The sequence below is a fragment of the Polaribacter sp. Hel1_33_96 genome (assembly GCF_002846595.1).
In the GTDB taxonomy this organism is placed as follows: Bacteria; Bacteroidota; Bacteroidia; order Flavobacteriales; family Flavobacteriaceae; genus Polaribacter.
On sequence record NZ_PJMV01000001.1, the window covers coordinates 2,140,001 to 2,255,343 of the forward strand.

95 protein-coding genes, 2 tRNA genes and 1 rRNA gene (2 of these 98 running past the window's edge) are annotated in these 115,343 nt (G+C 30.7%); 49 read left to right on the forward strand and 49 right to left on the reverse strand.

Features of this window, described 5'->3' with window-relative positions:
* Positions 1–904, reverse strand: a 16S ribosomal RNA gene (locus tag ATE90_RS09320) (it extends 616 nt beyond the left edge of the window).
* A gap of 1,035 nt (positions 905–1,939) precedes the next feature.
* Here ATE90_RS09320 and thrS point away from each other — a divergent pair.
* The 10 genes from thrS to ATE90_RS09370 all read left to right on the forward strand — a co-directional run bounded on the left by thrS (position 1,940) and on the right by ATE90_RS09370 (position 15,171).
* A complete protein-coding gene (gene thrS / locus ATE90_RS09325) occupies positions 1,940–3,880 on the forward strand; it encodes a threonine--tRNA ligase (protein WP_036787094.1) in 1,941 nt (646 codons plus the stop codon).
* A gap of 115 nt (positions 3,881–3,995) precedes the next feature.
* A complete protein-coding gene (gene infC, locus ATE90_RS09330) occupies positions 3,996–4,514 on the forward strand; it encodes a translation initiation factor IF-3 (RefSeq protein WP_081958182.1) in 519 nt (172 codons plus the stop codon).
* A 33-nt stretch (positions 4,515–4,547) separates the two neighbouring features.
* The gene (rpmI, locus tag ATE90_RS09335) at positions 4,548–4,745 is read left to right on the forward strand and encodes a 50S ribosomal protein L35 (protein ID WP_036787103.1); all 198 of its coding nucleotides are present in this window, start codon (positions 4,548–4,550) and stop codon (positions 4,743–4,745) included.
* A gap of 93 nt (positions 4,746–4,838) precedes the next feature.
* Positions 4,839–5,183, forward strand: coding sequence for a 50S ribosomal protein L20 (gene rplT / locus ATE90_RS09340; RefSeq protein WP_036787106.1), 345 nt, complete (start codon positions 4,839–4,841; stop codon positions 5,181–5,183).
* An 84-nt stretch (positions 5,184–5,267) separates the two neighbouring features.
* Positions 5,268–5,867: a hypothetical protein gene (locus tag ATE90_RS09345; RefSeq protein ID WP_036787109.1), complete on the forward strand. Its 600-nt coding sequence runs from the start codon at positions 5,268–5,270 to the stop codon at positions 5,865–5,867.
* Positions 5,868–6,078: 211 nt separating this feature from the next.
* Positions 6,079–7,284: a glycogen synthase gene (gene glgA / locus ATE90_RS09350; RefSeq protein WP_036787127.1), complete on the forward strand. Its 1,206-nt coding sequence runs from the start codon at positions 6,079–6,081 to the stop codon at positions 7,282–7,284.
* 4 nt (positions 7,285–7,288) lie between these two features.
* Positions 7,289–8,554, forward strand: coding sequence for a glucose-1-phosphate adenylyltransferase (locus ATE90_RS09355; protein WP_036787150.1), 1,266 nt, complete (start codon positions 7,289–7,291; stop codon positions 8,552–8,554).
* A 42-nt stretch (positions 8,555–8,596) separates the two neighbouring features.
* Positions 8,597–10,534: an alpha-1,4-glucan--maltose-1-phosphate maltosyltransferase gene (locus tag ATE90_RS09360; protein ID WP_036787153.1), complete on the forward strand. Its 1,938-nt coding sequence runs from the start codon at positions 8,597–8,599 to the stop codon at positions 10,532–10,534.
* 53 nt (positions 10,535–10,587) lie between these two features.
* Positions 10,588–12,495 carry a 1,4-alpha-glucan branching protein GlgB gene (gene glgB / locus ATE90_RS09365; protein ID WP_036787156.1) on the forward strand — a complete coding sequence of 636 codons (1,908 nt, stop codon included), beginning with the start codon at positions 10,588–10,590 and terminating at the stop codon, positions 12,493–12,495.
* A gap of 270 nt (positions 12,496–12,765) precedes the next feature.
* Positions 12,766–15,171, forward strand: coding sequence for a glycoside hydrolase family 31 protein (locus tag ATE90_RS09370; protein WP_036787159.1), 2,406 nt, complete (start codon positions 12,766–12,768; stop codon positions 15,169–15,171).
* A gap of 303 nt (positions 15,172–15,474) precedes the next feature.
* Here the strand turns inward: ATE90_RS09370 and prfA are convergent, their stop codons facing one another.
* The 9 genes from prfA to ATE90_RS09415 all read right to left on the reverse strand — a co-directional run bounded on the left by prfA (position 15,475) and on the right by ATE90_RS09415 (position 26,271).
* Positions 15,475–16,551, reverse strand: a complete 1,077-nt coding sequence (gene prfA / locus ATE90_RS09375; RefSeq protein WP_036787164.1) for a peptide chain release factor 1 — start codon at positions 16,549–16,551, stop codon at positions 15,475–15,477.
* Positions 16,552–16,804: 253 nt separating this feature from the next.
* A complete protein-coding gene (locus ATE90_RS09380) occupies positions 16,805–17,983 on the reverse strand; it encodes an AIR synthase related protein (RefSeq protein ID WP_036787167.1) in 1,179 nt (392 codons plus the stop codon).
* Between the two features lie 104 nt (positions 17,984–18,087).
* Positions 18,088–19,599, reverse strand: coding sequence for a carboxypeptidase regulatory-like domain-containing protein (locus ATE90_RS09385; RefSeq protein ID WP_036787170.1), 1,512 nt, complete (start codon positions 19,597–19,599; stop codon positions 18,088–18,090).
* 11 nt (positions 19,600–19,610) lie between these two features.
* Positions 19,611–20,951 carry a CsgG/HfaB family protein gene (locus ATE90_RS09390; protein WP_036787173.1) on the reverse strand — a complete coding sequence of 447 codons (1,341 nt, stop codon included), beginning with the start codon at positions 20,949–20,951 and terminating at the stop codon, positions 19,611–19,613.
* A 7-nt stretch (positions 20,952–20,958) separates the two neighbouring features.
* Positions 20,959–21,363, reverse strand: a complete 405-nt coding sequence (locus ATE90_RS09395) for a curli assembly protein CsgF (protein WP_101451330.1) — start codon at positions 21,361–21,363, stop codon at positions 20,959–20,961.
* Positions 21,364–21,386: 23 nt separating this feature from the next.
* Positions 21,387–22,112, reverse strand: coding sequence for a CsgE family curli-type amyloid fiber assembly protein (locus tag ATE90_RS09400; RefSeq protein WP_036787179.1), 726 nt, complete (start codon positions 22,110–22,112; stop codon positions 21,387–21,389).
* A gap of 14 nt (positions 22,113–22,126) precedes the next feature.
* A complete protein-coding gene (locus ATE90_RS09405) occupies positions 22,127–22,561 on the reverse strand; it encodes a hypothetical protein (protein WP_036787182.1) in 435 nt (144 codons plus the stop codon).
* 63 nt (positions 22,562–22,624) lie between these two features.
* A complete protein-coding gene (locus tag ATE90_RS09410; RefSeq protein WP_036787185.1) occupies positions 22,625–23,671 on the reverse strand; it encodes a hypothetical protein in 1,047 nt (348 codons plus the stop codon).
* Positions 23,672–24,087: 416 nt separating this feature from the next.
* Positions 24,088–26,271, reverse strand: a complete 2,184-nt coding sequence (locus ATE90_RS09415) for a glutamine synthetase III family protein (protein WP_036787187.1) — start codon at positions 26,269–26,271, stop codon at positions 24,088–24,090.
* Positions 26,272–26,439: 168 nt separating this feature from the next.
* Here ATE90_RS09415 and ATE90_RS09420 point away from each other — a divergent pair, with 168 nt between their 5' ends.
* Positions 26,440–27,456, forward strand: a complete 1,017-nt coding sequence (locus ATE90_RS09420) for a glutamine synthetase beta-grasp domain-containing protein (RefSeq protein ID WP_036787190.1) — start codon at positions 26,440–26,442, stop codon at positions 27,454–27,456.
* A 74-nt stretch (positions 27,457–27,530) separates the two neighbouring features.
* Here ATE90_RS09420 and ATE90_RS09425 read toward each other — a convergent pair whose 3' ends face one another.
* Together ATE90_RS09425 and ATE90_RS09430 are read right to left on the reverse strand one after the other, a co-directional pair.
* Positions 27,531–28,070, reverse strand: coding sequence for a DUF4136 domain-containing protein (locus ATE90_RS09425; RefSeq protein ID WP_036787193.1), 540 nt, complete (start codon positions 28,068–28,070; stop codon positions 27,531–27,533).
* Positions 28,071–28,082: 12 nt separating this feature from the next.
* The gene (locus ATE90_RS09430) at positions 28,083–30,071 is read right to left on the reverse strand and encodes a urocanate hydratase (RefSeq protein WP_101451331.1); all 1,989 of its coding nucleotides are present in this window, start codon (positions 30,069–30,071) and stop codon (positions 28,083–28,085) included.
* Between the two features lie 132 nt (positions 30,072–30,203).
* Between ATE90_RS09430 and ATE90_RS09435 the strand changes: the two genes are divergently transcribed.
* A complete protein-coding gene (locus ATE90_RS09435; RefSeq protein WP_036787199.1) occupies positions 30,204–33,647 on the forward strand; it encodes a methylmalonyl-CoA mutase family protein in 3,444 nt (1,147 codons plus the stop codon).
* Positions 33,648–34,358: 711 nt separating this feature from the next.
* Entirely contained in the window at positions 34,359–35,420 is a 1,062-nt protein-coding gene (locus ATE90_RS09450) for a YbjQ family protein (protein ID WP_052107569.1), read from the forward strand.
* A gap of 261 nt (positions 35,421–35,681) precedes the next feature.
* Here ATE90_RS09450 and ATE90_RS09455 read toward each other — a convergent pair whose 3' ends face one another.
* Positions 35,682–36,026 carry a hypothetical protein gene (locus ATE90_RS09455; protein WP_036787206.1) on the reverse strand — a complete coding sequence of 115 codons (345 nt, stop codon included), beginning with the start codon at positions 36,024–36,026 and terminating at the stop codon, positions 35,682–35,684.
* Positions 36,027–36,094: 68 nt separating this feature from the next.
* Positions 36,095–36,775 carry a hypothetical protein gene (locus tag ATE90_RS09460; protein WP_036787209.1) on the reverse strand — a complete coding sequence of 227 codons (681 nt, stop codon included), beginning with the start codon at positions 36,773–36,775 and terminating at the stop codon, positions 36,095–36,097.
* A 146-nt stretch (positions 36,776–36,921) separates the two neighbouring features.
* Here ATE90_RS09460 and ATE90_RS09465 point away from each other — a divergent pair, with 146 nt between their 5' ends.
* From ATE90_RS09465 to ATE90_RS09495, 7 genes are all read left to right on the forward strand, one after another.
* The gene (locus ATE90_RS09465) at positions 36,922–38,142 is read left to right on the forward strand and encodes a sulfite oxidase (RefSeq protein ID WP_036787213.1); all 1,221 of its coding nucleotides are present in this window, start codon (positions 36,922–36,924) and stop codon (positions 38,140–38,142) included.
* The gene (locus ATE90_RS09470) at positions 38,142–38,615 is read left to right on the forward strand and encodes a hypothetical protein (protein ID WP_036787217.1); all 474 of its coding nucleotides are present in this window, start codon (positions 38,142–38,144) and stop codon (positions 38,613–38,615) included. The genes ATE90_RS09465 and ATE90_RS09470 overlap by 1 nt, the downstream gene beginning before the upstream one ends.
* Before the next feature lie 22 nt (positions 38,616–38,637).
* Positions 38,638–39,513 (forward strand): sterol desaturase family protein, encoded by an 876-nt coding sequence (locus ATE90_RS09475; RefSeq protein ID WP_036787220.1) that lies wholly within the window; start codon positions 38,638–38,640, stop codon positions 39,511–39,513.
* 226 nt (positions 39,514–39,739) lie between these two features.
* The gene (locus ATE90_RS09480) at positions 39,740–40,630 is read left to right on the forward strand and encodes a dienelactone hydrolase family protein (protein ID WP_036787223.1); all 891 of its coding nucleotides are present in this window, start codon (positions 39,740–39,742) and stop codon (positions 40,628–40,630) included.
* Positions 40,631–40,861: 231 nt separating this feature from the next.
* Positions 40,862–41,683, forward strand: coding sequence for a class I SAM-dependent methyltransferase (locus ATE90_RS09485; protein WP_036787224.1), 822 nt, complete (start codon positions 40,862–40,864; stop codon positions 41,681–41,683).
* Positions 41,684–41,758: 75 nt separating this feature from the next.
* Positions 41,759–43,216: an FAD-dependent oxidoreductase gene (locus ATE90_RS09490; RefSeq protein WP_036787226.1), complete on the forward strand. Its 1,458-nt coding sequence runs from the start codon at positions 41,759–41,761 to the stop codon at positions 43,214–43,216.
* Positions 43,217–43,558: 342 nt separating this feature from the next.
* Positions 43,559–44,746 (forward strand): aminoacetone oxidase family FAD-binding enzyme, encoded by a 1,188-nt coding sequence (locus ATE90_RS09495; RefSeq protein ID WP_036787228.1) that lies wholly within the window; start codon positions 43,559–43,561, stop codon positions 44,744–44,746.
* 206 nt (positions 44,747–44,952) lie between these two features.
* On the opposite strand, the gene ATE90_RS09500 is transcribed toward ATE90_RS09495, so the two are convergent.
* From ATE90_RS09500 to ATE90_RS09515, 4 genes are all read right to left on the reverse strand, one after another.
* Positions 44,953–46,509 carry an amidohydrolase family protein gene (locus ATE90_RS09500; protein WP_036787230.1) on the reverse strand — a complete coding sequence of 519 codons (1,557 nt, stop codon included), beginning with the start codon at positions 46,507–46,509 and terminating at the stop codon, positions 44,953–44,955.
* Between the two features lie 24 nt (positions 46,510–46,533).
* Complete coding sequence (locus tag ATE90_RS09505; RefSeq protein ID WP_036787232.1) at positions 46,534–49,062, reverse strand: M14 family zinc carboxypeptidase; 2,529 nt, start codon at positions 49,060–49,062, stop codon at positions 46,534–46,536.
* 533 nt (positions 49,063–49,595) lie between these two features.
* Positions 49,596–51,560, reverse strand: coding sequence for a YgiQ family radical SAM protein (locus ATE90_RS09510; protein WP_036787234.1), 1,965 nt, complete (start codon positions 51,558–51,560; stop codon positions 49,596–49,598).
* A 188-nt stretch (positions 51,561–51,748) separates the two neighbouring features.
* Positions 51,749–52,495: a DJ-1/PfpI family protein gene (locus tag ATE90_RS09515; RefSeq protein ID WP_036787236.1), complete on the reverse strand. Its 747-nt coding sequence runs from the start codon at positions 52,493–52,495 to the stop codon at positions 51,749–51,751.
* 113 nt (positions 52,496–52,608) lie between these two features.
* On the opposite strand from ATE90_RS09515, the gene ATE90_RS09520 reads away from it, so the two are divergent.
* The 6 genes from ATE90_RS09520 to ATE90_RS09540 all read left to right on the forward strand — a co-directional run bounded on the left by ATE90_RS09520 (position 52,609) and on the right by ATE90_RS09540 (position 60,774).
* On the forward strand, positions 52,609–54,525 hold the full coding sequence (locus ATE90_RS09520; protein ID WP_101451332.1) for a CocE/NonD family hydrolase: 1,917 nt from the start codon (positions 52,609–52,611) through the stop codon (positions 54,523–54,525).
* Between the two features lie 43 nt (positions 54,526–54,568).
* Complete coding sequence (locus ATE90_RS09525; RefSeq protein ID WP_036787240.1) at positions 54,569–56,389, forward strand: Xaa-Pro dipeptidyl-peptidase; 1,821 nt, start codon at positions 54,569–54,571, stop codon at positions 56,387–56,389.
* Positions 56,390–56,607: 218 nt separating this feature from the next.
* A complete protein-coding gene (locus ATE90_RS09530; protein WP_081958183.1) occupies positions 56,608–58,050 on the forward strand; it encodes a flavin-containing monooxygenase in 1,443 nt (480 codons plus the stop codon).
* 28 nt (positions 58,051–58,078) lie between these two features.
* Positions 58,079–58,243 carry a DUF5522 domain-containing protein gene (locus ATE90_RS13575; protein ID WP_162178851.1) on the forward strand — a complete coding sequence of 55 codons (165 nt, stop codon included), beginning with the start codon at positions 58,079–58,081 and terminating at the stop codon, positions 58,241–58,243.
* 57 nt (positions 58,244–58,300) lie between these two features.
* Entirely contained in the window at positions 58,301–59,014 is a 714-nt protein-coding gene (locus ATE90_RS09535; RefSeq protein WP_036787242.1) for a DUF4197 domain-containing protein, read from the forward strand.
* Positions 59,015–59,154: 140 nt separating this feature from the next.
* A complete protein-coding gene (locus tag ATE90_RS09540) occupies positions 59,155–60,774 on the forward strand; it encodes a family 16 glycosylhydrolase (RefSeq protein ID WP_036787244.1) in 1,620 nt (539 codons plus the stop codon).
* Positions 60,775–61,182: 408 nt separating this feature from the next.
* On the opposite strand, the gene pyrF is transcribed toward ATE90_RS09540, so the two are convergent.
* Positions 61,183–62,004 carry an orotidine-5'-phosphate decarboxylase gene (gene pyrF / locus ATE90_RS09550; protein WP_036787246.1) on the reverse strand — a complete coding sequence of 274 codons (822 nt, stop codon included), beginning with the start codon at positions 62,002–62,004 and terminating at the stop codon, positions 61,183–61,185.
* Between the two features lie 83 nt (positions 62,005–62,087).
* Between pyrF and ATE90_RS09555 the strand changes: the two genes are divergently transcribed.
* The 5 genes from ATE90_RS09555 (at position 62,088) to ATE90_RS09575 (ending at position 64,929) form a co-directional block, all read left to right on the forward strand.
* On the forward strand, positions 62,088–62,582 hold the full coding sequence (locus ATE90_RS09555; protein WP_101451333.1) for a TlpA family protein disulfide reductase: 495 nt from the start codon (positions 62,088–62,090) through the stop codon (positions 62,580–62,582).
* 114 nt (positions 62,583–62,696) lie between these two features.
* A complete protein-coding gene (tpiA, locus tag ATE90_RS09560) occupies positions 62,697–63,455 on the forward strand; it encodes a triose-phosphate isomerase (RefSeq protein WP_036787250.1) in 759 nt (252 codons plus the stop codon).
* Between the two features lie 76 nt (positions 63,456–63,531).
* Entirely contained in the window at positions 63,532–64,368 is an 837-nt protein-coding gene (gene prmA / locus ATE90_RS09565) for a 50S ribosomal protein L11 methyltransferase (RefSeq protein ID WP_036787252.1), read from the forward strand.
* A gap of 9 nt (positions 64,369–64,377) precedes the next feature.
* Positions 64,378–64,653, forward strand: a complete 276-nt coding sequence (locus ATE90_RS09570) for an ATP-dependent Clp protease adaptor ClpS (protein ID WP_036787253.1) — start codon at positions 64,378–64,380, stop codon at positions 64,651–64,653.
* Positions 64,654–64,656: 3 nt separating this feature from the next.
* The gene (locus tag ATE90_RS09575) at positions 64,657–64,929 is read left to right on the forward strand and encodes a hypothetical protein (RefSeq protein WP_036787256.1); all 273 of its coding nucleotides are present in this window, start codon (positions 64,657–64,659) and stop codon (positions 64,927–64,929) included.
* A gap of 331 nt (positions 64,930–65,260) precedes the next feature.
* Here the strand turns inward: ATE90_RS09575 and ATE90_RS09580 are convergent.
* The 3 genes from ATE90_RS09580 to ATE90_RS09590 form a co-directional block, all read right to left on the reverse strand.
* Positions 65,261–65,334 (reverse strand) — tRNA-Arg (locus ATE90_RS09580).
* 58 nt (positions 65,335–65,392) lie between these two features.
* Positions 65,393–65,623: a putative signal transducing protein gene (locus ATE90_RS09585; RefSeq protein WP_036787258.1), complete on the reverse strand. Its 231-nt coding sequence runs from the start codon at positions 65,621–65,623 to the stop codon at positions 65,393–65,395.
* Between the two features lie 11 nt (positions 65,624–65,634).
* Entirely contained in the window at positions 65,635–65,787 is a 153-nt protein-coding gene (locus ATE90_RS09590; protein ID WP_036787260.1) for a hypothetical protein, read from the reverse strand.
* A 496-nt stretch (positions 65,788–66,283) separates the two neighbouring features.
* Here ATE90_RS09590 and ATE90_RS09595 point away from each other — a divergent pair, with 496 nt between their 5' ends.
* Entirely contained in the window at positions 66,284–67,216 is a 933-nt protein-coding gene (locus ATE90_RS09595; protein ID WP_081958184.1) for a calcium/sodium antiporter, read from the forward strand.
* Positions 67,217–67,232: 16 nt separating this feature from the next.
* Here ATE90_RS09595 and ATE90_RS09600 read toward each other — a convergent pair whose 3' ends face one another.
* Entirely contained in the window at positions 67,233–68,456 is a 1,224-nt protein-coding gene (locus ATE90_RS09600; RefSeq protein ID WP_036787264.1) for an MDR family MFS transporter, read from the reverse strand.
* 258 nt (positions 68,457–68,714) lie between these two features.
* Here ATE90_RS09600 and ATE90_RS09605 point away from each other — a divergent pair, with 258 nt between their 5' ends.
* Together ATE90_RS09605 and ATE90_RS09610 are read left to right on the forward strand one after the other, a co-directional pair.
* On the forward strand, positions 68,715–69,764 hold the full coding sequence (locus ATE90_RS09605) for an SMP-30/gluconolactonase/LRE family protein (RefSeq protein WP_180335198.1): 1,050 nt from the start codon (positions 68,715–68,717) through the stop codon (positions 69,762–69,764).
* 18 nt (positions 69,765–69,782) lie between these two features.
* Positions 69,783–70,403 (forward strand): DUF1684 domain-containing protein, encoded by a 621-nt coding sequence (locus tag ATE90_RS09610; RefSeq protein WP_036787269.1) that lies wholly within the window; start codon positions 69,783–69,785, stop codon positions 70,401–70,403.
* A gap of 206 nt (positions 70,404–70,609) precedes the next feature.
* Here the strand turns inward: ATE90_RS09610 and ATE90_RS09615 are convergent, their stop codons facing one another.
* Complete coding sequence (locus ATE90_RS09615) at positions 70,610–71,311, reverse strand: crotonase/enoyl-CoA hydratase family protein (RefSeq protein WP_036787270.1); 702 nt, start codon at positions 71,309–71,311, stop codon at positions 70,610–70,612.
* Between the two features lie 204 nt (positions 71,312–71,515).
* Here ATE90_RS09615 and ATE90_RS09620 point away from each other — a divergent pair, with 204 nt between their 5' ends.
* Positions 71,516–72,817 carry a voltage-gated chloride channel family protein gene (locus tag ATE90_RS09620; RefSeq protein WP_101451335.1) on the forward strand — a complete coding sequence of 434 codons (1,302 nt, stop codon included), beginning with the start codon at positions 71,516–71,518 and terminating at the stop codon, positions 72,815–72,817.
* A 20-nt stretch (positions 72,818–72,837) separates the two neighbouring features.
* Here the strand turns inward: ATE90_RS09620 and ATE90_RS09625 are convergent, their stop codons facing one another.
* Both ATE90_RS09625 and ATE90_RS09630 read right to left on the reverse strand, forming a co-directional pair.
* A complete protein-coding gene (locus ATE90_RS09625; protein ID WP_101451336.1) occupies positions 72,838–73,863 on the reverse strand; it encodes a MauE/DoxX family redox-associated membrane protein in 1,026 nt (341 codons plus the stop codon).
* Positions 73,864–73,964: 101 nt separating this feature from the next.
* Entirely contained in the window at positions 73,965–74,498 is a 534-nt protein-coding gene (locus tag ATE90_RS09630) for a DUF1599 domain-containing protein (RefSeq protein ID WP_101451532.1), read from the reverse strand.
* Positions 74,499–74,580: 82 nt separating this feature from the next.
* Between ATE90_RS09630 and ATE90_RS09635 the strand changes: the two genes are divergently transcribed.
* The 3 genes from ATE90_RS09635 to cdaA all read left to right on the forward strand — a co-directional run bounded on the left by ATE90_RS09635 (position 74,581) and on the right by cdaA (position 77,116).
* Positions 74,581–75,162 carry a TIGR00730 family Rossman fold protein gene (locus tag ATE90_RS09635; RefSeq protein WP_036787275.1) on the forward strand — a complete coding sequence of 194 codons (582 nt, stop codon included), beginning with the start codon at positions 74,581–74,583 and terminating at the stop codon, positions 75,160–75,162.
* A gap of 1 nt (position 75,163) precedes the next feature.
* The gene (gene folP, locus ATE90_RS09640) at positions 75,164–75,988 is read left to right on the forward strand and encodes a dihydropteroate synthase (RefSeq protein WP_036787277.1); all 825 of its coding nucleotides are present in this window, start codon (positions 75,164–75,166) and stop codon (positions 75,986–75,988) included.
* A gap of 351 nt (positions 75,989–76,339) precedes the next feature.
* A complete protein-coding gene (gene cdaA, locus ATE90_RS09645) occupies positions 76,340–77,116 on the forward strand; it encodes a diadenylate cyclase CdaA (RefSeq protein ID WP_036787279.1) in 777 nt (258 codons plus the stop codon).
* Between the two features lie 35 nt (positions 77,117–77,151).
* Here the strand turns inward: cdaA and ATE90_RS09650 are convergent, their stop codons facing one another.
* Entirely contained in the window at positions 77,152–78,918 is a 1,767-nt protein-coding gene (locus tag ATE90_RS09650; RefSeq protein WP_101451337.1) for an ABC transporter ATP-binding protein, read from the reverse strand.
* A 3-nt stretch (positions 78,919–78,921) separates the two neighbouring features.
* Positions 78,922–79,647, reverse strand: a complete 726-nt coding sequence (gene truA / locus ATE90_RS09655; protein WP_036787282.1) for a tRNA pseudouridine(38-40) synthase TruA — start codon at positions 79,645–79,647, stop codon at positions 78,922–78,924.
* Between the two features lie 99 nt (positions 79,648–79,746).
* Between truA and ATE90_RS09660 the strand changes: the two genes are divergently transcribed.
* Positions 79,747–80,244, forward strand: coding sequence for a metallophosphoesterase family protein (locus tag ATE90_RS09660; RefSeq protein WP_036787284.1), 498 nt, complete (start codon positions 79,747–79,749; stop codon positions 80,242–80,244).
* On the opposite strand, the gene ATE90_RS09665 is transcribed toward ATE90_RS09660, so the two are convergent.
* The 4 genes from ATE90_RS09665 to ATE90_RS09680 all read right to left on the reverse strand — a co-directional run bounded on the left by ATE90_RS09665 (position 80,231) and on the right by ATE90_RS09680 (position 84,194).
* Positions 80,231–81,946 carry a tetratricopeptide repeat-containing sensor histidine kinase gene (locus tag ATE90_RS09665; protein WP_254712314.1) on the reverse strand — a complete coding sequence of 572 codons (1,716 nt, stop codon included), beginning with the start codon at positions 81,944–81,946 and terminating at the stop codon, positions 80,231–80,233. The genes ATE90_RS09660 and ATE90_RS09665 overlap by 14 nt on opposite strands.
* Before the next feature lie 119 nt (positions 81,947–82,065).
* Positions 82,066–82,767: a hypothetical protein gene (locus ATE90_RS09670; RefSeq protein WP_101451339.1), complete on the reverse strand. Its 702-nt coding sequence runs from the start codon at positions 82,765–82,767 to the stop codon at positions 82,066–82,068.
* A gap of 59 nt (positions 82,768–82,826) precedes the next feature.
* Positions 82,827–83,492, reverse strand: coding sequence for a response regulator transcription factor (locus ATE90_RS09675; RefSeq protein ID WP_036787287.1), 666 nt, complete (start codon positions 83,490–83,492; stop codon positions 82,827–82,829).
* Positions 83,493–83,762: 270 nt separating this feature from the next.
* The gene (locus ATE90_RS09680; RefSeq protein ID WP_036787289.1) at positions 83,763–84,194 is read right to left on the reverse strand and encodes a DUF4293 domain-containing protein; all 432 of its coding nucleotides are present in this window, start codon (positions 84,192–84,194) and stop codon (positions 83,763–83,765) included.
* Between the two features lie 195 nt (positions 84,195–84,389).
* Between ATE90_RS09680 and rho the strand changes: the two genes are divergently transcribed.
* Positions 84,390–86,075, forward strand: coding sequence for a transcription termination factor Rho (gene rho / locus ATE90_RS09685; protein ID WP_036787291.1), 1,686 nt, complete (start codon positions 84,390–84,392; stop codon positions 86,073–86,075).
* 303 nt (positions 86,076–86,378) lie between these two features.
* Here the strand turns inward: rho and ATE90_RS09690 are convergent, their stop codons facing one another.
* From ATE90_RS09690 to ATE90_RS09720, 6 genes are all read right to left on the reverse strand, one after another.
* Positions 86,379–88,469 (reverse strand): peptidylprolyl isomerase, encoded by a 2,091-nt coding sequence (locus ATE90_RS09690; RefSeq protein ID WP_036787293.1) that lies wholly within the window; start codon positions 88,467–88,469, stop codon positions 86,379–86,381.
* 123 nt (positions 88,470–88,592) lie between these two features.
* Entirely contained in the window at positions 88,593–89,858 is a 1,266-nt protein-coding gene (locus tag ATE90_RS09695) for a hemolysin family protein (RefSeq protein WP_101451340.1), read from the reverse strand.
* Positions 89,859–90,077: 219 nt separating this feature from the next.
* Positions 90,078–90,644 carry an LPS export ABC transporter periplasmic protein LptC gene (lptC, locus tag ATE90_RS09705; protein WP_036787298.1) on the reverse strand — a complete coding sequence of 189 codons (567 nt, stop codon included), beginning with the start codon at positions 90,642–90,644 and terminating at the stop codon, positions 90,078–90,080.
* Positions 90,645–90,650: 6 nt separating this feature from the next.
* Positions 90,651–91,985: a tetratricopeptide repeat protein gene (locus ATE90_RS09710; RefSeq protein WP_091953028.1), complete on the reverse strand. Its 1,335-nt coding sequence runs from the start codon at positions 91,983–91,985 to the stop codon at positions 90,651–90,653.
* 15 nt (positions 91,986–92,000) lie between these two features.
* On the reverse strand, positions 92,001–93,293 hold the full coding sequence (locus tag ATE90_RS09715; RefSeq protein WP_036787303.1) for a membrane protein: 1,293 nt from the start codon (positions 93,291–93,293) through the stop codon (positions 92,001–92,003).
* On the reverse strand, positions 93,290–94,018 hold the full coding sequence (locus ATE90_RS09720; protein WP_101451341.1) for a type III pantothenate kinase: 729 nt from the start codon (positions 94,016–94,018) through the stop codon (positions 93,290–93,292). The genes ATE90_RS09715 and ATE90_RS09720 overlap by 4 nt, the downstream gene beginning before the upstream one ends.
* 98 nt (positions 94,019–94,116) lie before the next feature.
* On the opposite strand from ATE90_RS09720, the gene ATE90_RS09725 reads away from it, so the two are divergent.
* Positions 94,117–94,189: transfer RNA gene (locus ATE90_RS09725), tRNA-Phe, on the forward strand.
* A 172-nt stretch (positions 94,190–94,361) separates the two neighbouring features.
* Complete coding sequence (locus ATE90_RS09730; protein WP_052107573.1) at positions 94,362–95,054, forward strand: aspartate/glutamate racemase family protein; 693 nt, start codon at positions 94,362–94,364, stop codon at positions 95,052–95,054.
* A 226-nt stretch (positions 95,055–95,280) separates the two neighbouring features.
* Here the strand turns inward: ATE90_RS09730 and ATE90_RS09735 are convergent, their stop codons facing one another.
* On the reverse strand, positions 95,281–96,213 hold the full coding sequence (locus ATE90_RS09735; protein WP_101451342.1) for an NAD-dependent epimerase/dehydratase family protein: 933 nt from the start codon (positions 96,211–96,213) through the stop codon (positions 95,281–95,283).
* A gap of 169 nt (positions 96,214–96,382) precedes the next feature.
* Here ATE90_RS09735 and ATE90_RS09740 point away from each other — a divergent pair, with 169 nt between their 5' ends.
* On the forward strand, positions 96,383–96,844 hold the full coding sequence (locus ATE90_RS09740; protein WP_036787313.1) for an Lrp/AsnC family transcriptional regulator: 462 nt from the start codon (positions 96,383–96,385) through the stop codon (positions 96,842–96,844).
* A gap of 12 nt (positions 96,845–96,856) precedes the next feature.
* On the opposite strand, the gene ATE90_RS09745 is transcribed toward ATE90_RS09740, so the two are convergent.
* The 6 genes from ATE90_RS09745 to ATE90_RS09770 all read right to left on the reverse strand — a co-directional run bounded on the left by ATE90_RS09745 (position 96,857) and on the right by ATE90_RS09770 (position 101,821).
* Positions 96,857–97,303, reverse strand: a complete 447-nt coding sequence (locus tag ATE90_RS09745; protein WP_052107574.1) for a DUF1569 domain-containing protein — start codon at positions 97,301–97,303, stop codon at positions 96,857–96,859.
* Positions 97,304–97,383: 80 nt separating this feature from the next.
* On the reverse strand, positions 97,384–98,271 hold the full coding sequence (locus tag ATE90_RS09750; RefSeq protein WP_036787319.1) for a pseudouridine synthase: 888 nt from the start codon (positions 98,269–98,271) through the stop codon (positions 97,384–97,386).
* A 36-nt stretch (positions 98,272–98,307) separates the two neighbouring features.
* The gene (locus ATE90_RS09755) at positions 98,308–99,225 is read right to left on the reverse strand and encodes a geranylgeranylglycerol-phosphate geranylgeranyltransferase (RefSeq protein WP_036787321.1); all 918 of its coding nucleotides are present in this window, start codon (positions 99,223–99,225) and stop codon (positions 98,308–98,310) included.
* 10 nt (positions 99,226–99,235) lie between these two features.
* Positions 99,236–100,162, reverse strand: coding sequence for a mevalonate kinase family protein (locus ATE90_RS09760; RefSeq protein ID WP_036787324.1), 927 nt, complete (start codon positions 100,160–100,162; stop codon positions 99,236–99,238).
* A gap of 45 nt (positions 100,163–100,207) precedes the next feature.
* On the reverse strand, positions 100,208–100,714 hold the full coding sequence (locus ATE90_RS09765; protein WP_052107575.1) for a toxin-antitoxin system YwqK family antitoxin: 507 nt from the start codon (positions 100,712–100,714) through the stop codon (positions 100,208–100,210).
* A 27-nt stretch (positions 100,715–100,741) separates the two neighbouring features.
* Entirely contained in the window at positions 100,742–101,821 is a 1,080-nt protein-coding gene (locus ATE90_RS09770) for a diphosphomevalonate/mevalonate 3,5-bisphosphate decarboxylase family protein (protein ID WP_101451344.1), read from the reverse strand.
* Between the two features lie 649 nt (positions 101,822–102,470).
* Between ATE90_RS09770 and ATE90_RS09780 the strand changes: the two genes are divergently transcribed.
* Both ATE90_RS09780 and ATE90_RS09785 read left to right on the forward strand, forming a co-directional pair.
* Complete coding sequence (locus tag ATE90_RS09780) at positions 102,471–103,082, forward strand: thiamine diphosphokinase (protein WP_036787332.1); 612 nt, start codon at positions 102,471–102,473, stop codon at positions 103,080–103,082.
* 5 nt (positions 103,083–103,087) lie between these two features.
* Positions 103,088–103,321, forward strand: a complete 234-nt coding sequence (locus tag ATE90_RS09785; protein ID WP_036787335.1) for a hypothetical protein — start codon at positions 103,088–103,090, stop codon at positions 103,319–103,321.
* 762 nt (positions 103,322–104,083) lie between these two features.
* Here ATE90_RS09785 and ATE90_RS09790 read toward each other — a convergent pair.
* The 4 genes from ATE90_RS09790 to ATE90_RS09805 all read right to left on the reverse strand — a co-directional run bounded on the left by ATE90_RS09790 (position 104,084) and on the right by ATE90_RS09805 (position 108,578).
* Positions 104,084–105,553 carry a transglycosylase SLT domain-containing protein gene (locus ATE90_RS09790; protein ID WP_052107576.1) on the reverse strand — a complete coding sequence of 490 codons (1,470 nt, stop codon included), beginning with the start codon at positions 105,551–105,553 and terminating at the stop codon, positions 104,084–104,086.
* Between the two features lie 511 nt (positions 105,554–106,064).
* Complete coding sequence (locus tag ATE90_RS09795) at positions 106,065–106,766, reverse strand: glycosyltransferase (protein WP_081958185.1); 702 nt, start codon at positions 106,764–106,766, stop codon at positions 106,065–106,067.
* Between the two features lie 9 nt (positions 106,767–106,775).
* Positions 106,776–107,873: a glycosyltransferase gene (locus ATE90_RS09800; protein WP_036787340.1), complete on the reverse strand. Its 1,098-nt coding sequence runs from the start codon at positions 107,871–107,873 to the stop codon at positions 106,776–106,778.
* A 30-nt stretch (positions 107,874–107,903) separates the two neighbouring features.
* Entirely contained in the window at positions 107,904–108,578 is a 675-nt protein-coding gene (locus ATE90_RS09805) for a cell division ATP-binding protein FtsE (protein WP_036787342.1), read from the reverse strand.
* A 161-nt stretch (positions 108,579–108,739) separates the two neighbouring features.
* Here ATE90_RS09805 and ATE90_RS09810 point away from each other — a divergent pair, with 161 nt between their 5' ends.
* From ATE90_RS09810 to ATE90_RS09825, 4 genes are all read left to right on the forward strand, one after another.
* Positions 108,740–111,769 carry a tetratricopeptide repeat protein gene (locus tag ATE90_RS09810; RefSeq protein ID WP_081958186.1) on the forward strand — a complete coding sequence of 1,010 codons (3,030 nt, stop codon included), beginning with the start codon at positions 108,740–108,742 and terminating at the stop codon, positions 111,767–111,769.
* A gap of 5 nt (positions 111,770–111,774) precedes the next feature.
* On the forward strand, positions 111,775–113,556 hold the full coding sequence (locus ATE90_RS09815) for a TonB-dependent receptor (protein WP_101451345.1): 1,782 nt from the start codon (positions 111,775–111,777) through the stop codon (positions 113,554–113,556).
* Between the two features lie 36 nt (positions 113,557–113,592).
* On the forward strand, positions 113,593–114,321 hold the full coding sequence (locus tag ATE90_RS09820) for a CDC27 family protein (RefSeq protein WP_081958187.1): 729 nt from the start codon (positions 113,593–113,595) through the stop codon (positions 114,319–114,321).
* Between the two features lie 226 nt (positions 114,322–114,547).
* Positions 114,548–115,343, forward strand: partial view of a M20/M25/M40 family metallo-hydrolase gene (locus tag ATE90_RS09825; RefSeq protein WP_036787348.1) — the 5' portion only. The gene runs 638 nt beyond the window's last position; the window shows 796 of its 1,434 coding nt (coding positions 1–796); its start codon is at positions 114,548–114,550; the stop codon falls past the right edge of the window.

The following is a 115,343-nucleotide window of genomic DNA, read 5'->3' on the forward strand; positions in this document are numbered from 1 at the left end:
TTTGAGTTTCAGTCTTGCGACCGTACTCCCCAGGTGGGATACTTATCACTTTCGCTTAGTCACTGAGCTAATGCCCAACAACTAGTATCCATCGTTTACGGCGTGGACTACCAGGGTATCTAATCCTGTTCGCTCCCCACGCTTTCGTCCCTCAGCGTCAGTACATACGTAGTAGACTGCCTTCGCAATCGGTATTCTGTGTAATATCTATGCATTTCACCGCTACACTACACATTCTATCTACTTCCATATGACTCAAGTCAACCAGTATCAAAGGCAGTTCCATAGTTGAGCTATGGTATTTCACCTCTGACTTAATTGACCGCCTGCGGACCCTTTAAACCCAATGATTCCGGATAACGCTCGGACCCTCCGTATTACCGCGGCTGCTGGCACGGAGTTAGCCGGTCCTTATTCTTACAGTACCGTCAAGCTGCTACACGTAGCAGTGTTTCTTCCTGTATAAAAGCAGTTTACAACCCATAGGGCAGTCTTCCTGCACGCGGCATGGCTGGGTCAGAGTTGCCTCCATTGCCCAATATTCCTCACTGCTGCCTCCCGTAGGAGTCTGGTCCGTGTCTCAGTACCAGTGTGGGGGATCCCCCTCTCAGGGCCCCTACCTATCGAAGTCTTGGTAAGCCGTTACCTTACCAACTAACTAATAGGACGCATAGCCATCTTTTACCGATAAATCTTTAATTAAAACTCGATGCCAAGTCTCAATACTATAAGGTATTAATCTTCATTTCTAAAGGCTATCCCTCTGTAAAAGGTAGGTTCTATACGCGTTACGCACCCGTGCGCCGGTCGTCATCTGTAGCAAGCTACAATGTTACCCCTCGACTTGCATGTGTTAAGCCTGCCGCTAGCGTTCATCCTGAGCCAGGATCAAACTCTTCATTGTATATTTTAAATAATATGAATGAATAAGTTTCAAAAGAATTTGTCTAAATTTAATTAAACATGGTTATTCTACTCTTTGTTTACGCTGTCAATTTCAATATTTTCAATGAACTTCTAGAATAATAATCTCATGCATTTAAAACAATCATTATAAATCCTATCTTGTAGAAATACTAGAATCGAACTAGTAGACTTTTTATCAAAATCCTTACCAAAATCTCTGTAATCCTTTTTGCCGTATTTGTTAGCGGGTGCAAATATATAAACTATTTCTATTCCAACAAGAAAAAAAAATACTTTTTTTTAAACCCCTTTAAAACTAAAAAAAACTGAACGTAACTGCCGAAAATTTCGGACTGCAAACATACAACGTTTTTTAATCATAAACCAAATAAAAATAAACCTTATTTTTAATAAAATCTAAACAACCTTATCAAACTTAAAACCCAATCTAATCCCACAATACAACAACTCAATGAACATCACCAACAAAACAAAATCCCCGTTAGCGGGTGCAAATATACACCCTCTTTCTAATCTCACAACTATTTATCAATACTTTATCCAAAATTATCATAACAAAAAACGTAAATGTATTGCAATGAAGTATTTAGAATCTAATCCTTTTTAAAACTTTTCAATCTTTTTAACAAATAATCATAAATAACCAAGTGTTTAAAAGAAGTACATAGCAGTTCTATCATTCTCCATCATTAATTTTTTTTAGAAAAAAACTTGAAATTATGACCCAAAAAGAAATCTAATATTAAAGAGTGGAAATTCTTTAAAACTCTTTTATTATTTGTTAAAATGCAGTGTTAGGGATTGAAATGGCATCCTTTTTTGAAGAATTGAAAAAAAGATAGAATGTAAAGCCCGACCTTTTTTCTAGGTAAATCTTATTTTTAATGCTAATAGACTGCTAAAAAAAGGGAACACAAAAAGAAAAAAGAGAATAGGTTTTAATAAGTAGGAATATCTATTGTGTAAAAAAATGTTTTCTAATATATTTGTGCCCTCAAATAGGCCATACTAAATGATTAAAATTACTTTACCTGACGGAACTATTAAGGAGTTTGCTAAAAACAGTACTCCGATGGATGTTGCAAAAAGCATTAGTGAAGGGTTTGCTAGAAACGTAATCTCAGCAAACTTTAATGACACAACACTTGAGACCACTACTCCATTAACCACTGATGGTTCATTAATTTTATATACGTTTAAAGATGATAACGGTAAGAAAGCATTCTGGCATTCTTCTGCGCATGTTTTAGCCGAAGCTATTTTAAGTTTTTACCCGAAAGCTAAATTAACCATTGGACCTGCCATTGACAACGGTTTTTACTATGATGTAGATTTAGGAGAGAATGTAATTTCTGATAAAGATTTCAAAAAATTAGAAAGTAAATTTTTAGAGATTGCTCGCGGAAAACATGAGTTTTCTTTACGACCAGTTTCTAAAGCAGATGCTTTAACGTTATATAAGCAAGAGAACAACCAGTATAAAGTTGAATTAATTGAAAATTTAACGGATGGAGATATTACTTTTTGTGACCATAGTAACTTTACTGATTTATGTAGAGGAGGGCACATACCAAACACTGGAATTATAAAAGCTATTAAAATAATGAGTGTTGCCGGTGCTTATTGGCGAGGTGATGAAAATAATAATCAATTAACTCGTGTTTATGGAATTAGTTTTCCAAAGCAAAAGATGCTAACTGAATATTTAGAGTTATTAGAAGAAGCAAAAAAACGTGATCACCGAAAACTTGGAAGAGAGTTAGAATTATTTACATTTTCTCAAAAAGTAGGTGCTGGTTTGCCTTTATGGTTGCCAAAAGGAGCTGCTTTAAGAGGACGTTTAGAAGATTTCTTAAAGAGAGCTCAGAAAAAAGCAGGTTATGAGATGGTGATGACACCACATATTGGTCAGAAAGAATTGTATGTTACTTCTGGACATTACGAAAAATACGGTGCCGATAGTTTTCAATCAATAAAGACTCCTAAGATGGATGAAGAGTTTTTATTAAAACCTATGAACTGTCCACATCACTGTGAAGTTTATAACTTTAAACCGTATTCTTATAAAGATTTACCCAAACGTTTTGCAGAATTTGGTACTGTATACCGATATGAGCAAAGCGGAGAGTTACATGGATTAACTCGCGTTAGGGGATTTACACAAGATGATGCTCATATTTTCTGTACACCAGAACAATTAGATCAAGAATTTAAAGACGTAATCGATTTAGTATTGTATGTTTTTGGTTCGTTAGGTTTTGAGGATTTTACTGCTCAAGTTTCTGTAAGAGATAAAAGTAACCCCGACAAATACATAGGTGATGTTGAAACTTGGGAAATAGCTGAAAATGCCATTATAAGTGCAGCGACAGATAAAGGCTTAGCCTTTGTAATTGAAGAAGGTGAAGCTGCCTTTTATGGTCCTAAATTAGACTTTATGGTAAAAGACGCTTTAGGCAGAAGTTGGCAACTTGGAACGATTCAAGTTGATTATAATCTACCAAAACGTTTTGATTTAACCTATAAAGGGGCAGATAATCAATTACACAGACCCGTAATGATTCACAGAGCACCATTTGGCTCCATGGAGCGTTTTATCGCAGTACTACTAGAACATACGGGGGGTAACTTCCCTCTTTGGTTAACTCCAGATCAAGTTATCTTGCTGCCAATCAGTGATAAATATCAAAAATATTCAGAAAAAGTTTTAGAATCGTTAGAAAATTCCGAAATTCGCGCCCTCGTAGATAACCGAAATGAAAAAACTGGTCGCAAGATTAGAGATGCAGAAGTTAACAAGACACCATTTATGGTGATTGTTGGTGAGAAAGAAGAGCAAGACGGAACGGTTTCTGTTAGACGACATGGACAAGGAGATATAGGATCATTTACAATTGAAGAATTTATTTCGTTAATTAAAACTGAAGAAAGTAAAACATTGAAGAAATTTTAATTAATTTTGAATTTCATCAAAAAGATTAAAAGGTTGTAAAACAACCATAAGTTAAACTTAAAATTTATAAGTCATAGCAATACGTAGAAGCAGGTCGAGAAGGCCGTTAAGAGTAATCAAAGAAGATCAACATAGAATTAATGAAAAAATAAAATATGTTGACGAAGTTCGTCTTGTGGGCGAAAATGTTGAAGTTGGTGTGTATCCTTTGGACAAAGCCAAAGAATTAGCCAATGAACAGGAATTGGATTTGGTAGAGATTTCTCCAAAGGCGAAACCACCTGTTTGTAAAATTATTGATTATAAGAAGTTTTTGTATGAACAAAAGAAACGTGAAAAATCTTTAAAATCTAAAGCTACCAAAGTTACGATTAAAGAAATACGTTTTGGACCTCAGACTGATGAACATGATTATGAATTCAAAAAGAAACATGCCCTAAAGTTTTTACAAGAGGGTGCAAAATTAAAAGCATTTGTATTCTTTAAAGGACGTTCTATTATTTTTAAAGAACAAGGTCAAATTTTATTACTAAAATTAGCACAAGAATTAGAAGAGTATGGTAAAGTAGAGCAATTACCAAAATTAGAAGGTAAACGAATGATTATGTTTATTGCTCCAAAAAAAGTAAAATAAAAATCTTATAAGCAAGATAAAAACGAAGGAGAGATGCCTAAAATGAAAACCAAATCTAGCGCCAAAAAACGATTTAAAGTTACTGGTACTGGTAAAATCAAAAGAAAGCACGCGTTCAAAAGTCACATTCTAACGAAGAAGTCTAAAAAACGTAAATTAAAGTTAACTCATGATACTTTAGTACACAAGTCTGATGAGTCTAACATTAAGCAACAGTTAAACTTAAAGTAAGTTTAACAAGGGAATTTAATTATTAACCATGGAGCTAGGCCAAAATAAAAAGTATTCCGAAACGAATCGCCTACTACAAAAAACATTGAAATTATGCCAAGATCAGTAAATTCAGTAGCCTCAAGAAAAAGAAGAAAAAAAATCTTGAAGGCAGCAAAAGGTTACTTCGGACGTAGAAAAAACGTTTATACAGTAGCAAAAAATGCGGTTGAAAAAGGTATGCTTTATGCATATAGAGACCGTAAAAACAATAAGAGAAACTTCCGTTCTTTATGGATTGTGCGTATTAACGCTGCAGCTCGTTTACACGGAATGTCTTACTCTCAGTTTATGGGAAAAGTGAAAGCTAATAATATCGAATTAAACCGAAAGGTTTTAGCTGATTTAGCTGTAAACAACCCAAACGCTTTTAAGGCAGTTGTAGAGAAAATTAAATAAATAATAATACTTGCTTATATTTAAAAACCCAAACTTTTTGTTTGGGTTTTTTTCATAAATTTACATTATCAAAAAAGTATACAGATGAAATTTAAAATGTTATTTATTCTTTTTATTATAAACGCTTTTTCTTCTTTCTCACAAGAAGTTAGAGCAGAAGATTACTCAATAAAAGGTCAGTTTGATAAAGTCTACAGAACATCAACTACGTTTAGACCTCCTGGTACCGGTAAAAAATATAAAGTAATAGACATCGTTAAATTTCAGAAAATAAAAGAAAATGTTTTAGACTCTTTAAAAAATTCAAAAAAAATAATTTCTGAAAAAGAAAATTTATTAAATACGGAAAGAGAAAACATTCAAAAACTTAATACCTCTTTTAATAAAACTAAATTAGATTTAACTGTTGCTCTGCAAAAAGAAAACTCAATTTCCTTATTTGGGGCACAATTAAATAAAATAACTTACAACATAATTTTATGGTTTATCATTACGGCCTTAACCCTTTGTTTAATTTTCTTTGTTTTTAAATTTTCTAAAAGCAATGTACTAACAAAAACAGCTCAAGAAAACTTGAACTATGTTGAGGAAGAATTTGATAATCATAAGAAAAAATCAATTGAAAGAGAACAAAAACTGCGAAGGCAATTACAAGATGAAATCAATAAGCACAGGAATGCTTAATACCTAACTTTTTATAATTACAATATTTCTAACAGAAGACAAAGAATACTGATTTATTGCTATTATTTGTCTTTTCTATTATGTTAATATTATCATACTGATAAAAATAATAATCCGAGAGAAACCTTCCTCGTTATTTTGTTGGTTTGGTTACAATTTACTACTTTAATGAACTATTAATCCAAAAAAAATTAACATCACAAAATTACTTATGAAAACCCTTTTTTATACTAGAGAATTCCCTCCTTATGTTTACGGTGGAGCTGGGGTTCACGTAGAATACCTTGCAACTGAATTATCTAAATTAATGAATGTAGATGTTCGGTGTTTTGGAGATCAAAATTCTAAAAAAGGAAGTTTAACGGTGAAAGGTTTTCCTTTTGATAACCCTATTTTTGATAATTCAAATGATCAATTAAAAGCTGTATTTAAAACTCTTAGTACTGGGCTTCATATGAACGCAGATGCAATTGATGCAGATATTGTGCATTGTCATACTTGGTATGCTCATTTCGCAGGTATTATTGCTAAACTTTGTTATGGTATTCCTTTAGTCATTACAACCCACTCGTTAGAGCCGCTAAGACCATGGAAAAGGGAACAACTAGGGCGTGGATATGATGCTTCCTCTTGGATAGAAAAGACAGCAATTGAAATGGCAGATGCATTAATTGCGGTTTCTGAGGAAACGAAAGAAGATGTATTAAAACATTTTAATGTTGACGAAAGCAAAGTAAAAGTGATTTATAATGGAATCAATCTTCAAGAATACGTTACTACTTCAGAAACTTCTACCTTAGATGAATATGGAATAGATAAAGACACCCCTTATGTACTATTTGTAGGAAGAATTACAAGACAAAAAGGAATTATTCATTTAGTAAATGCCATAAAATATATAAATCCAGACACTCAGATAGTTCTCTGCGCGGGTGCACCAGACACTCCAGAAATTGGAAAAGAAATGGAGGATGCCGTTAATGAGGTTAAAAAAAGCCGTAAGAATGTAATCTGGATTGATAAAATGTTATCAAAAAAAGAAATCATTCAATTATATTCTCATGCTGACGTATTTTGTTGCCCATCAATTTATGAACCTTTTGGCATTATAAATATTGAAGCTATGGCTTGTAAAACAGCAGTTGTTGCAAGTGCCGTTGGAGGAATAAAAGAGGTTGTTGTTCATGGAGAAACAGGTTTTTTAATTCCTGTAGAGCAGCAAAAATCCGCTCCTTTTGAGCCGATAAATCCAGATAAATTTGCTAAAGATTTGGCAAATGGTGTGAATAGCGTAATTAGTAATCCTGCATTAAGAAACTCTATGGCTAAAAAAGGTCGCAAAAGAGTTGAAGATTATTTTGATTGGATAGCAATAGCAAAACAAGTAGAAGAATTATATAAATCAATAAAAAAATAAGGCAATGATAAATGATAAAGTATTAGGAATTATTCTAGGTGGAGGCCAAGGATCAAGATTATATCCATTAACTAAAGACAGATCTAAACCTGCTGTGCCTATTGCAGGAAAATATAGATTAGTTGATATTCCTATTTCTAATTGTATCAATTCTGATATCAAAAGAATGTATGTATTAACTCAATTTAATTCTGCTTCTTTAAATGCCCATATTAAAAATACCTATCACTTTAGTTTTTTTAGCTCTGCTTTTGTAGATGTTTTAGCGGCAGAACAAACTATTCATAGTGATAAATGGTTTCAAGGAACTGCAGATGCAGTAAGACAAAGCATGCATCACTTTTTAGCAAATGATTTTGAGTATGCTTTAATTCTTTCTGGTGATCAATTATATCAAATGGATTTTAATGATATGATTCAGAAACACGAAGAAAGTGGTGCAGAAATATCAATAGCTACCTATCCTGTTAACGCAAAAGATGCTACTCAATTTGGGCTATTAAAAACAAATGAAGAAAATGTAATTACTTCGTTTATCGAAAAACCGGGTACTGAATTGTTACCAAACTGGACATCGGACGTTGGTGATGAGATGAAATCTCAGGGTAGAGATTACCTTGCCTCTATGGGTATATATATATTTAACAGAGATTTGTTAATTAAATTAATGGACAACCCTGATACAAATGATTTTGGAAAAGAAATTATTCCACAAGCTATTGCAAAACACAAAACACTAAGCTATCAGTATGAAGGTTATTGGACAGATATTGGAAATATAGATTCTTTCTTTGAAGCCAATTTAGGATTAACAGATGATGTTCCTCAATTTAATTTATATGATAATAAAGGAATTTATACAAGAGCCAGGGTACTCCCTACTTCTAAAATATCCGGAACTATTTTAAATAAAGCAGTTATAGGTGATGGATGTTTAATTCACGCAGAAAAAATAGAAAGGTCTGTTATTGGAATTAGATCAAGAATTGGTAAAAATTCTTTAATTTCTAATACCTACATGATGGGTAATGATTCTTATGAATCTTTAGAGCAAATTTCAAAAAATAATATTGAAATTGTAATGGGAATTGGTAATAGATGCTATATTCATAACTGTATTGTAGATAAAAATTGTAGAATTGGAGATGACGTAAGAATTAATGGTGGAACGCATATAGAAAATATAGAAACAGATTCTTATATGGTGAAAGACGGAATTGTAGTAATTAAAAAAGATGCTACTATCCCGGTTGGAACTATTATCGGATAAAACATTTTTTTACTTTTTTATTATAAAAACTTAAACAAATTAATGCAAAATCAAAGTAGAATTGTCATAGAAAATATTACTCCACAAATAAATAATGGAAAAGTCTTTATAAAACGCGTTGTTGACGAAATTGTAAATGTAACTGCAGATGTTTTAGTTGACGGACATGATGTTCTTCAAGCTAATTTATTATTCAAGCACGAAACCGATAAAAATTGGTCAGAAGTTAGAATGTCCTCAACCTTTAATGATGAATATACTGCTAGTTTTCACACACCAAAACAAGGGTTTTATTTTTATAAAGTCGAAGGATGGGTAGATTATGCTTTAAATTGGCAACATGGTTTAGAACGGAAAATTGATGATTATCAGCATGTAAGTTCAGAACTTTTAGAAGGAGCAGAACTACTATCTGTAATTAGTGAAAAAATATCTTCAAACGAAAAAAATTATTTACTTCATTTAATATTTATTTTTAAGAATAATAAAACGTATGCAGAAGCGATTAAAGAAGCTGTTTCTGAGAAGTTAACATCCATTTTAAAGCAATATCCAGAGAAAGTATTAATTGAAACTTGTCAAACATATCAAGTTTATGTAGATAGAAAAAAGGCAAGGTTTAGCACTTGGTATGAATTTTTCCCGCGTTCAGCTTCCGAGCAAGAAGGAATACATGGTACCTTTAATGACTGTCATAGACTACTTCCAAGAGTTGCACAAATGGGGTTTGATACCTTATACTTCCCTCCTATTCATCCAATTGGAGAAGTAAATAGAAAAGGCAAAAATAATACTACTGTTGCACAAGATGGAGATGTTGGCTCTACTTGGGGAATTGGCTCTAAACATGGAGGTCACAAAGATTTACATCCGGAGCTAGGTTCTTTGGAAGACTTTAAAAACTTAGTTTCAAAAGCAAAAGAATTAGAAATTGAAGTTGCTATGGACTATGCATTGCAGGCAGCACCTGATCATCCTTGGGTTAAAGAACATCCAGATTGGTTTAAATGGAGACCAGATGGAACTGTGCAGTATGCAGAAAATCCACCAAAAAAATATCAAGATATTCTCCCCATTTATTGGGAAAGTAAAGATTTTAAAAATCTTTGGAAAGAATGTTTAGATACCTTATTGTTTTGGATTGATTGTGGAATTAATATTTTCAGAGTTGATAACCCACATACAAAACCTTACTATTTTTGGGGCTGGATTATTGCCGAAGTAAAGAAAAAACATCCAGATGTATTATTTTTAGCAGAAGCTTTTACCAAACCGAAAGTAATGCAACAATTAGGGAAGCAAGGCTATACACAATCTTATACTTATTTTACTTGGAGAGAGTCGAAACATGAATTGATCGAATACATGAATGAGCTTACCAAAACAGATCAAAAAGAATATATGAGGCCAAATTTCTGGCCAAATACACCAGATATTAATCCATTTCATTTACAAGGAGCTCCAGAAAGTAAATATTTACAGCGCTATGCTTTGGCGGCAACATTAAGTTCTAATGTAGGTATTTATGGACCCGTTTTTGAGCAGATGATTAGTGACCCTATTCCTGGAAAGGAAGAATATTATATGTCAGAAAAATTTCAACTTTGTCATTATGATTGGTTTAAAGAAAATAAAGTAACTACTTTAATTTCTAGAATTAACAACATTAGAAAAGAAAACGAGTCTTACCAACAAACAAATAATATTCAATTTTTAGAAACTGGTAACGATCAAATCATAGCATTCTATAAATGGAATGATACTAGAACTAATGAAACATTAACAATTATAAGTTTAGACGCTTATAATGCACAAACTGGTTCTGTACAATTACCACTTCATGAATTAAAATTAAATCATGGTCAAAAAATAGAAGTGGAAGATTTGGTGACAAGAAATTGCTATAATTGGTATAATGAATGGAATTATGTAGAATTACATGCAACCTTGCCGTTTCATATTTTTAAAATTAACAAGTAAAACATAAAATATTTCTATTAAAATAATTTAGAAAATGTTTTGACCTTATAACTATGGCACAAACAAAAATACACAGTCTTTTTACGGAATTTGATATTCATCTTTTTCAGGCAGGAAAACACTATCGTCTCTACGAAAAATTTGGATCACATATTACAACCGTAGATGGTATAAAAGGAACTTACTTTGCCGTTTGGGCTCCAAGTGCAAAATCTGTTGCTGTAATTGGGGATTTTAATTTTTGGTTGGAAGGAGAGCATCACTTAAATGTACGTTGGGACGGAAGCGGAATTTGGGAAGGTTTTATTCCTGAAGTAAGCAAAGGAAGTATTTATAAGTATAAAATTAGAAGTTCTAATAACGATATAACTACAGAGAAAGCTGATCCTTTTGCAAGGAGATGCGAGCACCCGCCAAAAACGGCATCGGTTGTTTGGGAAGATGAATATGCTTGGAAAGATAAAAAATGGATGAAAAACAGAAAAAAGAATAATGCATTAGATGCTCCCTTTTCTGTTTATGAAGTCCATTTAGGTTCTTGGAAAAAACAAATTGAAGAAAATCGCTTTTTAAGTTATAGAGAATTAGCAGAAGAATTAGTTGATTATGTTGAAGAAATGAATTTTACACATGTAGAATTTATGCCAATCATGGAATATCCGTATGATCCAAGTTGGGGATATCAATTAACAGGATATTTTGCTCCGACATCACGTTTTGGTTATCCAGATGAATTTAAATATTTAGTAGATAAATTCCACGAAAAAGGAATTGGAGTGCTGTTAGATTGGGTTCCTTCGCACTTTCCTTCAGATGATCATGGTTTAGGTTTCTTCGATGGTTCGCATTTATATGAACACCCAGATAGAAGAAAAGGGTATCACCAAGATTGGAAGAGTTTAATTTTTAATTACGGAAGAAACGAGATAAAAGCATTTTTAATTAGTAATGCAATTTTTTGGCTAGACCAATATCATGCAGATGGTTTAAGAGTTGATGCCGTAGCTTCTATGTTGTTTCTTGATTATTCTAGAGAAGAAGGACAATGGGAACCAAATGAATTTGGCGGAAGAGAAAACTTAGATGCCATTAATTTTATTAAAGAAATGAACGCGGCTGTTTATGAAGCTTTTCCAGATGTTCAAACTATTGCAGAAGAATCTACCTCTTTTCCTCAAGTATCTCGACCAATTTACGATGGTGGTTTAGGTTTTGGTATGAAATGGATGATGGGTTGGATGCATGATACTTTAGATTATTTTGCTAAAGAGCCTGTTTATAGAAAACATCATCAAAATGATTTAACCTTTAGTTTAAATTATGCATTCACAGAAAATTTTATGCTACCTCTTTCTCATGACGAAGTTGTGTATGGTAAAAAATCAATCGTAGATAAAATGCCTGGTGATGAATGGCAAAAATTTGGAAACTTACGTTTACTTTATGGCTTCATGTATACACATCCAGGAGCAAAATTATTATTTCAAGGTGGTGAATTTGGACAAACAAGTGAATGGAATTTCAATGGAAGTTTAGATTGGCATTTGTTAAATTTCGATGTACATAAAGGAGCACAAAATTTAGTAAAAGATCTAAATAAATTATACAAAAAAGAACCCGCTTTGCATCAAAAGCAATTTTCACCAGAAGGATTTGAATGGATCGATCACGGAGATCATGAAAACTCAGTAATGTCTTATCTTAGAAAAGGTATAAATGAAAAAGATAATATAATTGTTGTTTTAAACCTTACTCCTGTTCCGAGAGAACATTATAGAATAGGTTTACCAAAAGCTGGTGCATTAACAGCCATTTTTAATAGTGATGCTATAAAATATAACGGATCAGGAAAATTTAAAAACAAAAAAATAACTTCAGATCAAAAAGTATGGAATGCTAGAGAGAATTCTATCGAACTAAATTTACCCCCATTAGGTATGATGGTCTACAAATACAAATAATATTAAACCCTCTTTTTTATCTCTGATGATATAATGATAAAAAAGAGGGGTTCTTTTTTTATACTTCATAAAAAAACAAAGTATTTTTAAAACTTTAAAAAATCTTTTAGCAATATTTAAAATAAAATGTACCACTCTTATTTTTAAATAAATAAGGAATATTTTTACTGGAAATATAGACTAAAACGTTATCGTAGAAAAAAGAGTTTAACCATATATTTTTTACAAACTTTTACGATTTTTACAAGACAAAAAAAAACAAGCTAAAAAATGATTGTTAATACAGAACTAGAACAAAAAGGGAATTTATTTCCTTCTGAAATTGTAACCTATAAGAAAGATGTAGACACATTATATTTTACAACAAAGAATAATGTTGTTTTGCAACTTACAGTGGTAAGAGACAGTGTTATTCGATTTAGATATGCTACTGCAGGTAAGTTTGAAAATGATTTTTCTTACGGAATTACAAAATATGCAAGTAGAGGATACAATTTCTTAGAAGTTACAGAAGACAAAAAAAACTATATAATAACCACTTCTAAACTTATTTGTAAAGTTGAAAAAAAAAGTTTACAAGTCAGTCTATATGATGCCAAAGACTTAAAAATCATCAACCAAGATGAAATTGGTTTTCATTGGGAAGAGAGTTATGAATACGGAGGAGATATCGTAAAAATGAGCAAGGTTTGTCAGAAATCTGAAAGCTTTTATGGCTTAGGCGATAAGCCTGTTGATGTCAATTTAAAGGGAAAACGTTTTGAAAACTGGGCAACAGATTCGTATGCTTTTGGAAAAGATACAGATCCTATTTACAAAACGATTCCATTTTACACATCTATTCAAAATGATAAATCTTATGGTATTTTCTTTGACAACACGTTTAAAACTCATTTCGATTTTGCACATGAAAGAAGAAATGTAACTAGTTTTTGGGCACAGGGTGGTGAAATGAACTACTACTTTATCTATGGTCCAAAAATGGAAGATGTTGTTATTAACTATACAGACTTAACAGGTAAACCTCAACATTTACCTCCATTATGGGCTTTAGGATTCCATCAATGTAAATGGAGTTACTATCCAGAAAGTAACGTTAAAGAGATAACAAAAAAATTTAGAGACTTAAAAATACCATGTGATGCTATCTATTTAGATATAGATTATATGGAAGGTTTCCGCTGTTTCACTTGGGATAAAAAACATTTCCCAGACCCAAAAAGAATGGTGAAGGAATTAGAAGATGACGGTTTTAAAACTGTGGTTATTATAGACCCAGGAATTAAAATAGATTTGGAATACCCCGTATTTAAGGAAGCTTTAGATAAAGACTATTTCTGTAAACGTGCAGATGGTCCTTATATGAAAGGTAAAGTATGGCCTGGAGAATGTTATTTTCCTGACTTTACAAAACCAGAGGTAAGAACTTGGTGGGAAGGTTTATTTCAAGAATTGATTGAAGATATTGGTGTAAAGGGAGTTTGGAATGATATGAACGAACCTGCTGTAATGGACGTTCCTAACAAATCATTCCCCAATGATGTGCGTCATGATTATGATGGAAACCCTTGTTCGCACAGAAAAGCACACAATATTTACGGAATGCAAATGGCACGTGCAACTTATCATGGATTAAAGAAATACGCATATCCAAAACGTCCATTTGTAATTACAAGAGCTGCTTATTCTGGTACACAACGTTATACCTCTACTTGGATGGGAGATAACGTAGCAACATGGGAACATTTAGCCATTGCTAACAACCAAGCACAGAGAATGGCCATGTCTGGTTTCTCTTTTGCAGGAAGTGATATTGGTGGATTTGCGGAACAACCTCAAGGAGAATTATTTGCACGTTGGATTCAGTTAGGAATTTTCCATGCATTTTGCAGAGTTCACTCGTCTGGAGATCATGGAAATCAAGAGCCTTGGGTATTTGGCGAAGAAATTACAGATATCGTTCGTAAATTTATTGAAATAAGATATCAGCTATTACCCTATTTATATACCGCTTTTTGGAAACATATAACAAAAGGAACTCCTATCTTAAAATCATTAGTCTTATTCGATCAAGAAGATCACGGAACACATTATAGAAGTGATGAGTTTGTGTACGGAGATAAAATTTTAGTTTGCCCAATATTAGAACCAAATGCTAAAGGAAGAAGAATGTATGTACCAAGAGGGAAATGGTATAATTTCTGGACTGACGAACTTGTAGAAGGAGGAAGAGAAATGTGGGTAGATGCAGATATAGATAGCGTACCTTTCTTTATCAAAGAAGGAGCCGTTATACCGAAATATCCTATCCAACAATATGTCGGAGAAAAGAAAATGGATGATATTACTTTGGATGTTTATTATAAAAACGGTAAAGAAAAATCTGAACTTTTTGATGATGCACATGATGGTTATGATTATAAGAAAGGTAGATATAGTTTACGTACTTTTAAATTAACTGGCAAAAAGGATGAATTTATTTTACAACAACACAAAGAAGGCGTCTTTGATGCACAATACAAGAAGTTTAATATTGTATTCCATAATTTGCCATTTACAATTACTTCAATACAAATAGATAATGTAGAAATTTCTTTAGATAATTTTAAAACTGGTAAAAACCAATCCATATCAATAGAGAAAGAGTTTACAGAATTACATTTATTTGGAAAATAGAAAGTCTTAGGAAATAAGGAAATGAGAAACCTCCCCATAAACATGGAGGCCTCTCCTTATTTATGGGGAATTGAGAATTTCATCATAAATGGGTATTGTATAATATCTTTTTCCATTGTAATTTTACTTTATAATATTTTATTCCCCCAACATATTTCTTGATTTAGACTTTATCTAAATTTTTATTTGAATAAAACGATTAAAGTCTTCCCTAAACTTTAATCGTTTTTTTATGTTTTAATTTCACCTAAACAAAAAACCTCAAAACAATGTTTTGAGGTTTTACTATTTTACATAAAGAAACTATATTCCGTCTGCTAATCCTTTTAATTTTTGAGTGTTTTCAGCCAACATCAATTCATCTATTATTTTCTGAATATCACCGTTTAAAATATTCGGTAAATCATAAAGTGATAAACCAATTCTATGATCTGTAACTCTTCCTTGTGCATAATTATAGGTTCTAATTTTTGCACTTCTATCCCCAGAAGAAACCATAGAACCACGCTTTAAGGCATCTTCCGCATTCTTCTTCGCTAATTCCATATCATATAAACGAGAACGTAATACTTTAAATGCTTTCTCTTTGTTTTTATGTTGAGACTTTTGATCTTGACATTGCGCAACTAAACCGGAAGGAATATGGGTTAAACGAACTGCAGAGTATGTAGTATTTACAGACTGACCTCCAGGACCAGAAGAACAGAAAAAATCGATTCTTACATCTTTTGGATTGATTTCCACATCAAACTCTTCTGCTTCAGGAAAAACCATACAAGTAGCCGCAGATGTATGAACACGCCCTTGAGTTTCTGTTTGCGGAACTCTTTGCACACGATGCACACCAGCTTCAAACTTTAAAGTTCCATAAACATCTGCTCCAGTTACTTCAAATTGAATTTCTTTAAACCCACCATTTGTACCTTCAGAATAATCTACAGTGGAAACTTTCCAACCTTTACTTTCACAATATTTAGAATACATCCTAAATAAATCTCCAGCAAAAATACTTGCTTCATCTCCTCCCGTTCCTGCTCGCAATTCAACAACAGCATTCTTAGAATCTTCAGGATCTTTTGGAATTAATAAGAACTTTATTTCATCTTCTAGTTCAGGAATTCTAGTATTGGCTTCATCAATTTCCATCTTCGCCATTTCCGTCATCTCTGCATCAGAACCATCAGAAATAATTTCTTTAGCCTCTTCTATATTATTTACTAAAGTTTGATACTCATCACCTTTTGTAACAACACTCCCTAAATCTTTATATTCTTTCATTAATTGTGCATAACGCTTTTGATCCATAATGATTTCTGGCTGAATAATTAAATCAGAAACCTCATCATAACGTTGCTTAACAATTCTTAATTTATCTAACATCTTCTATCTTTTCTTGGAGTGCGAATTTACAATTTTTATAGGTATTTTTGAAGTAGACAAACTATTTTTTATGAAATTCCTCTTTTTTACTTGTTGTTTTTTGTTGATGATTTCCTTTAAAAAAGAGATAAATAAAAACCCAAAACCTTCTTTTAGTTGAATATTTAAATGATTTTCATTAAAAGAAAGAGCTACCTAATAAGTGAATGCTTATAATTTTTGGACAACCACTTACTTAAATTAGAAAAAAAATCTAATATTCAAAAACTCCAAACTCACTTGTAATCGTCAATTTTTTAGAAGGTGAACTTTCTACACGCCCAACTATTTTTGCATCAACATTAAAAGATTTAGAAATATTTATAATGGCGTCTGCAATTTTCGGAGAAACATAGATTTCCATTCTATGTCCACAGTTAAACACTTGATACATTTCTTTCCAATCTGTTTTAGATTGATCTTGAATCAATTTAAATAAAGGTGGAATTGGAAACATATTGTCTTTTACAATGTGTAAATTATCTATAAAATGTAAGATTTTTGTCTGAGCACCTCCAGAACAATGAATCATCCCATGAACAGTTTCAGCATTGAATTTTGATAAAATTTCTTTTATAATCGGCGCATACGTTCTTGTTGGAGATAAAACCAATTTACCGGCATCAATAGAAGAATTTTCAACTTTATCCGTCAATTTTATATTTCCTGAATACACTAAATCAGCAGGAACAGCAGCATCAAAACTTTCTGGATATTTATTTGCTAAATAGTTATGAAAAACATCATGTCTCGCCGATGTTAATCCGTTAGAACCCATTCCTCCATTATACTCAGTTTCATAACTCGCTTGCCCAAAAGACTCTAAGCCAACAATTACATCACCTGCCTTTATGTTTGCGTTATCAATAACATCAATACGCTTCATTCTTGCAGTTACGGTAGAATCTACAATAATTGTACGCACTAAATCACCAACATCTGCAGTTTCTCCCCCAGTAGAATGAATCGTCACTCCAAAACCTTTCAAGTCTTCTATTAATTCTTCTGTTCCGTTTATAATTGCTGATAAAACCTCTCCAGGAATCTTACTTTTATTTCTACCGATAGTAGATGATAACATTATATTATCCGTTGCACCCACACACAATAAATCATCAATATTCATGATTAATGCATCTTGTGCGATGCCTTTCCAAACAGAAATATCTCCAGTTTCTTTCCAATACATATAAGCTAAAGAGGACTTTGTTCCTGCCCCGTCTGCATGCATTATTAAACAAAAATCATCATCATTTGTTAAGTAATCGGGCACGATCTTACAAAATGCTTTTGGAAATAAACCTTTGTCTATATTCTTTATTGCATTGTGTACATCTTCTTTTGATGCAGAGACACCTCTTTGCGCGTAACGTTTAGAAACTTCTTGACTCATATTGTTGTGTTGTATTGTAATACAAATTTAGTTGTTCTAAATTTTATATCAATAAAAAAAGCGAACGTTTTTTATCATTCGCTTTTTTATTATGTATTACATATTTATTCCCAATCTGGCATTGTAGCATCTGCAAATAAAAGTTGTTTTTGAATATTTCCTGACAGATTTGTCGTCATAATATTCTTTTGAGAAATACCATCGTTGGATGTATTTACGAAAATAACATTAGCTTCATTGGGCGAAAAACGGGGGTCTAAATCATTAGTACCACTTTCTTTTTCGTCATCAGAAATATCTATAAAAGTCATATCTGTAAAATTATAAATAAACATCCTAGTATCTAATTGTCTGTAATCAGTTGCTTGATAATTAGAAACATCTCTAGTAAACAATAATTTACTGCCTGATGCTGAAAAATTTAAACCTCCTAAAGCAGCTTGAACTTCAGAAACCACAGTATTTAAAATATTTCCGTTCAAATCAATAACTAAAATTGAACCATTATATCCATTTGAATTGTTTGTTTTCAATGCTATTCTTAATCCACTACTACTCCAATCACATTCAGTTATTAAACTGCCATCTATTGTTTCATATATTATTTGTAATCCACTACCGTCTTTATTTATTGCATATAATTTATCGAAAGAAGAGTATAATAATTTACTTCCATCTGGAGACCATGAAAAATCCATTTCATTTAAGTTAAAACCAGCTAAGGGTATTGCAGATGTTACTTTTGTAATATCATCTCCATTAGTCTTCATTGTATATATATGTGCTTCATTACTATCTGTTCGTAAAAAAGCGATTAAGTTAGTTACATTATTCCGCCTAGGTCTCCATGAATTTAAGCTTGAACTTGTTAATTGCACTGTATTTGAAACTTCATTATTTACGTCGTTAAAACTCGAAGAATAAATTATACTATTCCCTCCTTCATTTTTAACATAAAAATACCTATTCGCTGGATCATCTTTAATTGTAAACGATCTAATACTACTTATAACTTCTGTATTAATATTATCAGTTACTTCGATACTCCAAAAATATTTTACCCCATATTTTAAATCAAATAAAGTATAACTTTTATCCTTTATATTGGTGATTTTGATTACATCACTATTAAAATCGTTTCTAATTTCTAGAGTATATGTTAATTCATCTTCATCTGGGTCCGTTGATTCCCAAGACAGTTCAACTTCGTTGAGTAAATCTATGGCACCATCATTTGGAATTATGAGTTCTGGTTTTGTGGGTGATTTATTTAGAGCTGTTGAAATATCCATTTCAAAAATAATATTTACTTCTACCTCTGCGCTCACAATTACTCCTTCATATTTATCTAAATATTCTTCTTTAGCTGCTTGCACTGAATATTCTTGTGCTTCGATTCCTTCAAATATAAAATTCCCTTCGGCATCAGTAAACACCGTATTATTTGAAGGTGAAAGTATTATTTTTACATTTTCTATGGGAACAAAACCCTCTTTTTGAACAACTTTACCTGTTAAATTACCATATTCTATTAAACCAATAGTTTCTTCTTCCCCACAATTAGTAAGAAAGAGAGTTATTAGCGATATACTTATTATTTTAATTACTTTTTTCATAAGACTTCTATTTAAAAATATACATTAAGACCAAACCCTAAACGCGAAAACATATCATTTTTTTCTCCTAAAATCCGTCCATCTAAATCGTCACTTAACAGCATGTTATATTCACCTTCTACAAAAAATCCAATTTTATTTGAAATTAAATATTCAATACCCACACCTCCTTGAAATTTAAAAAAAGATTGATCTAAATTTGTCTTACTTATTGATCCTGCGCCAGCATACAAGTATGGTGTGAATTTTTCATAGGGCAAAATGATATATTCGATATTAAATCCAGAAGTTAAAAAAATTTCATGAAAAATATCTTTATTATCTAACTCCAATCTTCCAACAGATCCCCAAATATTAAAACTAGGGTCATTAAAGGAATATTTTATTTTCAAATCAAATCCAAACTGATTAGTAGGGTTAACGTAATCTCCTTTTATTTGAGCCATTCCGAGACCAAAACCTGTTGATACTTTAGCTCTTCGATTTTCTTTTTTCCTATTATAAAGTTCTGTTTTTTCAGCATCAATTCTTTCTTTCATGTATGCTTTTTTAACATACTCTATTGCTGCTTCACCTCCTTTAGGCCTCCAGATACCATCAGCAATACCTTCAACAATTAATAAATCTACAGCTTTGTCAATTGCTTCTTTTACAGCTAATTGTGATGGCTCATTTTTGGTGACTCCGGTTTCTGCTTCCAACAATCTTCTTAAAGAAACAAAACGATATAAATTAGCAGAAATACCTTGAGATAAAATAGTTTTTGAAACATAAACATTTTTTAAAATTTCACCTGTTGATGTTGATACTATTCTTAGATATACAGTAATTCTATCTTGTCGATACTGATTAGATACTCCCGCTCCAAAATAACGTAATCCTGATCCTCCCGTTATAATATTTGAATCATAAGAAACCACCCCTCCTTCAATAATTGTACCCGCAAAAAGTAAAGGTGGCATTGTTACCTTTTTACCATTTGCATACTCTTGCCGAGTATTTCTAATTATTTGTCGTTCATTTAAAAGGTTTCCAATATTCTCTCTTTCAATGGGTCTAAACCATCCTGATTCTTCAAGTGATTTCAATAAAATTGTAGTTCCTCCTTGAGTTATAGCGGCACTGAATGTTGAACCGTTTTCTACTGGCTTGTACTGTCCTGTTTGATCTCTAAATTTATACACACCAACAATAATTTTCTCTGAAGGAAGAATTTTTTTTACTAAAAAATCCGGTGAAGTATTCTCTCCAATTCTTGCTTTTGTTTGAGTAAATGGTTGATTAAAATAAGCACCACAACCCGTTAACAAACTAATTATTAATAAGTAAACTATACTTGTCGTTATTTTCATGGTAATTTTAATTACTGTTAGGAATTGATATCAAGGTTTGTTCACCAGTAGTAATATTTAGAATATTTACATTTAAGCCATTTGTTCCTGGAGTTATTTCAACTACTAAATCTCCAAAAGTATAGGTTCCAACTGTTAAATTTGTATCACCTAACTCTTGTTGAAATAAACTTTGAGACAATGCACTAAGTAACCTTGTATTTAAACTATTTGTGAAGTTTTCTAGAGCTGTTGGCGCTTTAAATTGAGTCTGTTCATCTGTAAAGTCATTCTGAGCAACTGCAGAAGCTAAAATCTGTTGATAATTATATGAATCACCTCCAAAAAAAGGGCTTATTGGCGTATACACCAAACCTTGTGAATGCAAAAAACTGGAAATTAAAATGAAAATAAATATTATTGTCTGTTTCATAACTAATAGATTTTTTTTGGTTTCTAAAATTGTTTTTGAAAAGTAGCTTTCCTTTTTTGATTATATCCTCTTAATTTTCTCATAGCTTGTGCAACATTAGCCTTTAAATAATCTTCTTCTGGTCTAGCAAAAAACTCATGAATCTTTTTTCGATCAACCTCAATTGACAAAATACTACTCCTTCCCATTGCTGGTTTTTCAACTATCTTAATTATAAACGGATAATTTCTCTTGGTAACTAAATATTCTTTGTAAAAAAAATCATGATAATCTTTTCCTATCTTCGTTAACGATCTATCAATCACGATCCCTTTAATTAAGAACTGTTTCTCATTTACTGTTTTTTTAACTACTCCTTCTTTCATAGGCAAGAGAAATAATGTATCTCTATGCACTAATTTATCTTTGTATTTTATAAATAGATATACTTTTAATTCTTCATTCTTTTTAAAATTAAGTTTAATTACTGCTAATTGTTTCTCTTCACTTGGTTCCAATGAAAAATCATTAGACTCACTTTTTTTAGATAATTTTCCCTCACTATTCTTTTTTAGTACCACCAAATTATAATTAAGATCATTTATAAAAAATGACTCATGGTTTAGTGCTTGAGCTCTTAAAGTTAAAAAATCATCTATCCTAAATAAATTAATTTTTCCTTCTAATTCATAATTATCAAACTCTTGGGCAAAAGAAAAAGGTGTGAAAAAAATTATTATTATAAATAAAATTACTGCCTTATTTTTCATTTTAATTAATAATTTCAAAAGTTAATTACACTCATTTCAGCCCCTCCAAACTGGAATATTTTAAGATCCTGAAACATAGAATTTGCACCCATTATTTTTAATAAATTATGATCTCCCGTTTGCATTATTCCTAAATTAATTATTTGTTTATTGGTATAATTAAAAAATTGGTAATTATTTCTATTTCCTATTTGATTTATAGTATGCTCACCATTTGCATACTTATTATAAATATTAGCACTATTTTCATCACCTATTTGTCTTAATGAAATTGTGCTATTTTTTTCTTCTAATATACTTTGATAAGATTCGGAAGTATTGATTTGTAATTGCTCTATATTATATTGTAATTTATTTGAAAAATAACTAGGTGATTTTTCATCTTGAGCATTCCCAAAAAAATAAAATAAGAATATAAAAATAATTGATATGTAGTTAATTAATTTCATCTTTCCTTTTTTTAAAATTATAAAAATGGAGTGAGAATAACATTCTCACTCCATTTAAAAATACTAATGACCAGACCCAGAACCCGATAATTGAGTTACTTGAGCGGTATTGCTATTACCTTTCTGCTTAACACATGAAGCACTTTTAGCTTCTAAAGTAGCTTGTCTAACTAAAGATGAGTTACCATTACCAATTTGATTTACCAAACTACTATTATTACCCATATTAGAATATTGAGTAACAGAAGATATGTTCTTATTTCCTACTTGGTTAACTGTAGAAAGATTCATAACTTCACTTGAATCACCAATCATAGTTTGAGTTTCTAAAGAAGTATTTCCATCTCCTGTTTGATAAGCACTTGCATAGTTATTAGAACCTATTTGTTTTTGTTGAGCTGCGTTCTCATTTCCAACTTGATTAACAAATGCAACACTTCCACTAGATTGGTTTGGACCACTAGATTGATCTTGAACTATTTGGTTCCCATCACCATAAGACCATGCTGTAGCTTCATTATTATTGTAACGTTGTTTCTGAGAAGCTCTATTATTATTCCCTACTTGGCCTGCGTAAGCCAAATTACCTTCCGCTGCCATCCTTTTATCACCTCCAACGTTTTGAACGGCATAATTTCCGGTTCCTATTTGTCCAATATGACCTTTATTATCATCTCCAAATTGTTTGATATCTGCTCCATTATCAAACCCTAGCTGAATAGTTGATGCCAAATTACCCACTTGACCTGGAAGAAAATTAGTATTATTTTGTCTGATTAAAGACATATTACCAAGACCTAATTGAAATCCTCTTGCTTTATTCTGATCACCTACTTGTCTTACAGCAACTTTGTTTCTTCCTTTTTTTACAAAGTCTTCAGGCATTAATACTTGATCTACCTCTCCTGCAGCAAGGTTTGGTGTAAAATGATTTACAAATAAAACTACTCCAACTGGCGTTCCAGCAGTTTTATCAATCATACCTATTTGACCCTCTACTGTAATGTTGTTAGGCAAAATGATTTGTTCATTGTGATCATTTTCGTGTTTCTCTTGAGAAAATGTCATTCCTGTGGCTATACACATAGCCATAATTAATAATTTTTTCATTATAAAAATTTTAAAATACTTTTATTTATTTTTAGCATATCAAATTTTAATTTGATATCATTTAAAAGAAATGCTATTCGCAGGGTTCTTTAAAATCACAAGGGAAAATGTAAGTTATAAATTACATTTCAGTCAACTCTCGAGCCGAGAGTTGTAATTATCTATATTGTTCGATTAATCGTCTGTTTTAATTATAATACGAATGTATAATAGCTTATTAAGATGCTAAATGACCTACATCATTTTTGAGCATTTTTTTTGTTAAATTTTATCCAAAAACAAAACTGAAATTAGTTTAAACTAATACTGAGTTATAATAGCCTTTGCGATCGGGTATTTCATGAAATACAAACAAAAAAATGCACCTGTAGATAGGTGCATTGAAAATATTTTAGCCTTAAAAAATTTACGCTTTATTAATTGGTAAACAATAATTCTCTATACTTGGTTAGTGGCCATAAATTATCATCTACCATAGTTTCTAATTTATCGCAATGATAACGAATTTGATCAAAGAATGGTTTTACTTTTCGACAATAATATTCAGCAGATTTTATCCCATTATACTTATTTGCTTTTTTTCGTTCTTCAACCATTTTATTTACTAGAGAATTAATTTCTGTAATATGATTAGAAATAACCATAATGAGTTCTATTTGCTCTTTGGCAATATTCTTAAACTCAGTTCCGAAAATTTCTTTAAGATTTTTTGTATTTTCTAATAGTGTATTTTGATAAATTATAGCTGTAGGAACTATATGGTTCCTAGCAACATCTCCTAAAACCCTACTTTCTATTTGAACTCTTTTTGTATATAATTCTAAATCTATTTCGTACCTGGCCTCTAACTCCACTTTATTCATTACATCCATCTCCTCAAATAAATCAATTACCTTTTTGGTGATTTTTACTTTTAATGCTTCGGGTGTTGTTTTATTATTGCTAAGTCCGCGTTTTTTTGCTTCTTTCTCCCAAGAATCTCCATAACCATCTCCTTCAAAACGAATGGCTTTTGAATCTTTAATATACTCTCTTAACATGTTAAAAATAGCTTCATCCTTTTTCAATCCTTTTTCATCAATCAGGGCGTCAACCTCAATTTTAAACTCCTTTAATTGTTTTGCTACAATGGTATTTAAAACCGTGATTGGTATTGCACAATTTGCCGAAGAACCAACAGCTCTAAACTCAAATTTATTTCCTGTAAATGCAAAAGGGGATGTTCTATTTCTATCGGTATTATCTAATAAAATCTCTGGAATTTTACCAATGATATTCAGTTTTAAATCTGTTTTTTCTTGAGGTGATAGCTTTCCTTTCGTCACATTTTCTAAGTCATCTAAAACTGCAGATAACTGACTACCAATAAATACAGAGATTATAGCAGGTGGAGCTTCATTGGCCCCTAATCTGTGATCGTTACCTGCAGATGCAATAGACCCTCTTAATAATTCTTCATACCTATAGACTGCTTTAATAGTGTTCACAAAAAAGGTGAGAAATTGTAAATTTTTCATTGGTGTTTTACCAGGACTCAATAAATTAGTCCCGTTCTTTGATGATAAAGACCAATTATTATGTTTCCCTGAACCATTAATTTCTGCAAATGGTTTTTCATGAAGTAACACTTTAAATTTATGTCTTCGAGAAACCTTCTGCATTACATCCATTAGCAATGAATTATGATCTACCGCTAAATTTGCCTCCTCAAAAATAGGCGCAACTTCAAACTGATTCGGAGCAACTTCATTATGTCTTGTTTTTACAGGAATTCCTAATAACATACACTCTTGTTCTAAATCTTGCATAAAGCTCATTGCTCTTGCAGGAATTGTACCAAAATAATGATCATCTAATTGTTGTCCTTTCGCAGGCGTATGCCCTAATAATGTTCTACCCGTTAATTGCAAGTCTGGTCTAGAAAGCGCCAAAGCATCATCAATTAAAAAAAATTCTTGTTCCCAACCTAAAGTGGCACTTACTTTACTTGCATTTTTGTCAAAATATTTACAGACAGCAGTTGCATGGGTATCAAGTGCTTGTATGGCTCTTAATAATGGTGTTTTGTTATCTAAGGCTTCTCCTGTATACGCCACAAAAATAGTAGGAATACATAATGTAGTTTCATAAATAAATGCTGGAGATGTAGGATCCCAAGCAGTATATCCTCTTGCTTCAAAAGTATTTCTAATTCCTCCATTTGGAAAACTTGATGCATCTGGCTCTTGCTGAACTAATTGTTCTCCATCAAATTTTTCCATTGCCAAACTACCGTTGATAGATTCAAAAAAAGCATCATGCTTTTCTGCTGTTGCGCCTGTAAGTGGTTGGAACCAATGCGTATAATGAGTTGCACCTTTCGACATGGCCCAATCCTTCATACTTACTGCAACTTGATCTGCAATTTTTCTATCTATTTTTGTTCCATGTTCAATCGCATTCATTACACTTTCATAAGCGGCACGTGTAAGGTACTGTTGCATAGCGTGTTTATTAAAGACATTTTGACCAAAAAGTGTTGATCTTTTTTCATTCTGAATCACTTTAATAGGTCTTCTATGTAGTGTTTCTTGTAATGCATTGAATCTGATTCTTGACATATTACTAATATTTTCTACTATTTTTTAATTTTAAACAAATATACCCTTTCAAAATTAGGGATAAAATTATTTTTTATACATTTTTAATATTTTACCCCTCTTTTTTTTGATATGTAGGTAAATTATTTCATTTTTGTACTGTTAACATCAGATATACATTTATTTATTATGGCAAAAATTAAATTAGAATACATTTGGCTAGATGGTCATTTTCCTACCCAAAACATGAGGAGTAAAACTAAAGTTGAAGAGCATGAAAACTTTCAAGCAACAATCGAGGAATTAGACAATTGGTCTTTTGATGGTAGTTCTACTGAACAAGCCTCTGGTGGTTCATCCGATTGTTTATTAAAACCTGTGGCAATCTATAAAGACCCGGTAAGAAAAAATGGTTATTTAATCATGTCAGAAGTTTTAAGCGCGGATGGTACGGCACATGCATCTAATGCAAGAGCTACAATTGATGATGATGATAACGATTTTTGGTTTGGATTTGAGCAAGAGTATTTCTTAATGGATACCAAAACTGATTTACCTTTAGGGTTTCCTCGTGGAGGGTTTCCTGGACCACAAGGTAAATATTATTGTTCTGTTGGTGGTAGATATACTTGGGGTAGAGATTTTGTTGAAGAACATGCTGACTTATGTATTGAAGCTGGTTTAAACTTTGAAGGAATTAACCAAGAAGTAGCACCAGGACAATGGGAATTTCAATTATTTGCGCAAGGAGCTAAAAAAGCCGGTGATGAAATTTGGATAGCTCGTTATTTGCTAGATAGATTAACTGAAAAATATGGTTATTATATTGAATATCATCCAAAGCCAGTAAAAGGAGATTGGAATGGTTCTGGAATGCATGCTAACTTCTCTAACACTACTTTAAGAACCTGTGGTTCTCAAGAAATATATGAGAAAATTTGTGAAGCTTTTAGACCTGTTACAGAAGAGCATATGAATATTTATGGTGAATTTAATGATGAGCGTTTAACTGGTTTACATGAAACTGCTCACGTTTCTGACTTCTCTTATGGCATTTCTGATAGAGGAGCTTCAATTAGAATTCCAATTATTACTGTAGAGAAAGGATGGAAAGGTTGGTTAGAAGACAGAAGACCAGCTTCTAACGGTGATCCTTATAAAATTGCAGGAAGAATTATAAAAACGGTAAAGTCTGCGAAAATTTAATTAAAATTTTGAATATAAATTAAAAACTCCGAAAGTATTCTTTCGGAGTTTTTTTTTATAAATTACTTTTTATATTATTTTTCTTGTCCAGGAGGAAATCTAGAAATAATCTCTTTAACAAATATTTTAATTCTAGCTTCTTTTTTCTCTCTGTTCTGAATCCTTAAAGCGCCAGTTCCTATTCCCTGCCAAACTAATTCCTTTTTAGATGTATCTATAAAATCAATAAATAGAGTACCTTCTGTATATTCAGAAACACTCGTTGTATTCATTCCGTTTCCTATCCAAGGATTCCATCCCCAACCAAAACCGTAACCAAAATTATTATTTTGATTGATGTTTACCTTGCGTCTAGATTTGGTGAAAAAGCTTACTAACATGTCAGGATTTTCAGACTTTGTAAATCCTTGTATTAATAATTCTGATTCTATTGCACGTAATACTCGCTTTTTATCCAAGTCAGAAATTGCTGCTTTATCAATAGCTGGTTTATAAAATGCAAACGTTTTGTATTTTTTAAAATCAACTTTTGTATCATAATCAGTAACCACTTTTAAAGAGTTGCAGGAAGACAATAAAATTAAACTTAGTACTACTAAAATACTTTTTTTCATCATAAATTGGTTTTATGTTATTGCATCTATTAAAACATCTTCAACTAAATTAGGAAGTGTAACTTTAAAGTCTTTTTTTGCTTTAATTGCTCTTTTAATAGCAAAAATAGCCTCTTTATTTCTTGCCCAACTTCTTCTTGAAATTCCGTTATTTACGTCCCAAAAAAGCATTGATTCTAAACGCTTTGATGCTGACTTAGTTCCATCAAGAAGCATGCCAAATCCTCCATTAATTACCTCTCCCCAGCCTACTCCACCACCATTATGTATAGATACCCAAGTTGCTCCTCTAAAACTATCTCCAATAACATTCTGAATAGCCATATCTGCTGTAAATTTTGATCCATCATAAATATTAGATGTTTCTCTATAAGGAGAATCTGTCCCAGAAACATCATGATGATCTCTACCTAAAACAATCGGGCCAATTTTTCCTTTTTTTATAGCTCTATTAAATGCTTTTGCAATTTTAATTCGTCCTTCTGCATCTGCATATAAAATTCTTGCTTGAGAACCAACAACCAATTTATTTTCTTGAGCACCTTTGATCCATTGAATATTATCGGTCATTTGTTGCTGAATTTCTTTGGGCGAATGCTGTTTAATTTTCTCTAAAACTTCACAAGCAATTTTATCAGTTTTCGCCAAATCCTTAGGGTCTCCTGAGGCACAAACCCATCTAAAAGGACCGAAACCATAATCGAAACACATGGGCCCCATAATATCTTGCACATAACTATTATATTTAAAATCAATATGATTTTCTGCCATTACATCTGCCCCAGCTCTACTTGCTTCTAATAAAAATGCATTTCCATAATCGAAAAAATAGGTTCCTTTTGCGGTATGTTTATTAATTGCTAAAGCATGTCTTCTTAACGTTATTTGAACTTTTTCTTTGAATAATTTTGGGTTATCAGCCATCATTTTATTGGCATCATTAAAGGAGAGACCTACGGGATAATAACCACCTGCCCAAGGATTATGCAATGAAGTTTGATCTGACCCTAAATCAATATGAATATTTTCAGCATCAAACTTCTCCCAAACATCCACAATGTTTCCTAAATACGCAATGGAAACTACCTCTTTATGCTCTTTTGCAGATTTTACGCGAACCGCTAATTCATCTAAATCTGTAATTTTTTCATCAATCCAACCTTGATCTAAACGTACTTGTGCAATTTTAGGATTCACCTCAGCACAAACCGTAATACAACCTGCAATATTTCCTGCTTTTGGCTGTGCACCAGACATGCCTCCTAAACCAGAAGTTACAAATAGATTTCCTCGTGGAGTTTTATTTATTTTTCTAAATCCATTTAAAACCGTAATTGTTGTTCCATGAACAATTCCTTGTGGCCCAATATACATGTAACTTCCTGCTGTCATTTGCCCATATTGAGAGACTCCTAAAGCATTCATTTTCTCCCAATCATCTGGTTTGGAGTAATTCGGAATTACCATTCCGTTTGTAACAACAACTCTTGGCGCATTTTTGTTGGATGGAAATAATCCCATTGGATGTCCAGAATACATCGTTAACGTTTGTTTATCGGTCATTTCTGACAAATACTTCATCGTTAATAAATATTGTGCCCAATTTTGAAAAACAGCACCATTTCCACCATACGTAATTAATTCATGAGGATGCTGCGCAACTGCATAATCCAAATTATTTTGAATCATTAACATAATCGCCTTTGCTTGTTCTGATTTTCCTGGATATTCTGAAATATCTCTTGCATACATTTTATACGCTGGTCTAAATCTGTACATGTAAATTCGACCATATTTCTCTAATTCCTCTAAAAATTCTTCTAATAATTCAGCATGATGCTTTTTATCAAAATAACGCAGTGCATTTCTTAAGGCTAACTTTTTTTCATCCTTAGATAGAATATCTTTTCTTTTCGGAGCATGATTTATCTCTAAATCGTACGCAATTTTTTTTGGTAAAATATTTGGAATTCCTTGTTGAATTTGTTTTTTAAAAGTCATATCAAAAATTTAGAAAGTAATCGTTTTACAAAGATATTCTTTTTTAGAATTAAATTTATAAACCATTAAAGATTCGTTATTTTTTTTAAGATTTTCGTAAATTGCACCCTTAAAATCAAACATTAATTACGAATGAAACAAATTACACCTTACAAACCTAAATATAAAGTACGTATTGTAACTTCCGCAGCTCTTTTTGATGGTCATGATGCTGCTATCAATATTATGCGTAGAATTATTCAATCTACAGGAGTTGAAGTTATACATTTAGGTCATGACAGAAGTGTAGAAGAAGTGGTGAATTGTGCCATTCAAGAAGATGTAAATGCTATTGCGATAACTTCGTATCAAGGAGGTCATAATGAGTATTTTAAATATATGTTTGATTTATTACAAGAAAAAGGCGCAGGACATATTAAGATTTTTGGCGGCGGTGGCGGCGTAATTCTTCCTGAAGAAATTAAAAATTTAATGGAGTATGGAATCACTAGAATTTATTCTCCTGATGATGGCCGTGAATTAGGGTTGCAAGGGATGATTAATGATTTGGTTCAAACTTCTGATTTTGCAATTGGGAATACTTTAAAGGTGACTCTAAAAGATTTATCAAATAAAGAAATTGGTAAAATTGCAAGAGTAATCTCCTCGGCAGAAAACTTCCCAGAAGTTGCCAAAGAAACCTTAGAAAAAATTCATGATAAAAATAAAAATTCAAAAACACCTGTTTTAGGAATAACAGGAACTGGTGGTGCCGGAAAATCTTCTTTAGTTGATGAATTGGTTCGCAGATTTCTTAGTGATTTTCCAAATAAAACGGTGGGTTTAATTTCTGTTGACCCATCAAAAAGAAAGACAGGCGGAGCGCTTTTAGGCGATAGAATTAGAATGAACGCCATCAATAATTCTCGTGTTTATATGCGTTCTTTAGCAACGCGTCAATCTAACTTAGCTTTGTCTAAATATGTGCATGAAGCAGTGCAAGTCTTAAAAGCTGCAGAATTCGATTTAATCATTTTGGAGACTTCTGGAATTGGACAATCTGACACTGAAATTATAGAACATTCAGACACATCTTTATATGTAATGACACCAGAATTTGGTGCTGCAACTCAATTAGAAAAAATTGACATGCTCGATTATGCTGATTTAGTTGCCATTAATAAATTTGATAAAAGAGGTGCATTAGATGCTGTTCGTGATGTAAAAAAGCAATACATGCGTAACAATAATTTGTGGCATATTCATCAAGATGATTTACCTGTTTATGGCACAATTGCATCACAATTTAATGACCCAGGAATGAATACTTTGTACAAAAGTATTATGGATACATTGGTTGAAAAAACAGGAGCCGACTTAACATCTTCTTTTAAAATTACTTCAGAAATGTCTGAAAAGATATTCGTAATTCCACCAGCGAGAGTGCGCTATCTTTCAGAAATTGCAGAAAATAATAGAGCCTATGATAAAAAAGTTGATGAGCAAGTGGTAGTTGCTCAGAAATTATATGGAATTTATCAAACCATTTTATCTGTCATTTTAAACGAAATGAAGCAATCTATTCTTATAAAATCCGGATTGGAGCAGGATGAAATCCTAAAACAAGTTAAAGATAAAAATGACAAAGAATTTATCAAATTATTAATAGCGCAATTTGAAAAAGTAAAACTAAATCTAAATCCCTACAACTGGGAAATTATTTTAAACTGGCAAGAGAAATTTCAGAAGTATAAAAACCCTATGTATACTTTTAAAGTTCGTGGTAAAGAAATAAATATAGAAACACACAGCGAATCACTTTCACACTCCAAAATTCCAAAAATTAGTTTACCTAAATATCAAGCTTGGGGCGATTTATTGCGCTGGAATTTGCAAGAAAACGTGCCAGGAGAATTCCCATATACAGCAGGTTTGTATCCATTTAAAAGAACTGGTGAAGACCCAACAAGAATGTTTGCTGGCGAGGGCGGCCCTGAAAGAACTAACAGACGTTTTCATTATGTAAGCTTAGGAATGGACGCAAAACGTTTGTCAACGGCTTTTGATTCTGTTACTTTATATGGAAATGACCCTGGACATAGACCAGATATTTATGGTAAAATTGGAAATGCAGGAGTTTCTATTTGTTGTTTAGATGATGCTAAAAAATTATATTCTGGCTTTGACTTGAGTCATCATATGACTTCTGTTTCTATGACCATAAACGGACCGGCTCCAATGTTGTTAGGATTCTTTATGAATGCTGCTATCGATCAGAATTGCGAAAAATATATTAAAGAGCAACAATTAGAGAGACAAGTTGAAACTAAGCTGAAAGAAATTTACGATTCTAAAGGGTTAGAAAGACCAAGTTATCAAGGAGAATTACCGGAAGGAAATAATGGATTAGGATTAATGTTGTTGGGGATAACTGGCGATTTGGTGTTACCTTTTACTATATATGAACAAATAAAAAAAGATACACTAGCCCAAGTCAGAGGAACTGTACAAGCCGATATTTTAAAAGAAGATCAGGCACAAAATACTTGTATTTTTTCTACGGAATTTGCGTTGCGATTAATGGGAGATGTGCAAGAATATTTCATTGAAAAACAAATTCGAAACTTTTATTCGGTTTCTATTTCTGGATATCATATTGCAGAAGCTGGTGCAAACCCAATTACACAATTGGCCTTGACCTTGTCTAACGGATTTACGTATGTTGAGTATTACCTGAGCCGTGGAATGGATATTAATAAATTTGGTCCAAACTTATCGTTTTTCTTTTCTAACGGAATAGATCCCGAATATTCAGTAATTGGTAGAGTTGCTCGTAAAATTTGGGCAAAAGCCATGAAAAATAAGTATGGTGCAAATGATAGAGCGCAAATGTTAAAATACCATATTCAAACTTCTGGACGCTCTTTACACGCGCAAGAAATTGATTTTAATGATATCAGGACTACATTACAAGCTTTATATGCCATTAATGATAATTGTAATTCTTTACATACAAATGCATATGACGAAGCCATTACTACGCCAACAGAAGAATCAGTTCGAAGAGCCATGGCCATTCAGTTAATTATCAATAAAGAACTAGGGTTAACAAAAAATGAAAACCCCATACAAGGTGCTTTTATTATTGAAGAATTAACAGATTTAGTAGAAGAAGCTGTACTATTAGAATTCGATAGAATTACAGAACGTGGAGGCGTTTTAGGAGCCATGGAAACCATGTATCAACGTTCTAAGATTCAGGAAGAAAGTTTGTATTATGAAACATTGAAACATAATGGAGATTTTCCAATTATTGGTGTAAATACATTCTTAAGCTCTAAAGGATCTCCTACTATTCAGCCAGCAGAAGTTATTCGTGCAACCGAAGAAGAAAAGCTATTCCAAATTAAAACGAAAGAGTTATTAAATAAAGCAAATCCAAATAAAGTTGTAACACAAATTAGAATTTTACAGCAAGCCGCAGTTCAGAACGAAAACTTATTTGGCAAATTAATGGAAGCAACAAAAGTATGCTCTTTAGGCCAAATTACAGAAGCGTTGTTTACAGTAGGTGGGCAATATAGACGAAATATGTAGCTTTAATTTTGATGAAATACCATAATTAATTTTGGCATACAAAAGATAATCCCATGATACCATATTAAAGGAAATAAATAGTTATTTTTATAACTTCAAAAAGATTGAACAACAGGAAGCATCTAGCTTACAAGTAGAGCACCATTAAAATAAAAATTATTGAAATAAAAACTAAAAACAGCACTAAAATATGAAGTCTATTGCTAATTTTCAGTAGCATTTTTTTAATTTCAAAATTCTGACTTTTAAGCTCCTTTTCCTTAAAAATCATCTCCTTAATTAATTCTTCTTTTGAATGCTCTTTAAAAGTATTTAAATAAGTTTTTTTCGGATTCTTCAAGTTATTTTTTTATTGGAGTTCTGATCAATGCCAACTAATCTATTTATTTACTTAACTATATTGTGAAAATATAAATACACCTATTACCGTTATTATAAATTGAATCACGAGTATAGTAGTAATCAAACTCATATTCTTTCTATTTCTTTTAAATTTTTTCTTCTGTTGTATTAATTGATTTGCTATGTCAAGGGTAATTATATCATTCATACATACTTTGTTTATTTCTCCTTTCATCAAAATACTTATTAGTTTTAGTTCAATTTATTTGCAAGCAAACATAAAAGTTATTAAGAATAGCTTCAATGATTTATATCATAGAATACTTTTATATAATTAGTTACTTTTAAAACTTTAAAAAAGGCATTGCTATGAAAAATGAATTTATAATCACCTCAACAAATAGTGTTGAAGGCGAGAAAATTGAGAAGTATTTAGGTGTAATAAATAATAATATTGTTTTAGGTACAAATTTATTTTCGGATATCGGGGCTTCTCTTTTAGATGTTTTTGGAGGTGCATCAAATTCTTATCAAAACAAATTACAAAGTATTTATGACAGTTCAATTCAAAATTTAAAAGTTAAAGCAATCAATCTTGGTGCGAATGCAATTTTAGGACTATCCATTGATTTTGATGAAATTTCGGGGGGAAATAAATCAATGCTTATGATATCTGTTTCAGGAACAGCTGTTATTATTAACTATAAAAAATCACAAGTTAAAGATGTCAATACTGCTTCAAAAAAATACATTTCAAATGATATCCTGAAAAATGAATTGACCAAAAAACATATAATTAAAAAAGTAAGAGCCAAAAAAAAATTAGTTCAAGATGAATGGAATTTTCTTCAACAGAACCCAATATCTGATTTGTCTGAAAACTTAATTGATAGTTTTCTATATAATTATTTTGCTCTTAAAATTAACTCTGATGATGAAAAGGAAATAGTTTTAATCCGTAATTTCTCCAATTATCTTAGAGATACAGATCCTAAACGAGCAATAGATAAATTATATAAAACACTTCCAGATGAACCTGATGCTGTTTTTAAAATTTTAGAAATTAACAAACTATTCTCGCCACAAAAAATAATAAACTTATTAGAAAGTGGTTTTACAGAAATTGCAATAAGCTGTTTATCAATTGAAAAAGAAAATTACACGAAAGATGATTTAAAAGTAATGAATAAAATAATTAAACACTTTGAACTCCTTAAAGACAAAGGAGAATTTAAAAAATTAAAAGGACTATTAGGAAAACAAAAAGACATATATATTTGTCCAAATGGACATTCTAACCATATAGAATCTGTATTTTGTGAAGATTTTGATTGTCAACAAAATATAAAAGGACTTACTAGAAAGGATGTTCGTAAAATTAATTCTTTCAAAAATAAAGTTGAAACCTTAAGGTTACTATTTGACAATTAGTAAAAACACAAATTTATTTAAGTAGTATTTAGGATGTAATAATAAATTTATAATTACCACTAGAAATAATATTGAAGGCGAAAAAATCATCAATAAAATAAATTAACAAAAGAGATATTGATTTTGATAATAAGTTTAAAAAAGCGTCATTATAAAGAAGTGGGGAAAAATAAGCTTTTAAAATAAAAAGATTACTTCATCCTTCACAATGACGCAAATATTGATTCATAACAAAAAAAAGAACTTCATATTCTATAATTTTTACAAAGAATAAGCTAACCACTCTTCTGGTATTGGCTTTAAGTTTAATTCTATTAATTCAGATCTCACTTTGATCTTAAAACCTACGCGAGAAATTCTAGGTAAAAACAAGTTTATATTATTCTTTTTATTTATTCGCTCCAAAACTTCTTCCATCGATCTTTTTGAACACAAAACCAAGCTATTCATCATAGCATTCGATTCTGTTTGTAAATCGTACAAATCGACAAAATATGTTGGTTTATCATCCTTATAGATAACCCATTGAGTAGCCTTTTTTTGAGGTACTTCTATAATTTTTTTTGTACCACTTAATGTTCTATAAGTAGTTGCTAAAAATATCATTTTTTAAATTAATATTGAAACCTGTGATTTTTTTATATTCATGCAACCTGTAAAATAATTTCAAAAAATTAAGCTTCTGATTTAGATAAATGAACACCTTGCCGCAGCAATGTAACACCCATCATAAGTAACCAAATTACTTTTAAGTGAAATAAAGGTTTATAAATTTCATAATTATCCGGAATAGACAAAATAATCACCATGGCTGCCATACCTATTAGCGTTGTAGACCAACCCAACCAAGTGCTAACTATTCTCCATTTAATAAAAGCAAAGCCCAACAAAACCAATCCTACGCCAGAGAAAATACGTCCAAAACGTATAAAACAAGTAACATACTGATTTGTAAATAAAATATTATCCATAAATTCTATAACTTCCACAGCAGACATACCCGCTGTTTGTCCAACACCCCAAGCACCAAAATTGTAAAAATATGCATTAGCAATCGCTAAAGTAAAGGTACCAACAATAACCATTCCTGCTCCAGGAACTATAACCACCCGATAAGGTTTACTTGAAATAATGGACATCAATGCGAACATTGAAATACCCATAGTAACCCAACCAAAAATATGAATACGATACATCCATATCCAATACCACACATTCTTTCCTATTTCAGTAAAATCTGAAGACACTATATATTCACCAATATGATGAGGTGAAAGCGCCCAACCAAACCACAATAGTGCTGCTGCTAAAATAAACGCCCAACCGGTAAAACGAGTTTCGAAATCTTTTTTCATTATCTTCATGACTGTGTTATTTATCTTACTAAGAATTATGCAATTTAAAAGTAATTTCATTCTTTTTGTGTAACTTTAGTTACACAAAAAGAATGAAATTACATGTATCTTGTATGTTATTTATATAACCATATAATTTTAGTATTGTGAGAAGAAGATCTTTTATAAAAAAAACCGTTCTAAGTTCTTTTACTGCACTTATAAGCGCAGAAATTGTTTTTGGTTCCAAAATGCTTGACGGCTATACTCCTTTAGCATTGCAAGATCCAGACCCTTTTAAAATGTTCAGTAAGAATAAAGAAATGATTATTTTAAATGACAAACCCTGGAATATTGAAGCGCAAGCTCATTTATTAGATGACAAGATTACACCCAACTCATCTATGTTTATTCGAAATAATGGAACTACCCCAGAAGAAATCAACCCAGAAACTTGGACGCTTACCATTGATGGTGAATCTGTTAAAAACAAAAAAACATATACTCTTAGTGATTTAAAATCCAAATTTAAACACCATACCTATCAATTAACATTAGAATGTGGCGGTAATGGACGAAGTGAGTTTGATCCACCAGCAAAAGGGAATCAATGGACTATTGGCGCCGTGCATTGTGCGTCTTGGACGGGTGTGCGCTTACGAGATGTATTAGAAGATGCAGGCATCAAGAGTAATGCTGTTTATATTGGATATCATTCTAAAGACACTCATTTAAGTGGAGACCCTAAAAAAGAACCTATTTCTAGAGGCTGCCCATTGCCAAAAGCACTGCAAGATGAAACCATTTTAGCTTTTCAAATGAATAACGAAGCTATTCCACTAATTCACGGATACCCACTACGTTTAATTGCCGGTGGTTGGCCAGCTTCAGTTTCTGGCAAGTGGGTTCAAAAAATTAGTATTCGAAACAAAGTGCATGATGGCACAAAAATGACAGGAACTGCTTATCGAGTGCCTTGTAACCCAGTTGCTCCGGGAGAAAAAGTAAAAGATGAAGACATGTGCATTATAGAATCAATGCCTGTTAAATCCATAATCACATACCCTAAAACGGGCGCGCTCATTAACGAAGGAAAAGCTTTAAACATAAGAGGTCACGCTTGGGCTGGAGAACTAGAGGTTGTAAAAATGGAATATTCAATAGATTTTGGAGCAACATGGACCATTTGTTCTGTAGAAAAACCAACAAATCGATTAGCTTGGCAACATTTTTCGGCTTCCATAAATTTTCCAAAAAAAGGGTATTACGAAGTTTGGGCAAAAGCAACAGACACTCATAATATTGCGCAACCCATGCTTTTACCAGGCTGGAACCCGAAAGGATATTTAAACAATGCTTGTCATAGAATTGCTGTAAAAATTATCTAATGAAAGATGATAAAGAGTTTCAAAAAAAAATTAAAAAAGCAGAGAAAACAGCTTATATAGCTATGTTGTTTTCCTTTATAGCTTCTGTTTTACTTCTTTTTGCTGTATACGATCCTTCATTTTCAATTTTTGGAAATAAAGAATCTAAACTTATATATAGTACTATTATTGAAGATGAAGATAAAATTGAAAATGGAATTCATATTAGAACAGGTTTAATAGACGCAGAAGGTTTAATGACGGTTGTTAATAATTGTACGAATTGCCATTCTGCAAAATTAGTCGTTCAAAATAAAATGTCTACTGAGAGTTGGAATGCAACAATTAAATGGATGCAAGAAACACAAAACCTATGGAATTTAGGAAGTAATCAAGAGGTTATTGTAAACTATTTAGTTACAAATTACCCACCAATAGCAAAAGGTAGACGTACGATTTTAACAAATATTGACTGGTATACTTTAAAAAATTAATATATTTAAAAAATAAAATAAAATGGAAAAATATTTAGATGCATTTATAAATGCTTTTATTGGAACGGCAGATTGGACATGGAAGTCCATAATTCTTGAAGTGCCTTGGTACACAAATTATTTCTGGGGTCTTATTGTAATCTCCCTGCTTGTATGGGGTTTAGAAATTGTCTTTCCCTGGAGAAAACAACAAGCTATATTTAGAAGAGATTTTTGGTTAGATGCATTTTATATGTTTTTTAATTTTTTCGCTTTCTCAATTGTAATTAGCGGAGTTTACAAGATTTTAGGGATATTATTTGGTGAATTTAACATCACTGCTAAAAGTCTCGTTATTTTCGATATGTCACATTGGGCTCCTTGGTTACAATTATTGGTATTCTTTATTATACTTGACTTCGTTCAATGGTTTACCCATGTATTATTGCATAAATACCCTTTCTTATGGAAATTTCATAAAGTGCACCACAGTGTAAAAGAAATGGGCTTTGCTGCGCATTTAAGATACCATTGGATGGAAAATATTTTTTATAAACCACTAAAAACTTTTGGTGTAATGATTCTTGGTGGTTTTGAACCTGAGCAAGCATACATTGTCCATTTTATAACCATCGCCATTGGCCACTTTAATCATGCTAATATTAAAATTACCTGGGGAATCTTTAAATATGTAATAAATAACCCGGTGATGCACTTATATCATCATGCATATGAAGTACCGGAAGGAAGATATGGAATGAATTATGGAATTAGCCTTAGTCTTTGGGATTATATTTTTAAAACAAACTACGTTCCAGAAGATAGCGGAAACGCAGAAATTGGCTTTAAAGGCGATGATAAATTTCCAACTACTTTTATCGCTCAAAATCTATATGGGTTTAAAAAAGGTCAGAAATAAATAAAAAGAAGTACACAATAAATATATTGAGACATGAGCCGTTTATAAAATCATAAACGGTTCATTCTATTATACCATATTTATTTTAAAAAAATAACCCCAGTTTGACAGCAAACTTTACAGTAAAATTTCAAAAAATAAGACTGCAAAGTTTGCTCTTAAATTCGCTTTACCTTTTTTTTAATTATCTTAGTTGAAAATCTAAAAACCCGTAAATTTCAGCAAAATGAAGGAACTTAAAAAAGAAGACATTAGTCAGGAAGTGTTTGACTTATATGATGACTATGCTCACAACAAAATGGATAGAAAAGAGTTTCTTCAAAAACTATCTCTATATGCTGTTGGCGCAATCACCCTGCCCGCTTTATTAAGTTTTATTTCTCCAAATTATTTGGACTCTATTAGTGTAAAATCAAATGATCCAAGGCTGAAATCAGAGTTTATTACTTACGATTCTCCAAAAGGAGGAAAAAAAATAAAAGGATTATTTTCTATCTTAAAAGATACTACCAAAAAACTACCTGGCATTATAGTTGTACATGAAAATAGAGGGCTAAATCCTTATATAGAAGATGTCGGTAGAAGAACGGCTTTAGAGGGATTTGTAACTTTGGCTCCAGACGCATTATCGCCTTTAGGCGGATATCCAGGAAATGATGATGACGGGAGAGCAATGCAAAAGAAAAGAGATAGAAATGAAATGTTAGAAGATTTTATTGCTGCCTACAATTACTTAAAAACACACAAAGATTGTAACGGAAAAGTGGGAGTTGTTGGTTTTTGTTTTGGAGGATGGATTTCTAATATGATGGCCGTTAAAATTCCTGATTTAGCTGCAGCTGTTCCTTATTATGGAAGACAACCTTCGCAAGAAAACGTTGTTAAAATTAAAGCTCCTTTATTATTGCAATATGCCGGCTTAGATAAAAGAGTAAATGCAGGTTGGTCAGATTTTGAAATTGCTTTAAAAGAAAACAACATTGAGCATGAAGCTCATTTTTATGAAAATGTAAATCATGGATTTCATAACAATACCACACCAAGATTTGATAAAGAAGCTGCTGATTTATCTTGGGAAAGAACGATCGCTTTTTTTAATAAACATTTGAAAGGTTAATTTACATTTCTGTTATTCCTTCGAAAGCAGGAATCTATTTTCTTTGCAGGTGCCGTTTCGAAATAGTGAAAAATAAATGACAAGAAATCTAATTTTAAAATAAATTCATACTAGTTAGTGGCGTAGAATAAATTCAATCAAAATATATTTTTATTATTGAAGCCTTCAGAATTCCAATCGAACACTATTTATCACTTTAATTTAATTACTTTTATCTTTTAAATATTTAAAGTGAAAAGAAAACCTCTTATCAGCAAAGAATTAGATGATTTTTACAACAAAGCTTCAGAAGAAACCAGACTTGAAAAAGGAATGGGAATTTTTGAATTTGAACGTATTAAAGAACTAATTGAACAACATATTTCTAAACCAAACAGCACAATTATTGATATTGGTGGCGGAACAGGAAAATATGCAGAATGGTTAGCAAAAAACGGACATACTGTTCACTTAGTAGAGCCGGTTTTAAAACATATAAAACTAGCAGAAAACAGAGCTAAAAAACTCAAGAAACCTTTTTCTGTTGCTATCGGTGAAGCAAAAAAAATTCCTTTTAAAGACAATACTGCTGATTTGGTAATTTTACATGGTCCTTTATATCACCTGCAAAAAAGAGAAGATAGAATTGCAGCAATCAGAGAAGCAAAGAGAGTTTTAAAAAAAGACGGCATTATTTTAGGCTTTGCAATTAACGCTACAGCTTCAACAGTCGTTGGTTTAATGAATGGAATGATTCATGCCAATTCGTTTTTTGATATGTGCAAAGAGGAACTCACAACAGGACTACATGATGCGCCAAAAGATTTCCCTTTTTTATTGGCGGATGCGTATTACCACAAACCTCAAGGTTTAAAAAAAGAGTTTTTAGAACAAAACCTCCACTTTGTAAATATTTTTGCAGTCGAAGGAATGATTTGGTTAGATAATGAATATTTTGCAAACATGTTAGACAAAAAGAAGTCTAAGACATTAAAAGTGTTGCAAAACTTGACACAAAATGATGAATATTTATTGCCTTTTAGTCCTCATATGATGATTGCTGTGAAGAAGTAGTTTGGCTTTCTATCCATCAGAGAAACAATAGATTTAAATTTCATTAAAACCAAGAATTGATAAAAGATATAGCAGTTGGAAAAGGCAGAGTGTAAAGAGAATTATTGGATAATTTGTGATAATTGTAAAGGAGATGGCAAAAAAAGGAAGAAGCCCCGCAAGAAAACTCGACTACATTATCAAACTGCATTGGATCAATTTAAAATAACAGATTGCAAAGGAACGGCTCCCGAGCCACCTATAGGTCAAATCCATATCTGCTTAAAATGTAAAGGATCTGGTCTGATTCATGCTTCTAGTCAATCTTTAGTAAACGAAGAAAACTACCCACACGTTGCTATTATAGGCGGCGGCATTGGAGGAGTGGCTCTAGCCGTTGCCTGTTTGCATCGCGGAATACCGTTTACTCTTTATGAAAGAGACCGTAGCTTCGATACACGATCTCAAGGTTATGGACTTACTTTACAACAAGCAAGTAAAGCCCTCAAAGGATTCGGTATTGCCAGCTTAAAAGAAGGAATAACTTCAACCAGACACGTGGTTCACACTACTGATGGAAAAATTATCGGTGAATGGGGAGTTAGAAAATGGGGGCGATCGGAAACAAAAAAATCACCAAGGCACACAAATATTCATATTGCTAGACAATCTTTGCGTTTAGCACTGCTTGAGCAGCTCGGTGGATATAATGTTGTAAAATGGGGGCACCAATTACTAAGTTTTAAGGAATCTGAGAATGAAAGTGTAACGCTAAACTTTCAAGTCAAAAACGAGATAAAGAGTGTCCAAGCAGACCTTATAGTTGGAGCTGATGGAATTCGTAGTACCGTTAGAAAACTATTAATTGGTGAGAATATTACCCCTTTACGTTATCTCGGTTGCATAGTAATTTTAGGAATTTCTCCATTAAAGAATCTTGAGGGTATTGAAAGTTCTTTACTAGATTCGGCTACAGTATTTCAAACCGCTAATGGTAACGAACGAATCTATATGATGCCCTATGACTCCGATTCAATAATGTGGCAACTTAGTTTTCCTTTATCAGAAAAAGAAGCTAAAAAATTGAATACCGAAGGAACAAAAGCACTTAAGGAAGAAGCGTGTCGCAGAACTCAGTGGCACAATCCTATTCCTCAGATTATTTCAGCTACCAACGAAGCACAAATTTCCGGATATCCCGTGTATGACCGCGAACTACTCAAACCAGAATTGTTCGAAAATGCTACTAAAGTAACGCTAATTGGCGATGCTGCTCACCCAATGAGCCCCTTCAAAGGTCAAGGTGCAAATCAGGCATTGTTAGATTCCTTGTCATTGGCTCGAGGAATATCAAAACGATGTACACCTGTATCTAAATGGAGAGAAAATGGAATTCGGAAAAGTGTATTACTTGAATTTGAAGCTGAAATGCTAGTCCGCAGTGCTTCTAAAGTGAAGAGCTCCGCAGAGGCTGCTCAGTTACTACATTCCGAGATTATACTTCATGAGGGTAATGCTCCAAGAGGAAAGTATCGAAATAAAAAAGAGGCCTAGTATTGGGTACAAACCGTACTCAAAATTATGAATATTAATCAAATGATGCTTGTTATAAGAAAATGACTTGGTTTATACTTAAACTTTAAAAAATGTAACTCCCTTAACATCTGAGATAAGGCATTAAACTGAATATTACATCCGCCTATAGCTTGGAGTAATTGGGGGGAACGAATCCTATACAACTGATAAAAACCAAGTTGAAAATAATTTATTTAAACAAGAAAGTAAAGTCAACGATTCTAATATTATTTCTTTTATTTTAGGTACTGATTACTCGGAATAAATAAAATAATTTTATAAAACCGTTTTAAACATTTTAACAACAACTATTTTTGTGTCATGAAAAAACAGATTGCTATTTTGGGTGGTGGACCATCAGCTTTTTTATTAGCTGCTTTTTTAGATGCTAAAAAATTTAAAATTACCATCTATGAAAAAAACAAAACAGTTGGTCGTAAATTTTTAGTTGCGGGTAAAGGTGGTTTTAACTTAACGCATTCCGAACCAACTGAGCAGCTTATAAAACGCTACACGTCAAATGATTTTTTAGATAAAGCTCTACTTCATTTCACCAATACTGATTTTAGAAATTGGCTCGATCAAATTGGGATTCCAACATACGTAGGGAGCAGTAAAAGAGTTTACCCAAAAGAGGGAATTAAACCTATTGAAGTACTGAGTGCAATTCTAAAACATCTCAAAGAAAAAGGAGTTATTATAAAATATGAGCACACTTTCTCTGATTGGGATAATCATAATAACCCAATTATTAATAACATATCATTACAAACAGATTACACCATCTTTTCTCTAGGCGGCGGAAGCTGGAAAGTCACTGGATCTGATGGAAGTTGGCTAGATACTTTTTCTAAAAAAGGAATCAAAACCAAACCATTTCAAGCATCTAACTGCGGATATAAAATTGATTGGAGTCCTAATTTTATAGAAAAAAACGAAGGAATTCCTCTAAAAAATATTGCTATTTCTTGTAGCGCTATTATTCAAAAAGGAGAGGCCGTTATTACTAGGTTTGGATTAGAAGGAAATGCTATTTACGGATTGAGTCCGCAAATTAGAGAACAGTTATTTTCAAAATCAAAAGCAACTATTTTTATCGATTTTAAACCCTCCTTAACATTAGAAAAAGTTCATTCCAAAATAAAATCATCCACTTATAGAAATACAACACAGATTTTAAAAAAAGAACTCAAGCTGAGCGCTCCTAAAATAGACTTATTAAAAATATCTCTAACCAAAGATTCTTATTTAAATGCAGCATCATTAGCAAAAAACATTAAAAAATTTCCTTTAGAAATAATAAATATGGCATCCATTGACGAAGCAATCTCCACAGTTGGAGGAATTGAATTAACTGCACTTTCTGAACATTTTGAACTTAAAAAAATACCCAATCAATTTTGCAGTGGCGAAATGTTAGATTGGGATGCTCCAACTGGTGGATACCTATTACAGGCTTGCGCAGCTGCAAGTGTATATTTAGCGAATTATTTAAATAAAAATAATTAAGTATAGGAGTTTATCAAAGTTAAATTTTGGTCTAACTTTTTCACCATATTTTTAGGCATGAAATCTATTTTCTTGTTTTAAAGTCCTTATCTATTGACCTCCATGAGGGAATAAAAAACAGCATTTTGATTGGTGGAATTCAACCAATATATATCTGGTCTTTTTAATTAATTACTACCTTAATCATTATAATTTTAATCTGAAACCTAATCCTTAATACCAGGCTGTTTCAACTTCCAATTCGTTTTTACTTTTTCCTTATCAACCATTCTTTTTACGTCCGCTAATAATCGTTTTGCATCATATACAATACCATCTTTAATAGTATATTTTACACCACCAATACGAACCACTTCATTGTCTTTTGTTAATTTAATTGCACCTGTTCCGTACAAAACTTTTAAGTTGACTAAAGGGTTCTCTTCAACTATAACAAAATCTGCTAATTTCCCAATTTGTACTGAGCCAATTTTATGATCCCAACCCAATGCTTCAGCACCATTTAAGGTCGCTGCTCGTATTACTTCTAAAGGATGAAATCCTGCTTCGCGCAATAATTCAAGTTCTCTTGCATATGCAAAACCATATAATTGATAAATGAAACCAGAATCTGTACCAACTGTTACACGACCTCCCCTATTTTTATATTCGTTTACAAAAGTCATCCAAAGTTTAAAATTCTCTTTCCATTCAACTTCTTGCTCAGTTCCCCAATAATGCCAATAACTCCCATGTGATATTTTACTAGGTTCATAAAATTTCCAGAGAGAAGGTAATGTATAATCTTCATGCCATTCCGCACGTCTTGCGCGTTGTAAATCTCTACTAGCCTCATAAATATTAAAGGTTGGATCTAGTGTAAAATCTAAACTCAATAATTCATCCATTACTTTATTCCAATGGTCAGAGTAAGGTTTTGCAGCTTGTCTCCATAATTTTCCAGCTTCTTCAAAACGATGTTGTTCATTTTGATAATTATAATCTAAAGGATAGTTTTGAATAGTTCTGTCATTAAATAATGCTTCTGGTAATCCATACCAATGTTCCATTGATGTCATCCCTGCTCTAGCGGAATGCAGAACATTCCATCTTGCAACACTTAATTGTGCATGATGGGCAGTAGATCTTAATCCCAATTTTTTATTTTCTTCAATTGCAGCAGCCATTATTTCTGGTTCTGCTCCAAAAAATTTAATTCCATCAGCTCCATTTTCCGCATTCAACCTCACCCATTCTTTCGCCTGTTTTACAGTTGTAATTGGTTTTTTACTTCCCGAACCAAAGCCAGTATATTCAAAAATTCTTGGAGCTACAATTTTATTCTCAGCACTTTGGCGTTTAAGTTCAATTGCGTTACGCCCACTTGGTTGTCTAACGGTTGTAACTCCATGAGACATCCACAATTTAAAAACATATTCTGGATTAGCTCCTTGGGCTTCGCCACCAATATGACCATGCATATCTATAAAACCTGGTAACAAATACATTCCGTTTGCATCTAATTCTTTGCCCCCTTTTTTTAATATTGGTCTTTTCTTTTCATTAATTTTTACACCTGGGTAACCAACAATTTGCATGTCTACAATTTTATTGTTTTCGACAACAATATCCATTGGCCCACGGGGCGGAGAACCATCTCCATTTATTAACATTACACCTCTTATGATTAATTGAGAATAAGGTCCATCTCCTAAATATTCTTTTTGTGAAAATCCTTGCAAGCTAAAAATGAAAGCGAAGATTATTATTAGTTTTTTTGTCATTATCGTAAACTTAAGTTCGTTGTTTTAATTAAATTTATTACCTAAAAAAAGTGCGTTTAAAAACAATTTATTGGTTCCGTACCAAGCACCTCTAAAGTTAGGATTATCTGCAAATAAAACTGCTCTTCCTTTGCCAATTTTACTTACTAATAAAGATGCTGAAGGTTTAATAAAAGTATCTAAATTCTTTTGAGTGATAAATCCGTCTATGTGAGGATTATTAGTATACTTTGCGACAGTAGCATATGCGTTTTTACTTGGAGATAAAAATATCATGTTGTTTTTATAAACTGGTAATTTTTCTGATCGATAACCAAAACCTAAAGGATGTGTTAAGTCTAAATCTACTTCTAAAATTATCCCTCCCACTCTTTCTCTTCCTTTATTCTCTCTAGCATCTACAAATGGTAACCGTTTAATTTCTTCTTTCTTTTTATCTTTAACTTTCGATTTTTTAGTCAAACTTTCTTTTACTATTTTTTTATCAATCAGCCATTTAGATCCACCCGCAATGGTGACAATGGTATTTCCTTTAGAAACCCAATTTTTTAATTTTAGCCTTTGTATTGAATCTAATTGAGAATAGTTCCCAGACACCATTACAAGTGTATTATACTTATCTAGATTTGCTCTTCTAAAATTATTCATTCTAACTTTTGTAATTGGCATGTCTATTCTCGTATCTAGTAAATGCCAAACTTCTCCTGCTTCTAAAGAATTTACACCTTCGCCAACTAACATAGCTACTTTAGGCTTTATTAAGGCTCTAAAATTATTAGATCCTAAATCAATTCCTTTAATACTATAACCACTATTAGTTCCAAAAACAGGAATATCATATTTGGTCTGCGCTGCTGAAACAATCTTATATACTTCTGCACTTGATTTTTTTTGTTTGCTAATCGGAATTAATAAACTTCCGTAGTTAAAACTTTTATTTCCATTATTCGTGCTGATAGTAAAAGGCTTGAAAGCCGATGCAACGGTTAATCCTTTAGATTGCATATAATACAATGCTGCGGGGGTATAATAATCGTCCCAATCTAAAATGTAAGCATAACTAGCTTTTTTAATTTTTGTATTGTTTACGATTCCATTTACGGATTTAATTTCTGCTCCTAATTTTACAGATTTCAATCCTTTAGATTTCATATTATAGAAATTAGCAACACTCCAAGCCGAAGCATCATAATACACACTATCTCTATATTTAGAATATGTTTCGAACATAGTTTGTACCATTCTATGTTGAGCTTGTTTTAAAGGAACAACAAACTTTTTTCCTTTCTTATAAACTTTTATCTTATGAGATAATAATTGTTCTATAAATGCTTTATTACGATTCATATCATAAGCATCTCCAAACTCATAACCAGCAAAACCAGTTTTTGCTTTCTGTAATATTGCTGTTTTAAAAAATGTTTGTTGGTACTTTCTTAAAAATGCTTTATTCTCAACTGCAGCTTTTATAGTTGCAAAACCAGATGTGTATTGATTTCTAATAGTAAATGCAAATGTCATTTTACCATAATCTGTATCTTGCACATGTCCTCGAGAACTTGCTTGTTCAAACAACAAAGCTAAACCTCCTTGTAAATCTGGATACGAAGAGCCATAACCTGGATAGGTTCCATCGAACGATTCTTTTGTATAATAAAAAGAGCCAATTTTATCTAAAGCGCTCGAAAAATAAGGAGCAAATAAATCATTCAAATCTTCATAATTTTCTTTTGGCATAATTGGATCCAAAGAACCAATTGGTTTCATAGGTTCAAAAAAGTGATTACTATTTGTGCCCATTTCATGGAAATCTGTAACCACATTTGGATACCAACTATGCATCCATTTTAATTTCCCTTGGCTTTCTGGATGCACACCTAATAACCAATCTCTATTTAAATCGAACCAATAATGATTGGTTCTTCCTCTTGGCCAAGCTTCATTATGTTCTGCATCTATATTATCTGACACTAATGCTTTTGCTTTGAATTGATTTGCCCATTGTGTGTGTCTATCTCTACCGTCTGGGTTAATGGTTGGATCTATAAAAATGATAGATTTATTTAAATAGTTAATTACTTCTGAATTTGTTGATGCAACTAAAGTATAAGCAGTTAATAAAGCTGCTTCTGAACTCGATGGTTCATTACCATGAACATTGTACCCTAATTGAATAAATACTGGAACATCATTATAGTTTTTTGGATTTTTATTAGGATCAACAAAAGCTAAATGCTGGTTTTTAATACTTTCTAAATTGCTTAAATTTTTTGGAGAAGAAACTGTTAGCATGACTAACTTTCTTTGTTCGTGAGTTTTCCCATACACTTCTATAGTTGCTCTATCAGAAACTTCAGCAAGTTTATAAAAGTAGGCAACAATTAAATCGTGTCTCGTATGTTGTTCCCCAATAGGGTATCCTAAAAATTCTTCTGGAGTTGGAATGACTTTATTAAACGGAGCTTTGTCTTTAAAAAAATAATCTTGCGCTTGTGAGCTACTGCTTACTATTACAGAAAAAAACAATAAAAAAACAAGTTTGGTAAATTTCATTAGTTTGATGTATAAATAATTCCTTCTAAAAATACTAATAATTCATAGTTCTGGTCTTAAAAATCCAATATTTAACAATTATTTTTGGTTAAATCATTAAAAATCAATACCTTAAAACTTAAAAAAGCACCTTTAAGCACATGTTATATAAAAAAATAGTATTTGAAAAAATTAAGAAAATAAATCAAAATGATGAGTTTTTAGAGGCTCTTTAAGTCCTCATATTTTTATTGCTGTGAAAAAATAAAAATTGTAATAGAAACATTTAAAAAAGTAAGGTTATGATAGCTAATGTAATTACTAAAATAGCATAAAAAACAAGTATACCTATTTTGAAATAAGACCTTACACTTATAAAACCAAGCTTATTTATAATGACAATACTATTTTACAACAAAAAGTATTTTTACCATTTCTAAAGGAGAGCATGAAAGATTTAAAAGTGGACTTTAATCTTTATAACATCAACCAACTCTAAAAAATATAAATTATTGGGAACTAAATTTAATAAAGTAATCAACTTAAAAAAAATACTATCTCCTCTTCTTTTTAGGAGCTCTGCTAACTTTCTTTTTTCGTTTGTTAAAAGGAATCGCATCATCGAAAGTATGCTGCGCTACTTTATGAGTCGTTTTATTCTTTTTCCAAGAATTAGAATCTGGTAATAATACTTTTAATAAATCTTGTCTTCCAACTTTATTTAAAGTATTCCGAATCCAATCTTTATTTTCTTTCTTGTACCAAAAGAAAAATTTATGTTGATCTTCACGTTCCTTTTTTGATTTTGGAGTTTTTGTTGGTTTTAGTGTATAAGGATGATATCCAGAATAATAAATTACAGTTGCCACCGTCATTGGCGTCGGGGTAAAACCTTGCACTTGTTCAAGCTGAAAGCCCATATCTTTGGTTTCTGCAGCTAAATTTGCCATATCTTCTACTTCGCTGGCTGGATGACTAGAAATAAAATACGGAATCAATTGTAAATTCAATTTTTTCTTTATATTTATTTTGTCAAAACGTTCTTTAAACATATGGAAATACTTAAACGAAGGTTTACGCATTAACTTTAAAACCGGATCAGAAGTGTGTTCTGGCGCGACTTTTAATCGTCCAGAAACGTGTTTTGTCATTACTTCTTCTGTATACGCATCTAACTCTTTTGGATCTGCATTTTTATTAAATTCAGGCACCAACATATCATGTCTAATTCCACTTCCGATAAAAGATTTTTTAATCTTTGGATGTTTATCAACCGCTTGATACAATTCCGTCAATGGTTTATGAGATGTATCTAGATTAGAACAAATTACTGGCGAAATACAACTTGGTGCAACGCATTTATCGCAAATAGATTGTACTTTTCCTTTCATCTGATACATATTTGCAGAAGGCCCGCCAATATCAGATAAGTAACCTTTAAAATCTGGCATATTTGCCACTTTATCAATCTCTTTCAAAACAGATTCTTGACTTCTACTCGCAATAAATTTTCCTTGATGGGCAGAAATAGTACAAAAACTACAACCACCGAAACATCCTCTATGAATATTGATTGAGAATTTTATCATCTCAAACGCAGGAATTGGTCCACGTTTATCATATTTTGGATGCGGTAAACGCGTAAAAGGTAAATCAAAGGAACCATCAATTTCTTTTTCTGTCATTGTTGGAAAAGGTGGATTAATCACCAATGTCTTCCCTTCAACATCCTGTAAAATTCTTCTTGCCTTTAATTTATTAGATTCCTGTTCAATCACTTTAAAATTTGAAGCAAATGTTTTTTTATCAGCTAAACAAGCTTTATGAGAATTGATTGTTACATCTTCCCAATCGTTTACCACTGGTAAACTTTCCTCCTTTTGATTGATAAAAATAGCCGTTTGTTTTATATTTTTTAAGCTTGAAAACGGAACACCCTTTTGCAATAACTCTACAATTTCACGCAAAGGTTGCTCTCCCATTCCATACACCAACATATCTGCTTTAGAAGTTTCTAAAATAGTTGGTAATAACTTGTCAGACCAATAATCATAGTGCGTTACACGTCTTAGAGAAGCTTCAATTCCGCCTATTAAAACAGGAACATCAGGAAATTTTTCTTTTAAAATTTTCGAGTACACAGACGTTGCATAATCAGGTCTAAACCCTTTATCACCATTTGGCGTATACGCATCTTTGTCTCGTCGTCTTTTACTAGCGGTATAATTACTAACCATAGGGTCCATACAGCCACCAGTTGCTCCAAAGAACAGACGAGGTTTTCCTAATTTTTCAAAATCTTGAAGATTATCTGTTACACTTGGTTGTGGCACAATTGCTACGCGCAAACCATAACTTTCTAAAATTCTACCAATTACAGCTGGTCCAAATGAAGGGTGATCTACATAAGCATCTCCACTAAATAAAATAACATCCAATTGATCCCAACCACGAATTTTAACTTCCTTGTTTGTAGTTGGTAACCAATCTGTTAATTGATGTTTTTTTGTTTCCTGCATATTTTGCAAAAATAAGGGTTTTTAGTTGACGACGCAGTTTATAGGTTGATTTATTTACGGATGGGTTTTACTGCAAAGGTATGCTACGCAAAGAACAGCTATTAGTAACGTTTTAGATCGGTGTTTTTTCTTATCAAAAAGAACCAGCGCTTTCTTTATCCTGATGCCATTATCATAATTTTTAATGTCTATTTAACAACTAAATGTGGAACTGTATCTACATTCCAATCAATTACTAAACCACCAGCTAGAGACTTTGCAACCTCTTTACCGTATAAAAATTCGCATAAATACAAAGCTGCTTCAAACGATTTTGCACCTCCAGCTGAAGTAATATATTTTCCATCATGCACAAATAAAACATCTTTTCTGATATCTAATTCAGGAAACATTTTTCTCATTGTATTAATATCAGAAGGAAAAGTAGTAGAAACCTTACCTTTCAATAATTCTGCTTTTGCCAATACAAAAGCACCATCACAATGAGAGGTAACGTAAGTAGCTTCTTTATCAACTTGCTTCACAAAATCAATCATAGCTATATCTTCTAAATCAGAATTTAAATGATGTTCTGCAGAAGGCACTACAAAAATATCAATTTTTGGTAACGAATCTTTAAGGTAATTATAATCTGGCATAATTCTCATACCTTCAAAAGTGGTAATAGCTTGATCTGTATTTGCAACTGTAAATACATTCATTGCTTTAATATTTTTTCTAAAAATTGTATGTTGAAAAATATCAAAAGGGGCAGTTAACTCTGTATTAAAAGTTCCATCCATAATTAAAAAAGCAACGTTATATCTTTCTTTTTCTAACTTTAGAAACGTTTTTTTTTGAGATACTTCTTCCTTAATTGGATTTTTCTTGTTTATACTATTAGATTGACAACTTAGTATTATAATCAGCAACAAAGGGAAAAATAATCTTTTCATTTTATGAATTTTTAATCCATGATAAAAGTATCTAAAATCATTTTAACAGTTCATTTATTTAATAATTCTTTTTTTGTTTTGTAGCTTTAGCAATAATTTAAAATAATTTCCCCATGCGTAGATATATTATTCTTGCAATATTTAGTTTTTTTCTAATCACAAATTGTGATAAATCATCACAAGAAAGAACACTTAAAAAAGACACTTATGTTCTGGACAACTACACAAAGCAAGAAGTTGACATTGCAATGAGAGATGGAACTAAACTCCACACAACCATTTACACTCCAAAAGACAACAGTAAAAAATATCCTATTTTAATGCAAAGAACTCCATACAGTTCTGCGCCATATGGAGCAGGTAAAATGAAAACTAAAATTAGCCCGAATATTCATTTAATGAAAGAAGGAAATATTGTAGTGTATCAAGATGTTCGCGGTCGTTGGATGAGCGAAGGGGTTTATGATAATATGCGTGCTTACATTCCAAATAAAACAGCAAACCAATCTGACGAAGTCTCTGATACGTTTGATACGATTGATTGGCTTGTAAAAAACGTTGAATACAATAATGGAAATGTTGGAACCTGGGGAATTTCTTATCCCGGACATTATGCCACTATTTCTGCCATTGATGCACATCCGGCTTTAAAAGCAGCTTCTCCACAAGCTTGTATTGGGGATTTTTTCTTTGATGATTTTCATCATAATGGCGCATTTCTATTAAGTTATTTTAGAGCAATTTCTTTATTTGGAACTTACAAAGATGCACCTACAAATTCTGCTTGGTATTCTTTTCCAAAAATGAATTCGCAAGATCAATATCAATTTTTTCTAGACAAAGGTCCTTTAAAAAACTTGAATGAATATTTTCAATATGATAAATTAGATGCGAAAACTGCCGAAAATAAAGATAAAATTGATGATTTTTTCTGGAAAGAAATTGTAGAACATCCTAATTATGATTCTGTGTGGAAAAGTAAAGGAATTATACAGCATATGAATAAAGTTCCGTCTACTGTGGCAACGATGATTGTTGGTGGTTGGTTTGATGCTGAAGATTTATATGGGCCTTTAGAAACCTACAAAGGAATTGAAAAAAATGGAATAGAAAATTACAATACACTTGTTTTTGGACCTTGGGACCATGGAAAATGGGCAAGTTCTAGGGTTAAAAATTCTGTAGGAAATTATTATTTTGGAGATTCTATTTCATTAAAATTTCAGAAAGAAATTGAAACAAAATTCTTTAATCATTTCTTAAAAGGAAAAGGGGATAAAAATTCAGGTTTACCTGAAGCCTATGTTTTTGATTCTGGTAAAAAAGAATGGAAAACTTATGATGCTTGGCCTCCAAAAAATGTAATCAAAGAAGATTGGTTTTTATCAGAAAATCAAGAATTGACTATTACTAAAAAAGCATCAAAAGAAATTAAATTTATAAGTGATATTAAAAGACCTATTCCATATTCCGAAGATATCAAAACCGTTTTTACGCCAAGAAAATATATGACAGATGACCAACGTTTTGCCGCAAGAAGACCAGATGTTCTGGTTTTTGAAACGGATGTTTTAACCGAAAATTTATCGTTAGCTGGAGATATTTTAGCAAAACTTAAAGTCGCAACTACCGGAACCGCAGCAGATTGGATTGTAAAAGTAATTGACGTGCATCCTTCAGATTTGGCCGAAGATAATGAAGGTTTACAAGATCATTTAAAAATGAGTAATTATCATTTAATGGTTAGAAGTGAAGTTTTACGCGGTCGTTTTAGAAATAGTTTTGAATTTCCAGAACCATTTACACCAAACAAAAAAACGGATGTTAATATAAAATTACAAGATGTTTTTCACACCTTTAAAAAAGGACATAAATTACAAATACAAGTGCAGAGTACTTGGTTCCCTTTAATAGATTTGAATCCTCAAACTTATGTAGACAATATATATAAAGCTGATGAGAAAGATTTTAAAACACAAACACATACTGTTTTTACTGATTCTAGCATTGAGTTTTCAGTATTGAAATAACGAGTTTAATTATACAACTACTAGATTTTAAAAACATATACTCATGAAAATTAAAATTCAATTCCTATTCCTTTTTCTTATTACCTATTCAATACAGTCTCAAGAAAAAGCAGTACCCGTTTTTAAAGATGGAGAAGCACAAATAGTAGAAGCATTTAAAAATCCAAAAGATTGGTTACGTCATGATTTATGGGTAGAAACCTCATTTGATACGGACGGAGATGGAAGATTAGACAGAATGCATGTAGATGTATCAAGACCTGCGCAAACTGAAAGCGAAGGTTTAAAGTTACCTATTGTATATATCTCTAGCCCTTATTTTGCTGGTGTTGCACCAGATACAGAAGGAGCTTTTTGGAATGTAAAACATGAACTTGGAGAAAAAGTAGCAGATATTGTTCATCCAGAAGTTACAAGAAGAGGAAAAAGACCAATTATTTCAAATTCTCATATTAAAACCTGGGTGCCAAGAGGTTATATTGTTGTGCATTCTTCTTCTCCAGGAACTGGATTATCTGATGGTGCACCAACTGTTGGTGGAGATAATGAATCTTTAGCACCAAAAGCAGTTATAGACTGGTTAAATGGTCGTGCAAAAGGGTTTATTTCTAGAGAAGGAAGTGAAGAAGTGAAAGCATTTTGGTCTACAGGTAAAGTAGGAATGACAGGAACTTCTTACAATGGAACAATTCCTTTAGCAGCTGCAACAACTGGTGTAGAAGGTTTAGAAGCAATTATTCCAATTGCCCCAAATACTTCTTATTATCATTATTATCGCTCAAATGGTTTGGTACGTTCTCCTGGAGGTTATTTAGGTGAAGATATAGATGTGTTATACGATTTTATTCATAGTGGAAAAGAAGAAAATAGAGCACGAAATAATAAAGTTGTGAGAGACACTGAAATGGCAAATGGTATGGACAGAGCCTCTGGAGATTATAATGACTTTTGGGCTGGACGTGATTATCTAAATCAAATGAAACCAATGAAAGCTGCATTATTAATGTCTCATGGTTTTAATGATTGGAATGTAATGCCTGAGCATAGTTATAGAATATATAAAAAAGCTTCGGAAATGGGCTTACAAACTCAAATTTTTTACCATCAAAATGGTCATGGAGGTCCACCACCGATGAAAATGATGAATCGTTGGTTTACTCGTTATTTACATGGAGTTGAAAACAACGTTGAGAATGATGCAAAAGCTTGGATTGTAAGAGAAAATGATAAAAAAAATGAGCCAACTTCTTATAAAAATTATCCAAACCCAGAAGCAGAAGCTGTTACTTTTTATTTAAATGGCGGAGCTCCTAAAGTTGGAGGTTTATCCCTAAATAAATCATCATCGAAAGCCAAAGAAACTTTGGTAGATAATTATTCTTTTTCCGCAGAAACTTTGGCACAAGCAGGTTACACAAATCATCGTTTGTTATATGTTACCCCAATTTTAAAAGAAAATATTCATATCTCTGGTTTATCATCAATAACAATTAAAGCAGCAAGTTCTAAAGCTGCTGTAAATTTATCTGTTTATTTAGTTTCTTTGCCATGGAATAAGGATAGAATAGTAAAAATAACCGATAATATTATTACCCGGGGTTGGGCAGATTTACAAAATCACAAATCGCTAACAGAAAGCAAACCATTGAAACCTGGTAAGTTTTATAAAATGACTTTCGATTTTCAACCTGATGATCAAATTATAAAAAAAGGACAACAAATTGGTTTAATGATTTTTTCTAGTGATAATAATTACACCTTGTTGCCAGAGCCAGGAACTGAATTAACAGTTGATTTAAAAGGAACTACAATTACAATTCCAATTGTGGGAGGTAAAGATGCCTTTAAAAAAGCAATTGACTAAAAATAAATTTAATTTTAATCTGTATTTTCTAGATTTTTTTATGGTCTTAAATTTAGAATTTAAGAGAGTATAAATTGGAAAATTGAATTTCACTCATCTTTTTTGATGGTAAAAATAAAGATCAGCTTCAAAAGCATCGGTCTATTTTTTCAAGAGAAAACTATTTTCCTTTTTTAATAGAATGCAAATAAGAACTAATTGAGAAATATTATAAATTGATGAAGCAAGATATTATAATTATTGGAGCAGGTTTATCAGGAATTGGAGCAGCTTGTCATTTAGAAAGAAAAAATAAAAATAAAAAATATTTAATTTTAGAAGCTAGAGAAGAACTAGGTGGAACTTGGAGTTTATTTAAATACCCAGGAATTCGCTCTGATTCAGATATGTATACTTTTGGTTATTCTTTTAAAACTTGGGATGATGATAAATCTTTTGCAGACGCTCCTTCAATCTTAAGATATTTAAATCAAGCTTCAGAAGAATTTAATGTAAAAGATAAAATTGTATATCATCAAAAAGTAATCTCCTATAATTTTGATACCAAAGATAATTTATGGACACTAAAAGTAATAAATCCTACTACTCAAGAAGAATCTTATTATTCTTCGCAATTTATTTTTAATGCAAGTGGATATTACAATTATGATCATGGTTATACTCCGGAATTTAAAGGCCTAGAAAATTTTAAAGGAACATTTATTCATCCTCAAAAATGGAATACAAATTTAAATTATAAAGATAAAAAAGTAGTAGTGATAGGTAGTGGAGCAACCGCTGTAACCATAGTTCCAAAGATTGCAGAAGACGTATCTAAAGTAACCATGTTGCAAAGAACACCAACGTATATTGCTGCTTTACCAAATAAGGATAAAATTGCAAAGTTTCTAAAATTTATATTACCAAGTAAAATTGCACATACTTTAGTACGGGTAAAAAATATTTTGGCAGATATGTTATTCTATAATTTGTGCAGAAAGTTTCCAAAAACAATGAAAAAATTCATTTTAAAAGGAATTAAAAAAGAGTTAGGTAATGAGTTCCCATTAGAACCTCATTTTTCACCAAATTATAGGCCTTGGGATCAACGTTTTTGCTTAGTGCCAGATGGCGATTTTTTTAAAGCTATTAAAAAAGGAAAAGCTGATGTAATAACGGACTCTATTGATGTTTTTATAGAAAATGGAATTCTTTTAAAATCAGGAAAAATTATAGAAGCTGATATTATTATTAGTGCAACTGGTTTAAAACTACTACCGTTTGGTGGAGCTAAAATATCGCTCAACAATACCCCTTTCGATATTACAAAACAGTTTATTTATAAAGGACTAATGTTAAGTGAACTCCCTAATTTTTTGGTTTTTGCTGGTTATACAAACGCCTCTTGGACTTTAAAAAGTGATTTGACAAGTGAATATATTTCAAGACTTTTAAAGTATTTGGATAAAAATAATTATAACGCGGTGTACGCAAAAGTTATAGAAGAAAACCTAGGAGAATTACCTTTAATCGATTTAGATTCTGGTTATATTCATAGAGCGAAAGATATTTTACCAAAACAAGGAGATCAATTTCCTTGGAGATTATATCAAAACTATATTTTAGACTTTAAAGCTTTAAGAATAGACTCCGTTAAAGATAAAAGATTACAATTTAGATAATCCTTATTAAATCGTTTATTTTTGCAGTATGTTTAAACCAAGAATAGAATTAGAAAAAGACGATTATTACTTGAATGAACAAGGTTACAAGGTCTTTACAGAAAAGTATCATTTAAAAAGAGGCTATTGCTGTAAAAGTGGTTGTAAACATTGCCCCTTTGGATATGATAAAAAAACAGATACTTTTAAATAATTAAGTGACTTTTTTATCTAAAAAGGTTCATAGTAAAAGAATATAAAATTAAATAAAATGATAAAAAAAATTTTAGTGTTAGTAATTGCAATGCAATTTACAAGTTGCGCAGAATTGCAAAAAGTAGTAAGTCAGTTGCCTAATAGTGGTGGAGGAATATCTCAAGAGCAAATAGGAAATGGTTTAAAACAAGCTTTGGATAATGGAATTAAAAATCAGGTTACCAAATTAACCTCAAAAGACGGTTTTTACAGAAACGATTTAGTTAAAATTTTATTGCCAGAAGAATTGAAAGCTGTAGATAAAGGTTTGCGTAAAATAGGTCTTAGCAATTTAGCAGATGAAGGTATAAAAGTATTAAATAGAGCTGCAGAAGATGCTGTTAAAACCGCGACTCCAATCTTTGTAAATGCAATAAAAAACATGTCTTTTAAGGATGCTAAAAATATACTTTTAGGAGAACAAAATGCAGCAACATCCTATTTAAAAAATGAAACATCAACTGCTTTGTATAGCGAATTTACACCAGTAATTAAAAACTCATTTGGTAAGGTAGGGGCAGATAAAGTTTGGGCAAACTTAATTAACAAATACAACTCAATTCCTTTTGTAAACAAAGTAAACCCAGATTTAACAGGGTATGTAACAAAACAAGCATTGCAAGGTGTATACACAATGATTGAAGTTGAGGAAAAAGGAATTCGTGAAAAAGCGGGATTACGCAACACAGCTTTGCTAAAGCAAGTTTTTGCATTACAAGATAAAATATAAATTGTAAAAAAAAAAAATAGTTATAAAACCTCTGTGCATTTAAACAACAGAGGTTTTCTTATTTAGCATGTATGGCTTTTGTATGGTCATTTAGTTTGTTAAGTACTAGGAAATAAATTAGTTTTGAAAAAAATTAATTTATGAAGTACTTATTTACCATATTATTTTTATCAATTACCTTATTTTCTAATGGACAAACTGTAGAAGATGATTTTGAAGGGAATGGAACAATTTCTACTTGGGCTACCGATGAATCAGTAATGAATACATCCTTTGCAAATCCTTATAAAGAAAGTATAAATACTTCTAATACGGTTCTAGAATATAAAGATGATGGAGGCCAATATGCAAATATATTTTTTGACACTTCCAATACATTTGACTTATCTGCATATCAAACTTTTACTCTAAAAATATATGTTCCGTCAGCTAGTCTCACCCAAAATGAAAACAACCAAATATCTTTAAAGTTACAAGACAATACTTTAGGTGAAAAATGGACTACTCAAACGGAAATTATAAAGCCGATTATTTTAGATCAATGGCAAACGATTGCATTCGATTTTAAAAATGATACTTTTTTAAAATACAATGAGAACTCGGCTGACCCTATAAATAGAAAAGACTTTAATAGAGTTTTAATACAAATTAACGGTGAAGACAATAATGCTAAAGTAACAGCATACATTGATGATTTTTTATATGACGGTACCATCACTGACAGTAATAATAACAGCGGTGAAGACCCCGTTTTTGACAATTTAGTTTGGTCTGATGAATTTAATGGTACAGGTCCTATTGATGCTGGTAAATGGTTTAAACAAACAAGACCCATTATAAATGGTCAAGATTGGGCGAATGGCGAAATTCAGCATTACACGGATAGAAATGAGAATTCTTTTATGGTCAATGGAGCTTTAAAAATTGTAGCTAAAAAAGAGGCATTCAATAGTTACGGAGTTACCAAACAATATACATCTGCAAGATTGAATTCTAAATTTGCTTTTACCTATGGTAAAATTGAAATTAGAGCAAAAATGCCTTTTGGAGTTGGTACTTTCCCTGCTCTTTGGATGTTAGGTCAAAACATTACAGAAACTGGAGGTTATTGGGCGGCTACTCATGGATCAACCGGTTGGCCAGATTGTGGAGAAATAGATATTATTGAGCATTGGGGTAACAATCAAGACTTTGTACAAAGTGCTATGCATAATAGATCTAGCTTTGGAGGCACTGTGAATAAAGGAGGAAGAAAAATTAATAATGCATCCACAGAATTTCATATTTATACTCTAGATTGGAATTCTAATAAAATGACTTTTAGTGTAGATGGCATCGTTCATTATGTATATAATCCAGAAGATAAAAACATTCAAAACTGGCCTTATAATGCGCCTCAATATTTATTATTTAATGTTGCTATTTTACCAAACATAGCATCAAATTTTACAGAAAGCGCAATGGAAATTGACTATGTTAGAGTATATCAAGAATCTGTAGCATCTGTCTCTGAAATTAATAACTTGTTAGACATAAAACTTTTCCCTAATCCTGTAAATGATAAATTAAACATTCAATTTTCTTCAGATCTTGGTAAAATTAAAGGAACTATTTATTCTTTAACAGGTCAAAAAATTCAAACATTTGTTCAAAATAGTTCAAAGAAAACGATAGAAACCGCTGATTTATCAAAAGGTATTTATTTCTTAAAACTAGAATCTACAAAAGGAACATCAACTCATAAGATTGTTAAAAAATAATTTCAACAATATTGTAAGTCAGAATGTTTAAAATAATTTTTTTATACGTTTAAGTATTCATCAAAAATTTATGTACCGCTTAAAACAGTTGAATAATTGCAAGTAACATCTAAAGAGAAGGTATATCGTTCATTGAAAAATCTAATAGTTATCTAAAGATTTGTAGATGAATTAATGAGTGATATAGCTGCTTTTAAAGTCATGAAGTCACTCGAAAAAATTAATCAAATTCGGCATTTCCAAAGAGAGCTTAGAATATAAAGCATTCGGAAGAATCCTTAATCATTATTTGTTTTGACAGCATTCACATCCCTTTTAAAATATTTAAATCCTAAAACAGAAAGCAACAATTGTGTATACCAAATTTCTTTCATTTGGTTCTAAATATCCTTTTTCAAAAAAAGATATTTAGAATCTATTTTCTAGGATAACGCTCATTTCTGTTTGTAGCTCTCTCGCTTTTAGAGCAGCCACTTGAGCAAAATCTGTAGAATTTGAAGCATAAATTATTCCTCTTGACGAATTGATTAACAAACCAATATTTTCTGATAATCCATATTTACAAACATCCTGCAAGTTTCCTCCTTGTGCTCCCACTCCAGGAACTAACAAAAAAGAATCCGGAACTATTTTTCTAATTTCTTTAAAATATTCAGCTTTTGTAGCCCCAACAACATACATTAAGTTTTCTGAATTTTTCCAAGACTTTGACACTTGTAAAACTTTTTTATACAATTCCTGGTTGTTGACGCTCAAGGTCTGAAAATCAAAAGCACCTTCGTTAGAAGTTAATGCCAACATAATAGTGTGCTTATCTTTAAAAGCCAAAAAGGGTTCAACAGAATCTTTACCCATATAAGGCGCTACGGTAACCGAATCAAAAGCCAAATCGTGCAAAAAAGCCTTCGCATACATTGTTGATGTATTGCCAATATCTCCTCTTTTTGCATCTGCAATTGTAAAAATTTCTGGATATTTGTTATTGATGTAAGAAATTGTTTTTTCTAGCGCTTGCCAACCTTTAATGCCATAGGCCTCATAAAAAGCAGTATTTGGTTTGTAGGCAACACACAAATGGTGCGTTGCATCAATAATGGCTTTGTTAAATTCAAAAATTGGATCTTCTAATTTTAATAAATGCCTGGGAATTTTATCAAGATCTACATCTAAACCTATACATAAAAAAGATTTTTTTTGTTTTATTTGTGATACAAGTTGTTGCGTTGTCATTACTTTTGCTTAAAGTTAAACAAAAGTACTATTTTTAACTTTTAACATTTGTAAGTTATTTCCTTTTTAATTAACCTTTTTCTATGAAAAAATTATTTCTTTTATTGATTGTCATTTTTATTAGTTGTAATTCAGAAAAGCCTACACAGTTTTCTACTGAGACCTATAAGGAAATGTTGATTGGTCTAGACGATTCTAAAATAACGTTAAGAGAAGTTTTATATAATCATAAAGGAAAAAAAATCTTGATAGATGTTTGGGCCTCTTGGTGCAAAGATTGCATTGTGGGCGTGCCAAAAATAAAAAAATTACAAAAGGAATTTCCTGATGTAGTTTTTTTGTTTTTATCTGTTGATAGAAGCAATCCTTCTTGGAAAAGAGCCATTAATAGATACAATTTAAAAGGAGAACACTATAATTTACCAGAAGGAATGAAAGATGGTGAATTCGTAGATTTCATCAATTTAAATTGGATTCCAAGATATATGGTTATCAATGAATCTGGAGAAATAACTTTATTTAAAGCTACAAATGCAGCAGACAAAGAGATAAAAGAAGCGTTAAAAAAAATCAAATAAATCGTTTTAGTAACTATTTCTTTTTCTGCATGATTTTTGCCTTTCCATTTCTTAAATTTACATCAAAATTAAAGCTAAAATAACACCAATATTTTAAGTACTAAAATTAGAATTATGAGAACAAAAATAGTAGCAGGAAACTGGAAAATGAACAATAATAAAAAGGAGAGTAAACAACTAATCAAAGATTTGAAAAAATCTATCAAAAAAGAGAAGTTAGAAAATACTCGTGTAATTGTTGCTCCTACTTTTGTGAATTTATCTTCATCTTTAAAAGCAGCAAAATATTCTAAAATTGAAGTAGTTGCCCAAAATATGCATCAGGCTAAAAATGGAGCTTATACTGGCGAAATTTCTGCGGACATGTTAAAAGCAATCGGAATTAAAACGGTTATTTTAGGTCACTCAGAAAGAAGAACCTATTTTAATGAAACGGATGAAAGTTTAGCTAAAAAAGTAGATGCTATTATAGAAAATGAATTAGAAACTATTTTTTGTTTTGGAGAATTATTAGAAGATAGAAAATCTGAAAATCATTTTGCAGTTGTAGAAAGTCAATTAAAAAATGCACTATTTCATTTAGAAGCGGGTGCTTGGAAAAGTATTATTTTAGCTTACGAACCTGTTTGGGCAATTGGAACCGGAGAAACGGCAAGTGCAGAACAAGCGCAAGAAATGCATGCATTTATTAGAAGCATTATAGAAAAAAAATACAATAAAGAAGTGGCTGATGAAGTTTCTATTTTATATGGAGGAAGTGTAAAACCTGCCAATGCAGAAGAAATATTCTCTAAGCCAGATGTAGATGGTGGTTTAATTGGAGGAGCCGCTTTAAATGTAGATGATTTTACCGGAATTATTAAAGCTATTTAAATCTCGTATTTAAAGATATTTACAATAAATTTGCATCAGGATTTAAATCTTGGTGCATTTTTTTTACGATACATTTATGGACAATATTTATATAGAATATAATTTTAAGGTAATTCCAAAAGAGCCCGCAGCAGAAATTTTAATTGCAGAATTAGGTGCTGTTGGTTTTGAGAGTTTTGTTGAAAATGAAGACGGAGTAACCGCGTATATCCAAAAAGAAGAATGGAATTCAAATATTCTGGATACTATTTTTGTTTTAAACTCTGATGAATTTTCAATTGAATATAATCAGAACGAAGTTGAACAAACAAATTGGAATGCAGAATGGGAAAAGAATTTTACACCTATTGAAGTGGATGAAATAGTGAGTATAAGAGCTCCTTTTCATGAAAATTCTAATTTAAAGTACGATATTGTTATTGAACCAAAAATGAGTTTTGGTACGGGACATCATGAAACTACGCACATGATGGTTCAACATCTATTACAATTAGATTTAAACAATAAGCAAACTTTAGACATGGGATGTGGAACTGGAATATTAGCCATTTTTGCTGAAATGAAAGGTGCGAAACCAATTGATGCTATTGATATTGATAATTGGTGTTATGAAAATTCTATAGAAAATGTTACCCGAAATAATTGTCATCATATTTCCGTTTTTGAAGGAGATTCATCCCTTTTAATCAATAAAAAGTACGATCTTATTATTGCTAATATCAATAGAAATATTTTATTGATGGATATGAAAGTGTACGCAAACTGTTTAAAGGAAAAAGGTATACTTTTATTAAGTGGATTTTATGAAGAAGATATTCCGATTATTGATGCTGAGGTTTCTAAATATAATTTAAAATTAGAAAATTTTATACAACGAAATAATTGGGTTGCATTAAAATACAATAAATTGTAATTTTGTAAAATGAGTACTAAAGAGAAAATTAAAGAAGAAGTTGACGTATTAGAGCAAAAAGCACATCAACATGAAATAGTACTTCATAATGACGAAGTAAATACTTTTGATTTTGTGATAGAGGCTTTAATTAGCGTTTGTGAACATACTTTAGAGCAAGCTGAACAATGCACTATGTTAGTCCACTATAAAGGAAAGTGCACAGTTAAATCTGGAACCTATAAAGATTTAGAGCCTCGATGTTCTAAATTATTACATTTAGGCTTATCTGCAGAACTCGTATAATTTATGGAAAATGTTTTAAAATATTACGAATTTTCTCTTTTTATAAAAGACGAATCTACTGCATTTCATGGAAATCAAATTGCGTTTACTGAATTAAATGCTACACACTTTTTAATTTTTGAAAAAAAAGAGGATGCCTATAATCTCTATGTGTCAAGATATTCTCATAAAAATGAAATTGGGGTAAAACCACCGAAAATACTAGAGTTATTGGTAGAAAACTATGACAAAAGTATTCCTGAACACAGAATAGCAATTAAACAATATTTAAAATAAAAACTCGAGAAATTTCTCGAGTTTTTATTTTAAAGAGTAATTGTGACATATTAAATTTTATTGTGTCATACTAATAGAAATCAACAAAAAATAAACTGAAATAATTGAAAAAGAAAAATAGAAGTAGTGAGTTTTTATACTAATTTTGGTTAGACAAAAAGGCTTTGAAAATATTCAAGGCCTTTTTTAATTCCTTGTTACTTCGTTTTCTCATAATTCTAAAATTCTATAGTTCTTGTATTGATCCTTTAATTCTAACTAGGTAGGCAAAAAGTAGGCAAATAAAAAACCAGCATTTACAAAAAATGTTGTAAAGTGCTGGTTTTATTCGTGACCATGGCAGGATTCAAACCTGCAACCTCTTGAGCCGTAATCAAGTGCGCTATTCAGTTGCGCCACATGGCCAATAAGCGGGTGCAAATATAAATGCATTTTTTTAAATTAGAAAGCCTATTCTCGTTTTTTATGTGTTTATTTTTCCTTTATAAGCCTCAACTATATTTTTAGCTTTATCAACATCGGCATCTAACACATGAACTTCCACAGAATCCATATTTTCTCCAAAACCACCTAATCTGGCCGATTCGAAGCGATCTTTAATAATATAACTTATTTGTGCTACATCTAATAAGTTTTTTAAACCATTAACAATAATGTTAGATCCAGTAAATAATTTTGTATGCTTAGTAGTCATAATTTTATATTTTAGTGAAGTGATTTCATAGTTACAAAAGCTCTCCATCCAATAATTGCCAATTGAAATTTGGATGCTTTAGAGATATCTAACTGCTTTTTTGTAAAAGAAGGTAAAATAGCTTTATTCATTTTTGCTAAGGCTTTAAAAAATTGTGTCTCCATTATGATTTAATTATGTGTCAAATTTAATAAAAATAAACAACTAACTCGTTTTTAGAAATAGTCGTCTTTACGCTTGCTTAGAAAAAAAAAGTCGTTATGGTTTCAAAAATAGTTTTAATAAGTTTTAGAGCAATAATAATCATTTTAATAGTTTTAAAAAGTTAGTAAATAAAGTCAATTGCGCAATTGTTTTTTCAATATAGAATGATTGACCGCTATCAACCAAAATTTATAGAAATATTATTTAATTTGATTTTATATATATAACAAAAAAGATAATAACTGTTTTAATTAAAAACAACAATACTAAGTAAATGTTATAATAATTAATCCTAATGTTTTATAAAAATACTTAACTGTAAGTAAATAAAGGATGATTTATATCAGTATTCCTAAAGTAAAGAAAAAATCATCTTCTAAAACCTCAAAAAGAGGCTTATCATTTTTTAGTTTTTTCATAAACTGATAAAATGTATCTTCGTCCTAAATTAAAATAATGAATTTTTTACTAATCATAAGTGGCTTAATTTTATTGATTTTGGGCGGAAACTGGCTACTAAAATCAGCTGTAGCATTATCCTTAAAATTAGATATTCCAAAAATAATTATTGGAATGACCGTGGTTTCTTTTGCAACTTCAGCGCCAGAACTTATAGTTAGCATAAACGCAGCGTTAAATGGTGCATCAGATTTAGCATTAGGGAACGTTATCGGCTCTAACATTACTAACTTAGGACTAGTTTTAGGGATTACTCTTTTGCTAGGTGGAATGGAAGTTCAAAAAAGTTTTTATACAACAGATTGGCCAATAATGATGATTGCATCTGTACTGCTCTACTTCTCTTTAGTTGGTGATAAAGTTATTACACAAAATGAGGGTATCATTTTGTTTTCTTTTTTAATCATCTTTTTAATATTTCTTTTACGTTTTCAAAAAACAGCAGTTGTGGATGAATTTACCGAAGACGATGAACCTTTACCACTTTACAAAATAGTTTTATTTCTTGTTATCGGGGCATTAGGACTTTGGGGAGGTTCAGAATTATTAATAAAAGGTGCAACAACTTTAGCTAAAGATTTTGGAGTTACAGATCGTGTAATTGCGGTTACTGTGGTTTCTATAGGTACAAGTGTACCAGAATTAGCAGCATCTATTATTGCAATAGTTAAGAAGGAAAAGGCCATTTCACTAGGAAATCTAATAGGCTCTAATATCTTTAATATTTTAGCAGTTTTAGGAATTACCTCCATGATAACGCCTATTCCTGTGGTGGATGAAAGATTGCTAACTGGTGATCTATTTTGGATGTTAGGAATTTCGTTTATTATTTTACCTTTAGTTTTTATACCAAAAGGTTATCGCTTAAACTGGAAAGATGGTTGTCTTTTATTAATGGCATATTTCGTTTTTATTTACAATACTTTATAAATACAAACTATCAAATTTAATCGATTTTACCTTTTAAGTCTTTTTCCTTTTTGAGGAATGTCATCAATAAAAATAAAATAAGAACACCTACCATTGCAAGAATTGTCATAACATTCCAAGTAAATTTATAACCGAATTTACTTATCATTTGCATTCCTGTATTATGACTAAAAATGTGAGCTATTGAAAAAGCGATAGCATACAAAGCCATATATTCTCCCTGATTTCCTTTTTTAGCCCTCTCTACAGCAAAGGCATTTGAAAACGGAAATGCAATCATTTCGCCAACTGTCATCAAAAACATTCCAACAATTAAAATACCAAGCCAAGAAGTTAGAGTTACCACAACAAAACTCAGCGCTACTAAAAACAACCCAATGGCAATCAATTTAACTTTAGAATACTTTGAATCTTCCAACCACTTTATCAGTGGCATTTCAAACAGGAAGATAAAAAAACCGTTAAAGCCCATCAACAAACCAATTTCTAATTCTGATAAAAAATGAACATCTTTATAATATAAAGGCATGGTAGAGAAGTACTGTAAAAAAACAAAACCGAAAATAAACATTGCTATAAAAAACACCCAAAAAGCTTTATCTGAATAAGCAGAAACTGGGTTATCTACTTTTACTTCATCTTGTATTTTTGATTTTTTCGGGTGCAATACTTGTAATAATAAAATAGCCGCTAAGGAACAAGTAACACCATCCACCCAAAATAAACCTTGATATCCAAGCCCCGTAATAATTAAACCACCAATTGCGGGACCCGCAGAAAAACCTAAATTAATTGCCAACCGAATTAATGTAACTGAACGTGTTTTATTCTCTGGTTTACTATATGCACTTAAAGCCACAAACATTGCAGGTCTAAAAGCATCTGCAACCAACATCACTATAAATATCCCTGCACAAAATCCCTCAAAAGTGGTAATAAATTGCAATAAAATAAATAAAATTCCTGTTAAAAATAAACTACCTAACATTACTTTATAATACCCTATCTTATCTGTTAACTTACCGCCTAGCCAAGTACCGATAACGGAACCCAAGCCAAAAAAAGACATAATCCAACCGATGTCTGGTAAAGAAATATTTAGACTTTTATTTAGATATAATGATAAAAAAGGAATTACCATTGTTCCAGATCTATTGATAAAAGTTATCAATGACAACCACCAAACTTCCACTGAAAGCCCTCTAAAGGTGCTAATGTAATTGTTGTACAATTTTCTCATTTTTAATTGATCAATGTTTATTACAAACTGAATTATAATTAGTTTTAAATAAAAAATCCGACTACGAAGTCGGACCTTTTCTAAATGTTTAATTTTATATTGTTAACATCAAAACATACAAATAGAACGATTTTTGTACTTTTCACACCTTAATTGAGCTACATATGTCATAAAGATTCTCATTTTAATTTTTCTTAAAACATCTATAAATCTACATAAAATATTTGAATGTTGTATTTTTATGAAAAGATTTTTAAAATGAATTTCAAAAAAAGAATTTTATCTGCAACTCTTATTCTAGCACTTCTTTTTTTAGCTAATATTTTTATATCTACAGGATATTTTAGGCCTATAGAAAATAATTTTGATGGAAAGATTCTTCGAAAAATAAAGATTGCTGGACCAGAAGATATTACTATTAGTCAAAAAGATAGTTTTGCTATTATTTCATCAACCGCAAGAGATAAAATACCTAATACGGCACAAGAGTTTGGCGGCTTGTATTATATCGATTTAAAAACGGACAATTTTAAACCTATCCATTTAACTGAAGATTTTAAAAAACCTTTTGCTCCTCACGGAATTTCAATGTTTCAAAAAAAAGGTAGGACTACAATTGCTGCTATCAATCATACCATCGATGGCGAATTTATTGAAATTTTCACCTTGGTTAATGAACAATTAACACATATAAAAACATTGAAACACGAAAAAATATACAGTCCAAATGATATTGTTTTGTTAGATGACCATAAATTTTATTTCACAAACGACCATAAATACAAAGATGGAATTATGCGCTTATTAGAGGATTATTTAGGCCTTTCAATTTCTAATGTCATGTATTTTGATGGCAAAAATTACAGACAAGTTGCTGATAGAATTGCTTATGCAAATGGCATTAATTTCGACACAAAACGTAATCTTATTTTTGTTGCTTCACCAAGAAAGTTTTTAGTAAAAGTGTATCAAAAAAATAAAGATGGAAATCTGACTTATATAGAAGATATTAATTGTAAAACTGGGGTAGATAATATTGAATTTGATTTTGAAAATAATTTATGGATTGGAGCACATCCTAATTTATTACATTTTAATGCCTACGCAAAAGGAAATAAAGAAACTTCTCCATCAGAAATTATTAAAATAAAATACGTTAAAAAAGGAGAGTATGGTATAGAACAAGTTTATATGGAAGACGGTACTAATATGTCTGCTTCCACAGTTGCTGCTCCTTTTAATAATTTAATTATAACAGGAAGTGTTCTGGATAACCTTTTTCTGATTTTAAAAAGAAATCCCAAGTAATTTTATACTTTAGCGAATATGAAAAAAATGACTATTGCCTTTACTTTTTTTTTAATACTAGCCTGTAATTCAAAAGACAAACGTCCTTTAATGGGCAAAACGGTTTATCAACAAGAATTAAATGCAAGCTATAAAGACGCATCAAAATCACCCTTAAAAAAGAGAGATTTAAAAAAATTTAAAGGATTAGATTTTTTCCCTGTTGATTCTGCTTTTATCGTCATTGCAAACTTGACAAAAACAATAAATGCTCCTACTTTTGAAATGGCTACTACCACAGATAGAAAACCTTTGTATAAAGAATATGGTATTTTAAAGTTCAATTTAAAAGGAAAAAAATGTGTGCTAAAAATCTACCAAAGTCAAGATGATTTGCGTGACAAAAAATATAAAAATCATCTATTTTTACCCTTTACAGACGATACTTCTGGAGAAGAATCTTATGGCGGTGGCCGTTACATGGATGTGATGACTACAGATGAAAAAGCTGATGGCACAATTGAGCTGAATTTCAACAATACATATAATCCTTATTGTGCATATAATGATAAATATTCTTGTCCTTTAACACCAAGAAAAAATCATTTAGATGTTGAAGTAAAAGCTGGAATTAAAGTTTTTGAAAAAGATTCGTATTAAAAATTTCTCAGCATATTTTTCTACATTTTCATCAGGAAAAAACTTCAAGCAACTCAATTTTAATGCTTCTTTAAAGGAGTTAGAAATTCCCGTCTATAAATAAAATATTAAGATCAATATTGTTTTAGTCTATCAATCGATAAATTTGTTTTAAGAATAATATTAAAGAAATATTTTAGGAAATAGGAAAATAGTTTCTGAGAAAGTTAATCATTCAAGGAAATTTCTCCAGCTAAATCTAATTCGATAGCATTCGCTAATACCTCTAAATGCAGTTTTCTAACTTTTAACTTCGTTTCAACATGTGCTTTTTCATTTAGTTTAGAAAACATCATTGCTACTTTAATCGCCGTTGGCAACAAATGTGTTTCCGGAACATTCAAATCTAAAAAACCAGCCTTTACGGCATCTATAGGGTTGAATATTTCTGCATTGTTTACACTTCTATTTAGGTAAACTTCAGACAAACGCGATTTTGCAATTGCAATTCCTGCATTGTGCATCGTCATACCAATCATTACTTCATTTAAACCAATTTTAAAATCTCCTTCCACCCCTATTCTATAATCTACAGACAATAATAAAAATGCGCCTTTTGCAATTGCATGGCCATTACAGGCAATAATAATTGGTTTTGGGAAAGACAGCATTCTCAAAGATAATTGAGATCCTTTAGTAACCAATTCCTTCGCCGATTCAGGGGATTTCTTCATCACTTTTAAGTCAAAACCAGCTGAAAAAATTCCATTTTGCCCTGTCAGGATTACAACCTTATTCTCCTGCTCAGCTTTGTCTAAACTTGCATTTAATCCTTCAATTACTTGATGGGAAATAGCATTGGCTTTTCCGTTTTTTATGGCAATAATTGCGTAACTCTCTTCTGATTGATAACTTACTAATGGTTCCATTCCTTTAATTTTTTAACTTTAAAACAAGTTACAATAAAATTTTAAAATGAAGAATAATTGATAAATAATTGATCCATACATTTACATAATCTCTTTGTTTTTATTTGTTTAAATTTGTTCACAAAAATAAATTAAAGACTTAATTACTCATTTTGATAGTCTACGACATCACAACCTATTTTATTTAAGAAGATATAAAAATATATGAATAAAGTTAAAAGATTTTTTCTTTCGTTTGAGCAAAGTTTTTCTTTGCTTTTTCTTCTAAAATGGGTGTGTATCTGTTTGCTCATAGGAGTATTTACAGGAAGTGCATCTGCTGTTTTTTTATGGGCTTTAGAATGGGCAACAGACTATAGAGAAGCTAATGTGTGGATTATTTGGTTATTACCTATTGCTGGTTTTATCATTGGTTTATCGTATCATTTATATGGAGAGAGTGTCGTAAAAGGAAACAATTTATTGATCGATGAATATCATTCTCCTAAAAAAATAATTCCCTTTAAAATGGCTCCTTTAGTATTTTTAGGAACCATACTTACACATTTATTTGGAGGTTCTGCTGGCCGAGAAGGAACTGCTTTACAAATAGGAGGTGCAATTGCAGATCAGTTTACTAAAATTTTTAAACTTTCTAATTTAGATAGAAAAATTATATTAATTGCAGGTATCAGCGCAGGTTTCTCATCTGTTTTTGGTACGCCTTTAGCAGGTGCTATTTTTGCACTTGAAGTAATGGTAATAGGCAGAATAAAGTTTGATGCTATCATACCTAGTTTTTTATCCGCTATTTTTGCGAATTATTTTTGCAATATTTGGCAAATCTCTCATCATACACATTATAACATTACTGAGATTGTCGCAATATCGCCCTCTACAATTTTGTGGTCTTTATTAGCCGGTATTATTTTCGGACTCGCAAGTATGTTGTTTTCAAAATCTACGCACTTTTGGGGAAATTTATTTAAAAAACACATTCACTATCCACCATTACGCCCATTAATTGGTGGTACTATTTTAGCAATTACGGTGTACCTCATAGGAACAACAAAATATATAGGACTAGGGATACCCACCATTGTTGAAGCTTTTAATATTGATTTAAATTCTTATGATTTTTTCCTAAAATTATTGTTTACTTCTTTCACACTGGGCGCTGGGTTTAAAGGAGGAGAAGTGACTCCTTTATTTTTTATAGGTGCTACTTTAGGAAACGTATTAATTTGGTTTATTCCTTTACCAATGGGATTATTAGCAGGAATGGGATTTGTGGCTGTTTTTGCAGGAGCAACAAATACTCCAATTGCTTGCACGATAATGGGAGTTGAGTTATTTGGAATAGAATCTGGAGTTTTTATAGCCTTAGCTTGCACCACTTCTTATTTATTTTCTGGTCACTCTGGCATTTATTCTTCTCAAATTATTGGAAGCCCAAAACATGTGTTTTTTAATAATGAAAAAGGGATACCTCTTACTGAAGTGGAAAATAAAAGAAATAAAAAGTAGCTTCTAAGAGTCTAAATAATTTATAACTCTATCTCTTCAACATCTACCCAATTCTTTTTTTCCACTACCGTTCCTTTATTTAAAATAATAACTCCAGGATTTGCTCTGATCATTGTTTTTAAAGTAGTTTCATCGCAGAATAAAAAATCAAAAGGTAAATTATATTTTTCTTTAGCGAGAACTAAATCATCAGAAAATGAAGCAGAAACTCCGTAAACTGTATATCCTTTTTTCTTTGCTTTTATGCCAATTTCTTTAATTGCACGAAACCCATTTACGTCTGCCTTATCTAAATTATAAACAATCACTAACATTACTTTTTCTTGTCTCAATAATTCTGGCGCCAAATCTGCTTGTGCATCTTCTAACATAAAATCGTGAACAGGAGCAATACTACCGTCTGCTGGAAAAACCATTCCTTCAGGAATATTCTTACCGATAGCATAAGCTCTAAAATCTATTAAAGGTAAATGAGTTAAAACATGTTTTACAGTAAATAAAAATAATGCCAATGATAAAAAAGTAATTATCATTGGTATTTTTCCTTTAAAAATAGGTTTAATAAATGCTACTTTTAACAATAAGACAATAATTAAACCAATTAAAATTATGTTTTTATAGAAGGTTTCCCAAGTCGATAATTTTATAGCATCTCCAAAACAACCACAATCTGTAACTTTGTTATAATAGGCAGAATACCAAGTCAAAAACAAGAAGACTAAGGTTAAAATAAATAAACTAAAAACGGTAAACTTAGGTTTGTAACCGATTAAAACCATTACTCCTAAAAGAATTTCTGCCACAATCAATAAAATTGCAAATGGCAAGGCATAAGGAATTAAAAAATCAAATTCTAAAACCACAGAACCAAAATACTTTTCAAGAAAATCAGGAATTATATACCCAAAATTTATCTTGATAACGGAAAAATATTCTTGAAACTTGTATTGAGATCCAATTGGGTCTACCAATTTTACAAAGCCTGAAAAAACAAATAAGGCTCCTACTAAAATTCTTGCAATTTGTGTAATAAGTTTTAATATCATGGTTTTTTGCTTAAATCATTATGCACTTTATATTAAACAATAAATTGAAAAAATAATCTTGTTTTTATAAAATGTGCCCTTATATATACATGCAGATCTTTTTACCCCAGATGAATCATAGCAAAAACAGCATAATTAATCATGTCTTGGTAATTTGCATCAATCCCTTCAGATACAATGGTTTTTCCTTTATTATCCTCAATTTGCTTCACGCGTAATAATTTCTGTAATATCAAATCTGTTAAACTAGAAACACGCATATCTCTCCAAGCTTCACCATAATCATGATTTTTATCCATCATTAAATTTTTGGTAATTTCACTATGTTTATCATACAAAACAGTAGCATCTTCCGTGCTTAAATCAGGGGTTTCAACAACACCATTTTCCAACTGAATTAGTGCCATTATGGAATAATTAATGATTCCAATAAATTCAGATTTTTCACCTTCATCCACTTTTCTAACCTCATTTTCTTGCAGCTGACGAATTCTTTGTGCCTTTATAAATATTTGATCTGTTAAAGATGGTAATCGTAAAACTCTCCAAGCAGAGCCATAATCAGACATTTTTTTTATAAATAAACTTCTACATTGGTCTATAACGGCATCGTATTGTTTTGAGGTATCTTGCATTTTTGTAAAAAAGTATTTTCCCAAATGTAGTAAATCTTAAAAGCATTTCATTTATTTTTACCATGAATTTATCAACTATAAAATGAAAAGAATTGTTGTTTTTTGTGGTTCGAGCTTAGGCTTTAATCCTGTTTACAAAGAAGCTGCTATAGAATTAGGAAATTATTTTGCTAAAAACAAAATTGGTTTGGTTTATGGTGGCGGAAAAATAGGAATGATGGGAATTCTGGCTGACACAATTTTAGATCATAATGGTGAGGTTATTGGGGTCATTCCAAAGTTGTTAGAAAAAGAAGAAGTTGTTCATGCTGGGGTAGAAGAAATGATAGTTTGCAAAAAAATGAGTGAGCGCAAAGTAATTATGAGTAAATTAATTAACGGTTATATAACCCTTCCTGGGGGTTTTGGAACGTTAGATGAGCTTTTTGAAGCACTCACTTTGAATCAATTACATATTGAACAAAAACCTGTTGGCCTTTTAAATATAAACGGCTTCTTTGATGGTGTGCTATTGCAGTTAGATAAAATGGTAGAAGAAGGATATTTAAAACAAACGAATAGAGACATGCTATTAATTGGAACTTCTGTAGAAGAGTTAATGCAAAAAATAAACAATTACAAAGCATTAGAAATAGGGCACATAATTAATAAAGTGGTACGCTAAAATGACTATAAATTGCAAGGGAACTTTAGTAGATCTGTCCTCACCAAAAGTAATGGGTATTTTAAATATTACTCCTGATTCTTTTTTTGATGGAGGAAAATATAAAAATGAATCTGAAATTCTTGGACAAGTTGAAAAAATGCTTTTCGAAGGGGCTACATTTATTGATGTTGGTGCATATTCTTCCAGACCAGGGGCAAAGCATATTTCTGAAAAGCAAGAACTGCAAAGAATTGTTCCTGTTATAGAATTACTGATAAAAAATTTTCCTGAAATAATTATTTCTATAGATACTTTTAGAAGTGCAATTGCGAGAGAAACCATTGATGCTGGTGCAGCTATTATAAATGATATTTCTGGCGGAAAAATGGATGATAACATGTTTAAAACTGTTGCTAATTTGCGAGTACCATATATCTTAATGCATATGTTAGGTACTCCCCAAAACATGCAATTAAATCCTGTTTATAAAGATGTTACTCAAGAAATTATTTCCTTTTTTGCAGAGCAAATCTTCAAGTTACACCAATTAGAAATCAATGATATTATTATTGATGTTGGTTTTGGTTTTGGAAAAACTATCAGTCATAATTATGAAATTTTAAAAAACTTATCGCTTTTTAAAAGTTTAAACGCACCTATTTTAGCAGGAATTTCGCGTAAATCCATGTTGTACAAAACGTTAAATATTTCTGCAAAAGAAGCTTTAAACGCAACTACTTCTGCAAATACTATTGCCCTTTTAAATGGTGCAAATATCTTACGAGTTCACGATGTAAAAGAAGCAATGGAAGCCGTTAAAATTGTACATCAACTTTCTTCATAAACACCTGTTTTTATAACCTTAATCTCAAAAAGCAGCAAGTAATAATTTTTGTTTAATGTATAAAATTAAACAGTATTGCAAATTAAGAAACCTACATTCTTCTGCAAGAAGACTTAAATACTAATTGGTAGTATCCTAAGTAATAAATTGCAGATAAGTTTTTTTTACTAAAACGATGTCCTATTTTTAATTGATTTTAAAAAATCAAAAAAAAAGACGAATTGAAAGAAGTAAAGATTATATTCATTTGTAAAAAATGATCTTATTTTGATTTCCGACATCGAAATAAAAAAGGGATATTGTACTCACAAAATTTATTAGTACTTTTACCTGAAACAGTCTATTCTCTTCATGTTAGATTTTATCCCTTTTTCTATTTTAGATGTGCTAGATATTTTGCTAGTAGCAATATTACTCTTCTATATCTATAAATTATTAAAAGGTACAGTAGCCATAAATATTTTTATAGGAATTGCTTTTATATTCTTAATTTGGAAAATTACGCAAGCTTTAAGCATGGAAATGTTGAGTGGAATTTTAGGTTATTTACTTTCTGGAGGAGTTATTGCTCTAATTATTGTCTTTCAGCAAGAAATTAGAAAATTTCTACTAATGATTGGTACCACTAACTTTTCAAGTAAGAAAAGTTTTTTAAATCAGCTGAAGTTTTTACAATCAGAAATTAGTTCAGAAATTGAAGTAGATAAGATTTTAAAAGCATGTTACAACATGTCTAAAACTAAAACTGGAGCTTTAATCGTTATTGAAAAAACGAATAGTTTAGATTTTTTAATAAACAATGGAGATCCTATGAATGCGCTTGTAAACGAAGTAATTTTAGAGAGCATTTTTTTTAAAAATAGTCCTTTGCACGATGGAGCAACAATTATTAGAGATAATTATATTGTTGCTACGAGAGTCGTTTTACCAATTTCTGATAGTACAAAAATACCTACTAGATTTGGTTTGAGACACCGATCAGCTATCGGAGTAAGCGAAAAAACAGATGCAGTTTGTTTATTAGTTTCTGAGGAAACTGGTGAAATTTCTTACATAAAAGATGGTGAGTTTGTACTATATTCAACCCGTGAAGAACTCCTCGAGAAGCTTAATAAAGATTTAAACTAAAAACGGATAATCTTAGTTCATTTACTAAAAACACATTAAGAAGCTTGGTCCAAACTAAATTGCTTATCATATAAATTTTTATAATAACCATTTTCTTTTTCTAATAATTCTAGATGAGACCCTTCTTCGACAATCAAACCTTTATCCATCACAATAATTTTATCAGCCTGTTTTATAGTTGCTAATCTGTGTGCAATTACAATAGAAGTTCGATCTTTTGTAATAGTTTCTGTAGCATACTGTATCATTTGCTCTGCATGCGAATCTACAGAAGATGTTGCTTCATCTAAAATTAAAATACTAGGTTTGCTTACATAGGCGCGCAAAAAAGCAATTAATTGTCTTTGACCCGAAGAAAGCATTGCTCCTCTTTCTTTTACATTATAATTGTAACCTCCAGGAAGTGTCAATATAAAATCGTGAATTCCTATTTGTTTAGCCGCCTTCTTCACTTGATCTAGAGTAATTTTCTCGTTTTTTAAAGTAATGTTATTCAAGATAGAATCAGAAAATAAAAACACATCTTGCAAGACTATTGCAACTTGACTTCTTAAACTTTCTAGGGTATACTCGTCAATAGAGATGCCATCAACGTAAATAGTTCCGCTATTGATCTCATAGAAACGATTTATTAAATTGATGATGGTAGATTTCCCTGCACCAGTTGCTCCAACGATAGCAACAGTTTGCCCTCTTTTAACATCCAAAGAAATTCCTTTTAAAACTTCTTCATCTTGAACATAACTAAATCGAACATCTTTAAAACTTATATTTCCTTTTAGATTATTCGCCTTTAAAGTGCCACTTTTGGCAATACTGCTATGTGTATCTATTACTTTAAAAACACGTTCACCAGCAACAATTCCCATTTGTAGTTGATTAAATTTATCCGCAATTTGACGCAAAGGTCTAAACAACATTTGTGCATATTGTATAAAACCCATGATTACTCCAACAGAAATTCCTGAATCTTGAACGGCTTGTCCACCTCCAAACCAAACAATTAATCCAATACCTATAGATGATAAAATTTCTGCAATAGGAAAAAAAACAGAGTAATACCAAATTGTTTTTACATGTGCTTTTTTGTGCTTCTCATTTATTTCTTTAAAATTTTGATATTCGATATCTTCTCTATTAAAGAGCTGCACTATTTTCATGCCTGTAACCCTTTCTTGCACAAATCCATTTAAATTTGCTACCTGATTTCTTACTTCTTGAAAAGTAGCTTTTATAGCTACCTGAAACAATTTTGTTGCGTACACTAAAATGGGTAAAATAAATAAAGTGATTAAAGCTAACTCCCAATTTAAAACAAGCATTACAACAGTTACGGCAAACATTTTAAGAATGTCACTTAAAATTGTAAACACTCCATTACTAAAAAAAGCTGCAATTGTCTCTATATCAGAAACCACTCTAGTGACTAGTTTTCCTACAGAATTATTATCAAAGTAAGACATTTTAAATTGCAAAATATGTCTAAATATTTTTGACCTAATATCTCGAATAATGTGCTGTCCTACCCAATTTGCAAAGTAGATGAAAGTAAATTGAAGTAGAACTTCCACTAACAAAATACCCAACATTAGTAGCGTATAATTTAATAAGCCTACTTTATCTTTAGATAAGATATAATCATCTACTGTGTTTATTAAAATATAAGGAGATAAAACAGAAAATAATGCTAAAAATATAGTGGAAGAGGCGGCTATAAAAAAATACAAACGATAGCGTTTTGCAAAAGACATGAGTCTTGAGAAAATTTGCATATCAAAAGCATTTCCTGATTTTTCTGCCAAAATTTAGTATTTTATTTTTGTTAAAAATAAGCCTTTTGCAGGAACTGACAATCCAGCATTACCTCTATTTTTGCTTTCTATGATACCTCTAAAATCCTCCTTAGAAATTTTACCTAAGCCTACATCAATTAAAGTACCCACAATAGCTCTGACCATATTTCGAAGAAATCTATTTGCTGAAATATGAAATGTTAATTCGCTACCGTTTAAAACCCAAAAGGCTTCTGTAACATTACAATTAAAAGTATAAACATCTGTCTTTACTTTAGAAAAAGTTTGAAAATCTGTATATTCTAAAAGTAATTTTGCAGCTTGGTTCATGGACTTTACATCTGGCATTTGTGAATGAATTTGCCATGAAAAATCCAATAAAAAAGGATTTCTACCCAAGCAAATTCTATACTCATAACTTCTTGAAGTTGCATCAAATCTCGCATGCTTTTCATCTTCCACCAAAAACACATTACAAATAGAAATATCATTGGGTAAAATTGAATTCAATTTAAAAACAACATCCACTTTTAAATCCTTGTCAAAATCAAAATGTGCAAACATTTGCTCAGCATGTACCCCCGTGTCTGTTCTACCTGCTCCAACAACTTGAATTTTCTGTTGAAAAATTGTACTTAATGCATTATTTAATTTTTCTTGCACCGAACTAACATCTGGCTGAATCTGCCAGCCATGATATGTTTTTCCATTATAAGAAAGTTCTATAAAATATCTCAAGAATAATTATTTTTTGAAATCTTCAAAATTACGGAATTTATTTTGTTATCATTACATTTGAATCTTTAGAGACGTTAAACTTTTCTTACTTTTTTTAACATGAAGAAAATCTTATTATTATCCGATACTCATAGTTATATTGATGACCAAATTTTAAAATTTGTAAAACACGCGGATGAAGTTTGGCATGCAGGTGATATTGGTGACTTAAACGTTACTGATACCATAAAAAAACTAAAACCATTAAAAGCAGTTTACGGTAATATTGATGGAGCGGATGCGAGAAGTGAATTTCCTTTAGATCAAAAGTTTTCTATTGAAAATGTTTCTGTTTGGATGACACATATAGGAGGGTATCCCAACAAATACAACCAAAGAATAAGGGAAGATATTACTAAAAACACCCCAAAAATTTTCATCTCTGGACATTCTCATATATTAAAAGTACAATTTGATAAAAAACTGAATTTATTGCATTTAAACCCAGGTGCTGCCGGAAACCATGGCTTCCATAAAATTAGAACAATGCTTCGTTTTCAATTAGAAAAAGGAGATATAAAAAATTTAGAGATTATTGAATTGGCTAAAAGAGGTTAGTTACTTGTTTTTTTTTAATCGGTAACTCTACTTTAATTTGAGTTCCTTTTCCTTTTTGAGAATTTATCTCAAGCTTCCCTTTCATTATTTGTATCCTAGCCTCAATTTGATTGATTCCTAAACCATCTTTTAAGGCTATTTGTGTTTGATCAAAACCAATGCCGTCGTCAAAAATCTGCATTAAAATATGATCTTCTTCTTCTTTTAATTTAATTATTGCATTTTTTGCTTTACTATGTTTTAAAATATTATTCACAAACTCTTGAATAATATTGTAGGTTTTAATTTCAAATTTTTGATCATATCTTCTTAAACCTTCTATTTCTGTATCTATATTTAATTCTGAATTCGAATATTTTTCTGCAATATCTCTAATCGCAAAATTTAATCCAAATTTTAATAAGACTGAAGAAACTAATGTATGTGACAAGTCTCTAATTTTTTGAGAAGCTTCCGCAATAATTTCTTGAGTTTTATCAATTTCTAGGGGTACACCCTCCGCAAACTGTTTTTTTGTTGCTTGTAAATGTAAGTTAGCAGAAGATAACAAAGCACTGACATTATCGTGCAGGGTTTCTGCAATTTCTTTTCTTTCAGATTCCCTACCATTCAGCGTAGCATCTAAGGCTCTTGCTTGATATTCAGATTTAAGCTTATCTAAATTTTGATTCTGTAATAACTCTGTTTTCGAAAGTTTTAATTGTAAATTCTTTTGACGAATATTATAATAACCAATAATAACTATAAGCGCAATAAGAATTAAGCCAACAATTACAATAATGGTCCTAAACCTATCTCTTTCCTCCAACAGTATTACTTCTTGTTGTTGTTCTAAGAGCTCTTTTTTTGCATCAAAATCGTATTTCAATCTAAGCTCCTCATATATCTTTGCAACTTCTTTACTTCTTAAACTATCTTTTAAAAGATAAGATTCTTCTTGATAATTATAGGCTTCATAATCTTTTAATTTATATAGATTATATGATAAGTTATAATACAACCTTTGTCTTACTTTTAAAGCTCTATCACTTTTTTCATTTTTAATTAAATCTAGGGCTTCCTTGTACTTTTCCTTTGCTTCTGTATAATTATTTTGATCTAGTAATATACTTGCTAAATTACCTTTCGCCGCCGCCTGAGAAACTTTATTATTATTTTTTTTATGAAATATAACTGCTCTAATTGCGAAATTCTTTGCTAAATCATAAAGGGAATCTTGCATATACAAACCTGATAGGTTTGTTGAAGCACTTGCTTGAAAAGATAATGATTTCTCATCTAAAGCCTCAACATCTAGAGCGTTCTCATAATAATACTTAGCTGAGTCCTTAAGGTTTTTTCTTAAAAATCCACTTCCAATTCTTAAATAAGCATTAACTAACTTAGATTTATTGAAATTCGTGTTTTTTGATACATAAGAATCAAAATTAGCTTCTAATAAAATCTTCACACAATTTTTATAATAAAAAACAGATTTATCATGGTTATTGTTTTTTCGATAAATCTCACCTAAAATGCTATTTACTTCATAATCAGCAATAATATTCTTTGTTAATGTATTTGCATACTTACCAAGGAAATCTAAACCTTTTCTAAGCGCTTTTGGAAAGTTCTCAGCTTCATACAGCTGCTTAATTTCTAAAAAATCTTTATCAACGTCTATAATATTTTGTGTAACAAAAAAAGAAACCTTGTTATCCAAGGTTTCTTTTTTTATATACTTATAAGCTCTAATTTGAAATAAATTAAAAAATATAATTAGTAGAACAATTAACTTCTTATTTCTCAATGAAATTCTAATTATTTTCCATTAAAATTATTCTAAGCATCTTCTCCATCATCAATAATGACAATTGGCTTTCTGATTACCCCTGAACCGCCTTTTGATTCACCTGTATGATTTACAAAATGAATCTGTAATAACTTACCTTCTTCCTTATCAAAAGTTCTTGAGTACTTCTTTTTTGTTTTTGATTTCTTAGATTCCTCTAAATGAATTTCATAAATATTATTTTTACTGTCATACACAAAATCTACAGATACTTTCTTTTTTACTTTAAAGTCTAGATCATAAGAACCATCCTCGTTTTTTGCTATGCTAAAATCTTTTAGAAATTTACTCTTATCTTTATTACCTTTTTGAGCAAATTTAATATTATCATCAAAAATTGAAATACTTGGCTTTTTGTTAAAATTTTCGCTAATAAATTCTATGTGAAAATTTTCATTATTAAACCATAAATCAGAACCATATTCGCTCTTATGTGCTAGTTTATCATTAGTCAATGCTAAATGCAGTTCATTAGTATTATTACTATTATTTTTAACTTTACCAATACTAACGTTATTTTCTGTATTTATATCAATTGAATATGCACCCTCTGCATCTCTCTTTAACTGATATGTCTTGAACAATTCTTTACTCTGATTTTGCTGCTCTGGCAATAGTATTTCATCTGATGAACAAGATGAAAACACTAAAGACGCCATAACTGCGAAGGCTACAAATTTAATTTTTCTCATTTTTCTTAATTTTAAATTTTAAAATAATTTTTTGCTAATTTAATAAATTTAATTGACATTTACACTATATTATTTCGTACTGCATACATGGCCAAACCCACTGAATTTTTTACTTTTAATTTTCTTAATAAATTTTTCCGATGAGTTTCTACTGTACTAATGCCTAAACTCAATGCATCTGCAATCTCTGGAGAATTAAATTGTTGTGTTATTAATTTTAAAACATCCAACTCTCTATGTGTTAAGGTTTCGATTATAAATTTATTTGGTGCATCACCGATAGGCACCTGTTGACCAGCAAAAGATTTTAAAAGAACCGTTTGAATATCACTACTAAAATATTGATCCCCATTCGCAACTGCCTTTATAGCACCTATTACATGATCTCCTGCATTCTTCTTACTAATATAACCTTTGCAACCAAGACTTAACATTTCTTGTACAATCTTTATATCATCGTAACTAGAGAGGATAATAACATTTTGTCTAATTCCTTTTTTATTAAAATGTTGCAACACTTCAAAACCATCTAAAAAAGGCATTGTAATATCTAAAATTAAAACATCTGCCTTATTTTCCTTTTTATCAAACCAATCAATAACTTCTTTACCAGTTAAAGAATATCCTCTTATTGCGATATCCTTATCTGTATTAATGATAGCTATAATACCCTCAATCAATATCTTATGATCATCAGCTACGTGAACGTATATCTTTTTCTTCATTATTTATTATCAAATTTAAATTATATTATAGGAATTTACAATACCCATTTATAGTGAAATTAATACCTCCTTAATTACAAGGATAAACATCCCTATTTGTAGGGAGATAAAAAACATTAATTTATTGTATTTCAAATACTTAAAAATAAACAAATAATTAATAGCATTCGTTATTAAAACTAAAAAGAAAATAATAAATTCCTTTCAAAAATAAAAAACCGAGAAATATTTCTCGGTTTTTTTTCGCACTAAATATACTATTTGTTAGTTTTATCGCAATCTATCTACAGATTTTACGAGATCTTCATCCTTTTTAATAGCTTTATTTGCTAAAACAATAAGCAAAACGACTAAAATTGGTAAGAACATTCCAATACCTTTCTCAGAAACAATTGTTTCTCCAGATAAAGTTAGAGATAAATAAATCAATAATCCTAATAAAAAAAGATTCATCAAAATTATAATACGTCCGATTACAAATTGTAACTTTCTATTCTTATATAAAAAGATAGTTACTAATGATAAAATCGAAGATGTAATGAACATAAAAGGCACTACGTTTAAAGTAAATAACCCTTCTTTAAACAAATCTAATACAAAAATTTGTTCTTTTAAGGTTTTCCATAAATTAAATACAAAAATTAATCCTCCAGAAACTATTGAAGCTATAAGTAAATATATTGTTTGTATTCTTTGAATCATACTTTATAAAATGTGATTACAAAAATAGGACTTCTTTTTTAAAAAGAAAACTTGCAAGTAAAAAAAAAAGTATATATTTGTAGAACAATTACCACTCAAAAAAATATTGTATAGTGCTATATACAATAAATAAATTCAAAAATAATTTGTAAAAATCTTATATTTAAGATTAAAAATAACTTAATAAATACATAAATGTTCGAAATTTCTGAACTAAAAGCAAAAACGCTTGCTGACTTGCAAGTAATTGCTAAATCTATTGGCCTTGCCAAAACCAGTCAATTAAAAAAGTTAGACTTAGTATATCAAATCTTAGATACACAAGCTGCCACCCCAGCAAAGAGCGTCGATTCTGAAAACCCAAAAAAAACAAGGACTGAAAAACCAAAAAGAAAACGAGTTTCTAAGACTTCTGCGCCAACTACATCCTCAAATAATCCTGCTATTGAAATTGTAGATGCAGAAAATCCAAAACAACAAAAAACAACTCTACAAATGCCTGTTTCCAAGAAAATTGAGCATAAAGAAGTTGAAGTAAAAACTGAAGTTAGTACCGTTACTTTGGATAAAAAAGACGAAAAGCAGATACAAAAACCTAGAAACAACCCCAATAAGCCTCAGTCGAATAAATCTCAACCAAGTAAACCTGTTGCGAAAAATAATCCGCAGAAAAATAAAAGTCAGAACCAAAATAGGGACAGAAATAACACTACTCGAAATAATAGTAACCAATCTGGAAACCGATATAGAGACCCTGATTTTGAATTTGACGGAATTATTGAAAGTGAAGGTGTGCTGGAAATGATGGCTGATGGTTATGGTTTTTTACGTTCCTCTGATTATAATTATTTATCATCTCCAGATGACATATATGTATCTCAATCTCAAATTAAATTATTTGGCTTAAAAACTGGTGATACTGTAAGGGGAAATGTAAGACCTCCCAAAGAAGGAGAAAAGTATTTTCCTTTAATTAGAGTTTCAAAAATAAATGGATTAAATCCAAATATTGTTAGAGATAGAGTATCATTTGAACATTTAACGCCATTATTTCCTGAAGAAAAATTCAATTTAGCAGAAAAGGGTAGCTCTTTATCAACAAGAATTATTGACTTATTTTCTCCATTAGGGAAAGGTCAACGTGGTATGATCGTAGCGCAACCTAAAACTGGTAAAACCATGTTATTAAAGGATATTGCGAAGGCAATCGCGCAAAATCACCCAGAAGTTTATCAAATTGTTTTACTTATTGATGAGCGTCCGGAAGAAGTTACAGACATGCAAAGAAGTGTTCGTGGAGAAGTTGTTGCTTCTACATTTGATGAACCCGCAGACAAACATGTACGTGTTGCCAATATAGTATTAGAAAAAGCAAAACGTTTGGTTGAATGTGGACATGATGTCGTTATTCTTTTAGATTCTATTACACGTTTGGCAAGAGCTTATAATACTGTTGCTCCAGCGTCAGGAAAAATACTTTCTGGTGGTATAGACGCCAATGCATTGCACAAACCAAAACGTTTCTTTGGAGCTGCAAGAAATATTGAAAATGGTGGCTCATTAACTATTATTGCGACTGCTCTGACGGAAACTGGTTCTAAAATGGATGAAGTGATCTTTGAAGAGTTTAAAGGAACAGGAAACATGGAACTTCAGTTAGATAGAAATATTTCTAATAGACGTATCTACCCTGCAATTGACCTGATTAAATCTTCTACAAGAAGAGATGATTTATTATTAGATGCTAAAACCGTTCAACGTATGTGGGTTTTGCGTAAATATCTTGCAGACATGAACCCAATAGAGGCTATGGAATTTATAAATGATAGAATTAAGTTCTCTAAAAATAATGATGAGTTTCTAATCTCTATGAATGGTTAAAACCAAAATTTCGAATTTTAAAAAATAAATTACAAAAACCTTTTTGAGAAATCAGAAGGTTTTTTTTATTGGGACAATTTGCGGCTTGAACTGCGTGTTTTTTTCATTCTGTAAAAGAATTTGAATCAAAGCGTTCAGTTTAAGCCCAACAAGCTTATTTTTTTGGCACTGAATATGTGAATAACAAATTCTTTAATTACGAACTAATTCAGTTTAGTTTAAACTCATATTACTGCATAAAAAATCCGTTCAACATTAATTTGAACGGATTTTGAGTATTTTAAGAAATAATGAAACTAGTTTCTAGTTCGCATTATACATATTTGCTCGATAGTCTTCTACATTAGATGTTTTCTTAATAGCTTCAAACATTTTAAATGTCAATCTTTTTCTAGATTCAGCAATTCTTTTTCTGCTACTATCATAGTTTGGTAATGCCGTAGGAATTTCTTTGTTGGTTAACATAAAAGCAAAAACACCTCTATTACCTGCAATAGGACTAAAAACTTTATTTAATTCTGCATTATACATTGCTCCAACAATTTTTGGTTCAAGACCAACTCCAGAGAGTGTAGGATTTTTTAAAGTTATTCCATTAGCGCTTTTAACAGTTGTATTATTCGCAGTAGCAATATCACTCAAAGAAGCTCCTTGTAATTTTTCATTAATTAAGGCAGCTTTCTTTTCATTCACTAGAATTGGTCTTACTCTATTTGTTGCTTTTGCAGCCGACATTAAACCCTTTTCTGTAGCATTCGTAACAAATACAACCACATGACTTCCTTCTAAATCAAAACGCTTAAAATCGTTGACTTTAGTTTCTTTGCCAAAAGCCCATCTTACAATTTGTCTTTGACTTCCTAGACCGGCTACATTTTCATCTAAAGCTTTTAAACCGACAGCTGGTTTTGGTTTGTAATTTTTCCCTAATGCTACTTCAAAATACATGTTCTCCTTAGAAACCGCTAAAGCAAATTCTTCAGCATTTCTAAACGCTACATTTTCAGTTGCTTCAGAAGGAACAATTTTTCTACTAAAAGTAGCTAACTTTAATACCTTTTGTTTATTTTTTTGGTTGTCAATTCTAATAATGTGAAAACCAAATGGACTTTTAACCACATCTATATCTCCTTTTTTTCCTTCAAAGCAAAAATCTCTAAAAGCTGGTGTCATTCTTGAGTAATTAAACCAGTCTAAATCTCCTTCTTTTAGGGCAGAACCTTTATCAGATGAAAAAGTTTTTGCTAAACTTCCAAATTTCCTTTTACTTCTTTTTACAATCGTTAAAAGACTATCTGCTAATTTCTTAGCCTCTTCCTCTGACCTTGTAACATCTGCAGCAACTCTCTGAGACCCAATAAACGGAATTAAGATATGACTAGCTCTCACAGAATCTGGCATTTGACTCACTTCTGTTATTTTTGAAATCTTAAAGAACTCTTTGTCCTTGTATGGCCCCACAACATCACCTTTGTTACCCGCATAAATTATATCCGCAACTTCTTGATTTAATAAATTTTTAAATTGAATGTTTGAATTTAAGTTTGTGTCTGAATCATTTTCAGATAAAAACACGGATTCATCATCCGATTCTTTAAAATCTTCAATTAAAGCTCCAATATTTTTCTTGATAACTTCTTGGTCCGCATCAGTTGCAACAATATTAAACTGAACAAAAGAAATATCTCTAGATGCTTCTACTTTAAAATCATTCTTATGATTTTTAATATAAGCTTCCACTTCAGATAATTTTATTTTTACTAAACTGTCGGCAATACTTGTGAAAGGCACATACACAAACTGTGCATTTAACTTAGTATTCTCTATCATATATTCAGTTTCTCCTTCTTTTAAAGAAGCTCCTAAACCCGCAGTTACTAGATTATTATAAGTAGTTGTTTCAGAATTATCTCTAATTTGACTCATATAATCTGACCATTGAGACCATAATTGAGTTTTATTTTCTTTTTCACTAGCTAAAAATTGCTTGAATTTATTTTCATCAAACAAACCAGCTTCATTTTGATATTCAGGGTTACTTTGAACAAAAGAGGCATTCACTATTTCGTTCCAAACATCCGCTTCACCAATTGTGATACCGGCTTCACTTAACTGATTTTTATAGATTTTTTTTCTAACAATATTATCCCAAACAGTTTTTGACGCTTGCATTTCTGTAACGCCGTTTCCTGCTTTTTGTTTGTAACTTTCCAATTCTTGCGTAAACTCTTGTCTCGATATAGATTCTCCGTTAATTTCACCTATTTCATTAACCTTATTAGAGTTGAAAAAATCACCAAGTGTAGATGGATCTAGCACAAAAGCAAAAAGCGCTAATCCGATAATGATAATTAAGAACATTGAACGTTCTCTAATTTTTGATAAAACTGCCATACGTCATTTATTTATTTTCAGTTGGCGAATATACGGTTTTTGGTTTAAATATTGCAACCCATTTAGCACTTATTAGTAGGTGGTTACGTGCTATTTTTTAGTACAGAACGATGAACGGGAGTTTTAATCTTCTGGATTGATAACTTTTAATGAAACTTCATCAATTTTTGCACCACTCATTTTCAATATTTTAAATTCCAAATTATCGATTTCAATGAGTTCTTTTTCTTCTGGAATATTTTCGGTGTGTTCAATAATAAAACCTCCTAAGGTTTCATAAGCTTCCGATTTTAAAATATTTAAATGATATTCTTCATTTAAATAATCTATTTCTAACCTTGCTGAAAAATTAAATTTTGAATCATTAATTTTTTCTTCTAAAAATTCTTGTGAATCATGCTCATCCTCTATTTCACCAAACAGTTCTTCTACAATATCTTCAACGGTAATCATCCCAGAGGTCCCTCCATACTCATCAATAACAACAGCTACACTTTTGCGTTTTTTCATTAAAGCATTCAGTACATCATTAATCATCATAGACTCTGGTACGAGCTCCAAAGGAAGTAAAATTGATTTTATGGTTTTTGGGGTTTTAAATAACTCAAAAGCATTTACATACCCAACAACATCATCTAAAGATGATTTGTAAACCAAAATCTTTGAAAGTCCAGTTTTAATAAAAGCATTCTTTAAATTCGAGACAGTTTCATGAATTTCTACGGATATAATTTCCGTTCTAGGCACCATAACTTCTCTAGCTTTTAGATTTTGAAATTCTAAAGCATTTTGAAAAATTTGAATTTCAGAATCGAAATCATAGTCTATACTCCCTGTTTCTAACTGCTCATTAATATAATTACCTAGTTCTTCTTTGCTAAACTCTGTTTGCTCTTCATATGCATTTGTTTTAAAAAAAACTCGCAAAAAAAAGTCTGAAATTGCCGTAATAAATTCTGAAAAGAAATGAAATAAATAATAAAATATATAAGCAGGAATTGCGAATATTTTCAGCACTTCATTCGCATAAATTCTAAAAATAGCTTTCGGTAAAAATTCTGCAGTAACTAAAATTAATATTGTAGAAATAATCGTTTGTATTAGTAAAATAGAAAATTCATTAAAACTACTTAGAGGCAATATTCTTATTAGAAATTTGCCCATATAATAACTATAAATTACCAAAGAAATATTATTACCTACTAGCATTGTGGTAATAAACTTTGATGATTTTTGCGTTATGACCTTAAGGATTTTAGGAATAAAACCTTCTCTTTTTTTTTCTAATTCTATGTGCATTTTATTAGCAGAAACAAATGCAATTTCCATCCCTGAAAAAAAGGCGGATAATAAAATTGATACAATAACAATAATAAGTTCAATTTCCATTAGGAACTAAAATTCTACTTGTTTTGACTGTTTCTAGACTCAACTTTTTTTCTAAAATGTCTTTTAAAGAAAAATACTAAGGTAATAAAAATTGAAGCCACAATTAAAAGTATTGCTCTACTTCTATCAGAATTGATTTTCAAAAGACCTTCTACTAAGCAGATTACGGCGATTATTAAATATCCGTATTGAAAAAATTTCCAAATCTTATTCATAATATTATTCTTCTGATGTTTCTAATTTTCCTGTGGTTTTTTTTGATAAGTGTTTCGATAAATCATCTTTAGATTCAAAACCAACTCCAAAAATCGTATCACTTTCTTTGGTTAGTTTAAATGCTTTTTCAGAAACAAAATACTTTGTTTTTTCATCCCAAAATAATTGCTCTGTTTCCAATCTAGATTGATCTGTATGATTAACAACTACCACATTCCCTCTAATTTCTGATATAGATGTTTTCGCATAGGACAAAGCATAATTCCCGGTAATAGTAACAGAATCCAAACCATTTTTTTCAAAATTAATAATTTTAACCCCCTTAGGAAACTCACTATAGGGATGTTCTTTTCTATTACTAAAATCTAACATTATTGGTGTAATTAATTTTGATGTAATTCTACCAGAGTCTTTATAAACATGATACGCATCTTTTGCAGTACCTACAGGTAAATTTTTATCTGCTAAAAAATCTCTTACTTTTTGTGTATTGTTAGCGCATGAAAAAAGCATTGCTATTCCATAAAGAACAGCAATGCTTTTTAATACTATTTTTTTGTAATTCCTCACAAAATATTAATTAGGAACTTTTACAGTTTCACCTATCCAACATTTAATTCTATAACTACTTCCTGGTGCAACACCCGCAGTAAAGACTACTTTTTTACTTGGTAAATTTGCTCTATAAGAAGCAATGTATTTTTTTGCTGCAGAAGAAATACTAGGGTCTACTGATGATGCTCTTTGTGCTTGTCTTAAAGCTGCTGCATACACCATTCTTTTTTCAAACTCGTTAGTACCACAATTATTAACACTAGATTGATATAGCCTTGCAATTAATAAATATGCTTTACCAAAATTAGGATTAAATCTTAATGCTTCTCTAGCTAAACTTCTTGCTTTAGATAATTGACCTCTAACTTTAGCTGCTTGAGCAAACTTTAATTTATACTTTGCCTTTTTTATAGGATCTGTTTCTAAATTAAATGCTTTCTCTCTCATGGCTGCTGCTCCGCTAGTATCTCCATTTTTTTCTAGGATGCCGGCATAAAAAGAATAAGAATCTGCAGAAGGAGCTGATTCTGCATAAGCCTTAGCTAATGTTTCGTACATTGAATCTTCTTGACAGCCCTTGTTAAACATTCTAGATACTGCTCTTCTTAACCAAGTTGTATTTGTTTTATTTGCTTCAAAATCTCTTTTGTACAAAGGTACTAATCTCTCACAAGTAGCAATTTCTGATATGATTGCATCCAAACCACCTTCTACTCTACCTAATGCTTTAGAGTTAATAGAATAAGCTCTTAATCTGCTTTTCTCTTTTTTATCTAAAACCTTAGTAGAATCTTGAGTTAAAACATTAATTTTTTTAGCATAATCATCTAACTTTTCACCAACAGATTCAATTACATCATCATACGTATCAAATACTCTTTGTGGATTAGCATCTTTGTATTTATCTGTTATTCCTTGAAAATACTTGTAGATATTTTTAACACTCATATCTCTTGGAGAGATTTTATATGCTATCTCTAAAATATTGAAAATTTCTTCTTCAGAAGCTAAATTATTTTTAAATAAGTAAGTTGCATAATCACTATGCACCTTTGCTGGATTTTTTTTAGGAAAATATTGTAATCTCTGCTCATAAACCTTTTTAGCTAAAGCAGGATCTTTTTTAACATCTTCTGCTAAATCTGCACCGTACTTATATATATTAACAGATAAATCCTTACAATTATCCATTAAATAAACCCAATTAGCATAAGCATCATCATACTTTTTAGATTTAAAATCTCCTTTAAAAAGATTATATTTAATTGTACATTCTCTTTTTGCATCATCCTGTGCATTTGTCTTTGCAGTTGCTAAAAACATTGTAACTGCTAATAAAAACGTAATTTTCTTCATTTTACTTATTATTTGTTAATCAATCTTTCTCTTCTGAAACCAATTAGTGTCCGTCAAAGATAAACTTAATCTAAAATTAAAATAATTTTCTTGTATTAAATTATTGCTGGTGGTTCCTCTTTTACCATACTCAAATCCCATATTTACAGTGGACAGACGTTTTAATGGTAAACCTAAACCAAAAGATATGCCAAAGTCATCAATTGGCGTAAAATTAGTATTACTCCCTGAACCATCAACCAACAAGCCAGTTTTTTCAAAACGAACTCCAGCCCTATACGTAACTCTGTCCCAATAACTTGAAATAGAATTTATTTTTGGCAAATAAAATCCTCCTAAAGAAAACCTATTTGACTTACCGTATTTATATGCTCCATTTATATTAACCTGCAAACCTTCAGTAGTTATAACATCTTGATTTTCATACTCTAAGCCTGCATACCATTTATCACGCTTCCCAACACCTACACCTAAAGTAGTCTTTGAAGGTAAGTTAAATTTACCATCAATAACTGCACTTGAAACCGTATCTCTTGCATTTTCAAAACCAGAAGCGGCAACAGTTAATGAATACAAATAATCATTACCCGAAACCTTTAAATCATTACCTAATTTAAAAGTAGCACCCGCATTTAAAACTAATTTATTTTTTAATGTTTTTTGGTATTGAGCCCCCAATTTTAGGGAAACACCTTTCATTACTGTAGCCTCATCATATTTAGTTGCTAAAGAGACATTATCTCTTTGATTCGTAATGCTATTGTTAACATTTCCAAAAATGTAATCAGCCTCTAAACCTAGTGATAATCCTTTAAATACCTTAATTCCGAAACTACCATAAATTTTATTAACCCCTCCGTTACCCGAAAATAAAGATGTTTCAGAAATATCTCCATTACTGTCGGTAAGAGAATTTGTTAACGAATATCCTACAGAAGAAACTGGCTGTAAACCTATAGAAAAACCCGCTTTACCGCCTATTGGGAAAGCCAAAGCGATATAAGACAAACTGGTTGAATTAACATTTTGTTTTGTTGTACTGCTTTCAATAGTTAAATCAGTATTTAATAATCCAAATGCATATGTTGTATACCTTAAATCTGAATATGCTGCAGGATTTGTAAAATTTAAATATTTGTAATGGTTAAATGCAACACCAATACCACCCATAGAACTTTGTTCTACCGTTGTACTCGTAAACTCTTCTCCAATACCAAAATAAGAATAAGGAGACGAATTTGTTCTTTGTGCTAAAAAAGTTAAAGAAGTTAACAGTATTAAAGCTGCTACTAGAATCTTTTTAATCATTTGTTTTTGTTAAAAATCAATATTTCATTTAATCCTTCTAAGAGAAAATTTGGATTCGCAAATATGCTACTTTTTAATTGTTTTGCCAAGAAATTTGTATCTCCACCTGTTAAAACAACTGTTAAATCTGAATATTTGTTTTTATATTGAGAAATAACACCTTCCAATTCATTAATAACGCCATTAACTACGCCAGAATTAATACTTTCATTTGTATTCATTCCTATAAAATTTTGTGCTATCTTTTTTTCTAAAAGCGGTAATTTACTAGTGAAATCATGCAATGCTTTATATCTCATTTCAATTCCTGGTGAAATTGCTCCTCCTAAATATTCAGATTGATCATTCACAAAATCAAAAGTGATACATGTTCCAGCGTCAATGATTAATATATTCCTCTTTGCATATTTCTTTACGGCAGCGGCAACTAATGCAATTCGATCTACGCCTAAAGTTTCCACAGTTTCATATAAATTATTGAAAGGAACATTTGTGAATGAAGATAGAACCAATAAATTGACTAAGTTTTGAAGTTTTTGCATCTTATATTCAGCAATAAAACCCACATTAGACAAAATTCCAGCAGTAATTTTGTACTTTTTTAATATTTTTTTTATTTCCGATAAAAGTTCATTTTCATCAATAAAAATTACTTCAACGAGCGTATCTTTCTCAAAAACAGCAAGTTTTACTCTTGTATTACCGGCATCAACAATTAGATTCATCTTTAATTTTATAATAAATTCAAAAATACAATAGATTTTTTTATAATTTCTTTAGTACATGTCAAAAAACATTTTATATTTGCATCCGCTAAGGCGATGGTACCTTAGCTCAGTTGGTAGAGCAAAGGACTGAAAATCCTTGTGTCCCTGGTTCGATTCCTGGAGGTACCACAATTCAACCCTTTAAATCACTGATTTAGAGGGTTTTGTGTTTTAAAAAACCCCTATATGTACACTATGGTGTACATTATTATGGTTCTTTTTTGTATATTGGGTACTCAATGGGTACCAAAAAAAACACTCAAACAGTAAAAGAAAATATACCTTTACAAAAACAATCTTTATGATTAAAGTTGGACTAATTGGTGGAATCGGACCTGAATCAACAATCAAGTATTATCAACTTGTTATTAAAAAATTTCGTGAAATCACAGATAGTGTAGAATACCCAGAGTTATGTCTTGTAAGTATAGACATGGATAGGATGTTGAAGTACATATCTGAAAATGATAAAAAAGGTTTCATTGATTTTATGAGAAATAGAATTGATATTCTAATAAAATCTGGAGTTTCAAAAGTATTCATTTGTTCAAATACTCCACATGTATATTTTGACGAGTTACAAAGTCAGGTAGAGATTGAAATGATATCAATAGTAGATGAAACATTGAATCATATTTCATCATTAGGTCTCAAGAAATGTGGTTTATTAGGTACAAAATTCACTATGTCTAAAGGATTTTATTCATCAAAAGGAATGAGTAAGGGTATTGAAATAATCATTCCAAACGAAATTGAACAAGATTTAATTCATAGTGTTTACATGAACGAACTAGTTTTTAATATCAATAATAGAGACTCTAAAATGAAATTGATAGAAATCATTAGTCGATTGATTGAAGAAGAAGGAATTGAGGGATTGATTTTGGGAGGTACTGAACTTTCTTTAATGTTTGACCAAACTGATTTTGACACTATTAAAATTTTAGACACCTGTCTTATACATGTAGATTCTATTATTGAGGAATTAGTTTAAGAGATAAATCAAAGTTCCAAAAACCAACTGTATTTTTGTGGTACACAGATACCCCAGTGGTACACATTGGGTACCAAAAAAGACACAAATGGTACACAATGTGTACCAATATTTTCATAACTATTTGATTGTCAGTATACTATTTAGTAGTCTATTTCCTGGAGGTACCACAAAAAAATCCGAACTTACGTTCGGATTTTTTGTTTTTAAAAAGTACTTCAAAAATTTATTTCAAATTTTCAATCATCGTTTTAGTCATAAGGTTTAAATTATATTCCGGTTTCCAATTCCAATCGTTTCTAGCGGCCGTATCATCAATACATTTTGGCCATGAATTGGCAATCAATTGTCTAAAATCTGGCTTATAAGCTATTTTAAAATCAGGATAATATTCTTTGATTGACAGCGCTATTTGTTCAGGATTAAAACTCATACCAGCGATATTATAGGAGGTCCTTATCGTTATCTTTTCTTTATCCGCATCCATTAATTCTAAGGTAGCCCTAATTACATCATCCATATACATCATAGGCAACATTGTAGACGCTTCTAAAAAACACTCAAACGCCTCGTTTTTGACAGCCTTATGAAAAATATCTACGGCATAATCTGTTGTACCTCCGCCTGGTAAGGATTGGTATCCAATAACCCCAGGATATCTCAAGGAACGAACATCTAAACCATATTTTTTAAAGTAATAATTTGCCCAATTTTCACCAGCTACTTTACTCATGCCATAAACTGTGGTAGGCGTGAGATTTGATGACTGCAACGTATTTTCTTTATCAATATTTTCACCAAATACAGCTATTGAACTCGGAAAAAATACTTTTTTCACTTTATGTAGTCGAGAAACCTCTAAAACATTGAATAAAGTTTTCATATTCAAATCCCAAGTTCCTAAAGGATTTTGCTCTCCTTTTGCCGATAAAATGGCAGCAAGATGATAAATCTGAGTAATCTTGTTTTTTAAAACAACTTCTTCTACTGCTTTAAAATCTGTAGCATCCAATGTTATAAAATTATCTTCAAACCCAATCTTTTTATATAAATCTGAGGCAATAACGTTGACTGTGCCATAAATAAGGCGTAACTTTTCAGTTAAGACGGTTCCTAATTGCCCATTTGAACCAACTATTAAAATAACATCTTTATTCATTTTTTGATCAAGTATTAAAAAATAAAATTATAGTATTTATCAATATAAAAAGTTTTATACCCTACTTTTAAATCAAAAAAAGTACTTTTAACTTTTAAATAGGGTATTTAAAGAATATTCAACTTAATAGACATTTGATTTATTCTTAAAAAAGAGAATTAACCTGCATATGGAAAAAATAGACGAAACGGACCTTAAAATTTTGAGAATCTTACAAAAAGACTCTAAAAAAACAACCAAAGAAATTGCCGAAATTTTAAATTTAACCTCCTCTCCAGTTTACGAAAGAATTAAAAGATTAGAAAAACAAAAGTTGATTAAGAAATATGTGGCGCTTGTAGATAAAAAAAAATTAAACATACCCATAACAGCAATTTGCATGGTTTCTTTACGATATCATCATGAAGGATTTATTGATAAATTTGAGAAACAAATTAAAGAACTAAAGGAAGTACAAGAATGTTATCATATGGCAGGAAAAGTAGATTTTTTCCTAAAAATAAATATGACAAGTTTAGATAATTATCATGAATTTGTAAGAAGTAAATTATCTAAAATTGAAAATATTGGTGTGCTGGAAAGCTATTTTGTTTTAAAAGAAATTATGTCTAGCACAGAATATTGTATCTAATATTTATGAAAACTACCTTACAATATCTCTCACAATTTTTAAATGATGATTGGTATGTAATCTTAAAAATTTAATCGTCTGTTTTTTATTTAATTGCTGGAATACGGGGTGTGTAAAGAATTGATTCTCCTTTAAACTATCAATTGTCTCAAAATTTCTTACTGCTTTTTCTAATTGATTTTCAATATCCTCTTTTAATATTACTTCCGGAGGTAAAACTCTTTTTGGAGCTTTTGCTTTTCCTCTGGGGAAAAAACCTATTGTAAATGCAAATAAACGCATTCCATTAAAATTTTTCTTGTAATCATCAGAATTTGAATTTTTTAAGGATTCCAAAACATTATTAACTACTTTTAAAGAATGATCTAAATGCCAACCAACATTTGCTTTCGAAATCTTTAAATTTTCTTTCTCTTGATGTGTTATGTATTCTCTAATGATTCCAAATTCTTTATCCAAAATTTCTGTTTTTTTTACTTCTCTAATATATATAAAATTTACGCATAAAAAAATCCAGCTTTTTGGCTGGATTTATATATTTATTTCATCATTTGAAGATTTGTAAGCTCTAAATTAGTTAGCTCTCTCCATCTACCTCTTGGTAAGTTTCTCTTGGTTAATTCCGCAAAAATAACTCTATCTAGTTTGTTCACTTTATATCCTAAATGTTCAAATATTTTACGAACAATTCTATTTCTACCGGAATGAATTTCAATACCAACTTCAGACTTTGGTTGCCCATCAACGTATGAGACTGCATCAATAAATACTTTTCTACCCTCTATAATAACCTCTCCTCTCAATTTTTCTAAATCTTTTAAATCGAGTTTTTTATCTAAAGAAGCATGGTATAATTTTCGCACATTATGTTTCGGATGTGTTAATTTCTTGGCTAAATCTCCATCATTTGTAAATAATAACAAACCCGTTGTATTTCTATCTAACCTTCCAACAGGGTAAATTCTTTCTTTTGATGCATTTGCAATCAATTCCATAACCGTTTTACGTCCACGATCATCATCCATCGTAGTAATGTAATTCTTAGGCTTATTTAAAAGAATATATCTTTTCTGCTCTGGAGTAATAGATGTACCATCAAAACGAACAACATCATCAGATTGCACTTTGTACCCCATTTCGGTTATCAACTTTCCATTTACCTCAACACTTCCGTGTTCTATGTATGTATCTGCTTCTCTTCTAGAGCAAACACCTGAATTGGCAATGTATTTATTTAATCTAATTCCTGCTGATTCGTCTGTTTTCGGAGTTGGACTTATTTTTTTAAAGTCCTTTTTAAAACTCTTTCTGCTTAGCGGAGTCGTCTTTTTAGCATCTCTATGAAATGAGTTTTTTTTAGTATCTTTTTGAGGTGTACTTCTTTTACCTTCTTGTCGTCTTCCCGACGAGTTTTTATTTGATTCCATTTTAAAAATTTTGGCAAAGGTACTTAAATTGAAACTCTAATTCAATCTATCGATTACTTTTTCTAATAGTAGAGAAGTATCTATAAAAACTAAACAAAAAACACCAGTTAATAAAAGAAGTTTCAAAACATTATGTAAAAAAGTATACTGCTTTTGCTGGGTTGATTTCCAAAGGTAAACACCAACAAAAGATAAAGTTAATAATGCTAGATAAAAATAGTACCGCATATCACTTAAGGCCGGATAAGTAAACAAAATTATTACCGGAATAAAAGCAAGTAATAATAATAAGAGTGACAATTGCTTTGTTCTTAACTCTCCATAAACTACAGAAAATGTTTTATAATTATTCGCTAGTGCTCCCTTTATATTTTCTAAATCTTTAATTAATTCTCTAACCATAATTACTAAAAACAAGAAAACTGCATGAAGAAAAATGATTTTTGAAAAATTTTTATAATACACAAAAACAGCAAAAAAAGGTAAAATTGTTAGTATGGTTGCAGAAATCAAACCTGTAAAAGGATGTTTTTTTAATTTGTGAGAATATAACCAAATACCAAAAATATAGACTGAAAAAAAAAGTGCTGATTTCCATGAAACAAATAAACCCCAAGTAAATCCTAAAAAATTTAAGATAAAATAAAGCATCAATTTTGTTTCCTGCTTTACGTAATTATCTATGCCTGTTTTTAAAGGTCTATTAATTCTATCAACCTTAACATCGTAAAAATTATTAATAATATACCCTGCAGCAACCACACAAACAGAAGCTAAAACAATATATAATAGATCAAAATCAAAAATAATAGCCCTGATAGATTTTTTAGGCGAAAAAATAAAGATGGATGCTAAGTATTGTGCTATTATTAAAACAAGGATATTATAGCCTCTTATTACCGATAATAAGCTAAATATCTTTTTTAGAAAAGTCTTCGTTTTAGAAGAACTCATGAGGTACGTTTTAAAATCTATAAACTAGTTCTAGCTTATAGCCCTTTAAGCTTTCTTGTGCTTTTTGGTAATCTTCGGTAAAGCCTAAAATATAGCCCCCACCTCCTGAACCACAAAGTTTCAGATAATAATCGTTTGTTTTAATTCCTTTTTCCCACACTTTATGAAAAGCATCAGGAATCATAGGTTTAAAGTTTTTAAGAACTACCTTCGATAAGCTTTTTACGTTGCCAAAAAGCGACGCAACATTGCCATGTAAAAAATCCTCAATACAAGCGTCTGTATAGGTGACAAACTCTTCGTTTAACATTTTTCTAAAACCTTCATTTTTCATCTTGTTCATAAAGATATTCACCATCGGTTCTGTTTCACCAATTTGCTCTGAATCTAATAGGAAAACTGCACCTTTTCCTTCTTTTTGAGACGGAATACCCGCAGGCTCTAAATGCTCTTTTGAATTGATTAATATTGGTAAACTTAAATAAGAATTTAGCGGATCTAAACCAGAACTATTTCCATGAAAGAAAGACTCCATCAAAGAGAAAACACCTTTTAGCTTTAACAACTTTTCTCTGGTTAAATTTTCTAAAACGGTAATTTTATCATGCGCATATTTATCATACACAGAAGCTACTAGAGCTCCAGAACTTCCCACTCCATAGCCTTGGGGTATGGAAGAGTCAAAATACATTCCATTTTCTAAATCTGTTTTAAATTCTTGTAAATTGAAAGAAATTAAATCAGAATTTAAACTCGTTAAATATATATAGAATTTGTATAAATTTTCGTTTGATTTTTTGGTTGCACCTTCCAAATTTTTGGAAGTTTTCAATGCCCCCCTGTATGCGTTATAAGGTATTGCTAATCCTTTAGAATCTCTAATAATTCCATATTCCCCAAAAAGCAAAATTTTGGCATAAAAAAGTGGTCCTTTCATATTTTTTTTTATCAATAGCTTTACAAAAATACAATATTTACTGCACTAATCAACTGATGAGTCTCCGTTTTTATAAAAGGTCTTCCAAATACCCACTTTTTCTCCATTCTTATATTTTCCGCGAGATTGAATTTTACCATATTTATAATAGGTCTTCCAAATTCCATCACGCAAACCTTTGGAGTAATGACCAACTCTTTGCGTTTCTCCTGTATCATAAAACTCCGAGAAACTCCCTTCTGGTTCTCCTTCAAAATAATGAACGTTCTGATAGACTTTACCATTTTCATGAAAGAACTTTACCTTACCTTGAAACATTTCCTTGTTAGGAATTGATACCGTGCTAAATCCTTCCATTTGTTTTTTTCCAGAAACATAATAGTCCACAATCCAATAACCTTTGTCCTTTTTTTTCGGGCTCGGTCTGTAATAAGCCGCTTTTTCTTTTATTGAGACTTTCCAATTTGAATCAAACCAAACAGTTTCTTGGGCACACATGGATGAAGTTAAAAACCCCACCATTATGGCAATAAGTAAAGTTGAACTTTTCATAATGAGATGTTTTAATTACAGAAAATATTACAGTCTTTTTGCTCCGAAACCGACTGTATCACAAATATAATGATTTTTCTGACAGTATTTAGACATCTGATTATCAATAAATTGCAATATATTCTCTTTTTCGTTTTCAGGAAACAACACATGAACGTTTGCGCCTGCATCTAAGGTAAAACAAATATTACTGTTGTTTTCTTGACGATATTCCCAAACTTTGTTGATGATTTCTAACGTATTTGGTTTCATCAAAATAAAATAAGGATTGCTAGTCAACATCATTGCGTGCAGCGTTAAAGCCTCACTTTCGACTAGATTAATAAAATCCTTACTGTTGCCTTCTTGCAGGATTTTAGACATTTTAGACAAGTTTTCGTTAGCTTGTAAAAAACGATTTTCTGCGAATGGATGCTTGTGCATTAAATTATGACCAATTGTGCTGGAGACTTGTTTTTCACCCTTGTCAACCAATAAAATTACATCTTGGTAATTCTCGAAAAATGGATGTACCTTATAAGGAAACTGTATTCCAAATAAATCTGAACTTCCTTCAATTTCTGGATGATTTCCCCAGACAACTAGCGGCCCTTCAATACTTCTACTTGCACTTCCAGAACCTAATCTAGCTAAAAAAGAGGCTTTTTTATGAATCTTATCCACGGATAAATTTGGATTTAATTCCTTTTCTAAACTCATTAAGCACATAGCAATTGCACTTAAACCACTTGCAGAAGAAGCAATTCCGCTAGAATGTGGAAATGAATTTTCTGAATTAATCGTCATTTCATATTCCAGGATATAAGGACAATATGATTGCACTCTCTTAAAAAATTCTGCAATTTTTGGCTTGAATTCGTCTTTTTGTTTTCCTTCAAAGAATAAGTTAAAAACGACTTCATCAGACTTTTCTTTTTTAATAAAATCGACTCTAGTAATTGTATGACAATTATTTAAAGTAAAACTAATAGAAGCATTTTTAGGAATCTGTGGATTGCTCTTTCCCCAATATTTTACGAGCGCGATATTACTTGGTGTTTGCCAAGTAAAACTTGCTGTCTCAACAAATTTTAACGTCGATTTTGCTATAAATTGATCTGTATTCAAAGTCTAAAAATTTTAAAACAAAGATAAAGGATACCCTACACTTCTGCTAATTTTTGCAAAACGGATTCTTTACAGCTGCTGCTTGTCGTTGATTTTTTATGATTATTTCTATCCCTTAGTTTGTTTTCTACATAATTTTCCATGTAATAATGATAAAGACTTTTGCATTCTGATATACTTTTTTAAAGGCAATTTTACTGCTAGATTGCAAAACAGCTTCTTTAATTACAATTGTTTCTGCTATGCCAAAATCAGTAAATAATCGCTTTAGATTTCTAATTTAAAAAATGGACTTAAAATTTATTTTACCTGTATCTTGAATGATATAAAGAATATAAAATGGTTTCTGTTTTTCTGAATTTTAAATTCAGAAAAAAAATATAACATTGAGCAGATGAAACATAAAATTAACAAGGAGTTCTAAAATTTTTATGATGCACGGGCGTATTTGGCGAGCTATCAAAACCAAATCAGATTTAATTTCCTCTCTCCTACTTTTGAAATAGTATTTTTTTTTACTAGGAAATTTGTTTACCATTATTTTTATCTTGGACAAAAAAGTAAGAAAAAACTTTTTCTTTATTAACTTCATCAAAGCATCTTTCAAATTTTTAGAAATGATGCTTTTTTGTTTGTATTTTTGTTGCAAATGAAACAAAAAAAAGTCTTTTTACTTTTAAACGGTGAACCCCCAAAAGAAATGCCAAATTTATCTAATTATGATATTATTTGTGCTACTGATGGTGGGTATCATTTTTTAGGAAATAATAAAATTACACCAGATTTTGTTTGTGGCGACTTAGACTCATTGCGAGAAATACCAGAAAATATTGAAGTAATTTGTACACCAAATCAAGATTTTACAGATTTTGAGAAAGCATTACAAATTTTATTTGACAGAGGTCATACAACAATTGATATTTATGGTGCGAGCGGAAAAGAACAAGATCATTTTTTAGGAAATCTGAACACTGCTTTGCAATGGAAAGAAAAATTAAATCTTACTTTTTTTGATACCTACAGTCGTTATTTTTTGGCTGACAAGAACACAGAAATCACTAATTGTAAAGACCAAGTTATTTCTTTAGTCCCTTTTCCAAGAGCAACAAATATTCTTACTGAGGGATTACAGTATGCATTAAATAAGGAAAACTTATCCTTCGGAGCAAGAATTGGCACAAGGAATAAGGCAACAAAAAACCAAATAAAAATTACTTTTGAAAGTGGTAATTTATTCATTTTTATCAATCATAAGAAATAAAAAAAATGGCAAACAAAATAAAATTATTATGGGATTTTAGAGGACCAGATGCTAAAGAAACTGCAAAACACCATACTACTCATTTAAAAGAATTTGCAACCATAGAGAATTTAAGTTTTCATGAAATTGACATCCAAGAAAAAAACCCCATGTTGGTTTCAGCTTTTATTGTTGTTGATGAAAAGCATATGAAAATTTACAGAGATGCTTTAAAACCTCAAAGAGGTGAAGTTGTTTAGTTAGGCCTTTTATGCACTTTGTAAATCACCTGTTTCTTTTAAAACAAAATAGCAGCAAACCTTCATACATCTATTAAGTTAAAATATTTCCTTCAAAAATATTTCACTCATTACAGCAATCCCTTTTCTATTTATTTCTTCGATAAGAGTTATAACTATGAAAAAATATTAATTTTTGAGCCGCCATAAACTTGAATAAAAAATTACACTACCCTAGAATTAATAATAAATTTTATAGGCTTTACTGAAAACAAAAAAAATTATTCTTCGGAGTTTGCCTTAATTTATAAAAAACATCTTCTTTCTAATCTTACTCATTCCGATTGGAATATTAGCTCAATCAAAAAACGATATTAAACCGAGAAGTTAGAGCTATATTACTAGTGATATTTTATCACCATTTTTTCTCATTTTGATGCAGAGGAAGGATGGGATTTGTAAAGAATTTGAATGAAAAGTCTACAATCAGCATAAAAGAAGCATAAAATATTTCGTAATAGAAATATTTTACATCAGTCATTATGAAAACTTAATAAAAGACGGGTTCTGTGACAAACAAAATGAATTCCTAACCTTTGATACGGCTGATTATAACAGACTAAACTTTCTGTTTCAGTCTGGCCAGATAGGGCAATTATCTAAATATAGTAAAAAATATTTTTGAATGGAGTTCAACAAAAAATAGTTTCTGCCAATTAATTATAAAAATACCTCAAAATTCTATTGGTATAACTCGTTAAGATATTTATTTCAAAAAATAAATTATTCCAAAGGAATGAACTGTTTGTAATGATTATATCTGTCAAAAATTTGCTCTATATAATTGGCTGGTTCTTCACCTCTCACATATCCATATTTTATGAAAGATTTATTATAATTCTTTGGCAAACTCAGAGCTAAAATCATCTTTTCTACATTGTCTGACCAAATAGTTGAATCTAAGTCATTTTCTACTGCTAAACGCTGAGCATCTCTAACATGACTATATCCACAATTGTAAGAAGCTAATGAAAATTTAATTCTATTTATAGAATCATTTATATCTGTAAATCGATTATATAAATAATCTAAATAATCTGTTCCTCCTCGAATACTTTCATTCGGATCAGAAACATCATTTATACTCAGAGATTCGGCAGTGGCTGGCATCACCTGCATCAGCCCTTTGGCGCCGGCCCATGATTTAGCGATAGGATCAAATCTAGACTCTTGATAAACTTGTGAGGCCAATAATCTCCAATCCCATCCAATTTTAGTCGCATGTTTCTTTATCAAATTATCGTATTTACTAATTTGATTATTCTTTAAGCTATAATAGTCGCTCTTTATTCGCTGCTTAAAGGTTCGTTTATTTTTAAAGTACTTATTATATATCACATTAAAGTTAGATTTCTTTCTCTGAGAGATTATCCATTTATTAACAACTTCACGAAACATGGGAGATTTTTTTCTCGTAACCCAGGCAATTCTTTGCGAAAAAGAAATAGGAACATCAATTTTTAGAATAGGATTAAAAGAAGCGTTTATTTTCGCCAAATTTTCATCAGCTATGGTGTATTCAATTTTTCCGTCTGCCACCATATCAATAATTTCGTCTGTTGATAATTTACTATCTAAAGTATCAATCATAATATTCCCTCCCATTTCATTTGACAAACTTAATAAGCGCTCAATATAGGAGGAGTTTTTTCTTATCGAAATTGTTTTATCTATTAATTCAATCGGATCCTGAATAAGTTGCTTCTGTAAATTGCTCCAAGAAATATTTAAGTAATTATCTGGTTTTTTCTGAACAAGCACCTGCCTAGTAAGGTATAAATACTCTGTAAAATCAACTTCCCACTTTCGTTGATTTGTGATGGTCATACCATGCGCTATGAGATCAACATCTCCTCTATTTAAAACTTCAAATTGAGTGTCGAGATTATTAGATACTACAAGCTCTAATTTTAAATCAAGATGCTTTGCTAACTGTGTCAACAATTCATATTCAAAACCCATAGCTTGCCCCCGATATAAAAAATAACTAGTACTGCTATACACAACCAAAGCTCTTAAAACACCGTCTTTTTTAATTTCCTCCAAATCTCTATCCACAGAGTTCTCAACAAATGGATTCATTCTATTTTGAGCCGAGCCAACTTTATATTCACCTTGCTGCTGGCAGGATATTAAATGTAAAAAAATGGCTGCAATAAAAAATTGTTTCGCATATGTCTTCAATATATTCATATTTAAAAATCGAAAACAATAACAGCTGCTAGAAATTATAACTATAGTAGTAAAAAGCCGACCTAAATGGTTCTCAGTAAGTAAAACAATTCTTTCAAGAAAAGTTACCATTAGTATCATTACAATGGGGTAGAAAATACTTGTTTTCATGAATTTATTACTCTTTTCTTTTCAGCTTTATTCTATCATTTTTGTATCCAATCGGTTACATTGAATTGCTCTAAGGTAAAGAAAAAATAATTGAAACTAAATTATGAAATAAGCGGCAAGGCACATTGAGATAAATGTCAACTATTTACAACTACAAATTTATCTAAAAAAGTCAGATTAGACTGCAAGTGAAAAGGAAACCCAAATAGCTGCATGATTTTTAATAATAAGTTCGCTTTTATATTATACTTACAGATACTCTTTTTTTTTAAGTAATTTTTAAAAAGCCTCTTTAAGTTTAAAAAAAGTTTCTCATTTTTTTCTCATATTAAATTTACACTTCTAGGAAAGCTGTCTATTTTTATAATTTTCTGTAAATAAACTTCAAAGCAATTAATAAAGATAAAAAAGGATGAAAACCTAAATTCATATGTGTCTTTTTTAATTTTAATTCTTCTTTGTATAAAGACCAATTGTAATCTTTAGAAATACCTTCTTTATCACAATTAGATATAATAGCATCAATTTTTTCTGCTTTGATATTTTCACAATAAAGATTTAAATTAAATTTATAATCAGCTAAAACCCTATAGTTAGTATCATAATTGACTTTGACAAATAGTTTTTTATTATAAAACACAGACTGATGATGCAAAGTATTCTTTATCCATAAAAGGTTAGAAAATTTTGATGTGAAATTAGTTTTATCATATCTTACATTCCCATATAAAATATCCAAGTTAACATTTAACTTCTTGGAAACAATACTCAAAGTATTTTTGTGCTCTATAGTATCTCCAGCTCCTAAAAAATAATACCATTCACCTTTAGATAAGGAAACTCCATGATTCATGGCATCATAAATTCCTTTATCCTTTTGAGAATGATAAAAAAATGGCGCTTCTAACTTATTTAAATAGTTTTGGGTCTCTATGGATGAATTTCCGTCCATAATCCAAACCTCAAAATCCTTAAATATTTGATTTTTAATACTACCCACAGTTTTCTGCAATCCTTTTAGATTGTTTAAAACCGGAACTATTATAGATATTTTTGGTTTGATACGTTTCTACTATTTAAAATAATTATCTAATTTTTTACTTTCTTTCTCCCAACATAAAACATCTTTTGCTTTCTGTTGATTTTTTTTTATTTCTGACAATAAGACCTCATCCTTCAATAGGTTATTTATTGCTTTTGCTATCGTTTTAGGCTCATAATTATCCACTAAAACACCAACTTTATACTTATTTATAATTCTTGTAATCTCTGGTAGATTTCCGGCTACAATTGGAATTTCTGCATGAATATAATCGAATAATTTATTTGGCAAAGAATATTGAAAACTCAAACCTAAGGGCTCTTCTAAAACCATTCCAAGAGTTGCTTTCTTTGTATAATTAAATAGTTTATCTCTAGAAACTCTCCCCAAAAAGTGAACTCTATCCTTCATTTTTTCTTGAGCAACAAAGGATTTTAAGTCTTGTTCTACTTTGCCATAACCAATAATTATTAAATCTAAATCATTAATAAATTTTAGCGCTTTTATCATAGGTTTTAAACCTCTTCCTGGGTTTAAGACGCCTTGATACAAAATTGTTTTTTTAGTTGTTGGAAAAGCTACTTCATCAATTTCTAGAATATCTTTTTTTAACGGAATATTTCTGATAACCCCCATTTTATTCTGATATTTAGAATCATAAAACTCAACAATAGATTGACTTACTGTGTATGCATTTTTTACTTTCGGTAAGAAAAAATCTTCTAAGCTCCTCCAAAAGCCTTGTACAAATTTTCTTCCCTGTAATTCTGGCCCTTCAGAAAAAAGTTCATGACTATCATAAACCAAATTTGTATTTTTTATTTTACTTCCAAAAAAACAAGCAGGTAACGTATCTAAATCATTCGAAAGAACATAATCGAATTTTCTGAAAATTAAATAAAAAAACAACCTAATATTAAACTCCGCGTAAAACAAAAAATTGTTATTGAAAATATGTTTTTTTCTAACAATTTTATACGCTCTTTTTACATTAATTGTATTTGGCAAAACTCTGCCATAAACAACAATTTCGTGACCTTTATTGATTAGATAATTGCATATTTTATGCACTCGGTAATCCGTAGAAATATCGTTAGTAACAGCTACAAAGATTTTTTTATTTTTCAAAAACTAATTGTTTCTATGCTCATTTGTAATTTACTGTGCTATTTCAAATAACTTTCCGGCTTCTACTTTTAGGGTCTTCTGCTTAAATTTCACAATTAATTGGTAATCATGAGTCGCCATTAAAATAGTTTTACCACTTTTATGAATTTCATTTAAGAGTTCCATGACTTCTAACGAAGTTTTAGGGTCTAAATTTCCTGTGGGTTCATCAGCCAAAATTAATTCTGGATCATTTAGCAAAGCTCTTGCAATAGCAACTCTTTGCTGCTCACCTCCGGAAAGCTCAAAGGTTTTTTTATAGTATTGAGATTGCATATCCACTTTTTCTAGAACCTCATTGATTTTTGCTTTAATTTTCTCTTTATTTTTCCAGCCAGTAGCTTTTAAAACAAATTCTAAATTATCAAAAACAGACCGATCATTTAATAATTTAAAATCTTGAAAAACAATTCCAATTTTTCTTCTTAAAAAAGGAATTTCCTTGTCCTTTAACTTTTTTAAATCAAAATCTACTATTGTTCCTCTGCCTTTTTGCAGTCCCAAATCTCCATAAAGGGTTTTCATTAAACTACTTTTACCACTTCCTGTTTTACCGATCAAATAATAAAAATCACCTTTCTCTAGGGTTAAATTTACTTTAGATAAAACCAAATTATCTCTTTGATAAATGTCTGCATTCTCTAAATGTACAACCGTTTTCTTCATAAAAATAGTAGTTTATACAAACTTATATGTTTCTATTGATTTTAACACAATAAAACAGCACAATTCTCAGTTTTGACCGAGAATATTATGAATATTTTTTATAACTTAATCAAACAAATTTAAAAAAAATACGTTTATTACATGATAACAAAAACAATTGTATGCAGTTTCGTTTTGTAAAAAACCATTTTTTATCGTCACTTCTCTTTTTAACGGTTTTTGCTGTATTTTCTCAACAGTCGATTGTTGATGCAAATGTAACTGCGAACTATAACAATGCTTTGAATTTATACAATAACAAAGCCTATGCTGCTGCGCAAAAAATATTTAAAACAGTTGAGGAAAAAACAAAAATAAATTCAGCCTTAAAAGTTGATGCCTCTTATTATAATGCCATATGTGCTATTAAATTGAATCAAACAAATGCAGATAAAAAAGTATTGACTTTTGTTGAAGAGAACCCAACAAGCAGTAAAAAAAATAAAATTTATTTTATTGTTGGCAAGTATTATTTTGCAAATAAAAAAGCTTCACATGCCTTAAAATGGTTCAAAAAAGTAAACAAAGATTTACTTTCTGCAGAAAACCAAAAAGAACTAAATTTTAAAATGGGTTACGGCCTTTTGGTTACCAAAAATTTAATATTAGCTAAAAATAGGTTTTTACCTTTAATAAATGATGCTAAATATGGTAATGATGCTCGATATTATTTTGGCTTTATTTCTTATAAACTAGAAGATTATGGAATTGCCGAATCTACTTTAAAAGAAATAGCAGATAATGAATCCTACAAAGCAGAAATTACATACTATTTATTAGACATTAGCTTTAAGGCAGGGAAATTTGAACGCTGTATAAAAGTAGGAAAAGAACTTTTAAAAACAGTTAGAAAAAAAGATGCTCCGGAAATTTCTAAAATTGTGGGTGAAAGTTATTTTAACCAAAAAAAGTATAAAGAAGCCATCCCCTATTTAAAAGCATATACCGGGAAAAAAGGAAAGTGGAATAATTATGATTATTATCAATTGGGATATGTGTATTTCATGCAAAATGATTTTGGAAATGCAATTAGTTATTTTAACAAAATCATAGATCAAAAAAATTCGGTTTCACAAAATGCTTATTATCATTTAGCAGAATGTTATTTAAATACTGATAAAAAAACGGAAGCTTTAAATGCTTTTAAAACAGCTAGTGAAATGGATTTTAACTTGGAAATTCAGGAAGATGCTGCCTTAAATTATGCCAAATTAAGTTATGAAACAGGTAATCCGTTTCAAAATATTTCTGATATTTTACAAAACTTTTTAAAGAAATATCCGAAATCTCCTTCTTATAAAGAAATTAATAATTTGGTGGTTTCATCTTTTATTCATCAACAAAACTATCAAGGAGCTCTAGATTATTTAAACAAACAGAAAACTACTGACAATTTTGCTTTGGCATCTGAAGTTTCATTGTACAGAGGAATTCAGTTATTTAATGAAACTAAACTACAAGTAGCCCTTTCTTACTTTACAAAAAGTAAGCAATCACTGGATAAAAAAATCAACACAAAAGGAGGTTACTGGGAGGCTGAAACTTTATACAGACTAAAAAATTATAAAGAGGCTATCTCAAAATTCAAAAATGTAAAGAAAAAATTAAAAACCAATATCAAAGAGTTTTCTTTAATTGATTACCATATTGGATATTGCCATTTTAAGCTAAAAGAATACAATAAAGCAATTACTGCTTTTAAAAAATTATTAAAAGTAAATCTTACTCCAAATGAAGTTCAAGATGATGTTTTTATCCGTCTTGGAGACAGTTATTTTGCAACAAGAAATTATGGCGAGGCTATAAAATCTTATCAGACTGTAGTCACAAATCTAGGATCAGGGGCAGATTATGCTCAATATCAAATTGGAATGAGTCATGGTTTTAGAAATGAAAATGATTCTAAAATCAGAGCCTTAAGCAAGGTGGTAAATGACTTTCAAATCTCCTCATTAAAAGATGATGCATTGTATCAATTGGCAAATACATACACTAAAACTAAGAATCATGAAAAAGCACATAGAGCTTACAATAGGCTATTAAAGAAGTACCCCAAAAGCTCGTTCTTACCAAGAGCATTGGTGAGGCAAGGTTTATTGTATTATAGCAATAATCAGAATCCAGAAGCAATTGAACGATTTAAACTTACTGCAAGCAAATATCCAAATACCCCTGACGCAATTGAAGCTGTTAGAAATGCTAAAAACATATATTTAGATGAAGATAATTTTGATGAATATGTTGCCTGGGTACAAACACTCCAATTTATAAATGTATCTCAATCGGAAGCAGAAAACTCCTCTTTTACAATTGCAGAAAGAAAGTATTTTGAGAATAAAAACCATTCTGGAATTATTTTTTCACTAAAAAAATACTTAACTAAATTTCCAAAGGGTCCAAACTTTTTAAAAGCTAACTATTATTTAGCAAATATTTTATTTAAAGAAAAACAATTTGACAAAGCTATTGTAAATTATAACATAATTTTAAAGGCAGGTATAACGCCATTTAGCGAAGATACTTTGGCAAAACTATCCCAAATATATTTAGAAAAACAAAAATTTCAAGATGCCCTGCCCCTGCTAGAAAGATTAGAAAAAGAGGCCTATACAATTGAAAATATACAGTTTGCACAAAGTAACCTAATGAAAGGTTACTATGAAACTCAAGCATACATAGCAGCTATTTCTTATGCAAAAAAAGTACTTTCTATGAGCTCTGTTAAAAATACTTTAGAGCAAGATGCCATAACTATTATTGCACGCTCTGCATTTAAAACCGAAGATTTTGTTATGGCTGAAGAATATTATACCGAGCTAGAAAAAAATGCAATTGGTGCCTTAAAAGCAGAAACTTTATACTACAATGCCTTCTTTAAAAATCAACAAAAAGAATATATCGCATCCAACAAAGTTGTGCAAAAATTAATCGCAGATTATTCCACTTATAAATATTGGGGAGTAAAAAGTTATGTTATCATGGCTAAAAACTATTACAGTTTAAAAGATGCTTACCAAGCAACCTTTATTTTAGAAAACGTAATTAAAAACTTTACTCAATTTAAAGACCTCATAAATGAAGCGCAATTAGAGCTTAATCGTGTAAAAGAAAATGAAGCGAAGACTAATAATTCTATAATCCCTAAAAATTAAAATAAATGAAAAAAGGATTTATACTATTTTTAGTTTTCTCTAGCATTTTCAATGCCTTTTCTCAAAAAAAATCTACAAAAAAAGCACTGGCTGTTAAAATGGATACAGTTAAAACTGAGGTTGTAGAAGTAATCACAAAATACAATCCCCAAATTGCAGATGCCTCAAAAATTAAAAAAAATCCTACCATCACATTATTAGATCAAAGTAAAAAGAAAAAATTAAGCTATACTATTTTTTCTGCTCCTGTGGCCTCCACGTTTGTTCCTAAAAGTGGGGTTGTAAAAAGTATTGAGGTTGGCGTAAAAGAGCGTATTTACAACAATTATGTAGCCTTAGGATTTGGCAATTATAAATCTCCATACATAGAGGGTTATGTAAATAGTAGTACTCGTTTTGATAGTGAATTTGGTTTGTATGCAAAATATACTGCTTCTTTAGACAATATAGAAAACACTATTCTAAATAGTAATTTTTCGAACTTTTTAACAACTATATTTTACAAAAAAGAAGAGCGTTATTTTAACTGGAAAGTAAGCTTAGAGGCCGAAAGAAAAGTATACAATTGGTATGGATTACCAAATATTAATTTTACTCAAAACACTTTAAACTTAATTAATGAAAATCAGGCTTATAATCTTCTTAATACTAAAGGAGAAATTGATTTTTTAGACGCTTACATAGACAAAAGTACAATTTCCGTTTCTTATTTTTCTGATGCCTTTCGCAGTCAAGAATTCTTAATGAATTTTAATACAGCCTTAGATATACCCCTGGATTATATTTACAGTAAACTCAATGGTCTCAATATAAATACGGGTATAGAATTTTTAAAAGGTAAATTCACTAATGAGTATGCAAATCAAAATAAATTAAATTATGCCATTTTTACGGCAAAAATAAAACCCGAATATAAAACTACTATAAGTGGCTTTTCTTTAAAATTAGGAACAAAAATTTTTGGTTCTTTTGATATTGAAAATAGTGTAAATAATTTTTTAATTTATCCAGACATTCACATTCGTAAACCAATTATCAAAGAGTATTTAAATATTTATGGAGGAATCTCTGGCGATTTAAAAACAAATACTTATCAAGGTTTCGTAGAAGAAAACCCTTATATTTCTCCTACTATATTTATGACGCAAACTTCAGAAAAATACAATGCTTTCTTAGGCTTAAATGGATTGATTAATAATACTATTAGTTTTAATATTTCTGCAAGTATAAAAGACCAAGAGGACGCTCCTTTGTTTTTAAGAAACAATTCAAAATCTGATGGAACGAACTATACTGTGAATGGAGTTCCTTTAAAAGGTTATGAATACGGCAACTCATTTAATGTAGTGTATGATGATATAAAAACAACTTCATTTTCTGCAGAAATAACCTACGATTTCACAAAGAGAATTACGTTTTCAACCAACATTCAGTTCGATAACTTTAAATTAAAAAATCAATCAAAAGCATGGAACTTCCCTACTTTACAAGCATACTTCATTGGAAAGTATAAGAATAATAAATGGTATGCAACAACGAATATTTTTTATATAAATGAGAGGGAGGACCTTTTATATAGCGCTTCGTTTCCATCAAGTACAAATGGCTTTCAAACCTTAGAATCTTTTGTGGATGTAAACGTGCATGGAGGGTATCATTTTAATGACAAATTTTCTGCATTCTTAAAAGTAAACAATGTTTTCAACAATAATTATCAACGTTTCGCCAACTTTACTGTACAAGGTTTTCAGGCCTTAGGTGGTATCACTTACAAGTTTGATTTCTGATAGTTTTCTCGAGACTTGTTTTAGTATATTTACAAAATGCTTCTATACTATTTAATGATTGCCTTACAAGTGTTTTGCATGTATCATGTATATAAAAATAAGAGTAACTATTACTGGTACTTTGTCTTTTTTTTTATCCCTTTAATTGGCTCTATTATATACTTATTTACAAATGTCTTTAATAGAAAAGACATCAATGTGATCGCTCAAGAAATCACCACTGTAATAAATCCGACAAGGAAAATTAAAGCTTTAGAGAAAGAATTAGATTTTTCTAACACTTTTCAAAATAAAATAAATTTAGCTGATGTTCATCTTGAAAATAAAGATTTTGAAAATGCCATTATTTTTTATGAAAAAGCTCTAGAAGCTAATTTTAAAAACGATCCTCATACTTTAAATAAATTGATTCATTGTTATTATAAAACAAGTAATTTTGACAAGGTCATTGAATATGCCAACAAAATAAATTTAGATAAAAATTTCAAAGAATCTCTGTACTTCTATGGATTATCGTTAGAACAAAAAGAACAATTTACGGAAGCTGAATTTCAACTAAGAAAAATTGATAAAAGATTTTCTAACTACCCGGAAAGACTAGAGTTCTCAAAATATTTAATACGAAGAAATAAAAAGGAGGATTCCAAAGAAATCTTAACCGAAATTATTTCTGAAATCACATCAATGACAAAAGCAAATTCGAAAAAATATCGAAATATCTTTATTGAAGCTGAGAAAATATTAAACGAACTCCAAAGCTTCTAAAAAATAATTATTGTTGATATTACATCCTTTCTTCACAGAATAAAATTTAAAAATAATAACAAAATAATTTTATAGACCCCATCAAAATAGTAAATTAAACCCACCTCATACGAAGTAGCATTTCTTAATTGGAGAGCTTTGCGTCCTTAAATTCTAATACATTTTCAAAGTGAATAGTTTCTCGTTTCATTTTTGTAGCTTTATAAAATCTAAAACGAACTACAAAATGAAAAATATATTACTCTTTATATCTATTTCTTTGCTTCTTGCATCATGCACTCCTAAACAAAAAAAACTAATCAATTCAGAGAAATTATCTTCTGAAGAAAAAATTGATTCTACTAATATTAAAAGCCTTTTTAATAGTGCATTAACTGATGGCAAATCTTATGAATGGTTGCGCGATTTAACTCAAAATATTGGGGGACGTTTATCTGGATCACCAGAAGCTGAAAAATCAGTAATTTGGGGAGAAAAACTAATGAAAGAAGTAGGTTTAGATTCCGTTTGGCTGCAGCCAGTTATGGTTCCACATTGGGTTAGAGGCGAAAAAGAAGTAGCAAACTATACCACAAACGGAGTTCAAAAAGATGTGCCAATTTGTGCATTAGGCTTCTCAGTAGCAACCCCAAAAGCAGGAGTTTTAGCAGAGGTTATTGAAGTAAAAAGTTTAGCAGAAGCAAAAGCTTTAGGAAATAAAATGAAAGGAAAAATAGTGTTTTTTAATCGTCCTTTTGACGACACCCTAATTAATACCTTTAAAGCTTACGGAGGTTGTGTCGATCAACGTGTAAATGGAGCTGCAGTTTGCGGGGAATTTGGAGCAAAAGGAGTTATTGTGCGATCGATGACAAATTCTGTAGATGATTATCCTCATACAGGCACCATGAGCTATGGAGACTTATCCCAAGAAAAACACATTCCAACTGCAGCCATTAGTAGCAGAGCTGCTAATATTTTAAGTACTGATTTAAAACAAAATCCGACTTTAAAATTTTACTTTAAACAAAGTTGTGAAACCT

Bases quoted from the DNA above. Each gene is read 5' to 3' on its own strand.
- rho (WP_036787291.1), top strand. From the start codon at position 84,390: ATGTTCGAAATTTCTGAACTAAAAGCAAAAACGCTTGCTGACTTGCAA.
- ATE90_RS09395 (WP_101451330.1), bottom strand. From the start codon at position 21,363: ATGAAACAGACAATAATATTTATTTTCATTTTAATTTCCAGTTTTTTG.
- ATE90_RS09695 (WP_101451340.1), bottom strand. From the start codon at position 89,858: ATGGAAATTGAACTTATTATTGTTATTGTATCAATTTTATTATCCGCC.
- ATE90_RS09470 (WP_036787217.1), top strand. From the start codon at position 38,142: ATGAAAGATGATAAAGAGTTTCAAAAAAAAATTAAAAAAGCAGAGAAA.
- ATE90_RS09555 (WP_101451333.1), top strand. From the start codon at position 62,088: ATGAAAAAATTATTTCTTTTATTGATTGTCATTTTTATTAGTTGTAAT.
- ATE90_RS09515 (WP_036787236.1), bottom strand. From the start codon at position 52,495: ATGAAAAGATTATTTTTCCCTTTGTTGCTGATTATAATACTAAGTTGT.
- ATE90_RS09475 (WP_036787220.1), top strand. From the start codon at position 38,638: ATGGAAAAATATTTAGATGCATTTATAAATGCTTTTATTGGAACGGCA.
- ATE90_RS09420 (WP_036787190.1), top strand. From the start codon at position 26,440: ATGGCAAAAATTAAATTAGAATACATTTGGCTAGATGGTCATTTTCCT.
- ATE90_RS09525 (WP_036787240.1), top strand. From the start codon at position 54,569: ATGAAAATTAAAATTCAATTCCTATTCCTTTTTCTTATTACCTATTCA.
- ATE90_RS09570 (WP_036787253.1), top strand. From the start codon at position 64,378: ATGAGTACTAAAGAGAAAATTAAAGAAGAAGTTGACGTATTAGAGCAA.
- ATE90_RS09690 (WP_036787293.1), bottom strand. From the start codon at position 88,469: ATGGCAGTTTTATCAAAAATTAGAGAACGTTCAATGTTCTTAATTATC.
- ATE90_RS09390 (WP_036787173.1), bottom strand. From the start codon at position 20,951: ATGAAAATAACGACAAGTATAGTTTACTTATTAATAATTAGTTTGTTA.
- ATE90_RS09820 (WP_081958187.1), top strand. From the start codon at position 113,593: ATGCTTCTATACTATTTAATGATTGCCTTACAAGTGTTTTGCATGTAT.
- ATE90_RS09610 (WP_036787269.1), top strand. From the start codon at position 69,783: ATGAAAAAAATGACTATTGCCTTTACTTTTTTTTTAATACTAGCCTGT.
- ATE90_RS09720 (WP_101451341.1), bottom strand. From the start codon at position 94,018: ATGAATCTAATTGTTGATGCCGGTAATACAAGAGTAAAACTTGCTGTT.
- thrS (WP_036787094.1), top strand. From the start codon at position 1,940: ATGATTAAAATTACTTTACCTGACGGAACTATTAAGGAGTTTGCTAAA.
- ATE90_RS09585 (WP_036787258.1), bottom strand. From the start codon at position 65,623: ATGACTACTAAGCATACAAAATTATTTACTGGATCTAACATTATTGTT.
- ATE90_RS09500 (WP_036787230.1), bottom strand. From the start codon at position 46,509: ATGACAAAAAAACTAATAATAATCTTCGCTTTCATTTTTAGCTTGCAA.
- ATE90_RS09595 (WP_081958184.1), top strand. From the start codon at position 66,284: ATGAATTTTTTACTAATCATAAGTGGCTTAATTTTATTGATTTTGGGC.
- ATE90_RS09670 (WP_101451339.1), bottom strand. From the start codon at position 82,767: ATGAGAAAAATTAAATTTGTAGCCTTCGCAGTTATGGCGTCTTTAGTG.
- ATE90_RS09680 (WP_036787289.1), bottom strand. From the start codon at position 84,194: ATGATTCAAAGAATACAAACAATATATTTACTTATAGCTTCAATAGTT.
- ATE90_RS09620 (WP_101451335.1), top strand. From the start codon at position 71,516: ATGAATAAAGTTAAAAGATTTTTTCTTTCGTTTGAGCAAAGTTTTTCT.
- ATE90_RS09410 (WP_036787185.1), bottom strand. From the start codon at position 23,671: ATGAAAAAATTATTAATTATGGCTATGTGTATAGCCACAGGAATGACA.
- ATE90_RS09460 (WP_036787209.1), bottom strand. From the start codon at position 36,775: ATGAAAAAAGATTTCGAAACTCGTTTTACCGGTTGGGCGTTTATTTTA.
- ATE90_RS09455 (WP_036787206.1), bottom strand. From the start codon at position 36,026: ATGATATTTTTAGCAACTACTTATAGAACATTAAGTGGTACAAAAAAA.
- ATE90_RS09345 (WP_036787109.1), top strand. From the start codon at position 5,268: ATGAAATTTAAAATGTTATTTATTCTTTTTATTATAAACGCTTTTTCT.
- ATE90_RS09785 (WP_036787335.1), top strand. From the start codon at position 103,088: ATGGCAAACAAAATAAAATTATTATGGGATTTTAGAGGACCAGATGCT.
- ATE90_RS09495 (WP_036787228.1), top strand. From the start codon at position 43,559: ATGAAAAAACAGATTGCTATTTTGGGTGGTGGACCATCAGCTTTTTTA.
- rpmI (WP_036787103.1), top strand. From the start codon at position 4,548: ATGCCTAAAATGAAAACCAAATCTAGCGCCAAAAAACGATTTAAAGTT.
- ATE90_RS13575 (WP_162178851.1), top strand. From the start codon at position 58,079: ATGTTTAAACCAAGAATAGAATTAGAAAAAGACGATTATTACTTGAAT.
- ATE90_RS09425 (WP_036787193.1), bottom strand. From the start codon at position 28,070: ATGAAAAAAAGTATTTTAGTAGTACTAAGTTTAATTTTATTGTCTTCC.
- ATE90_RS09780 (WP_036787332.1), top strand. From the start codon at position 102,471: ATGAAACAAAAAAAAGTCTTTTTACTTTTAAACGGTGAACCCCCAAAA.
- ATE90_RS09755 (WP_036787321.1), bottom strand. From the start codon at position 99,225: ATGAGTTCTTCTAAAACGAAGACTTTTCTAAAAAAGATATTTAGCTTA.
- ATE90_RS09815 (WP_101451345.1), top strand. From the start codon at position 111,775: ATGAAAAAAGGATTTATACTATTTTTAGTTTTCTCTAGCATTTTCAAT.
- ATE90_RS09675 (WP_036787287.1), bottom strand. From the start codon at position 83,492: ATGAAGAAAAAGATATACGTTCACGTAGCTGATGATCATAAGATATTG.
- cdaA (WP_036787279.1), top strand. From the start codon at position 76,340: ATGTTAGATTTTATCCCTTTTTCTATTTTAGATGTGCTAGATATTTTG.
- ATE90_RS09760 (WP_036787324.1), bottom strand. From the start codon at position 100,162: ATGAAAGGACCACTTTTTTATGCCAAAATTTTGCTTTTTGGGGAATAT.
- ATE90_RS09535 (WP_036787242.1), top strand. From the start codon at position 58,301: ATGATAAAAAAAATTTTAGTGTTAGTAATTGCAATGCAATTTACAAGT.
- ATE90_RS09600 (WP_036787264.1), bottom strand. From the start codon at position 68,456: ATGAGAAAATTGTACAACAATTACATTAGCACCTTTAGAGGGCTTTCA.
- ATE90_RS09370 (WP_036787159.1), top strand. From the start codon at position 12,766: ATGATTGTTAATACAGAACTAGAACAAAAAGGGAATTTATTTCCTTCT.
- ATE90_RS09735 (WP_101451342.1), bottom strand. From the start codon at position 96,213: ATGAATAAAGATGTTATTTTAATAGTTGGTTCAAATGGGCAATTAGGA.
- ATE90_RS09715 (WP_036787303.1), bottom strand. From the start codon at position 93,293: ATGATTAAAAAGATTCTAGTAGCAGCTTTAATACTGTTAACTTCTTTA.
- ATE90_RS09635 (WP_036787275.1), top strand. From the start codon at position 74,581: ATGAAAAGAATTGTTGTTTTTTGTGGTTCGAGCTTAGGCTTTAATCCT.
- prfA (WP_036787164.1), bottom strand. From the start codon at position 16,551: ATGTTAGATAAATTAAGAATTGTTAAGCAACGTTATGATGAGGTTTCT.
- ATE90_RS09450 (WP_052107569.1), top strand. From the start codon at position 34,359: ATGAAAAATGAATTTATAATCACCTCAACAAATAGTGTTGAAGGCGAG.
- ATE90_RS09355 (WP_036787150.1), top strand. From the start codon at position 7,289: ATGATAAATGATAAAGTATTAGGAATTATTCTAGGTGGAGGCCAAGGA.
- folP (WP_036787277.1), top strand. From the start codon at position 75,164: ATGACTATAAATTGCAAGGGAACTTTAGTAGATCTGTCCTCACCAAAA.
- rplT (WP_036787106.1), top strand. From the start codon at position 4,839: ATGCCAAGATCAGTAAATTCAGTAGCCTCAAGAAAAAGAAGAAAAAAA.
- ATE90_RS09810 (WP_081958186.1), top strand. From the start codon at position 108,740: ATGCAGTTTCGTTTTGTAAAAAACCATTTTTTATCGTCACTTCTCTTT.
- ATE90_RS09540 (WP_036787244.1), top strand. From the start codon at position 59,155: ATGAAGTACTTATTTACCATATTATTTTTATCAATTACCTTATTTTCT.
- ATE90_RS09520 (WP_101451332.1), top strand. From the start codon at position 52,609: ATGCGTAGATATATTATTCTTGCAATATTTAGTTTTTTTCTAATCACA.
- ATE90_RS09430 (WP_101451331.1), bottom strand. From the start codon at position 30,071: ATGACTTTTAAAAAACAAATTCAACAAGGAATTCCAAATATTTTACCA.
- ATE90_RS09510 (WP_036787234.1), bottom strand. From the start codon at position 51,560: ATGCAGGAAACAAAAAAACATCAATTAACAGATTGGTTACCAACTACA.
- ATE90_RS09805 (WP_036787342.1), bottom strand. From the start codon at position 108,578: ATGAAGAAAACGGTTGTACATTTAGAGAATGCAGACATTTATCAAAGA.
- pyrF (WP_036787246.1), bottom strand. From the start codon at position 62,004: ATGACAACGCAACAACTTGTATCACAAATAAAACAAAAAAAATCTTTT.
- ATE90_RS09625 (WP_101451336.1), bottom strand. From the start codon at position 73,863: ATGATATTAAAACTTATTACACAAATTGCAAGAATTTTAGTAGGAGCC.
- ATE90_RS09505 (WP_036787232.1), bottom strand. From the start codon at position 49,062: ATGAAATTTACCAAACTTGTTTTTTTATTGTTTTTTTCTGTAATAGTA.
- ATE90_RS09360 (WP_036787153.1), top strand. From the start codon at position 8,597: ATGCAAAATCAAAGTAGAATTGTCATAGAAAATATTACTCCACAAATA.
- ATE90_RS09710 (WP_091953028.1), bottom strand. From the start codon at position 91,985: ATGAAGAAAATTACGTTTTTATTAGCAGTTACAATGTTTTTAGCAACT.
- ATE90_RS09630 (WP_101451532.1), bottom strand. From the start codon at position 74,498: ATGCAAGATACCTCAAAACAATACGATGCCGTTATAGACCAATGTAGA.
- ATE90_RS09730 (WP_052107573.1), top strand. From the start codon at position 94,362: ATGATTAAAGTTGGACTAATTGGTGGAATCGGACCTGAATCAACAATC.
- ATE90_RS09480 (WP_036787223.1), top strand. From the start codon at position 39,740: ATGAAGGAACTTAAAAAAGAAGACATTAGTCAGGAAGTGTTTGACTTA.
- ATE90_RS09380 (WP_036787167.1), bottom strand. From the start codon at position 17,983: ATGAGTCAAGAAGTTTCTAAACGTTACGCGCAAAGAGGTGTCTCTGCA.
- glgB (WP_036787156.1), top strand. From the start codon at position 10,588: ATGGCACAAACAAAAATACACAGTCTTTTTACGGAATTTGATATTCAT.
- ATE90_RS09590 (WP_036787260.1), bottom strand. From the start codon at position 65,787: ATGGAGACACAATTTTTTAAAGCCTTAGCAAAAATGAATAAAGCTATT.
- ATE90_RS09405 (WP_036787182.1), bottom strand. From the start codon at position 22,561: ATGAAATTAATTAACTACATATCAATTATTTTTATATTCTTATTTTAT.
- ATE90_RS09385 (WP_036787170.1), bottom strand. From the start codon at position 19,599: ATGAAAAAAGTAATTAAAATAATAAGTATATCGCTAATAACTCTCTTT.
- ATE90_RS09605 (WP_180335198.1), top strand. From the start codon at position 68,715: ATGAATTTCAAAAAAAGAATTTTATCTGCAACTCTTATTCTAGCACTT.
- ATE90_RS09575 (WP_036787256.1), top strand. From the start codon at position 64,657: ATGGAAAATGTTTTAAAATATTACGAATTTTCTCTTTTTATAAAAGAC.
- ATE90_RS09415 (WP_036787187.1), bottom strand. From the start codon at position 26,271: ATGTCAAGAATCAGATTCAATGCATTACAAGAAACACTACATAGAAGA.
- ATE90_RS09400 (WP_036787179.1), bottom strand. From the start codon at position 22,112: ATGAAAAATAAGGCAGTAATTTTATTTATAATAATAATTTTTTTCACA.
- ATE90_RS09530 (WP_081958183.1), top strand. From the start codon at position 56,608: ATGAAGCAAGATATTATAATTATTGGAGCAGGTTTATCAGGAATTGGA.
- prmA (WP_036787252.1), top strand. From the start codon at position 63,532: ATGGACAATATTTATATAGAATATAATTTTAAGGTAATTCCAAAAGAG.
- ATE90_RS09435 (WP_036787199.1), top strand. From the start codon at position 30,204: ATGAAACAAATTACACCTTACAAACCTAAATATAAAGTACGTATTGTA.
- ATE90_RS09740 (WP_036787313.1), top strand. From the start codon at position 96,383: ATGGAAAAAATAGACGAAACGGACCTTAAAATTTTGAGAATCTTACAA.
- ATE90_RS09750 (WP_036787319.1), bottom strand. From the start codon at position 98,271: ATGGAATCAAATAAAAACTCGTCGGGAAGACGACAAGAAGGTAAAAGA.
- glgA (WP_036787127.1), top strand. From the start codon at position 6,079: ATGAAAACCCTTTTTTATACTAGAGAATTCCCTCCTTATGTTTACGGT.
- ATE90_RS09765 (WP_052107575.1), bottom strand. From the start codon at position 100,714: ATGAAAAGTTCAACTTTACTTATTGCCATAATGGTGGGGTTTTTAACT.
- ATE90_RS09660 (WP_036787284.1), top strand. From the start codon at position 79,747: ATGAAGAAAATCTTATTATTATCCGATACTCATAGTTATATTGATGAC.
- ATE90_RS09790 (WP_052107576.1), bottom strand. From the start codon at position 105,553: ATGAATATATTGAAGACATATGCGAAACAATTTTTTATTGCAGCCATT.
- ATE90_RS09615 (WP_036787270.1), bottom strand. From the start codon at position 71,311: ATGGAACCATTAGTAAGTTATCAATCAGAAGAGAGTTACGCAATTATT.
- tpiA (WP_036787250.1), top strand. From the start codon at position 62,697: ATGAGAACAAAAATAGTAGCAGGAAACTGGAAAATGAACAATAATAAA.